Here is a 115,343-nt window from a genome sequence, read left to right as displayed (position 1 = left end):
GATCGACCGTAAGAAGACAGGCAGGATTACCTTGGGTGATGTTTCTTACAAGGTGCGACGCAAACTAGAGAAAGGCATGCACCCTAACTTCCACGGTTAATCCTTTCATTTTATGGCGGAGGATCAGAACGTTGCTCCGCCATCCACTCTCAAATCATGCATGGTGATATGGCCTGATTTGTCACTCAGCAAAAATTCAATCGCGTTAGTGATGTCTTTGGTTTCGGCAATCTTGTTTAACGGAATCCCGATGCGATGGGATGCTAAGTTGCCTTGAATCGTTTCTCGCTCGCCATAAGATTCATTCCACATCTGCTCTTGCATTGGTGTTCTGGTCGAGCCGGGGCTAACGGTGTTGCAGCGAATACCATGCTCTGCCAGCTCTAATCCCAAACATTGCATCCACATGTGCAAGCCTGCTTTGGATGTGCAGTAGGCGGACATCTTAACGCGTGGTGTATCGGCCGCATTGGAACCGACTGCCACGATTGCACCTTGCTTACGGTGTTTTACCAGTATTTTTGCCAGTTGTTGGGTAAGCAGCATGGTGCCTTTTAAATTGACGTCCAAGGTTTTGTTTAGTGCCTCTAAAGGTAGATCTAAAACGGATTCAAGGTGCAAAGTGCCAGCACAAGTGACGATGTAATCGGGGATCAGTTGGTCTTGTTCTAGCTTTCGGCAGGCATTTTGAATAGCACTGGAATCGGTCAAATCGAAAGGGAGCAATGTGGTTCGCTGTTGTTGAGCGCTTGGCAAAGATTGTTGCAACGCAGCGAGTGCCTTTTGGGTCACATCACAAGCGATAACACGTGCGTTTTGAGCTAATAAGCTTTTGGCACATGCTAGGCCAATCCCTTGTCCAGCACCCGTGACGAGACACAATTTGCTGTCGAATTCTGAGCGATTTTCACTCATCTCCATCTCCTTTCGCGATACAAATATCAAATCAAAGTTGGATAGATGATAATGATTTTTGTTATCGTTGTCATGATATTAACAAGGAGGTCATGAAATTGATGAATAAATTAAGCTGGAAAATCAAGCCATTGCTTCTGGCAGTGGGGTTCGTTGGAATGGCAGGGTGTGAATATTTACCACACTTTGCTGAGGTGGATTTGCCGGAGCAAAAAATCGAACAAGTGGTTGCGCATGCTAAGCCTGCTGATACGGCCATTCTTGACGCATTTAAGCAACACAATTTTGTTGGGATAGGTGATTATCACTGGAATGATGCTTTTCTGCGTTACGCCACGGAATTGGTTTCTAGCGAGGCGTTCTCTGACCAAGTGACACACATCGTAGTGGAATTTGGCAACGCAAAATATCAGTCTGTCTTAGATGAATATCTCGCGGGAGGCGATGTCAGTGAGGCGCAGTTGAATCAAGTGTTGCGCGGTTCGATCTATTTTATGGCTTGGATGCCAGATGCGTACACTAATTTCTTCAAAACGATCAGAGTGCGTAACGAAGCATTACCAGAAGGGAAAAAGATTCAGGTGCATTTAGCGGAAGCAGCATTTGATTGGCAAGGTGTCCAAGACGAGAAAGTGTGGAAGCAGGCAGCAAAAAATAAGACGGATCATTTCTATCAAATTGCGGCAGAGCGGATAGCGAAAAAAGAAAAAGCGTTGTTGATTTTTGGCGCTTTTCATCTAGTTAATGCACCGGAGGACTATGTTGCTAAAACACAGGACAGTGCTTGGCCACTGGCGACGCGTTTGGAGCAAGCGTATCCAGATAGCACGTATTTAATTTGGCCAATGACTGAACCGGAAGTCGTGGAAACTTTTCACAGTGTGCAGGCTCCAGCTTTGCTTGAAGTCGCGCAGAGCCCGATCGCTGAGTTAAGGTTTATCGATCTTCTACCAAAAGCACGATACAAGCTTGCGGCGATGGACAAGATGGACGCTCTGGTGGGGGAGTTATTTGATGCGTTTCTTTACCTTGGAGATAACCAACGCACAACGGTATTTCCTCGTGACGTGATGGCAGACCGAGATTGGGTGAATGAGATGCAAAGACGCGTCGATTTGATTGGTGGCAAGATGCAAGATCGTTTTAACGAAATCCGATCTCAGAGTGACGAAAAGTACGGCTTCAGCGACAACAGCAAAACTCTTCTTTGTTGTGCTGTTAGATTGATGAAAAGAATGGATGATGGCTGACCCTACAAGGGGTTGGCCATTTTTTGTCCACCAGTTTTTACGGTGAAATCAACGCTAACTATAAGTAATTATTTGCTTTTTACCGTATTAATACTAAGGAGTTAATTTATAAAATTATAAATAATACGAATGATAATTATTATCAAAAGTATTTGATAAATTAAATCTGTATGTGTAGTCTCACTTCTCAAATGAGAAGAAATCTCATTTGGAACGCTATGTTTAATACAGTTTGAGAGATGATTATGCTTCGTAACTCAATGGGAAGCGGCGCTATGCTCACAGAGTTTCTTAACGCTCATACGGATGATGCTTCGTTCTTCTTTAGCTCACCCACTGTGACGTTGCTTACTCAAGGCATTGCTGCAGAATTTACCCAACAAGTCAGATTCTCAGAGTTAGATACTCACATCAGCCAATTACTTGAATCTGCGAAGGAAGAGGGGAATGAGAACCCGATTGCCGTTGGTGTGATCCCATTTTCTGAACACAATCCGGTGCACTTTATTGTCCCAGAACGTCTTATCACGACGTCACCGATCAGACCGGATAAAATCTCTGATGTCGATGGCTTTGCCGATTGTCCTCCATCATCCATTCAACCTATTCCAGAACCAAGCGACTACAAACGTAGTGTCGAACTGGCAGCAAAGCAATGCCAACGAGAAGACGCTGAACTCGACAAAGTGGTGTTATCACGCACCATGCAAGTGGATACGGAAGAAGAGATTGATCGCGCGCGCTTTTTGAAAACCTTACTGAAGCAGAATCCCGGTGGTTACACATTTTCAACCCGCATTGGTGGCTGTCAGTCTGATGCTTACTTGATGGGATCGAGCCCTGAGCTTCTTGTTTCTCGTAAGGGGCCACATGTTTGCTCTAATCCTTTGGCGGGGTCTCGTCGACGTAGCGAAAACGCTTCAATGAATCAACAACAAGGCGAGCTGATGATGGAGAGTGCAAAAGATCTTCATGAGCACGCTGTGGTAGTGGATGCTGTTGAAAAAGCGCTACAACCTTGGTGTCATAATTTGTACGTGCCAATGGTGCCGTCAGTGATTGAAACCAAAGCCATGTTGCACTTATCAACCCGAATCGAAGGCACAGTGTCTGATGCCAACACGAGTGTGCTTAAGTTGGCAAGTGCACTCCACCCAACCCCCGCCGTGTGCGGCTATCCTACTGCTCAAGCTTACGATTTCATCAGCAATGTTGAGCCCTTTGACCGAGGTTACTTCACCGGACTTGTCGGTTGGGTTGATGCTCGTGGCAATGGCGAATGGGTGGTGGTTATTCGTTGCGCCGAGGTAGAGAAAAAACGTCTCCGAGTTTATGCCGGAGCAGGCATTGTTGCCGGATCTGAGCCGCAAAGTGAGCTCGAAGAAACGGGTAACAAGATGCGCACTGTGCTTAATGCGTTAGGTATTGAGATCCGCGAAAATATGGAGGTGGTGCAATGAGCTGCCAAGCCATGAAAGTGTCAGGATTTACGCCTTGGCCAGAAGCGCGAGCAGAGCAATATCGTCAAGCCGGCTTTTGGACAGATCAAACTATCCCGCAAATGTTGCAAGCGAGTGCAAACCAATTTCCAAATCAGACTGCGTTAGTCGAAGGCGAACGTCAGTGGACGTATCAATCCCTAGTGGAACAAGTTGATCAGCTTGCTGCAGGGTTCCAAGCCAACCTAAATCTCAAGCCGGGTGATAAAGCGGTATTGCATTTACCTAATATCGGCGAATTCTATCTGAGTTTTTTCGCGTTACTCAAAATTGGTGTTCAGCCGATTCTGGCACTACCCGCGCACCGTTACTCGGAGATTCGATACTTTTGTCACTTTACTGAGGCAAAAGCGCTGATTACCGCTCCTCAAATGGGGGTAAATACCGCAGAGATTGCCCAGCAAGTTGCGGTTGAGCTACCGAGCTTAAAGCATATCGTTTGGGCGGGTGAAAGGAGCTTAATGCCTATCGGTGGTAAACAGCTAAAAAGCTTGTTTTTAATGGATGCTGAGTTGAGCGAGAAGCAGGGTGAAGACTTCGCGTTTTTCCAACTATCAGGTGGAACGACGGGAACGCCAAAACTGATCCCTCGCACTCACACCGATTACCTCTACAGCGTTCGCGCCAGTAACGAGGTTTGTCAGTTCTCTGATCAAACTCGGTATCTTTGTGTCTTGCCCGCTGCGCATAACTTCCCGCTTAGTTCGCCAGGCGCGTTAGGTTGCTTAATGGCTGGTGGCACAGTGGTTCTCGCGCCGGATGCTACGCCTCAAACCGCTTTTGACTTGATTGAGAAACATCAAATCACTGTGGCGGCTTTAGTCCCACCGTTAGCTTTATTGTGGCTTGATGAAGCGGGTCGCACTCAGCATGACATTCGTTCACTGGAAGTTCTGCAAGTGGGCGGGGCGCGCTTTAGTGAAGAGGCCGCAAAACGCGTCAAACCGGAACTTGGTTGTACGTTGCAGCAAGTATTTGGCATGGCAGAAGGGCTAGTGAACTACACCCGTTTAGATGATCCAGAGTCTGAAATCATTTCTACTCAAGGCCGTCCGATGTCTTCTGCGGACGAGTTGTTAATCCTTGATGAAATGGGCAATCCAGTTCCACAAGGAACAGAAGGCATCTTGTTTGTTCGAGGGCCTTACACCATTCAAGGTTACTACCAAGCACCAGAACACAATCAACGTTCATTCAACGAGCAAGGTTACTACCGTACTGGTGATATTGTTGTGCTGACAGAACTGGGCAACTTACAGGTGGTCGGGCGTGACAAAGACCAGATCAATCGTGGTGGAGAAAAGATTGCTGCTGAAGAGGTAGAGAACCACTTACTTGCACACGATTCGGTGCACGATGCTGCGGTGATTGCGATTCCTGATGATTACCTTGGTGAGCGCAGCTGTGCAGCCTTGGTTTGCCCAGAACAAAATCCCAAGCCGATTGAAATCAAACGCTTTCTAAGAGGCCGCGGACTTGCTGATTTTAAGATTCCCGATCGGGTGATTTTTGTTGATGTGTTGCCTAAAACGCCGGTTGGCAAAATCAATAAAAACAAACTTCTAGAACTCGTTTAACTGACTCTGCGTCGCCAACAACGTTTTGGCGTGCCGAGCTATTTTTGAATATTTTGGAGAAAAGCCCAATGGCCATTCCATCTATCTCTGGTTATCCGTTATCCAAAGTGATTCCAGAAAACCGCGTTAACTGGTCTGTAGACCCACAACGCGCTGTGTTGTTGATTCATGACATGCAGCAATACTTCCTTAACTTCTACGATGTGGAAAGCGAGCTGATCCAAACGCTGACTCGCAACATTCAAACCATCAAACAGACGTGTATTGATGCCGGTATCCCCGTGGTTTACACCGCGCAGCCCGGTGACCAAAAACAAGAAGATCGCGCGTTGTTGACCGACTTCTGGGGACCTGGTTTAAAAGCGGATGACAGCATTACACGCATCTTTCCTGCACTTGCACCAACCGAGCAAGACATTGTTTACACCAAGTGGCGCTACAGTGCATTCCAGCGCACCCCACTCAAAGCCATGATGGATGAAACAGGTCGCGATCAGCTGATCATCGTTGGTATTTACGCGCACATTGGCTGCTTGCAAACCGCTGCAGAAGCTTTCATGACCGATATCCAAGCCTTCATGGTGTCTGATGCGGTGGCGGACTTCTCTGAAAGCGATCACGAAATGGCACTCAACTACGTTGCAGGTCGATGTGGTTATGTTCTGGATAAGCAGCAATTGCTTTCTCAAGTCGAGAGCGCCAACGAATTCGCTGCTGGTGATTACAGCATTCCTCAATCTCAACAGCACCTTACCCAGCAATTAGCCGCGCTACTAGAAGTTCCGGTTGATGAAATGACGCCTGATGACAGCTTGCTCGATTTTGGTTTGGATTCGGTGCGCATGATGTCGCTGGTGGGCGATTGGCAACAAGCGGGACTGGATGTGAGTTTTATGGAACTTGCCGCCAAACCCAGTTTGCAAGATTGGTGGCAACTGATCGAGAAGAAGCTGACTTAACAGCCCAAGAGGAAGAGTGACAAAGGAATGAACATGTACGATTTACCTTATACAGCGGAGCAACTGCTGCCGTTGACGGATGCCCAAGCAGGGATTTGGTTTGCCCAACTGCGTGACCCAGAAAACCCAATTTACAAGACAGGCGAATACCTAGTTATTGATGGCAAGGTAGACGAACCCTGCTTTGTTGAAGCCGTAAAAACCGCCATTGATGAAGTTGACTCATTACACGCTAAGTTTGTCACCACCACCGAAGGTCCTCGCATGGTGATTGATAGACAAAACTGGCAAGTAGAACGCGTCGATTTCTCGAATCACGATGCACCGCTAGATGCCGCTGTAGAATGGATGAAAGCAGAGCTAAAACAACCAGTTGATTTAGAGCAAGGCCCGTTGTTCATCATGGCTTTACTCAAACTTTCAGAAGACCAGTTTGTCTGGTTCTTATCGCTCCATCACATCGCTATTGATGGTTACAGCATGTCGTTAGTTGCAGGACGTGTGGCACATATCTACGGCCAATTGGCTAAGGGCGAGCACTTCGACAAGATCGAATTTGTTGACCAACAAGCCTTACTGAAAGAAGACGACGACTACAAAGCTTCAGAAAAATACCAAAAAGACCGTGCGTTCTATCTGCAACGTTACGCCGATCACTCAGACACGGTGAATCTCGCAGGCAAACCGACCGTCACGTCTGATCATTTCTTGCGCTTAAAAGGTGCGATGGAAGTGAGTGATTTCCAGCGTATGGAATCACTGGCAAAACAGTGTCGTACCCACTGGTATAGCGTGCTTATCGCATCCATTGCGGCTTACGTTCACCGCATGACTCGTTCTAACGAAGTCGTTCTAGGTGTACCTTTGATGGGGCGCTTGGGTTCTGTGGCGATTCAAACCCCAGCGATGCGCGTCAACATCTTGCCTGTACGCGTGAGCTTTGAACAAGGGTTGGATATCAAGACGCTGGTGAAACAGGTTAACCAAGAGTTTTCCTCAGTACGTCGTCATCAGAGCTACCGTTATGAAGAGTTGCACCGAGAGCTCAACTTGGTAAAAGACAACCGTAACCTTTTCGGTCCACTGGTCAACATTATGCCATTTGAGTATGAGCATAAATTTGGTGAGCTAACGTCAAAGGCGCACAACTTGTCAGCAGGTCCGGTAGATGACATTTCGTTCTACTGCTATGAACTCGGCGGCCAGCTTCATATCGATATGGATGCCAATCCGGAGCTGTATTCCGAGAAAGACATTCACGAGCATCAACAGCGCTTGTTCCATTTTATGAGTGACTTCTTTGCAAGCGCGCAAGCTCAAGACCCTTCGTTATGCCAAATCAGTGACGTGAATATTCTTCTCTCGGGGGAAAAAGAAAAGGTTATTGAAACTTGGAATGATACTGCGCACGACGTCCCTGAAACGACGCTAGCGGCACTGATGGCGAGACAGCGAATTCTTACCCCTCATTCACCTGCGTTGATTTTTGAAGGTCAAACGCTGAGCTATGAGCAGTTAGCAAAGAAAGTCTACTCGTTGACGAACTGGCTGACAGCGCAAGGCGTTGAATTGGGTGATCGCATTGCGGTGTGTGTACCAAGAAGCGAAGAGCTGCTCGTTGTGCAACAAGCCATTCTGGCGGCAGGGGCGGTTTATGTGCCTGTCGATCCAGATTATCCAGAAGGCCGAATCCATTACATGTTAGCGTCTTCTGCACCTAAGTTCGTCTTTTCTACCACGGCACTGCAAGACAAGTTGCCAAAAGACGTTGAGGTGAAGATAGTCGATGATGAAACGTTGCCTACCATTTACAAAGTGGTGGAGCCGTTACCACCCCAAGTTCAGCCAGAGCCTCACTCTCCGGCTTACATGATTTACACCTCTGGCTCCACAGGTAAACCAAAAGGGGTTGTGGTTACCCATGACGCTATCGTCAATCGACTGCTGTGGATGCATGACCAATACCCAATTGATGGAAAAGACCGCGTCTTGCAGAAAACGCCAGCAGGCTTTGATGTGTCTGTGTGGGAGTTCTTCTGGCCGATGATCGTTGGTTCTTGTTTAGTGGTTGCCAAACCTGATGGGCATAAAGATCCAATTTATCTTCAAGATCTTATCCAACGCGAGAAGATCACTACGCTGCACTTTGTCCCGTCTATGCTACAAATATTCGTTCAGCAAGCAGATGCTAATTTGTGCCAAAGTTTGCGCCAAGTGTTCTGTAGTGGTGAAGCATTACCTATTGAGTTAGTGAACCACTATTACCAAGAATTTAACGCTCCGCTACATAACCTGTATGGCCCAACAGAAGCCGCCGTGGATGTGACTTACTGGCCGAGTGAAGCCAATACCGAAGGTAACTCGATACCTATCGGTCGTCCGGTATGGAACACACAAATCTATATTCTTGATGATGCGCTTAACCCAGTACCACCGGGTGTGGTAGGGCACCTATACATTGCGGGTCGACAGTTAGCACAAGGCTACCACGGGCAAGAAGCGCTGACGGCAGAGCGCTTTATCGACAATCCATTTGGTCCGCAGGGCAGTCGAATGTATCTATCGGGTGATTTGGCTCGTTGGCGCGAAGATGGGGCGATTGAATACTGCGGTCGAAGTGATTTTCAGGTCAAGATCCGAGGTTTCCGGATTGAGTTGGAAGAGATCGAGAACGCCTTAGCTAATCATCCAAGTGTTGCTCAAGTTGCCGTACTGGCTCAGGAATACAGTGATGGCGACAAGCGTCTGGTCGCTTACGTTACCGCAGAGGATGCAGAGCAGGGCATCGATAGTAACGCTCTACAAAAATACCTTGCGGAACCGCTGCCAGAGTACATGGTGCCGAGTTACTTTGTTGAGCTTGAAACCTTCCCGCTAACGCCGAACGGCAAGTTGGATCGTAATGCGCTGCCTAAGCCTGATTTATCTGGCCAAGTCGGTACGAAAGGGCCAAGCAACTTGGTGGAAGAGCGCTTATGTAAGCTGTTCTGCCAGTTGCTGGAGCTGCCAGCCGTTGGTGTAGAAGATAACTTCTTTGAACTCGGCGGGCATTCATTGTTAGCCGCTCAGTTGATTGCGCATGTGAAAGAGATCATGGGTGTTGAACTGTCACTGGCCGCAGTGTTTGAGTCGCCAACCGTTTCTGGCATTGCTGCCAAGTTAAATGGTAGTGAGAGTGATGATGCGCTGAGCATTCTGTTACCGCTGCGCAAGCGTGAAGGTAAAGCGGCCATCTTCTGTGTTCACCCTGCTGGTGGTCTAAGTTGGTGTTATGCCGCGCTGACGCCAATCATCCCATCCAATGTTCCGCTTTATGGCGTGCAGGCTCGTAATCTTGGCGACCCTTCTGCACCACTGCCGAAGAGCATGAAAGAAATGGCAGAAGACTACGTGGCTGCCATTCGTGAAGAGCAACCTTTCGGTCCTTACCATCTTCTGGGGTGGTCGATTGGCGGCATGATTGTTCACTTGATGGCGGGCATCTTACAAGAGCAAGGCCAAGAAGTAGGTCTAGTAACGCTGCTGGATTCTTACCCTGCTGAGCAGTGGCAAACCATCCATCCACCGGGAGAAGAGCAAGCGCTCGGAGCACTGATCCGTATGGCCGGTGTTGAGTTTGATGAAGCGGCGCATTCAAGCATCACCAAGCCAGAGGTGATCGATATCTTGCAAGATGCAGGTTCGTCCATGGCGCACCTGAGTACCGAAACCATCACGGCCATGATTGAGGTGGTGATCAACAACAACCAGCGTGTACGCGATGCGGTGGATTACCAATATCAAGGTGACGTGCTGTTCTTCAATGCAGAGAAGCCGCCGGAAGAGGCCTTCCTTGACCGCAATGGTTGGTTCAAATACATGGATGGCGATCTCAAAGTAGTGGATGTGGCCTGTATTCACCGCGACATGATGCGCCCGGATATGCTCCGACTGATTGGTACTCACATGGTTGAAGAGTTAAGAGAGAGATTCGATGTTTGATTCATCCACTCAAGCTAAATCGAACGCTCAGTTGGAGGGGATGATTTCCCCTCTGAATTTCCTTACAACCAAACTGGCCTCTGGCTGCGTGGTAGCTATTGGTGAGGCGCATTGGTACGCCGAGCTGTTCGAACAAATGACCAGCACTCTGCTCAATCCAGAGTTGGACGGAGTCTTCTCCCACTTATTCATTGAGTTTGGCAATGCGAAGCATCAGGCATTACTCAACAATTATTTGATGGGGGAAGCGGTGACCGACGCTGAGTTGGCCGCTGTCTGGCTGGATTCTGTTGCGTTCCCAGCTTGGATGCATCCTTGTTACGGTGATTTCTTCAAACGGTTAAGAGCGGCGAACGCACAACGCAAAGTACCGATCAAAGTCGTGCTGACGGAGCCTTCTTTCCACTGGCAAGACATTACCCATGCCGGAGAGTTGGTCAAGCTCAATGCTCAGCGCGATCAAGCGCTAGTCGAAGGGGTCGAAAAGCAGTTTGCTAAGAACGAGCAGGGAGTCGTCGTTTTAGTTGGTGCGAGACACATCCTAAAGCGTTCTCCTACGTTAGGTTTTATGTCTAAACACAAGACATTTGGCGATCTGGCGAAACAGAAGTTCGCTGATCGCTACGTGTCCGTGTGGCCACACATTTTACCGACTGACCTCGATGAGACGCAGCATGGTATCTATGCCACCACTCAACCGCAACTGAATAAAAAATCGTTCCTTGATTTGATCCCGAAGAAGCCACCAGTTAACCCTTACGCGTTTATCTCACTGGATAAACTGGTGGATGCTTATTGGTATTTAGGACCACAAAGCCGTCAGCTCGATGCACAAGGTGTGAGTGTGCCGCAAATGTGGAAATCACGTTTGGAACAACGACTGCCGCTGGTCAACGAGCGGCAGCAGATGGTGATCAAAAAGGTCATCGAACAAAAAACTTAAACAGATTCATCAGGAAAAGTAGCACAGCGAGAAAACGTATTGCTGGTCAAAGCAGTAGTAACCATGAAACCCGAGATTCGGTAATTTTTCGCGTAATGCGACTTGGTTGCGGCCAATCAGCTCAAAACGAAATTGCCCCGAATATTCGGTCGTTGGCTCTAACGTAATTTGTGCATCAAGAAAGTCGAAGTACATCTGAACAAAAGGAAAGCAGCACTTAAAAAGGCTTTCTTTGATGCTGAAGATAAGCGTATCGGGGATGTTGCTCGTGCTTGCAAGCAATTGCTGCTCATCACGGGTGTAGACCGTTGCAAAGAGGTGAGAGGCAAGCGGATTGTTGGTTTCAATATCGATGCCCAAGCTCGCGATGTGGTTTTTTAGCGCGCAAGCCGCAAGGCAAATGTTATCCGTGTGGCTGATGCTACCACTGATGGTCGCGGGAAATAGAGGCTCTCTGGTATTGCCAGACAAAATCGGCACATTCGCATCATTGCTGGTTGATGGTATGAGTTTCTTGATCGCGGAGCGGGCAGCATGGCGACCTGCTCTGAATTCTTGTTGGCGTTTCGTTACCGCCTTTTGGATGAGTTTTTCTTCCTCGGGAAAGCCGTTTTGGCAATACATGTCCGCAGTGGCTTTCACGATGTAAACCTTTGGACTTAGACCTTCTAAGTGAAGACAGACAGGGGGAAGGGAATTACCTAGCTCTTTGTTTTTCAATGGCGTCACTTTGCAATGAGTTGCAGTTCAAAAATATAACTTAGCTCAAAATTGAATGTTAATACGAATAATAATAATTGTTATTTATACATTCGTTCTTTACAGTTTGCGAGCTCAAATTATTTATAAAATAGATATAAGGAAATGCAGTGAAAAGTTTAGTTAACAAGCCCACGTTTATGCCTTCTGTGCTGACAGGTGCACTTTTGACAGCGCTTAGCGGTCAGGTAATTGCAGACGACAAAGAAGAAGTCGTAGCAATGGAGCGCATGGTGGTAACCGCGTCTCTTACTCAACACTCTGAGTTGACTGCACCCGCATCGGTGTCGGTCATTACCGCAGAAGATATTGCGAAGATGCCGGTGAAAGACATCTCAGAAGCGGTACGTAGTGCAACGGGTGTCAGTGTATTGAGCAGCACCGCTTATGGTCGTAACACTATTCGTATTCGTGGTCTGGATTCTAAGCACACCTTGGTTCTCATTAATGGTCGCCGTATCAACTCTCAAGATGCGCTGATCCGAGGTAACGATTTCGATCTATCGAGTATTCCTCTTACCGCGATTCAACGTATTGAAGTCGTGCGTGGCCCGGTATCGTCTCTGTATGGTTCAGAAGCGATGGGTGGCGTGGTGAACGTTATTCTGAAGTCACCGACCGAAGAGCTATCTGGCTCGGTTGGTCTTGAATACGAGAGCATCCTTGAAGGTGATGGCGGTGATGGTTTGAAAGGTCACGCCTACGCAAGTGGCACGCTGACGGAAAATGTCGAAGGCAGCATCATTGTTGAAAGCTCTGCTCGTGACCCATGGCGTACCGACACTAACCCAGATTTCGATGCATTAGAGCAGAAAGACACCACCAATGTTTTTGGTGAGCTTGCTTGGCAATTGACGGAAGAACAACGCCTGATCGCGGATGTGATTTACACCAACGATGAGCGTGAAGCGGATTGGGTTCATCCTCGTTCAGGCCCACAAACGAACACTCAAGACTCAACTCGTTGGAATTACGGCCTGACCCATGAAGGTGCTTGGGATACGGTTGATTCACAAGTGCGTTTATACGGCGAAAACATGCAGCTGGATGACGCAAGTACGGCGTATACCAATGGTGCAGCAGACGCTGAGCTACAAAACAACACACTTGATTTTAAACTCTCTGGTTTGTGGCGTGACTCGCACGAGTGGGTATTCGGTGGTGAATACCGTACTTCCGAGCTGAAAAACAGTCGCGATGTGCCTTCTGGTGACATCGATAACTACCAAGGTGCGGTGTTCGTTCAAGGGGAGTTTGACCTAGATAAGTTGGCGTTGACACTGGGTGGTCGTCAAGACTTCCATGAAGTGTATGGTAGCCACTTCAGTCCACGTGCTTACGCGGTTTACAGCTTCACTGATGAGTTTGTATTGAAAGGCGGCGCTGGTGGCGGTTTCCGTGCTCCGGGCATGATGGAAAGCAGTGACCAAGTTCGCGTGATCAGCTGTGGTAACCGTTGTTGGTTAACCGGTAATGATGATTTGAAACCGGAAGAGTCAGAAAGCTACGAAGCTGGCCTAGCGTACGAATCGACGTCTATGGGCTTGGGTTTGATGTACTACTACACAGACTTGAAAAACAAGATCGAACGTGACTTAACTCAGGTTGTTGGTATGGATGGTCCAATGCCTATCTTCACTTACCAAAACATCGGTAAAGCAGAAATCAAAGGTATCGAGCTAGAAGGTTGGTACGACATTACCGACAGCATCAATCTTAAAGGTAACTACACCTACACGGATGCAAAAGACAAGAGCACGGGTGATACGCTAACACAAACTCCAGAGCATTTGGCGAATCTTGATGTTAACTGGGAAGTGTTTGATTCATTCACCACCTTTGCTCGCGTCAACTACATTGGCGAACAGGTGATCACGAACCAAAGCCGTGAAAACGTAACAGTCGATGGTTACACGCTAGTCGGTCTGGGTGTGGCTTATGACTTCCAACAGCTAAACCTGAAAGCGGGTTTGAACAATATCTTTGATGTTGAGTTGGATGACGAAGACGATTACTACGGATACTCAGAGAAAGGTCGCAGCGCTTACGTAAGTGCAACGTACCTGTTCTAACTGAGCTCTTAAATGTAATGAGTTAAAAATAGCCTCCGTATAGAGGCTATTTTTTCGTTTCTAGCAAATGATCTTTAGTATTCAGCTTCGAGTGCTGTGGCCATTTCGGTTACTTTTACCTGAACGATACGATTGCTCTTCACGTGCAGTATTTCGAATCGCCAATGCTGATACTCAACAGTTTCGCCTTGAGTTGGCACCCGTCCGATTAACCACGTCAAAAAGCCGTTTAAGGTTTGAAAACCTTCGCTCTCTTCACCTTCAATGGTATTGAGCTCAAGCTTGTATTTCAGCTCGTTAAGTGGGATGAGCGCATCCATCAACCAACTGTCATCTTTTTGCTTTTTCGCCCAGACATGCTGAGGTGCCATACCTAATTCACCGGCGATGGATTTGAGTAAATCGTGGTGTGTCACCAAGCCTTGTACATCACCATATTCATCGACAATGAAGACCATCTCTGTACTGGTTTGCTGCATGTAATTGAGCAGCGGTAAGCCTTTCATCGACTCTGGTACAAAGCGTGAACGTTTGAGCAACTTGGCCAAGCGAGAAATTGACAGCTCGTCATATTCATCCAACAAGACCTTGGAAGAAATTGTACCGATGATGTTATCCAGCCCGCCTTTACACACTGGCCAAACGGAATGCTGCGTTTGGCGCAAGTTTCTGAGCGTTTCTTCAAGGGGTAAATCGAGGTCGAGGTAATGCATATCGCAGCGAGGTGTCATTAGCGAGAGTGCAAGGCGATCATTAAGGTGCAGTAAATTGCGAATCATCAGTTGTTCTTGCGGTTCGATAGCGCCGCATTCGGAGCCTTCGCTCATCACGGCAAAAATGTCTTCCTCTGTGACGACTTCCCCAGTGTTGTTCTGACGCAATAGCTTGAGTAAAGCATCGGTCGATAAGGTCAGCAATAGAACAAACGGCGTGGTCAGTTTGGCTAACCAATGAATAGGGTAGGCAACGATAACGGCAATGCGCTCGGCATTGTTCTGAGCAAAGCGTTTTGGGACCAATTCGCCTATCACAATGGCGAAGTAGGTGATGACGACAACGACAATCGCGGTTGCGAGTACAGTGGCAACTTCGCGCTCAATACCTTGAGTCACGAGCCAGTGTTCAAACGGAACTGAGAGCGTAGCTTCACCAAAGATACCGCTAAGGATACCGATCACTGTGATGCCGATTTGAATAGTTGAGAGGAATTGCGTGGGATTGTTTTTCAGTTGTAGAGCGAGGCGGGCAGAAGCGCTGTGTTCGGCAAACTTTTTCAGTCGGCCGCTTTTGGCGGTGACTAACGCAATCTCAGACATGGCAAACACGCCATTGAGAGCGATTAATCCAACCAGTAATAAAATGTCCATGAAGTTTTCCAGTGATGCACACGCTAGCAGCATAACGAGCTTTGCAGGAGAGAAACGTGAAGTGGCGAATAATTCATCACGCTGTAACAATGAAATACGTGATGAAAAGGATAGAATTTGATTGTCGAACCTACAGTTGCCTGCGCGATGATTGATTCTGTTACTTAGGGCGGATTCTGATACACTACGCGCCCATTTCTTCGTTGAGACGTTTCTATGCCATTTTCTAAGCTTGGTTTAAGCGCTCCTATCACAGATGCTGTGAAGGCGCTGGGTTATGAAAAACCGACTTCTATCCAACAAAAAGCCATTCCAATTGTTCTGCGTGGTAGCAACCTGATTGCCGCAGCACAAACCGGTACGGGTAAAACTGCCAGCTTTGTATTGCCAATCTTAGAAAAACTGAGCCAAGGTGAAACGCAACGTAAGAAGCGTGCACGTGCGATCATCCTAACGCCAACACGCGAGCTTGCACTTCAAGTACACCAAAGCATTGAAGCTTACGGTAGGAACTTGCCTTTGCGTTCAATGGCGATGTTTGGTGGTGTGGATTACGCACCGCAAAAACAAGCGCTGATTGAAGGTGTCGATATCGTGGTGAGCACGCCGGGACGTTTGATTGACCTATACGGCCAACGCGCGATCCATTTTGATGAAGTAGAAATGCTGGTTCTGGACGAAGCCGACAAAATGTTGGATATGGGCTTCATCGATTCAATCGATAAGATCGTCGATTGCATGCCAGAAGACATTCAGAGCTTGTTGTTCTCTGCGACGCTATCTAACCCAGTGCGTGATTTGGCAAAGAACGCGATTGTCGATCCTGAAGAAATTTCGATTGCGAAACACAGCGCATCGAAATCAAACATCAAGCAATGGATCACCACGGTTGATAAAGACATGAAGTCTTCACTATTAAGCCACATGCTGAACGAGAACGACTGGTCACAAGTATTAGTATTCATCGAAACTAAGCACGGTGCAGCGAAACTGGTTACTCAGTTAGAGAAGCGCGGCATTGTGGCAGAAGCGTTCCACAGTGGTCGTAACCAACGCGTTCGCCAAGAGCTGATTGAACAGTTTAAAGCGGGTGAAATTCAATACTTGGTTGCAACGGGTGTTGCGGCACGCGGTATCGATATCGACAACTTGCCAGTGGTGATCAACTACGATTTGCCGTTCCCAGCAGATGAATACGTACACCGCATTGGTCGTACTGGCCGTGCTGGCGCTCAGGGTGAAGCGATCTCTTTGGTATCGAAAGATGACTTCAAAAACCTGTGCATGATTGAAAGCCGTCTTGGTCATTTGCTAGAGCGTGTAGAAATTGAAGGTTTTGCACCAAGAAAACCAGTGCCGATTTCTATCTTGAACTACGTGCCGAAGAACAAACGTAAACCGCAAGATCAGCGTCCTCGTCGTGACAACGGTGATAAGCGCAACGCGAAGTAATTACGCTTGAACCCTAGCGTATAAACTTGAATAAAAAAGAAGCCGCATTTGAATGCGGCTTCTTTGTTTTTCGCTTTAGTATTTAGTGCAGTTCAGTTTAGCTCGCCTTAGCTTTGGCTAAACGTTGTTGAACATACTGAGGCTCAGTGCGCATGCCCACCACCAAGCTCACACACATCACTAATAGAATGATGGTGAAAGGTAAGCCAGTTGAAATCGTACCTGCTTGCAGGGCTTGAATCGCTTCTGTCCCGCCAATCCAAAGTAGCACCGCTGCAATTGCACCTTCTACGCTTGCCCAGAAAATACGTTGTGGAACGGGCGCATCTACTTTACCGCCAGCGGTAATGCTATCAACAACCAGTGATGCAGAGTCTGAAGACGTGATAAAGAACACCATGATCAAAACGATAGAGATAACCGATAACACAGTGCTCATTGGCATCGCTTCGTACGCGTAGAACAGAGACAGCGTAATGTCTGTTAGGCCGTTTGTGCCTAGCTCACCGACTTTATTCATGACTTGCTCAATCGCGATGCCGCCAAATGCTGACATCCAAATCAGAGTAATAGTGGTTGGAATCAAGATAACTGCGGTAATGAACTCGCGAACGGTACGACCTTTAGATACGCGCGCAATAAACATACCGACACATGGTGACCATGAAATCCACCACGCCCAGTAGAATACCGTCCAGCCGTGCATCCAAGCTTCGTCTTCACGACCGTAAGGGTTGCTCAGTGGAAGAATGTTTTCTACGTATCCCATCAATGTGGTTGGGATCGTGCTCAACGCTGCGGCAAGGCCAGCCAGAATCACGAACACAAGCAGAGCAAATGCGACGGTTAGATTGATGTTACTCAACACTTTCACGCCGCCATCAATACCGCGTACAACTGAGAAAATTGCCAGAGTGGTTACGAAGGCAATGACCGCCAACTGCATACCCAAGCCACTTTCGATACCAAATACATGGCCTAAACCACTTGCCGCTTGCTGTGCACCCAGACCAAGAGAAGTCGCAAGGCCGAACAAGGTTGCCAGTACGGCCAACACATCGATCACGTGACCAAACCAACCCCAAGTGCGATCGCCTAAAATAGGGTAGAACACAGAGCGAATAGACAGCGGCAAACCTTTGTTAAAGGCGAAGAAGGCCATAGAAAGTGCAACTACTGCGTAAATTGCCCAAGGGTGTAGACCCCAGTGGAACATGGTTGCGCCTAACGCGACTTGTTTGGCTTCTTCGGTAAATGGCGTTACGCCAAGTGGTGTTTCATACCAACCAGTGAAGTAGGCTACTGGCTCTGCGACGCCCCAAAACATCAAACCGATACCCATGCCCGCGGCAAACAACATCGCAATCCACGAGATGTTCGAGTGCTCAGGTTTGGCATCTTCACCGCCAATACGGATCTTACCAAAAGGAGAAAAAACAAGGCCGATACAGAAGATCAGAAAGATATTGCCAGCCCACATGAAGAGATCATCAAAAGAACCGATGATCTGCCATTTGACGCCATCAAGAGCGGCTTTTGCTGTGGCAGGATCGACTAAAAGAAGTGCGATTAAAAAAACGATGATCAGACCCGCGCTAGTACCAAAAACAGGGTTGTGAACATCAAATCCCCATTTTTGTACGTTGTCTTGGCCGACCGTATAGTCAGTATTCTCGATACTGTACTTATCCTTAGTTGTAGACATCATCCCTCTCAAACTACTTAGAGTACAAACTAATTTGTCGGCGCGCACTATAACAAAACTCAGATTAAATGGCTAATTTGCTGATTAATAGATCAGTAATGTCAGTTTTTATGCATATAAAAAGCAAAGAACACGAAATAATTTTTGGTGTGGATAAGCAAGTGATGCAAATCATTTGTCAAAAAAATGCATCGATAAATTTGTCGATAAGTGAAGTGTGAAGTCCGTGGCTATTCTTTTGATTTAATTGCCAATAATCAGGAAAACTTGAGAGATGTGTCTTACGCTTTACACAGATCGTACGCGAAGGTTTGAGTTAGGGTTTTGTCAATTTTTTGTCGTCTTGTTTGCAGATGATGAGGAATAGGCGCAGACTTTCGCGCCTGCTATTCAACGCATAAATGAGGCACGAATGAAAACTGGTGATAAGCAATTTGCTGTAATTGGCTTGGGTCGTTTTGGCTTAGCCGTTTGTAAAGAACTGCAGGATTCCGGTTCACAAGTTTTGGCGGTAGACGTTAATGAAGACCGTGTGAAAGAAGCGGCGGGATTTGTTAGCCAAGCCATCGTGGCGAACTGTACTCAAGAAGATACGGTAGCTGAATTAAAACTCGACGATTATGACATGGTCATGATCGCCATTGGTGCCGATGTGAATGCCAGCATCCTCGCAACGCTGATCGCAAAAGAGGCAGGTGTGAAATCGGTTTGGGTAAAAGCGAACGACCGCTTCCAAGCCCGAGTGCTGCAAAAAATCGGCGCAGACCACATCATCATGCCTGAGCGTGATATGGGTATTCGTGTTGCACGTAAGATGCTCGATAAACGTGTTCTTGAGTTTCACCCACTAGGCAGCGGCTTAGCGATGACAGAGTTTGTTATCGGTTCTCGTTGGATGGGTAAAACCTTGGGCGATTTGGCTTTGTGTAAAGTCGAAGGCGTACAGGTGCTTGGCTTTAAGCGCGGCCCTGAAATCACCAAAGCACCGGACCTAAATTCAACGCTAGAAATCGGCGACCTCATCATTGTCGTTGGTCCTCAAGACAAACTTGCGAGCAAGTTGAAATCACTATGAAGCAATTTCATCAGAGAGGCGTTTTTTACGTCCCAGATGGCAAACGAGATAAAGCGAAAGGTGGTGAGCCGCGCATTATATTGCTGAGCTTTCTCGGTGTGTTATTGCCTTCTGCTGTACTGCTTACTTTGCCTGTATTTTCTGTTACCGGCTTATCACTGACGGATGCGTTGTTTACTGCAACGTCTGCCATCAGTGTGACGGGGCTTGGCGTGGTAGACACGGGCCAACATTTCACATTGGCGGGCAAGATCCTGTTGATGTGTTTGATGCAAGTGGGTGGGTTAGGGCAAATGACCCTTTCAGCCGTTTTGCTATACATGTTTGGTGTACGGTTAAGTTTGCGCCAACAAGCACTTGCGAAGGATGCTTTAGGCCAAGATCGCCAAGTGAACTTGCGCAAGTTAGTGAAGAAAATAGTCATCTTTGCCCTGATTGCAGAGGTCATTGGCTTTATCTTCCTATCGTTCCGTTGGGTTCCTGAAATGGGTTGGCAAACAGGCATGTTCTATGCGCTGTTCCACTCTATCTCGGCCTTCAACAACGCAGGTTTTGCGCTCTTCTCCGATAGCATGATGAGCTTTGTGAATGACCCAGTGGTTATCTTTACGCTAGCGGGCTTGTTCATCTTCGGCGGTTTGGGTTTTACGGTCATCGGTGATTTGTGGCTGCATTGGCGCAGAGGTTTCCACTTCTTGCACCTGCATACCAAAATCATGTTGATTGCTACACCGGCATTGCTCGCTGTGGGCACAATCATGTTCTGGTTATTGGAAAGACACAATCCGAATACGATGGAGTCTCTACCAGTTGCAGGGCAGTGGCTCGCCGCCTTCTTCCAATCAGCGAGTGCGCGTACAGCGGGTTTCAACAGTGTCGATTTGGCGCAGTTTACTCAACCAGCGTTACTCGTGATGATTGTATTGATGCTTATCGGTGCGGGTTCTACCTCAACCGGTGGTGGTATTAAGGTATCGACCTTTGCTGTGGCATTCATGGCAACGTGGGCATTCTTGCGTCAGAAGAAACATGTGGTGATCTTCAAACGCACTGTGAACTGGCAGACGGTGACTAAATCGTTGGCGATCATTGTGGTCAGTGGCGCTATCTTAACGACCGCGATGTTCTTACTGATGATCACTGAGAAAGCGGCCTTTGATAAGGTGATGTTTGAAACCATCTCTGCTTTTGCAACCGTAGGTTTGACTGCGGGTCTGACGGCAGAACTGTCTGAGCCGGGTAAATACATCATGATTGTGGTGATGATCATCGGACGTATCGGACCTTTGACGTTGGCGTATATGCTAGCACGCCCTGAACCAACGTTGATCAAGTACCCAGAAGACAATGTCTTAACTGGCTAATAATAGATCTATTATCAGCAAACGATTACGCGAGTATGACGGTTAAACCGCTGCTCGCGTTTTTTATAAATACATCAGCAAAATGAGAATAATTTCGATTTATTTGCGGTTGCAGTATTTCAATCTTTAACGATTTCTGTACTATCCCATAGTTCTTTCATATACAACTTGTTGTTTTTATTTGCGTATGGAATGCGTAATCACGCATCGAACTCATGGAGCCGTAGTTTGAAGTTCAAGACTCTAGCACTCACCATGCTGGCCACCGTTATCTCTGGTCAAAGCATGGCAACCACACCCCCTTCTCCTGTTTGGCAACCCGTTATTCTCAGCGATGGAACATCCAGTGACATTATTTTACGCGGAACCGCTGCGTTTCACTGGCATGAAGACAAGCAAGGCAATGCCCTGATCAAAAAAGATGGACATTGGTTCTTTGCAGAGATTAAACGTGAATCCGATTCTCCAATTTTGGTTTCAACGGGTGTAGAAAAAACACAATCAACGTCAGCACCAGAAGCTTCACAACTTCGTCCGAGTGTGTTGGTTAAGCCAGCTTTGTCTTCCTTAAGAACGATTGAGCCAAGAGCGCGCGCAAACCTGATGCGTCAACAAGCTCAAGGTTACCAAGCAATGAGCTCGTCAGGTGTGACAGAGCAACCTTTGCTGGTGGTGGAAGTGTCTTTCAATGACCAGAAAATGGTGCATGATTTCCAACAGCTCGTGTTTGGTGAAAACCGTCAAAGTGTCGTGGATTTCTACGATAAAAACTCAAAAGGTCAGTATCGAGTTGTACCAGCAAACGAAAACTATGGTACGACAAATGATGGTGTGATTAGCGTTACTGTGAATCAAAACCACCCGGACTGTAACAGTAATAGCCGTGGTGATGCGTGTGACGTAAAAACCAACGCAGTTTTTGCCGAGGCATATCAAAAGCTCGATCAATACATCAACTTGGCGCAATACGACATAAACAACAGCGGCAGTGTTGATCCGACTGAGCTGTCAGTGATGTTTATTTTTGCAGGCGGTGATTTGGCCGCTAACCAAGTCGATCGTCCGTCTATTTGGCCGCATAAGTTTTCTCATGATGACGTGACGATTGATGGCACTGTCATCAGAGACTACTGCGTATTTGCTGATTTTCAGCTAACGCACCAATCGACACTGGGTGTGATAGTGCACGAGCTTGGGCACCTAATGCTGGGACTACCTGACTTGTACTCATACAGTGGCTCAGGCTCTATTGGCGAATGGGGTGTCATGGGCGGCGGTTCATGGGCAATGAAGCCTGGTGATAGCTATGCGGGTGATACGCCTGTAAACATGAGTGCTTGGAGCAAACATGCGGCTGGCTTTGTTGTCCCTCAGGTTGCTCATGGTAACGAACCTTTTTCATCGATTAAAAATGGCGAAGTGAAGCTGGTTTATCTCGACCCATATTTAAAAGAGCACGGCCCTAGAGTTTATCTTGAGAACCGAACTTATTCTGGTTACGACCGAGCGCTTGCTGGCGAAGGTATGTTGGTTACATCTGTCAACATCATGAACCGCTTCAATGACACAGGCGAGATGCAGGTTCAGATCATGCAGGCAGATGGCTATGGTGAGCTAGAAAGCCGTTGGGGAACCAGTGAGAGTGGTGACTTGTATCCGAACGGAGGCATGTTCATTACAGACAGCACTAATCCGGGTTTTTATGACATTGCTGGTTTCAATACTGATGTAGCCATTTTGAACTTTGTCAGTAATGCCACCGATGCGGCTTTCTCATTAGAGATGCCAAGCGAGCCAAATAAATCGGCATGGAAGAATTCTTTCTATCGTGGTTTTATCTACCCGGGCTCTGATGATGCATTAGCGATTACTGTCGACCTTGGCGTTGACTCAGAACTGGATGGTTTACAACTGTTTGCTTCAACTAATATTTGGAGCAACACGATGAGCTACAAAGTATGGCGTTTCCCTGCGCCTGCATTTGAAAATTACAGCTTGTCGTTACAAGAAAGCGACGCTCAATTGCTGCAAGAGGGGACGTTCGATTCGTCTTCACGCATTATCTTTGAGCAGCCAAGTCAGTTAAGCGCGGGTAAACACCTTCTTCTCGTTGAAATTGAGGGCGGTATCTTCGAGACCAACTTCAACTTTGATAGTGAGCTAGCGACGGAGATTTCACCTTTGCCAACCATGTGGGCTGGCAGCAGTAGTGATATTTACTCTTCAGGCTTATCACGACAAGGGTTCTCTTTTGTTCCTTTCGCGGCTCTGTTTGATGTCGATGCCAGCAGCATTGTTGAAGCAAAATCGGATGCGATTGAAACCGACAAGAACGTGGCTGCCGAGCTTAACTTAATGTCCAACGATTTTATCGCACCAGGCTATCAGTTTAGCGTTGAGTACACGCAACAACCGACACATGGCACCATCAATGATGATCAATATGTGCCTAAAACTAACTTCGTAGGCAGTGATAGCTTCCAGTATCGTTTGGTGTCTTCGGATGGCTCTCTCTCGTCTCAACCTGTTACAGTTCAAGTTACGGTGAATGGACAAAACGACGCACCAACCGCAAGTGTGGAAGCTGATACTAGCAGCATGAGTACCAATGGCCAAGGAAGCCTGTCTGCGGCATCAAGCACTGACCCTGATGGTGATGCGCTTGAATACGCTTGGCAACAAATCGCAGGTACGGATGCGACGCTTTCTAACGCAAACACCGCAGAGGCGAGCTTTACGGTTGCACAGGGCACCAAAGCCGGTGAGGTTCTGACATTCCAAGTCACGGTCAAAGACCCAAGCGGCTTGTCTTCAACCGCCAATGTGGACGTCGAAGTGGTCAACACTGCTCCAATCACCACTCAAGATGTGACAAGTGTGGAGGAAGGTAAGAGCATCACCATTGATGTGTTATCGAATGATTATGACTTCAACAACGACTCTCTGACACTTCAGTCGGTAAACAATCCGTCTGGTGTGGGTACTACCAGTGTGGTTAACGGCAAGGTTCTTTACCAAGCTCCTGAAGAGGGTGTGACAAATGTACAACTGCAGTACACCGTGTCTGACGGCAATGGTGGCACTGCGACAGGTTCAGTGAATGTCTCGGTGGTTGCTTCAGTTAACAGTGTGAGCTTCGAAAGCTCTGATAGCGGCGGTAGTGTCTCTTACTGGTCGCTCGTGTTGCTGGCATTGTTAGGTTGGCGTCGTCGCGCTTAAGCTTTAATTTCCAATACTGTTAAGCCACTCATTTGAGTGGCTTTTTCTTTGGCTTATTCAAACCTCAATAATTCACCCATTAATCTTTTTGTTATGAGATGAATTTCACTTTTATTTTTGTACGCTTTGCGCGTTTGAGGCGTAGTCTATGGCTAAATCATTTATAAAAAGTAAGGATATTTTTATGTCTGATAATTCGTTTTCTGTTGCTGCTATTTGCCAAGAGGCAGTGGGCATGGTCAGGGCAAACTTACTCGCGATTGTAATAGCGTGTATTCCTTTGATCGTGGTTCACACGATATTTATTACTCAATACCAAGGAGCCTTGGTTCAAGGATCGCAAGAACCTGACTTTTCGAACGTTGGTGCCGGCTTCTTTGTGACGACTTTTTTGCTGTATCCACTGGTCGCGGCAATGGCGGTAGTACGTATCCATCGTATCTACCTTGCACATGAGTACATGCATTCTGCTCTAGATGTGATGCGATTATCGATGCGCGAGCTGCGCTTTATTGGTTGGTGGATTTTGTTTGGTTTGTCGATGATGTTTACATTGGCGCTTCCTATATTCATCGTCACCTTTTTGTATGCGGCAGAAGGTGGAGAAGCGAGTGAGTTAACTTTCACTATCATTACCTTACTTGCCAGTATTCCAGGTCATTGGATCCTTTCGCGTTGGTCGTTAGTTTTGCCAGCGACGGCGCTAGATCGTGAACCTAGAAGCCTTGGTGACGCATGGAGACAGAGCAAGCCTTATAACAAGCAGATATTTGTCTTGATGGGGCTCATTCCTCTGCTAGTTGGCGCTGTTAACCAGTTCATTTTTGCCGAGTTCAATCACATATTGGCATTTGTTGTGTCTGGTGTGATCTTCGGTATTTTTGGTGCTTACCAAATCGCACTTTTGTCTTTGAGCTACCGAACGATTCTGAACATTGAGCGCGCTAAATTCAAAGGTGTGCCTGACTCTCAAAGCGATGCTTATGAGTTTCGTGGTTAATTGAATCTGATACTTGCCCCATGATTACTGTTGGTTCGTGGGGCATGCTTCCAACTTCTTTTTCTCTCCTAATAACCCAAACCTCTTCGTGAACCGTAAATACCCATGAATAATTCGTGGCTGAAGGTGACCTTGCACACAGCTTATACTGTTGGTTAGGAAGTCGTTTATTAAGGAACCGCTATGTCCGTTTGGGAAGGTGTGAATTTTACCCATCGATTCAGTGAACTGCCGTCGGCATTTTTTACCTATGTTACGCCGCAGCTTTTAGATAACACTCGCTGGGTGGTGTGGAATGGTGAGTTCGCGCAGCAATTTGGTTTACCAGCAATCGAAAACGAAGAGTTGTTGAATGTGTTTGCCGGACAAAAAGAATTTGCGCCATTTGCTCCTCTGGCAATGAAGTACGCGGGCCATCAATTTGGTGTGTACAACCCGGACTTGGGTGATGGTCGTGGCTTGCTGCTCGCTGAAATGCAGCACCAAGATGGCACTTGGTTCGACATTCACCTCAAAGGGGCCGGTCTTACACCTTATTCTCGAATGGGCGATGGTCGAGCGGTATTGCGTTCTACGATACGAGAATATCTGTGCAGTGAAGCCATGGCAGGGCTTGGCATTCCTACGACCAGAGCGTTGGGTATGATGGACAGTGATACACCCGTTTATCGCGAGAAGATGGAATACGGCGCACTACTGATTCGTGTTACAGAAACCCACATCCGTTTTGGTCACTTCGAGCACTTTTTCTACACCAACCAACTTGCGGAGCAAAAGCTGCTCGCTGACAAAGTGATTGAGTGGCATTTCCCTGAGTGCTCCCAAGCGGAAAAGCCATACGCAGCCATGTTTGAGTCTGTTGTGGAGAAAACCGCAGAGATGATCGCGTACTGGCAAGCTTATGGTTTTGCCCATGGCGTAATGAATACTGACAACATGTCGATTCTGGGGCAAACCTTTGATTACGGGCCGTTTGGCTTCCTCGATGACTACGATCCTAATTACATCTGCAACCACTCGGATTACCAAGGTCGTTACGCCTTTGAACAGCAACCGCGTATTGCACTGTGGAATCTCTCTGCTTTGGCGCACTCCTTGTCGCCTCTTGTACAGAGAGACGATCTTGAGGCCGCTTTAGGGAAATTTGAAGTGCGTCTGAGTCAAAAATTCAGTGAACTAATGCGCGCCAAACTCGGTCTTCATACCAAAGTGGACGAAGACGGCCGCTTGTTCGAAGCCATGTTTGAATTGTTGAGCCAAAATAAAGCTGACTACACTCGCTTCTTCCGTGAGTTGTCTAACCTTGATGTTAAGTCGCCTCAAGCTGTGATTGATTTGTTTATTGATCGAGAAGAAGCAAGTGCATGGGTAGACTTATATCTCGCTCGCTGTGAGTTAGAAGTGGACGAGAATGGTGAGCGCGTATCAGCACAAACTCGCTGTGAGAAGATGCGTCGAACGAATCCGAAATACATCCTACGTAACTACCTAGCTCAACTTGCCATTGATAAGGCAGAGGAAGGGGACTTCAGTGAAGTAAACCGACTGGCTGAGCTATTAAAGCGCCCTTATGATGAACAGCCCGAGTTTGATGATTATGCCAAGTTGCCTCCTGAGTGGGGCAAGAAGATGGAAATCAGCTGCTCTTCTTAATGTGTCATTTTCCACCCATCTCGTTGGCTAGTGTGGGTGGATTTGACCCCTTATCTTCATCCATGATTTCTCATTGTCATTTAAGTGGCTGACTAATAAAGAATAATTAACTTGGTCTGCAACTTGCTCTTTGTTGAACATCCGTACCCATTACCCACTACCGATTTAGGTACTCATGGAAAGGATGGGATGTGATTCAACAAGGAGAATAATAATGTTTAAGCCTCTAACCCTATTGTCTGTTTCTGCTCTGGCTATCACTAGCTTTAACGCTGCCGCAAACTGTGACCCTGGTGAAACCGTGATCAAATTTAGTCACGTGACCAACACAGATAAGCATCCAAAAGGCATTGCTGCTTCGTTACTGGAAAAGCGCGTGAACGAAGAGATGAATGGCAAAGTTTGTATGCAGGTTTTCCCTAACTCGACACTGTACGATGATAACAAGGTGCTTGAAGCGCTACTTAATGGTGATGTTCAACTCGCTGCCCCTTCTCTTTCAAAGTTTGAGAAATTCACCAAGAAGTACCGCATCTTTGACCTTCCTTTCCTATTCGAGGATGTGGCGGCTGTTGACCGTTTCCAAAACTCGGAATCAGGTGAAAAGCTGAAAAACGCAATGAAACGACGTGGTCTACAAGGCTTAGCTTTCTGGCATAACGGTATGAAGCAAATGTCTGCCAACAAGCCACTGATGGTACCAAGCGATGCAGAAGGTTTGAAGTTCCGTGTACAAGCTTCAGACGTACTGGTGGCTCAGTTTGAACAGCTTGGTGCAAACCCACAAAAGATGTCTTTCAAAGAAGTGTACGGTGGCCTTCAAACTAAGGTTATCGATGGCCAAGAAAATACGTGGTCGAACATTTACGGTAAGAAGTTCTTTGAAGTACAAGATGGCATTACCGAAACCAACCACGGCATTCTTGACTACCTAGTGGTGACATCGAACGACTTCTGGAAAAACCTGCCAGACGATCAGCGTGAACAGCTAAACACCATCATTCAAGAAGTGACGGCTCAACGTAACGCTGAATCAACCAAAGTGAACCTAGCAAACAAGAACAACATCATCGAAGCGGGTGGTGTGGTACGTACCCTAACGCCAGAACAGCGCCAAGAGTGGGTAACTGCACTGCAACCTGTGTGGAAGAAGTTCGAGAAAGACATTGGTTCAGACCTTATCGATGCAGCACTCGCATCCAATCAATAATCCGCTCGCCCAAGCTCTTTGAGTGAACAAGTAAAAATACAAAGCACTACGATTGGCCCTCTTGTACTCATTCATGGGGAAGAGGGCCCTTTTCTCCCAATAATGACGTGATGTAATTATGGAACAGACTTTTTTTGCCAAGGCAGGGCGAATCACCGACGCCATTGAAGAGACGTTAATTGCGTTCTTTCTTGGCGCGATGACGTTGCTGACGTTTGCCAATGTGATTTTTCGCTATGTCTTCAACGACAATATTCTTTGGGCGCTGGAACTGACGGTGTTCATGTTCGCATGGATGGTGTTGGTCGGCGCATCTTACGGTGTGAAGAAGCATTTTCACATCGGTGTCGATGTCATCATCAATATGGTGTCGGAGCCGAAACGAAAAATCCTCGCACTGCTCGCAGCCGCTGGTTGCCTAGCGTTTTCTATTCTGCTTTTGGTCGGCTCCTGGAATTACTGGTATCCGTTTGTCACCGAGCGAGCGTGGTATGAGACCGATGATATTCCGATGCCAGAGATGTTTCAGTTTCTCGCCGACTGGCTCAATGAAGGTGAGCGCTATGAGAAGCTGCCTCGGTTCATTCCTTACTTTGCTTTGCCCCTTGGTATGGCGCTACTCACTTTCCGTTTTGTGCAAATCACTTGGCAGATCGCAACAGGCAAACTGGATCGCTTGATCGCAGGTCATGAAGCAGAGGAAGAGTTAGAAGCGTTAAAAGAAGAACTCAGTGATGCCGCAGATGCGATTCCGAATGGTTCTTCATCATCAGATCGCAAGGAGCAATAAATCATGGATATTTTGTTTTTATTCTTGATGGTGATTGGCTTCATGCTGATCGGTGTGCCAATTGCTGTCTCGTTGGGTCTTTCCAGTATTCTTTTCTTACTAATGCACTCGGATGCGTCTTTGGCTTCCGTTGCCCAAACACTGTTTAACGCGTTTGCTGGCCACTACACTTTGTTAGCGATTCCTTTCTTTATTTTGGCCTCAAGCTTTATGTCTACCGGCGGTGTTGCCAAGCGCATTATCCGCTTTGCAATTGCTATTGTCGGCTGGTTCCGCGGCGGTTTAGCGATGGCATCTGTCGTGGCATGTATGATGTTTGCTGCGCTATCGGGGTCATCCCCTGCAACCGTAGTGGCGATTGGTAGCATCGTTATCGCTGGTATGATCAAGAATGGTTACTCGAAAGAGTTTGCGGCGGGTGTTATCTGTAATGCGGGTACGCTGGGCATTTTGATCCCACCTTCGATCGTGATGGTAGTGTATGCCGCCGCAACGGATGTGTCGGTTGGACGTATGTTCCTTGGTGGCGTCATTCCGGGCTTGCTGGCGGGTGTGATGTTGATGATCGCGATTTACATTGCCGCGAGAATCAAGAACCTGCCAAAACAACCTTTTGTTGGTTGGAAAGAAACCTTCGATGCCGCCAAAGACGCAAGCTGGGGGTTATTGCTGGTGGTGATCATCCTTGGTGGTATCTACGGTGGTATCTTTACGCCGACAGAAGCTGCTGCGGTGGCGGCGGTGTACTCGTTCTTCATCGCCAACTTTGTCTACAAAGACATGGGGCCATTTGCCGACAAGCAGAATACCAAACCTGCATTGGTTAAAATCTTCCAAACGTTTGTTCATAAAGATACCAAGCATACGCTTTATGAAGCGGGCAAGTTGACCATCATGTTGCTGTTCATCATTGCTAATGCTCTGATTCTTAAGCACGTGCTTACCGAAGAACGCATCCCGCAAATGATCACCGAATCTATGCTATCAGCGGGTCTAGGGCCGATTACCTTCTTAATTGTGGTTAACGTGTTGCTGCTGATTGGCGGTCAGTTCATGGAGCCGTCCGGCTTGCTCATCATCGTCGCACCGTTGGTGTTCCCAATCGCGATTGCACTGGGTATTGATCCGATCCACCTTGGCATCATGATGGTGGTGAACATGGAGATAGGCATGATAACCCCGCCTGTGGGGCTCAACTTATTTGTGACCGCTGGTGTGGCGAAGATGTCGATGATGAATGTGGTGAAAGCGGCATTACCATGGGTGGCGGTGATGTTCCTCTTCCTGATTATCGTCACTTACGTGCCTTGGGTATCGACTTGGTTGCCAACGACATTGATGGGGCCAGAAATCATCACTAAGTAACGACATAGAAAGTAAACCTAATTCGCTGTTGATGAAAACAAAAAGAGGTGTGACTATTCACACCTCTTCGTCTATTGATTTGTAGGTTGGTCTGCGCGGGTCAGGCTTTACTCTACGCTCGTAACCATGCCACTTCTTTTTGTTTTTACGCCGGTCTTCTCCCGAACGCCTCTCTTCTTGATAATGCCCATCGATCATCACGGTATCGGTGATAACGGGGATTCTAATTTTCTCTGTCATATCCATATGAACCATCAATCCGTTGTTATAAAAAGTATGATTCAAGTTGGATATAACGACAAACCGTAAAAGGCGTTTTATTTATATAGATCCTTATCTATCTGATAGCGTTGCATTTTGTCATACAGGGTTTTTCGAGGCACATTCAATTGTTCCATGGTTTGTTTGATGCTGCCGCTGTTCTCTAGTAATGCACTTTCTATCGCGGCTTTTTCAAATTCTGCCACTTGTTCAGCAAGGCTAGATGAAGGTGGTGAGGTCGAGGCGGTATCTCCCAATTGGATTAGTTTACCGAGTAGGACAAATCGTTCAGCCGCATTTCGTAGTTCGCGCACATTACCCGGCCAATCATGCGCCATTAATTGAGCCAAATCTTGTGAGGAGAGGCTAGGAGAGGTTTTGCCGTAACGAGATGCGGCAACCAATAAAAAGTGATGGAACAGCGCAGGAATGTCTTCTTTGCGCTGGCGCATTGGTGGTAGATCGAGAGTGACCACATTAAGGCGATAATAGAGATCCTGACGAAATGCACCTTCCTCTGCGGCTTGTTTTAAGTCGACCTTGGTTGCGGCAATGACGCGAATATCCAACGGCAGCAATTCGTTAGAGCCAACACGCTCAATCACTCTTTCTTGAAGCACTCGTAGCAAACGGATTTGTGCTTGAATCGGCATCGATTCGATTTCATCCAAAAACAGTGTGCCGCCCTGAGCAAATTCAAACTTACCAATTCGACGGCTTTCTGCTCCGGTAAACGCACCTTTCTCGTGCCCGTACAACTCGCTCTCAATCAGGTTTTCCGGTACGGCGCCGCAGTTTACGGCGACAAAGTTATGGTTGCGACGAGCACTTTGCTCATGCAATGAACGGGCAATGAGCTCTTTACCTGTGCCAGTTTCTCCAAACAGCAAGATATCCGCATCGGTATCGGCAATGTGAGTGATAGTTTCACGCAGCATTTGGATACTCGCGGTTTCGCCAATGATTCGCGGACCAAGGGTTTTACTGGCTTTGAGTGATTGGCGCAGTTTTTCATTTTCATTGGTGAGTTTGCGTTTCTCGATTGCCCGTTTGACGGTTTCTACCAAATGTTCTGGCGCAAAAGGTTTCTCAATAAAGTCGTAAGCGCCTTGATGGAGGGCTTGCACTGCCATAGAAATATCACCATGTCCGGTGATCATGATGACGGGTAGGTTGGAGTCGCGCTGAGTGAGTGTAGTCAGCAAATCCATACCAGAAATGCCCGGCAAACAGATATCGGTGACCACGACGCCAACTTCTTCGCCTTGCTGCATGGCAATTAAAGCCGATTCTGCATCCGGGAAAAACTTGGCATCGATGTCCGCCAGTTCAAAGGTTTGCTCGATGGCGAGTCTGAGATCGGCTTCGTCGTCAATAAAAAACACCTGACACATGGTCTCATCCTTCTGGTTGTGCGGCGATTGGTGAAACAATAGGTAAGCAGAGTGAGAATCGAGCACCGCCTTGTTCTCGATTCTGAGCGCTTAATTTGCCGTTCATTCCGGCTAAGATTTGTTGTGATATAGAAAGCCCCAATCCCAAGCCGTTTTGTTTGTTGGTGAGGAAAGGTTCACACAGTTCTGAAAGGGTAAAATCGCCAAGCCCTGTGCCGTTGTCATCCACATGAATCCAGACGAGTTTGGCCTCGCTGTCTTGCTCTACAGAGAGCACAACTTGTTTGTCGTCATGCTCCTTAAGTGCCTCTATAGCATTGGTGAGCAAGTTTACTAACACTTGTTCTAACTGGATGGTATTGAGCTGTACTTCTACATCCTGCTCCAACAAATTCGTATCCAAGGTTACGCGAGCTGATTTCAGTGCTGGCTTCATCAACTCTTTTACTGAAGCGATAATCGGCAATAGGTGAGTATGTACCAATTCATTGCCACTGGTTTTCTTCGCGAATGAGCGCAACTGCTGACTGATGTTCGCCATCCGGTCTGTAAGGGCAGAAATGCGAGTGAGGTTGTCTTCGACACGCTCGAACTTTTCTTTTTCTAGGAACAATTTGCCGTTCTCAGCAAAACTGCGAATAGCTGCTAACGGGTTGTTGAGCTCATGGCTGATGCTGGCTGACATTTGCCCCAACACCGCCAGCTTCGCTGCTTGCACCAATTCATCTTGGGTTAGACGAAGGGTTTGTTCGGTTTCAATGCGTTGAGCAATCTCTGCTTGTAACTCGGCCGTTCGTGCCATCACTTGATATTCCAGCTTTTGATTGGCTTCTTGTTGAATCCGTTCCAGTTGAAGGTGACGCTGTTGACGGTGATAGATAAGCTGACCAACCAAAAACAACACAGTGAAGACAAGCGTCAAGACGAGCAAATAGCCCATCGTTATCCAAACCACGGACTGCTTTGGAGACAATACTCGAATCGTGAGTTTGAGCTCTTTCAAAGGAAGAGAAGAGATCACCAAGGTTCCTTTGTTGTAAGGGTAGCCTTGCTTCGCCTCTGTGTGGGTTAACCCCATGTCGCCAACAAAACCTAGAGATTCAATCGTGGTATCTAAATACTGGCGACTGGCCCAAACTTCAGCAGCTTTTGGTTCGTCGAGTGGTTGTAAGCTTTTGAATAGCCAATCACTACGACTGCTCATAAAAATAATGCCGTTTGGGTCACTCGCAACAAAGATGCTTTTCGGCTGCTGCCAATTGTCTTCTATCTTGCTTAAATCCATTTTGACTACAACGACGCCTAAAACGCCTCCTGCATACACAAGAGGATAGGAATAGTAATAGCCTCGCTTTCCTGAGGTAGAACCCAGTGCATAGTATTCCGCTCGCTGACCAATAATCGCTTGTTTGAAGTAAGGGCGGAAAGCGAAGTTGCGGCCAATAAACGAACGCTCTTTACGCCAGTTACTGGCTGCGATCGTTGTGCCCCATTTGTCGATCAAATAAGTGTCCGCTGCAGCAATAACATCATTGACGGACTCTAAGTACCGATTAGTGATTTCTAGCTGTGCACTGTTGTTCGGATTGAGCAGCGCTTCAACCAAAGGTTCGTCTTTTGAAAGTAGGTGAGGGATGTGGGCGTATTTGTCTAACTTGTTTTGAATGTGGCTAGAAAAACGCTCCAATTGGGACTGGTGTTTATCGAGCAAGGACTGGTAACTGGCATTCCAAACCCAATGTCCGCCGGCGAACGCGCAAAAGAAATAGAAGGCGAAAAAAATCAGTAGAATACGGTTTCTTTGCGACATCCTTACGCTCCTTGCTACCTTCCCTTTTACCACATAAGGAAATGTTAATGGTTTGTAGGAATGAATAGGGATTTAGTTTCCAACTCTGTGGAGTAAAACAAGAGCAAGATCTCTTTTTAGGCTTTTCAATAAAAAAAGCTGTCGATTCTCTTGAAAAAGTCGCTATTGTCCCCATTCTAGATATGCTGGCAGCGTTGAAGCGGTATTCAAATCGCATTTTTCGCTATTTTTTGAGTCGGTATTCGAGAATTTAGCGCAGACAATGTCCACATAGTGGCTATTGGCTCGACAGGGTTGCGACAGATCGCTAGAATGTCGCGTCTAAAAATTCTGTCCTGAGGCTAATAGGAGATACCTTTGGTGATGACGCCGAAGATATCACTGATTAGTCCGGTGTTGAGATTCAGCATCGATACTCGATTTTAAATTAGGTGTTCGGACAGGACACTACACAAGGATGAAGCGTGAACTCACAGAGTCTCGCTCATACGCTCGGGAAGACCGGGCCACTTTAGAGGTTTATATATAATGCAAGTTACTGTTGAAACGCTAGAAGGCCTAGAGCGCCGTCTAAACATTACTGTTCCAGCTGCAAACATCGAAGACGCTGTAACAGCTGAACTACGCAACATCGCTAAAAACCGTCGTTTCGATGGTTTCCGTAAGGGTAAAGTGCCTCTAAAAATGGTTGCTAAGATGTACGGCAAAGCAGTACGTCAAGACGTTCTTGGTGAAGTTATGCAACGTCACTTCATCGAAGCGATCGTAAAAGAGAAAATCAACCCAGCTGGCGCACCAACTTTCGCTCCAGTTGAAAACAACGAAGGCGCAGATCTAGTATTCACTGCAACTTTCGAAGTTTACCCAGAAGTTGAACTAAAAGGCCTAGAAAGCATCACTGTTGAAAAACCAACAACAGAAGTTAACGATGCAGACGTAGAAGAGATGATCGAAACTCTACGTAAGCAACAAGCTACTTGGGCAGAAGTTGAAGAAGCTGCAGAAGCTGGTAAGCGCGTAAGCATCGACTTCGTTGGTTCTATCGACGGTGAAGAGTTCGAAGGCGGTAAAGCTGAGAACTTCCCACTAGAAATGGGCGCTGGTCGCATGATCCCAGGTTTCGAAGACGGTATCGAAGGTAAAACTAAAGGTATGGAATTCGAAATCGACGTAAACTTCCCAGAAGATTACCACGCTGAAAACCTAAAAGGTAAAGCAGCTAAGTTCGCAATCAAAGTGAACAAAGTTGAAGCTCGTGAACTACCAGAACTAAACGACGAGTTCGTTTCTAAGTTCGGTGTTGCTGAAGGTGGCGTTGAAGCACTTAAAGCTGAAGTTCGTAAGAACATGGAGCGCGAACTTAAGCAAGCTGTTAAGAACCGCATCAAAGAGCAAGCTATCGACGGTCTAGTTGAGCAAAACGAAATCGACGTACCAGCTGCACTTATCGACCAAGAAATCCAAGTTCTTCGTCAACAAGCTTCTCAACGCTTCGGTGGCAACCCAGAAGCAGCTGCACAGCTTCCACGTGAACTGTTCGAAGAGCAAGCTAAACGTCGCGTTGTAGTTGGTCTTCTTCTAGGTGAAGTAATCAAGTCTGAAGAGCTAAAAGCTGACGACGAGAAAGTTAAAGCGCTAATCGAAGAGATGGCAACAGCTTACGAAGATCCATCAGAAGTTATTGCTTACTACGAGCAAAACGAGCAAATGATGAACAACATGCGTAACGTTGCTCTAGAAGAGCAAGCAATCGACGCGATCATCGCTAAAGCACAGGTTACTGAGAAAGAAGTAAGCTTCAACGAGCTACTTAACCAACAACCTGCTGCTTAATAAGCAATATCTTGCGTAGAAGGTTGACTTAACGTCGACTATTCTGCTAACAATGGTCCGTATGATACACATCATCCGGGCCATTTATTTTAGGGACATAAGAATATGAGCTACCAAGAAAAAAATGCAATGTCGCCAATTATTGACGCGCTAGTGCCAATGGTGGTTGAACAAACTTCCCGCGGCGAACGCTCTTACGACATTTACTCACGCTTGCTTAAAGAGCGCGTGATCTTTTTAACCGGTCAAGTGGAAGACCACATGGCAAACCTTGTCGTGGCTCAGCTACTTTTCCTAGAATCTGAAAATCCAGATAAAGATATTTTCCTATACATCAACTCACCAGGCGGCAGCGTAACAGCAGGTATGTCTATTTACGACACCATGCAGTTCATCAAGCCAAATGTGAGCACAGTATGTATGGGTCAAGCTTGCTCAATGGGTGCGTTCCTGCTTGCAGGTGGTGCGCCGGGTAAGCGTTACGTTCTGCCTAACTCACGTGTGATGATCCACCAACCACTTGGTGGCTTCCAAGGTCAGGCTTCTGATATCCAAATCCATGCTCAGGAAATCCTGACCATCAAGCAGAAGCTAAACAACCTATTGGCAGAGCATACAGGCCAGCCTCTTGAAGTGATTGAACGCGATACTGATCGTGATAACTTCATGTCGGCAGATCAGGCTGTAGAATACGGTATTGTGGATGCAGTGTTGAGCCACCGCGGCGAGTAATTTAGCCAGCGCATTTTGGCTAAATTTGATATACACTCATTCATAAAGAGTAAAGGCTAAGAGGTTAGCGAATGACAGATAAAAGCAAAGAAAGCGGCAGCGGCAAATTGCTGTACTGCTCTTTCTGTGGCAAAAGTCAGCACGAAGTTCGCAAGCTAATCGCAGGTCCGTCAGTTTACATTTGCGACGAGTGTGTCGACTTATGTAACGATATCATTCGCGAAGAAATCAAGGATGTTCTCCCTAAGAAAGAATCTGAAGCGTTACCAACGCCAAAACAGATCCGTGAACACCTTGATGACTATGTGATCGGACAAGATTACGCGAAAAAAGTGCTCGCAGTTGCGGTATATAACCACTACAAGCGTTTACGCAATGGTGATACAACGAGCGAAGGTGTGGAGCTTGGTAAGAGTAACATCCTTCTAATTGGTCCAACGGGTAGTGGTAAAACTCTGCTTGCTGAGACGCTAGCTCGATTCTTGGATGTGCCATTTACAATGGCCGACGCTACTACACTAACCGAAGCTGGTTACGTAGGTGAAGACGTTGAAAACATCATCCAGAAGCTTCTGCAAAAATGTGATTACGATGTAGCGAAGGCTGAACGCGGCATTGTATACATTGACGAAATTGACAAGATTTCTCGCAAAGCTGAAAACCCATCTATTACGCGTGACGTATCTGGTGAAGGTGTTCAGCAGGCGCTACTAAAACTTATCGAAGGTACGGTTGCATCGGTTCCACCACAAGGTGGTCGTAAGCATCCACAGCAAGAATTCCTACAAGTGGACACGTCTAAGATCCTGTTCATCTGTGGTGGTGCATTTGCTGGCCTAGATAAAGTGATTGAACAGCGTGTAGCGACAGGCACAGGTATTGGTTTTGGCGCAGAAGTGCGCTCTAAGAACGAAACCAAAACAGTCGGTGAACTATTTACTCAGGTAGAGCCTGAAGATCTAGTGAAATACGGCCTTATCCCTGAGTTTATCGGTCGTCTACCAGTAACAACAACACTGACAGAGCTTGATGAAGAAGCGCTAATTCAGATCCTATGTGAACCGAAGAACGCACTGACCAAGCAATATGCAGCATTGTTCGAACTAGAAGACGCTGAACTTGAGTTCCGTGAAGACGCGCTACGTGCTATCGCTAAGAAAGCAATGGAGCGTAAAACGGGTGCTCGTGGTCTACGCTCAATCCTAGAAAGCGTTCTGCTAGAAACCATGTATGAACTGCCATCAGCGACGGACGTGAGTAAAGTCGTGATTGATGAATCAGTGATTAACGGTGAATCAGAACCATTGCTCATTTACAGCAACGCCGACAATCAGGCCGCTGGAGCAGAATAAATTCAGCCATGAATAGAAAGGAGGTAAGTAATTACCTCCTTTTTTTATTTCTCTTATTGAATCCAAATAATTAGACCCCATATACTGCCTTAAGTAATACGTTAAACGTGAAAGCGGAAGAGAGAATTATATGAACTTGGAACGTTCCGAGCGTATCGAGATCCCGGTATTACCTCTACGTGACGTAGTGGTCTACCCACACATGGTTATTCCATTGTTTGTTGGTCGTGAAAAATCGATTAGCTGTTTAGAAACAGCGATGGAAACAAACAAACAAGTTCTGCTTGTGGCACAAAAGCAAGCGGACACTGATGAGCCGACGGTTGACGACCTATTTGAAGTAGGTACGGTTGCAACCATCCTCCAACTTCTTAAGCTACCTGACGGCACGGTTAAAGTGCTGGTTGAAGGCCAGCAACGCGCGAAGATCAACCACTTTAAAGAAAGCGAATTCTTCCTTGCTGAGGCAGAGTTTGTGGTAACGCCTGAACTTGAAGAGCGTGAGCAAGAAGTGATTGTTCGCAGCGCTATCAACCAATTTGAAGGCTTCATCAAGCTAAACAAAAAGATCCCGCCAGAAGTGCTCACTTCGCTAAGCGGTATTGACGAAGCGGCGCGCCTAGCAGATACCATTGCAGCGCACATGCCTCTTAAGCTTGTAGACAAACAACAAGTACTTGAAATCATCGATGTAACTGAGCGTCTAGAGTTCCTAATGGGGCAGATGGAATCAGAGATCGATCTTCTTCAAGTTGAGAAACGCATCCGCGGTCGTGTTAAGAAGCAGATGGAAAAATCTCAGCGCGAGTACTACCTGAATGAGCAAATGAAAGCGATTCAGAAAGAACTTGGCGAGATGGAAGATGCGCCTGACGAATTCGAGACACTGAAGCAAAAGATTGAAGAATCTAAAATGCCTCAGGATGCGCGTGAAAAGACAGAACAAGAGCTGCAAAAGCTTAAGATGATGTCTCCAATGTCTGCAGAAGCGACAGTGGTACGCAGCTATATCGATTGGATGGTAAGCGTGCCTTGGAACAAGCGCTCTAAAGTGAAGAAGAACCTTGCGAAAGCAGAAGAAATTCTGAACGAAGACCACTACGGCCTAGAGCGCGTAAAAGAACGTATTCTTGAGTACTTAGCGGTACAAAACCGTATCAACAAACTGAAAGGTCCAATCCTTTGTCTTGTTGGTCCTCCTGGTGTTGGTAAAACATCGCTAGGTCGCTCTATTGCAGCGGCAACGGGTCGTAAGTACACGCGTATGGCACTGGGTGGTGTACGTGATGAAGCTGAAATCCGCGGTCACCGTCGTACATACATTGGTTCGCTACCAGGCAAACTTATTCAGAAGATGTCGAAAGTAGGCGTGAAAAACCCACTGTTCCTTCTGGATGAAATCGACAAGATGTCTTCAGACATGCGTGGCGATCCATCTTCAGCACTGTTGGAAGTTCTAGACCCAGAACAAAACAACGCGTTTAACGACCATTACCTAGAGGTAGATTACGATCTATCTGACGTTATGTTCGTTGCGACGTCTAACTCGATGGATATTCCTGGTCCTCTACTAGACCGTATGGAAGTGATTCGTCTGTCTGGTTACACAGAAGACGAGAAACTAAACATCGCAAAACGTCACCTTGTTGATAAACAAGTTAAGCGTAATGGTCTGAAACCAAACGAAATTACCATCGAAGATTCTGCAATCATCGGCATTATTCGTTACTACACGCGTGAAGCGGGTGTACGTAGCCTAGAGCGTGAGATTTCTAAAATCTGTCGTAAAGCAGTGAAAAACATCCTGCTGGATACGAGCTTGAAGTCAGTGACAGTTACGATGGAAAACCTAAAAGAATACTTAGGTGTTCAACGTCATGATTTCGGTAAAGCGGATGACAGCAACCGTATCGGTCAAGTAACTGGCCTAGCTTGGACACAAGTGGGCGGTGACCTTCTTACGATCGAAACGGAAGCGATGCCGGGTAAAGGTAAGCTAACGCAAACCGGTTCTCTTGGCGACGTTATGAAAGAGTCTATCCAAGCAGCAATGACGGTTGTTCGTTCACGTGCCGAGAAACTGGGTATCAACTCAGACTTCTACGAGAAACGTGATATCCACGTACACGTACCGGAAGGTGCTACACCAAAAGACGGCCCAAGTGCGGGTATCGCAATGTGTACAGCACTGGTTTCTAGCTTGACGGGTAACCCTGTAAAAGCAGAAGTGGGTATGACAGGTGAGATCACGCTACGTGGTGAAGTTCTACCTATCGGCGGTCTAAAAGAGAAGTTACTTGCGGCACACCGTGGTGGCATCAAAACCGTACTGATTCCGAAGGACAACGAGCGTGATTTGGAAGAGATTCCAGAAAATGTTATCGCGGATCTGCAGGTTATCCCAGTACAGTGGATCGACGAAGTTCTTAAAGTTGCACTAGAGCGAGACCCGACAGGCGTTGAGTTTGAGTCTCAAAAATAGTGATGTGCAGCAAAAATAAGTAAAACTTTACGCTGATAGGCCTAAAAAGGCTTGTCAGCGTTTTTTTTGGACGCTAAGTTAAGTTCGATAGCTTCCAGCCCTTGAAGAATAAGGGGTGGAGCATATTTTCTTAATTATGGAACGAACGTCATCACAAAAATAATCACAGATGACACAAAGGGGAAATCACAGTGAATAAAACTCAACTAGTAGAACAAATCGCAGAAAACGCAGACATCTCTAAAGCATCAGCTGGTCGCGCTCTAGACGCATTCATCGAAGCAGTAAGTGGTACGCTTCAGTCTGGTGACCAAGTTGCTCTTGTTGGCTTCGGTACGTTCAGCGTACGTACTCGTGCAGCACGCACAGGTCGTAACCCAAAAACTGGTGAAGAAATCCAAATCGCAGAAGCTAAAGTACCTTCTTTCAAAGCTGGTAAAGCTCTAAAAGACGCTTGTAACTAATTCTTTGTGTCACTGACACAAAGCTAGTTCTGCTGACGGCCATTGCATAACTTTTGCTCAAATAGTCAAATTTGAACAAAAATTTACAAACTAAGAGCCGAACTTTTTTAAATTATGCGCATCCTACTGATGCGCATTTCTTTTTCTGATATTATCGCGACATTACATTTTCTATTAGAAGCAGTCGGCTTCAATTGTGGAGAGCAGTTAAATTATGATGGATCGACTACGCGAAGGCGTGAACAGCATCGCGGTCAAAATTATCCTTGGACTTATCATCCTATCTTTCGTATTTGCAGGTGTAGGTAGCTACATCGTTGGTGGCAACAACAACTCAGCAGCGAAAGTAGGTAACACCGAGATTGCTCGTGGTGAGTTCGAGATGGCATACCAAAATGAGCGCAACCGCATGCAAGCTCAATTGGGTGATTACTTCTCTCAAATGCTGGCTGACCCTGCATACGTTGAATCTTTCCGCAAATCTGTTCTAGATCGCATGATCAACGACGTGCTGCTTGACCAACAAGCAGAAGCGCTTGGTCTACGCATTAGCGATGCACAAGTACGTAGCATGATTCTAGACATGCCTCAGTTCCAATCTAACGGTCAATTTGATCAAGACATTTACCAAGCGTCTCTGCGTCGTGCTGGTTTCTCTCCAGACTCATTTGCAGAGTACATGCGCCGTGAATTGGTTCGTGAGCAACTACTGAACGCACTTCAAACAAGTGAATTCACACTACCTGGCGAAGTTCAGGCAGAAGGTAAACTGTTCACTCAAACTCGTGACGTTCGCACAATCACTATCGATTTGAATGAGTTTGCTAAGAAAGTAGATTTGACTGATGAAGAAATTCAAGACTACTACAAAGCAAACCCAGACATGTTCACTCGTCCTGAGCAAGTTAAAGTTGCTTACATTGAGCTTTCAGCTGAAGAGCTTAAGAAGCAAGTTCAAGTTTCTGACGAAGACGTTAAGAAATACTACGACGAGCACCTAGACAAGTACTCTACAGAAGAGCAACGTCGCGTAGCGCACATCCTAGTTGAGGGTGATGACGAAGCGAAAGCACAAGCGATTCTTGACGAGCTAAACGCAGGCGCTGACTTCGCAACAGTAGCGAAAGAAAAATCAGACGACTTTGGTAGCGCAGAAAACGGCGGCGACCTGGGTTGGATTGAGCGCGATGTAATGGACCCAGCATTTGAAGAAGCGGCATTTGCTCTTAAGAATCCAGGCGATATGACTGGTCTGGTGAAGTCTGACTTCGGTTACCACATCATCAAGCTTGAAGAGCTAAAAGGTGCGGTTGCTAAGCCTTACTCAGAAGTTGCGGCTGAAATCAAACAAGAGATGATTGACCAGAAAGCGGTTGATCAATTTTACGAACTACAAAACGAACTTGAAAAAGTGGCGTTTGAGTTCCCTGACTCTCTAGATGACGCATCTAAAGCTGTTGGCCAAAAAGTGAAGACAACAGACTTCATCTCTCAAGCTGATGCTCCAGAAGTGCTTAAGAACCAAGCGGTAATGCAAGCGATTCTAAGCCCTGAAGTGAAAGAAGATGGCCTAAACTCTGAAGCAATCGAAGTTGCACCAGAGCACATCATCGTTGTTCGCGTTGAAGATGCTCGTGATGAGACTGTACTTCCTCTAGACGAAGTGAAAGACCAAGTGGTTGCTGAGCTATCTCGCGTTAAAGGTGAGCAAGGCGCAATCGAACTAGGTACTAAAGTTGTTGCGGCTCTGAAAGAAGGTAACAAAGACATTCTTGCTGAAAATAACCTAGCGTTTGGTGAGCAAGAGTCTGTAGACCGTCGTTCTCCGCTAGCATCAACAGTATTTGCGATGGCGAAACCAGTCGATGGCAAGCCTGTATACGGTCAATCTAAAGACCTAGAAGGCAACATTGTGGTTGTTGAGCTAGACGCGGTTCACGCAGAGCTAGACAGCGCTCTAGAAGAGCAAGTTGCGACACAAATGCAACGTGCGTCTTCTCAGCTAGACCTGTCTTCAGTAATCGCTGTACTGCGCGCAAACACTGACATCGAGTACTTTGTTGTGAGCAACTAAGCATTACTGATGTAATTTGCATGTTAACTAAAACGGGTCGCATTAGCGGCCCGTTTTATTTTTGTCTGAACCAACTTCTATGACAGCAACACTTTTCCTAGAGTGATCCTCGTTTTTGATAATTCGATTTAGTGGAGAACACTCAAATGAAATGGATGTTAACACTGTGCTTGCTGCTATTGGCGCCAATGAGTTGGGCGGAAGAAGGCAAGTCGGTAACGACAAAAGCGGCCAAGTATGAAGGCATTGAAATCACCGTTAATGTGAATACGGCTTCCGCGGAAGAAATTGCGACACTACTGAATGGTATTGGGACGAAAAAAGCGCAAGACATTGTTGAGTACCGAAATGAACATGGCCCATTTAAAACCGCAGCGGACTTAAGCAAAGTGAAAGGCATTGGTGAAGCGACGGTGAAAAAGAACCAAGATCGTATCTTACTTTGATTCACGCTTTGATTTGAAAAGCGAAGTTCTGTTTCCTATTACTGCTTTCCCGAACCAAAGCGTTTTTCTGGTTCGGGATTTTTTGTTTTATCGAGGTTTGTGCTCACTCAGATTCAAGCGTATTAACCGAATATACGACGATGCGTTAGTTTTTCTAGCCAAGCCATGCCCATCCCCCCGATAGCACCAAATAGGTGAGCATCAACAGCGACGCGAGCACCAATCATTGCCGCCGTGCTTGTTGAAGGGCCGTAGAACTGCTCCCAAGCGACTTTTGCAATTAAACCGCCTACCAGTACTAAACTGCTTCTTCTACCGTCGAAAACCTCTGCCAGAGCCCAGAAACCAAACAATCCGTGTAGTACTCCAGACAGTCCAACGTAAACCGACATATTGGTGAATAAGTTCATTGCACCAACGAAGGTACATAGAACAAGAAAGACGATAGAGAAGTTACGCACCGAAGGGCGAAAGATGAATCCTATTACCCATAAGCCCGCTAAATTCATCCCTAGGTGAGCAAAGTTGGTATGCGTCAGATTTCCTGTTACGATTCGCCACCATTCGCCATGGCGTATATTGTAAGCGTGCCATTCGGTTAGGCTTGCCATTGGTTCGAATTGCAGTATTAAACAGATAACGCTGATTATGCTCAGCAATGTATAAAGGTTCACTCTATGTCTCGTTATTGTTCTCAGTGTGGAAAGTCGCGCAAAGCTTGTATTTGCCAATGGATTGTACCGCTAGCAAACGAGGTTGAACTTATCATCCTTCAGCATACGAGTGAAGAACATCGTCCTCTTGGTACGGCACGGATTCTCAATTTGAGCCTAAATCATTGTACTTGCCTGATTGGAGAAGACTTTTCTGACAATGCAGCGTTGAACGCGTTGCTTGAGGACAGCGCTTACCAATATTTCATTCTTTACCCTTCAGAACAATCGTTGTGTCTTTCAGAGTTGGCGACGGTTGGTGAGACGGCAGATAAGAAAATACGTTTGATTTTACTCGATGGTACTTGGAAGAAAGCCTACAAGATGTGGCAGCTTTCGACCAACTTGCATTCTATCCCAACGGTTAAACTGCCAGAGGATCTGCAAGGTCATTACACCATTCGTAAGGCTCCATCGAACAACAGCTTATCAACAGTGGAAGCAGGCTTTCATGCTCTGAGCTTGATGGAGTCTGGGAAAGATTTCACGCCTTTGCTAACGGCGTTTGAGAAGATGATTGAATTTCAAATCGCCCAGATGCCTCCGGGCGTATTTGAAAAGAACTATCTGAAAGACGAGTAGCGAACCGATAGAGTACTTCTCTAAAGGACTATTGAAGAGAACAACTGCCGATGCAGCTTTTGTGCATGGCCATCGGTCATTGCTGAGATATAATCTGCAATCACGCGCATCTTTGCGCTTTCGCAGCTTGCTTCTTGCCATAGTGAGCGAGTGTGCGGTGGCAGCAGACGCTCAGGGTCAGCACTTAGGGCTTCAAACAAATCCATGATGATCTGTTGGCCTTTGTACTCTACGATCTGCACTTGATGCACTTGAATCACATATTGGCTCACGAAGTGTTTGAGTACCTCTAGTGCTTTGGCCATGTGTGGCTCTAAACAGGCATTCCAAGCTAAGAGCGGGTTATTAAACGGCTCATCCACCACTTTGATTGAAATACTGGTCAACAGCGCATTCACCATGCCACCAATCGCATCTTTGCGTTGGTGATGTTTGCCGCTAAACAGCATTTGTCCGATAGAACCAATATGTTCTTCAAACCATGGGTCGCCACAATCCGCTAATTGACTGGCTGCGCCTTCTTGCCATTGCTGGCGAGTGACCATGCCAAGCACTATCGCATCTTCCAAATCATGCACGCCGTAAGCGATATCGTCCGCAAGTTCCATGATCGAGCAGTCGAGCGATTTAAAGCGGGTTTTACAGTGTTCTAGGTCTGACTCCGGACGACAGCGCATTTGACTCAACAGGGCTTTGTCATTGTCCGTCAGTGGTGCAATTACCCAATCAAACAAGTCTTTATCACAGTCATACAAGCCTTTTGCCGGGCTCCAGTCTTTGGCTTTCAGTTTGCGTTGATGCTCCACAGGATCGGGCATACACAGCGCTCTTGTTTGACTCAGCAGAGCAGGATATTTAATCAAACCGAGTAAGGCACGGCGTGACAAGTTCATGCCAAAGTGTTCGGTATAAGGCTCTAGTTTGGTGACAATGCGAAACGTCTGGGCATTGCCTTCAAAGCCGCCATGTTCACGCATCATGTAATTCAGCGCGACTTCGCCACCGTGCCCATAAGGCGGATGACCGATATCGTGTGCCAAACAGAGCGAATCAATCAAACTGTCTGAAGGCAGTAAGTCTCGAAACTCCGGCTGCTTCTTTTTCAGTTGAGCGACAATGCCCGTGCCCAATTGCGCCGCTTCAAGAGAGTGGGTCAAACGGGTACGGTGGAAATCTTCTAAGCTGTTGCCGTGGACTTGAGTTTTCGCTTGTAGGCGACGAAATGCCGCAGAGTGCAGTATACGAGCGCGATCTCGCTGGTAAGGACTACGATGATCGTCACGGCGGATTTTATGTTCATCATCATGGCGTTCTTGCCACAAGGCATCTAATTCAAACGACACTTTTCTCTCCATCAACTAACTGATTTCATCCAGCGATAATTCAAAACTTGGGGCAAAGGTATGAAGGAAGTATTCCATTTCTGGTGTTTTGCGTTCTTGCAGTGTGATGTCTAGGCGCTTTTTAGCCAAGGCAAACTCGTGGTTACCTGCGCTCAGTTCTTCGAGACATTTTAAGTACGCGCAGATGGAGTCGGCTTGCTTAACGATCAAGGCATCTTCTTCATGTGCAGAGTGCGAAAGCAGATACGGTGCAAAATCGTCTTGGAATTCTTCTGGCAGCATGGATAGTAGCTTTTGCTCGGCTGCGGCTTCTATCTTTTTATATTCTTTAGAAATTTCTGGGTTGTAATACTTCACTGGGGTTGGAAGGTCCCCCGTTAATACTTCACTGGAGTCGTGGTACATCGCAAGAATAGCAATGCGTTCGGGATTCAGTGTACCGCCAAACTTTTTGTTTTTGATTAGGGCTAGGGCATGAGCGACAAACGCGACTTGCAGGCTGTGTTCAGAAACGTTTTCTGGTGATACTGAGCGCATTAAGGGCCAGCGTTGGATTAGCTTCATTCGTGCCAAGTGGGCGAAAAAATGGCTTTCTTTCATTGCTGTCTCCAATTTTGATGCTGATACAAAAAAAGGAGCTCACTAGGAGCTCCTCTAAGCATATGAGAGATCAGCAGTAATTACTACTGGCTATACGTTGATAGGAAACGCTCAAAGCGGCCAATCGCGGTTTCAAGATCTTCTACGTGCGGCAGGGTTACGATACGGAAGTGATCCGGTTTCGGCCAGTTAAAGCCTGAACCCTGCACGAGCAGCACTTTTTCTTGCTTCAAGAAATCGAGCACCATCTGCTGGTCATTCTTAATGTTGTACATCTTGGTGTCGATTTTCGGGAACAAGTACATAGCGCCTTTCGGCTTCACACAAGAAACCCCAGGGATCTGATTAATCAGCTCGTAAGCACGGTTACGTTGTTCAAGCAAACGACCACCCGGTAAGATCAGCTCATTAATACTTTGGTAGCCACCCAATGCGGTTTGAATCGCGTGTTGCATCGGTACGTTGGCACATAAACGCATTGACGAAAGCAGTTCAAGACCGTTGATGTAACCTTGCGCCAGATGTTTAGGGCCGGTTAGGAACATCCAGCCGCCACGGAAGCCACAAACACGGTATGCTTTTGACAAACCGTTGAAGGTCATCACTAGCACATCTTCTGTTAGCGTCGCGACTGAGGTGTGTGTCGCTCCGTCGTAAAGCACTTTGTCGTAGATCTCGTCAGCGAAGATGATCAGGTTGTGTTGGCGGGCAATCTCGATAACTTCTAGTAGAAAATCACGACTGTATACAGCACCCGTTGGGTTGTTCGGGTTGATCAGAACAATGCCACGTGTTTTTGGGGTGATTTTCTTTTTAATGTCTTCTAGATCAGGATACCAGTCTGCGCCTTCATCACAGATGTAATGCACAGGTTTACCACCAGACAGAGCAACAGATGCCGTCCACAATGGGTAGTCTGGTGCCGGAATCAGCATTTCATCGCCGTTGTTCAGTAGCGCTTGCATTGCCATCACGATTAGCTCTGAAACGCCGTTACCTACGTATACATCTTCAACATCGAGTGAGCGGATGCCTTTACGTTGGTAATGTTGTACAACGGCTTTACGCGCAGAGTAGATGCCTTTGGAATCACAGTAGCCTTGAGAAGTTGGTAGATTGCGGATTACATCTACTAAGATCTCATCAGGGGCGTCAAAACCAAATGGGGCGGGGTTACCAATGTTTAGCTTTAGGATTTTATGCCCTTCTTCCTCCATGCGCTTAGCATGTTTGAGTACAGGACCCCTAATGTCGTAGCAGACATTGTCGAGTTTTGACGACATCCCGATATTTTGCATTGTATAATTCCTAAAAAATCGTTAATTTCTTTATTAAAGTACAATAATTTGTTTTTTATTAGAATAAAAATCTGTAAATTATCCGTTTAGTGGCTAACTTTTGTCCTGTTGGTATCACAGGATTTTGCAAAAGATCGCATACGACCTTGATTTGCTTTGGGTCTAAACTTAGAGTAGCCGTCAGTTATCCCTTATCCTCATAGACTTCGAGGTTGATTTGTCACAGTTCCATCAAGCCGTAAAGAGAATTATCGAGCGAGTTCAGCAAACGGAAGGCAATCAAACACGTTTAGTCGAGCCACTCAGCGAGAAACCCAATTTCGCGTTTATTGACTGGCTTGAAGCACAACCACTTTTTCCCAAGTTTTACTGGCAGTCCCGTGATACTCGTGAAGAAGTTGTTGCCCTAGGTCAGCTCCATTCATTTGTTGAGCCAGGACCTGCCTATACGATCCTTGGCGAAGGCCAACGCGTATGGGGTGGGCGTTCATTCGATGGTCAGCACGAGAAAAACCGCCGCTGCATGCCGTCTTTCTTCTTTCTACCGCAAATCGAGTTGATTCGCTTCGATCAGCAATGGTCGCTTGCAGTGAATATCTCAGAAGATAAAACCCGTACATTAGCAGGCTTGAAAAAGCTGGTTTGTGATGTGCCTATGCTTGCGCCAATTTCTTCTCATATTCGTTCTATTGATCATGCGCCAACAGAGCCTCAATGGAATGATTTGGTAGAGAAAGTACTGACAGGTATTGAGAACGACGATTTTAAAAAAGTCGTTTTAGCTCGCAAATCAACAGTTCGCTTAGATTCGACACTTTCTGCTGCGCAACTCCTGAAAGCGAGTTACCTAAATAACCACCACAGTTTCCATTTCCTACTGAGCTTAGACAGCAAGCACAGCTTCATGGGCTCTACCCCTGAGCGTCTGTATTCGCGTGTTGGGCATGAACTCCACACTGAAGCATTAGCAGGCACGATTGGTCGTGGTGACAATGCTACGCAAGATATGGAGCTAGCGAACTGGTTATCTCAAGATTCAAAGAACCTGAACGAAAACCAGTATGTGGTGGATGACATTGTTGATCGCTTGTCGCCACATTCAGAGAGCGTTGAAGTAGAAAAAGAGCCTCGATTAGTTCGCCTGAGAAAAGTCCAACACCTTAAGCGTAATATTCATGCGGGTCTGAAAGCAGGCATCAACGGTGTTCAATTGCTTTCAGCTTTACAGCCAACTGCCGCCGTTGCGGGTTTGCCGCGTAAAGAGTCGATGCAATTTATTTTGGATAATGAGCCGTTTGCACGCGGCTGGTATGCAGGCTCTATGGGTTACATTAGCCATGAGCGTGCAGAGTTTTGTGTCGCAATCAGAAGTGCTTTGATCTTGGGCGATCAAGTCCAACTGTTTGCTGGCGCGGGTATTGTTCCAGGCTCCATTGCAGAACATGAATGGGCCGAGTTAGATAAAAAAATGTCGACGTTACTATCTCTTATTTCAGACCACCCACCGCTTGGGGTTGCATCATGAAGGCAGATCAAGCTGTATTGAATCGCATCTGGTCTGAAACCATCCTGACAGAATTGAACCGCTTTGGTGTGAACCACGTTTGTATCGCACCCGGTTCCCGCTCTACACCTTTAACGGTAGAGGCGGCAGATAACCCAAATTTTACTATTCACACGCACTTTGATGAGCGTGGCTTAGGCTTTATGGCTCTTGGGCTTGCAAAGGCAAGTAAACAGCCGGTTGCGTTGATCGTGACTTCTGGTACCGCTGTCGCTAACCTTTTACCTGCTATTGCTGAAGCAAAACTGACGGGTGAAAAGCTGGTGGTGCTAACTGCAGACCGTCCGGTTGAACTGGTAGGTTGCGGTGCAAACCAAGCTATTAATCAATTGGGTATTTTTTCAGGACATGTTTCTGACAGCCTTAACCTGCCGAGCCCTACGCTATCAACTCCGTTGAATTGGTTGCTTACTTCTGTTGATGAAGTGATGTTTACTCAGCGCCTAAGAGGCAGTGCGGTTCACATTAACTGTGCGTTCCCAGAGCCTTTGTACTCCAATACAGAAAAGAGCACCTTTCAGGACTACCTTGATGCCGTTGCTGGCTGGCGAGATAGCAAGGTGACGTATTGCCAGCGTTTTAACCCGAAAACCAGCAGTGCAATTCCAAGCTGTGGGGATAACAAAGGTGTGGTGATCATTGGTAGTTTGCCACTGGTTCAGGCGCAAGCCGCACAAGCGTTTGCAGAGCAAATGGGCTGGCCGGTGCTTGCTGATCCGCAAAGTGGTGTCAGTTCGGATTGGGCGCATTTTGATTTATGGTTGCAGAATCCGAAATTGGCAAGCCAACTGGATTGCTGTGACTTAATCGTGCAGTTCGGTAGTCGAATCATTTCCAAACGTTTTAATCACTGGTTAGAAAAACATGTAGCGCGCAATCAGCAAGGTGGTGATATTCAATATTGGTACGTATCGCCTCGATTAGAGCGAGATAACCAAAGTCACTTACCGCAATGGCACTGGGCAGAGCAGCCAAGCTCATGGGTTGAACGTACGACGGAGTTTTCATCAGAACACGCTGGTTGGGCAAATGAACTTGCCGCGGACATCAAACAGGTCACGCAACACGCGAAAGGCTTGTTTGCATCTGACCCTAAAAGTGAGTTGAGCGAGATTGCGTTAGCGATTGATGTGGCTGAGCGTGCTCAAGGTGTGGATCTGTTTGTTGGCAACAGTCTGTTTGTTCGATTGATCGACATGTTCGGCAAGCTTGATAACACAGAGGTTTTCACTAACCGTGGTGCGTCTGGCATTGATGGCCTGTTTGCAACGGCAAGCGGGGTACAACGCGCGCGCCAAAACCCGATGTTAATGTTTATTGGCGATACTTCTGCCTTATATGGGCTGAACTCATTGGCACTGTTTACGCACAACAAGTTGCCTTCGGTGTTGGTGATCACTAACAACGATGGTGGTGCGATTTTTGACTTACTGCCTGTACCGCAAGAGCATCGCGAGTCGTTCTATCAAATGCCTCATGGCTATGAATTTGAACATGCAGCGAAACAGTTTGGTTTACAGTATCGCAAACCGAACACGCTTGCTGAGTATCAATCTATAGTCTCTGAGCATTTTGCTAGCGGCGAAGGGGCGTTAGTGGTTGAAGTTCAAACGCCATCGAACCAAGCGGTAGAGCAGCTAAAATCCTTCAACAAGAATTTGCATGCTCTATTCTAAACGCTTCCCAGCAACGGAAAAGCACCAAAGTAGTACTTTGCCTACTCTGGTGTTTTTGCATGGCTTGCTTGGTAGCGGTGAAGAGTGGCAAGCGTGTATCAACGCGTTACCCGAGTATGAACGTGTTACGGTTGACCTCCCTGGTCATGGGCATAGCCAATCTATTTCTTGTAGCGATCTGAATGATTGCTGCAAATTACTCAATTCCGCACTATCTTTATTATTTCCTTCGCAACAACCGCTTATCCTGATTGGTTACTCAATGGGTGGACGCATTGCTATGCATGGCCTTGCTCACCAATGTTTTCCAGATCTCAATATTTGTGGAAGCATTGTGGAAGGAGGAAACTTCGGGCTTCAAAGTGAGTCAGACAGACAGGCTCGATTCGAAAACGATTCGCGCTGGGCAAAGCGTTTCAAAACTGAGCCTCTTGCCTGTGTTTTGAACGATTGGTACCAACAGTTGGTCTTTTCTTCACTAAACCATGAGCAAAGACAAACATTGATTGCGAAACGAAGTGCTAATCTTGGTTCCGCGGTAGCGGATATGCTGATTGCAACGTCATTAGCGAAGCAATCTTATTTGCTCCCAGCTCTGCAACAGCAAGCGGTTCCACTGCATTATATCTGCGGCGAAAAAGACAAAAAATTTAGCCAACTGGCTGAGACAAGCGGGTTGGCGTATCGACAAATCGAAGGTGCTGGACATAACGTCCACCAAGAGCAACCACAGCGATTTGCGAGGCAAGTTAATCAAATAATTCATTCTCACTTTGAGTGAGAGCAACGAGAACAATGGGAATCACCATGGCTAAAACAGTAGGCATTTCTGAAGAAGAACTTTACGCTCCGGTTCAATGGAAAGATTGCGGCGAGAAATACGAGGACATTCATTACCACAAGTCTGAAGATGGTATCGCGAAAATCACTATTGCACGTCCTCAAGTGCGTAACGCGTTTCGTCCTCAAACGGTAAAAGAGATGATTGATGCGTTGGCAGATGCACGCTACGACTCTGGTGTTGGCGTGATCATTCTGACAGGTCTAGGTGAAGACGCATTCTGTTCTGGCGGTGACCAGAAGATCCGTGGCGACTACGGCGGCTACAAAGACGACCAAGGTACGCACCACCTAAACGTATTGGACTTCCAACGTGATATTCGTACTTGTCCAAAACCAGTGATCGCATCGGTAGCAGGTTGGGCTGTGGGCGGTGGTCACGTACTGCACATGATGTGTGACCTAACGATTGCGGCTGACAACGCTCAATTTGGTCAAACAGGCCCTAAAGTGGGTTCATTTGACGGCGGTTGGGGCGCATCTTACATGGCTCGCATCGTAGGCCAAAAGAAAGCTCGCGAAATCTGGTTCCTATGTCGTTTCTACAACGCTCAAGAAGCGGTAGACATGGGCCTAGTAAACACAGTAGTGCCACTAGCGGATCTAGAGAAAGAAACCGTTCGTTGGTGTCGTGAAGTTCTGCAACACAGCCCAATGGCACTGCGTTGCTTGAAAGCCGCATTGAACGCGGACTGTGATGGCCAAGCGGGTCTGCAAGAACTGGCGGGTAACGCGACTATGATGTTCTACATGACAGATGAAGGCCAAGAAGGTCGTAACGCATTCAACGAGAAACGTCGCCCAGACTTCGACAAGTTCCCTCGTAACCCATAATCCGTATAGAAGAGGAGCCTTTGTGCTCCTCTGTTTCGTTTTTCGTCCTGAGCGTCTCGCCCTCTGGGAGACTAGCGAGTTCTCTCGTTAAAAAGCTCAGAATATACGGCATTACATAGGATTCGAATTATGCGTAAAGCGAAGATTTACCGTTACTGTCTACCAATGGACAGTGGCGTAATACTACGTGATAACAAGCTGACGGAACGTAAAGGTTATATCCTTGAATTAACGGACGGTGACAAGGTTGGTCGCGGTGAAGTTGCTCCTTTGGTTGGCTTCAGTCTAGAAGGCACTGAAGAAGCGGGCATTCAGCTGCAAGCACAAGCAGAACGCTGGGTGGCAAACTTGCCTTTAGATTACAACCACATGTATCCATCGGTTGCATTTGGCCTGTCTATGGCTCAGCTGGAACTTGAAGGCGGTTTACCTGCACAAGGTAAGTACCAAGTCGCCCCTCTGTGTAACGGTGACCCAGACGATCTGATCCCGAAACTGAACGAAATGGAAGGCGAAAAAGTCGCGAAAGTAAAAGTGGGTTTGTACGAACCTATTCGTGACGGCATGCTAGTGAACTTGTTCCTTGAATCGATTCCACAGCTGACGCTTCGTCTTGATGCAAACCGTGCTTGGACGCCAGAAAAAGCCCAGCAGTTTGCTAAGTACATTGCACCATCACTACGCCAGCGTATTACCTTCTTGGAAGAGCCATGCCGCTCTCCGGGTGATAGCCTGTCTTTTGCAATTAATACGGGTATTGCAATCGCGTGGGATGAAACACTGCAAGATGCGGTTCGCCGTGAAGATTTCAGCTTAGAAGATCTTACTGGCGTGAAAACCATCATCATCAAGCCAACGCTGATCGGCTCAGTTGATTTTTGTATTAAGCTGATTGAAAAGGCGAAGACGTTAGGTATTAAAGCCGTAATCAGTTCAAGCATTGAATCAAGCCTTGGCCTGAACCAACTTGCTCGCTTAGCACAATGGCAACTACCTAATGAGATCCCAGGTTTGGATACGATTGGTTTGTTCAAAGCGCAGCTAGAGCAAGGTTGGCCGAAGTGTGAACTTCCAGTTCTTCCGCTATCTGAGCAGGAGTTAGTGTGGCATTCAGCGTAGATACTATTGCGATTGCACCATGGAAATACTGGGCTCAAGTGAGCCCTTTTTCTATTGCGCTTGAGACAACAAAAGAACAAGTTAACTGGCAGCAATTGACTGCTCGTGTCGACTTGTACGCTCGCTACCTTCAACAACAGGGTGTCGCGAGTGGAGACGTGGTGACGCTAGTCGGTAAGAACCAAGTTGAAACCCTGTGGTTTTATCTTGCTGCTCAGCAGATAGGCGCAATTGCTGCGTTGACCATGCCGCAGCCTTTTGAGGCACTTGCGGGTAAGTTAACGACGCTATATAAGCCAACTCAACAACGTTTTGTGTGGTTTGCTGATGGTGTTGCCGCTAGCTATTCTGAACAGCAGTTATCGCAACTAGGTATCATCCAACTTTCGACTCTGGATAGCGAATCGCAATGTGATGCTGGCACTTCAAACGAAGGCTACGCACATGATGCTTTAGCGTCTATTGTGTTTACCTCTGGCTCGACGGGCACCTCTAAAGCCGTGGTGCATACTCATCGTCAGCACCTTGCTTCTGCTCAAGGTCTGTTAAGCGAATTCCAATTCAACCATCAAGATACTTGGCTGCTTTCTTTGCCGCTTTACCACGTGTCAGGCTTGGCGATTGTCTACCGTTGGTTGTTTGCAGGGGCAACGCTTAAGGTAGGAAACGGAAATCTTGCTGATGATATTCTTGGTGTCTCTCACGCTTCTTTAGTTGCGACCCAGCTTAAGCGTTTACTGGATGAACAAGTCGAATTGTCTCTCTCGCATGTCTTACTCGGCGGCAGTCATGTTGCTCATGAGTTGGCACTGCGAGCAGCACAGCAAGGCATTGAAACTTGGCTGGGTTATGGTATGACAGAAGCCGCCTCTACCGTAACTGCGAAGCAAATTGATAGCATCAGTAATGCGGGTCATCTATTGCAAAATCGCGATATTAAGCTGGTGGAAGAGCGTATTTATATCGGCGGACAAACGTTAGCAGCAGGCTATTTCAAGCAAGGCTCTGTTATCTCACTTCTGAATGAAAATGGTTGGTTCGACAGTAAAGATCTCGGAGAGTGGCAAGGCGATGAACTTAAGATCATTGGTCGAGCAGATAACCAATTTATCTCTGGCGGTGAGAATGTTCACTGTGAAGAAATTGAAGCGGTACTGAACCAAATCGAGAGTATTTCGCAAAGTATCGTTGTTCCAATAGAAGATGTTGAATTTGGACACCGACCAGTAGCTGTAATTCAAACAGGGTCGTTACTGGACAAAGCTCAATACGAGCAACATCTGAAAACTAAGCTAGAAAAATTCAAATGGCCAGTAGCGTATTACGCAATGCCTCAAACCCTGTTGGGTGGGGGAATCAAAATTTCGCGCAAAGCGGTGAAAGACTGGTTAAAAAATGAAGTGCAAAACGGTGACTAAGCGTTATTGCACTTCAGGGGGATGTGGTGATGGTGAGTCACCACAATTCTTTAATTAGCGAGCGCGAGTTTCATCTGCTCAGCTACTTTATCTACTTTTCCTAGACCGATAATCACTTGTAAGCCGCCTTTACCAATCATGACTACACCAGCAGCACCCAATTGTTTGAGCTTAGCTTCGTCTGCTAGGGATGAATCTTTTACAGTCAAACGAAGTCGAGTAATACAGTTGTCCACTTCTAGGATGTTGTCTGCACCGCCAATTGCGGCGATGTAGTCTTTTGCTAGCTCGCCAATATTCTCGGTGACTTCTTTTTCCATGTCCTCACCACGACCCGGTGTACGCAAGTTGAACTTGATGATCGCGAAGCGGAATACGCTGTAGTAAATCGCAAAGAAGACTAAGCCTTGTGGGATCAGCATGTACCATTTGGTTGCAAGTGGGTTTTGGCTTGATAGCACGAAGTCAACGAAACCAGCTGAGAAACCAAAGCCCGCCATCCACTGCATGCTTGCTGCAATGTACATTGAGATACCAGTCAGTACCGCGTGAATCAGGTACAGCACTGGCGCTAGGAACATAAAGCTAAACTCTAGAGGCTCTGTAATACCAGTGAAGAAGGAAGCCATCGCTGCAGCTAGCATGATAGAAAATACTTTGGTTTTGTTTTGCTTATCAGCACAGTGATAAATCGCAAGAGCAGCGCCCGGCAGACCAAACATCATGATTGGGAAGAAACCAGCTTGGTACATACCCGTTTGGCCGACTACAGCTGTGCCGTTAGCAATAGACTGTGCGCCGCCTAAGAAGTTTGGAATGTCGTTGATGCCAACTACATCAAACCAGAAAACAGGATAAAGCGCGTGGTGCATGCCGATAGTTAGCATTAGACGGTTAAAGAAGCCGAATAAACCCGCACCAACCGCACCCATGGATTCAAGTTTGGTTCCGAAAACAATTAATGCATCGTAAATCACAGGCCATACGTAAAGCAGAACAAACGCCAGCGCCATACCTGCGATAGAGGTGAGAATAGGTACTAGGCGTTTGCCGCTAAAGAACGCCAGTGCTTTTGGTAGTTCGACACCTGAGTAACGGTTATAGATTTCAGCGGAGATAATACCTACCAAAATACCGATGAACTGGTTGTTGATCTTATTGAATGCATCCGGCACTTCATCCGCAGCGACGTCCATTAATTGTGTGACGGCACCTGGCGCCAATAGCGTCGTCAGTACCATAAAACAGATAAACCCAGACAGTGCTGCTGAGCCGTTTTTGTCTTTGCTTAATCCGAAAGCGACACCAACGGCGAACAGTACCGCCATGTTGTCGATGATTGCGCCGCCTGATTTAATGAGGAATGCTGCTAAGACACTTTCAGAACCCCAGCCGACCGGATCGATCCAGTAGCCAATCCCCATCAAGATTGCCGCAGCAGGTAGGGTTGCTACGGGTACCATTAATGCCTTACCGACTTTTTGCATGTAGCCGAGTATATTCATATTTGCCCCTATAATTTTAATACCACCTAAAACATGATCTATGTTTGAAAGTGGCGTTTTTATTAAGTTTCTAAGGGCTATTTGAAACTTAATTATCGACGCAAACAAACGAATTCACTACTATCATGAATTAATATTTTTAATGCATGGTCGATCATGGCGAATCAACAGTTACTGCTTCGAAACCTTCATACTTTTAGCATCGCAGCTAAGCATCTCAGCTTTACGCAGGCGGCAAAAGAGCTGCACTTGACTCAAGGCGCCGTGAGCCATCGCATTAAAGTGCTAGAACAGGAATTGGGTTTCTCTCTGTTTGTTCGAGGCACTCGAAAGCTTGAACTGACATCAGAAGGGCATCGATTTCAAAAAACGTTATCTACGTCACTCAGTACCATTTTTAATGAGATTGAAGAGATCAAGTCGACGGACTTGGTGGGTGAGCTCAACATTGCTGCGTCCCCTGGGTTTTTGAATGGGTGGTTGATGCCTCGTATTGCGGATTTCCAGCGCCATTTCCCGGGTTTTAACCTCAACCTTTTCGCCCAAGAAAACCAACTCGACTTGGTGACCAATCAGATTGATGTGGCGATCTTCTACGATACGGATCATATGGTTGATGTGTATCGTCAGCGGTTGTTTGGCGAAAAATACATTCCGGTCTGTACACCTCAGTACATGAAGGAACTGAATATCTTAGAAGACGGCACTGAGTCTCTCAATCGCATCAACTTTATTCACGCACTTGGTTCTGATGTTTGGCAGCGCTGGGTTGCTTATATGGGACTGGACGTGGATGTTTTTCAGCATTTTTACTGTGTGAGCCATCGTGATATGGCAGTGCTAGCAGCAAGAAATAACGTTGGCGTTGCGATGGGGCGATATCGATTCGTCAAAGATCTCTTAGACAAAGGCGAGTTGGTTAGTCCCTATCCGGTGATGGATACGCAGTTGGGGTACGATTTGATTTGTCCGTCAGGCTACGAACACCGACCTAAAGTGAAGACTTTTATCTCGTGGGTAGAAAGCCAACTTAGTTGATTTCGCAATGTATTAGTCGAAAAGGGAATTTCGCATCCTTATAACTCTGAATCATAATCATGCTCAAAGATTAAGGAATAAAGCATAAGGTTCAGGATGATCAAGTTAGTGTTAGCGGCAGCGGTGTTGCTACAAATTGGCGTAGCCATGAGTACGGAGGGTTTGACGCGCTCATTGGCTGAGTTAACTGCTTTCCTGGTCGCGATCGCCTTAGTATTGGTACACAAAAGCCAAAGCACACGAAAAGTCGAGCCAACCCAGCCTCAGAAAATCAATCAAGGTTTAGTTGAGAAGTAACCAGCCTAAAGACGTAGTTGAAATCAGTACCCACAATGTGACGCCAAACAACAATGGCTTAGCGCCTGCCGACTTCAGCTTCGATACTGAAATGCTGCAACCAATCAAGAACAGACACACCACAAGCGCTTGCTTAGCAATAGCAAAGATGCCTTGATACACCACTTCAAATTGCGGGAAGAAGTCGCTGAATGCAATTGCAGCGCAGTACCAGAAAATGAAGTAAGGAATCACCAACTTACTCTTGCCTTCCTCTCCGTTACCGCGAGAAAAAATAACAGCACTCACTAGCGCGACAGGAATGATCCACAATGCGCGAGCAAGCTTCAATGTTGTTGCGGTAGTCAATGCTTCTTCACCGTAAGCAGATGCAGCACCCACAACGGAAGAGGTATCGTGAATTGCAATCGCAGCCCACGTTCCGAACGTGTGTTGATCCAAGCCAATAGCGTGACCAATAACAGGGAAGATGAACAGCGCCAGTGAGTTCAGAACGAAAACCGTTGCAAGTGCAAGACCGATTTGTTCGTCTTTGGCTTTGATCGCTGGAGCGACCGCAGCAATTGCGCTACCACCACAAATGGCAGTACCAGAAGCAATTAAATACGCCGTTGTGCGTTCGAGTTTTATTGCTTTGGCGATCATCATGCCGATCACAAGCGTACCAAGGATGGTCGCGATGATCAGACCTATACCGTCAGAAGTGACTGCGAGTGCTTGGTCAAATTGAATCCCGAAGCCCAAACCAATAATGGAATAAGAAAGCAGCTTCTTGGTAAATGAAGCAATAGGAAGCTCTGTCGGTACTAGGCTAAAACTTGCCAAAAGAAAACCGATCACAAGCGCGATAGGAGAGGACACAAAAGGGGTTAAACAAAACAGCAGTGCCAATCCAAAGGGGATATTCTTTGTATTCAAGGGTGTCGTTCGTTGTTATGAGTTAAAGCGTGGAGTATACAGTAACGCTTTTGGTCAGAAAGTCTTAATGAATTGAACATGCGTTCAGTAAAACTAAACGTATGTTCAACATTCTCAAATTATCTGGTTTGAGTTTAGCGCCAGTCACCACGCAGTGCTTTCACTTTTTCAAACATCACTTGTGACGTTGCTTGCTTTGGATCGACAGGCGTTCCTGCTTCGATTTCTAGTTTAGACCAGAAGCGAGTTGGTAACCCTTTACAGGCACGACCTTTTGCTCGACTGAAATAGCTGCCCCACAAGCCTTTTAGGGCGATTGGAATCACTGGAACAGGGCTGCGACGAAGTATGATGTCGATACCGCGCATAAACTCGTTCATTTCACCATCTGATGTTAAACGCCCTTCTGGGAAGATGCATACGATATGGCCTTCACTCAGTGCTTTTTCAACATCATTAAACGCACGACGAATAGACGTTCGATTACTTGCCGAAATAGGGATTACTCCAGCTCGACGAAGGAAACGTCGCAAAGGAGGAAGGTTTGCGTAGTCTTCTTCCATCACAAATCGAATCAGGCGAGGACAGACCGCACTTAACAGTAGTGAGTCCATATAGCTGACATGGTTGCAGACGATCAACGCACCACCGTGTTCTGGAAGGTGGTGCAGGTTCTTATGTTTGACACGGTAAATGGTGTGAGTGACCACCCACATCGCAAAGCGCACCACAAAGATAGGGATCTGCAGGAAGATGTATGCGGCAACTAAGAAATTCAGGATAGCCAAAAGAGCGAACAGTTGAGGTATGCTCATCTCAAGCACACTCAAACAAACAATGCCTAATACAGCACTGCCTACCATGAACAGAGAGTTAAAGATGTTCAAGCCAGCAATTACTTGTGCACGTTCTGTTTCTTTCGCCCTGTGTTGCATTAAGGCGTAAAGAGGAACGATAAACAAACCACCCGAAATACCAATCATCAATAGATAGAAGAACAGTGGCCAGAAAGCGTCATAGCTGACGAATTCTGCGAATGTATGGAATCGAGGTAAGTCCGTTGGAATCGATGTCGCCATCAAGAAGCCGAAAATGGTTATCCCTAAAGCGCCAATCGGTACGATACCCACTTCAATGCGATGATTGGACAGCCAGTTACATGCCATAGAGCCGACCGCAATCCCCACAGAGAAGAGCGCTAACAGGAAGGAAACTGCGCTTTCGGTGCCATTCAAATACACCTTGGTGAAGTTAGGGAACTGAGTCAGGTATGCTGCACCCAAGAACCAGAACCAACTGATTGCCATGATGCATTGGAAAACGATGCGGTCAGACTTGGCAATAGAAAGTGTGCGTTTGGTTTGCTTGTAAGGCTGCCATTTGAATTGAATGTCCGGTGCGCTTGCTGATGCAAATGGAATAAAACGACTCGACAAGTAACCAAGAACAGCAAAGATAACGACGCAGAAGGCAGCAAGATATTTCGCATTGTCGGCCGAAGCAATAAGCCCCGCGCCAAGCGTACCGACCAGAATTGCAATAAAAGTACCGGCTTCGACCAATGCGTTGCCAGGAACCAACTCTTTTTCATTGAGTTGTTGAGGAAGTAGAGCGTATTTGACGGGACCAAAGAATGCGGATTGCGTTCCCATCAAGAAAAGCAGCAAGAGCAACACGCCGTAGCTTTCGGTGATAAAGCCAATCGCCCCTAAAAGCATGATGCCGATTTCGAAAAGCTTTACCTTACGAATAAACCAAGACTTCTCGTATTTATCAGCTAATACGCCTGCAGACGCCGAGAATAAGAAGAATGGCAGAATAAATAAGCCAGCAGCCAAGTTAATAAACAGGTTGCTAGAGATCGGTAATGCACTGGACCCAGCAAAGGCCACAAACAGCAGCAGTACGTTTTTGAATATGTTGTCGTTGAAAGCTCCGAAAAACTGGGTGACAAAATAGGGGAGGAACTTTCGCTGCCTAAGCAAAGACGACTGGCTGTCTGATGACATGAATAATCCTTTATTACCAGCTGATCAGATAGTTTGAAATCAGGTTATCAATAAGCTCTTTACCATCAATAGGTTCACTAGAGAAAAACTTATCATCAACGCTAAGAAGCGTGATTCCATGTACACCTGACCACAATACGCGACTCGCTTGCAGTACTTCAGATTCAGTACGATGCGGTGCGATTTGAGCAAGTAAGGATTCTAGCATGCCAGTCATACCGTCGATGCGTTTTGCGTGCCACTCTGGTAGCTCGGCACCATTCATGTTGTGCTCGAACACAAGTTGCCAGCGGTATGGGTGCTTTTGCGCGAAGTCGTGGTAGCAGTATGCCAGTTCAAAAAGTGATTGATGAGCATCCTTACTGTTTTTCGTCGCGGCTACGGCTTCTTGTTGCAACTCATCCAATGTCTGTGCAACGGCATGTAAAAGCAGTAGGTTGTAGTTACCAAAGATATTAACTAGCGTACTTGGCACGTAACCTATCATGTTAGCGATCTTGCGAAGGCTAAGGTCGTGGTAAGAGTTTTCGTCTAAAAAGTCTTTGACTGTGGAAAGAGTCAAGTTGACCAACTCTTCTCTGGTGTGATCGTTTCTGCGCGCCATAATTTAAAACTACTTATTGAACAACGTTCAATATGATAGTCAGCTACCGATTGACCGTCAATAACGCAAACAAGTCATAAACCTATTGCTTGGCAATATTCTGATACATGTCTTCTATTGTGGAATGTTTCATTGTTGAATCTGACGGAGTATGATGGTCACATCTCATATTTAGCGTGCTACTGATATTGGATGCTTGTTCATCTTGTTATCTGGCAGCATGATTAAGTACTTATCGTCAATTTTAAGGATAACGATGAAACGTTTATTTTCGATTGTCGCCCTACTGATGTTTACCGTTGCTGTAACGCCTATCGCGGAAGCGAAGAAGTTTGGTGGTGGTAAGTCATTCGGTAAGAGCTATAAAACGGCTCCTGCTCCTAAACAGCAGCAACAAAACACAAACACCATTGGTAAAGAACAAGGTGCTAAATCTTCAAGCAAGAAAGGCTTGATGGGCGGCTTACTTGGTGGTCTTCTTGCTGGTGGTCTATTGGCAGCATTCTTTGGTGGTGCATTCGAAGGTATCCAGTTTATGGATATCCTGATCATTGGTTTGATTGCGTTTGTTATCTTCAAGCTGATGCGCGGCATGCTTGGTGCTAAGCAGGGTAGTATGAATCAGCATCGTCAGCAGCCAGCATTTGGTGGTAACGCTTCTAAGTTCGAGCAACCAAACATGCAGAACTTTGAACAGCAGCCTAACAACACAAATGCAGGTGGTTTTGGTGGTTTCGGTGCACAAACTGATATCCCGCATAACTACCCACCGGGTTTTGACCAAGCGGCATTCATCAACGGCTCTCGTGAGCACTACCGAATCCTACAAGGCGCGTGGAACCACAACCAACTTCATACTATTGAAGAGTACGTTTCACCAAGCCTGTTCGAAGATCTGAAAGCAGAACGTGCGAAGCTAGATGGCGAGCAACATACTGATGTGATGTATGTAGATGCGGAAATTGTTCGTGCTGACTACGATGCGAACAAAGCACAGCTTAGCCTGCAATTTAGCGGTCGTTACCGTGATGCAGAAGAAGGTATCGAAGAAGACATCGAAGATATCTGGCACTTAGAACGTGACCTAACGGTACCAAATGCACCTTGGTTGATTGTTGGTATTCAAGGTTAATCACCAACAGCGTTCAATTTAGTCTTATTAAAATCCCGCTCTCGAGCGGGGTTTTTTACGCCCTTAGATCAGAGAATCTAAACGTATCACGCCAATGGTGAGTGATTGAAGTCGAACTAAATAGGGTTGGTATAGGGGAAACGATGAGCGGGGCAGTAGGGAATAGTGAAGATAGAACTGACGGAGGTGATCAATGGCTTGATTCCATTGACCTAAATAAACCAACTGACACTTGGATTCCCTCTCAAGCAGATCTAGTTGAAAGCACCTAGGTGTCGTACTACTTAACGAAAGACCACTAAGAATCGCGCTGTGAGTGAGGCTAGATTTATCCAGATAGTTAGGTAAGTCATTGAAAAAAGGTAGTTATAGAACGAAAAAAGCCAGCTCAATGAGCTGGCTTTTCAATATGGTGGAGGGGGACGGATTCGAACCATCGAAGGCAGTGCCGGCAGATTTACAGTCTGCTCCCTTTGGCCACTCGGGAACCCCTCCAGGGTATTTTTATACTTAAAAAGTGTTTTCCCAACACGCTTTCCAAGTTGTTCTCATGTTTAAAGGAAAAACATAAGAAAGAATATGGTGGAGGGGGACGGATTCGAACCATCGAAGGCAGTGCCGGCAGATTTACAGTCTGCTCCCTTTGGCCACTCGGGAACCCCTCCAGGGTATTTTTATACTTAAAAGTTAGTTTCCCAACCTAGCTTCCAAGTTGTTCTCATGTTCAAAGGAAAAACATAAGAAAGAATATGGTGGAGGGGGACGGATTCGAACCATCGAAGGCAGTGCCGGCAGATTTACAGTCTGCTCCCTTTGGCCACTCGGGAACCCCTCCAGGGTGTTTTATACTTGAAAATTAGTTTCCCAACCTAGCTTCCAAGTTGTTCTCATGTTCAAAGGAAAAACATAAGAAAGAATATGGTGGAGGGGGACGGATTCGAACCATCGAAGGCAGTGCCGGCAGATTTACAGTCTGCTCCCTTTGGCCACTCGGGAACCCCTCCAGGGTGTTTTTATACTTAAAAGTTAGTTTCCCAACCTAGCTTCCAAGTTGTTCTCATGTTCAAAGGAAAAACATAAGAAAGAATATGGTGGAGGGGGACGGATTCGAACCATCGAAGGCAGTGCCGGCAGATTTACAGTCTGCTCCCTTTGGCCACTCGGGAACCCCTCCAGGGTGTTTTTATACTTAAAAGTTAGTTTCCCAACCTAGCTTCCAAGTTGTTCTCATGTTCAAAGGAAAAACATAAGAAAGAATATGGTGGAGGGGGACGGATTCGAACCATCGAAGGCAGTGCCGGCAGATTTACAGTCTGCTCCCTTTGGCCACTCGGGAACCCCTCCAGGGTATTTTTATACTTAAGATTGTTTTCCCAACACATCTCTCAAGTGCGGAGCGCATCATAGCAAACTCGCTCAGGCTGTAAAGCGTTTTTCTTACGTTTTTACGTTGAATGCTGCCTTTTTGGGCAAAGATGGTAGAAAGTCAGCGTTTTGTATGTCGTTTATACAAAAGAGAAACTGACTTTTTACTTGAATTTACACTACTTGACGTTAGGCGTCGTATCAACTGATAAACTGTATTCAGTTTAATGACATAAGTTTATCTGATTAGTAGTCAAAATTATGAGTATGAGAGCCACTTTATCTGTTTTAACGCTTTCTATTTTAATGGCATCACCAGCCGCTTTTGCAGCCAAACGTGGTCCATCAACAGTTACGGTGGTAACTGAGCAAGTAGAGACGCATCAAATCAACCAGTCTTTGTCACTGATCGGCAAGCTTGAAGCTGCCCAATCGGTTGTTGTTGCTTCTGAGGTCGCTGGCAAGGTGAAAGAGATCGCCGTAAAAGCCAACCAAAACGTTCAACAAGACCAACTTCTTATTCTATTAAATGACGATAAAGCGCAAGCTGCATTAGTAGAAGCAAAAGCTTACCTAAAAGATGAGCAACGTAAGTTAAAAGAGTTTCAGCGTTTGGTTAAACGTAACGCCATCACTCAAACAGAAATCGATGCACAAAAAGCGAGCGTAGAGATTGCCGAAGCACGTCTTGATGCATCAAAAGCCAACTTAGCGGACCTAAATATCAGTGCACCTTTTGCCGGCACCGTTGGTTTCATCGATTTCAGCCGAGGAAAAATGGTGAGCGCAGGTTCTGAACTGCTGACTCTGGATGACCTTTCTGTCATGGAGTTGGATCTGCAAGTACCAGAGCGTTACCTGTCGATGTTGTCTGTCGGTATGGAAGTTCACGCGACGACCAGTGCTTGGAACGGTGTTGACTTCGTCGGAAAAGTAACCGGTATCGATACTCGCATCAGTGCAGAGACTTTGAACCTACGTATTCGTATTGAATTCGACAATCCAGAAAACCATCTCAAGCCGGGCATGCTGATGAATGCTTCTTTGGCGTTCCCTGCAATTGAAGCGCCTATTATCCCAGTTCAAGCGCTGGAATACTCAGGTACTAAGCGTTTCGTGTACGTTATTGATGAAGACAACAAAGCGAAGCGTCAAGAAGTGTTCTTGGGTGCTCGTGTTGATAATGAAGTAGTGATTGAATCTGGTGTAGAGATCGGAGACAAGATCGTCGTGCAAGGCATTGTGAACATGCGTGATGGTGTTGAAGTTAAAGAGATCGTCGCACCAGGACAAGCGAAAACCGCTAAGGCAAGTGGTGAGCAGGGCACGCAAGACGAAGCGGCTAAGGAAGCGAACTAATGTTACTTTCTGACGTTTCCGTAAAGCGTCCCGTTGCGGCGTTGGTATTAAGCATGCTGCTGTGTGTATTCGGCTTTGTGTCGTTTACTAAGCTAGCTGTTCGCGAAATGCCAGACATCGAAAGCCCAGTTGTATCGATCAGCACTCGTTACGAAGGCGCTTCTGCAACCATTATTGAAAGCCAAATTACTTCAGTACTGGAAGACCAACTTTCGGGTATCAGTGGCATTGATGAAATCAGTTCCACTACTCGAAACAGTATGTCGCGCATCACCATCACCTTTGAATTGGGTTATGACCTTAATACGGGCGTAAGTGATGTTCGTGATGCGGTGGCTCGTGCTCAACGTTCATTACCGGACGAAGCCGACGATCCTGTGGTCTTTAAGAACAACGGTTCGGGTGAAGCTTCCCTCTATATTAACCTTAGCTCGTCTGAAATGGACCGAACCCAGCTAACAGACTACGCCGAACGTGTTCTGATGGACCGTTTCAGTCTGATCTCTGGTGTAAGTTCTATCGACTTGTCTGGTGGCCTTTACAAAGTAATGTATGTGAAGCTCAAACCAGACCTGATGGCGGGTCGTTCGGTTACGGCATCAGACATTACAGCCGCTCTGCGAAGTGAAAACTTAGAAAGCCCGGGTGGTGAAGTACGTAACGACTCAACCGTGATGTCGGTGCGAACCGCGCGTACTTACAATACACCAGAAGACTTCCAATACCTTGTCGTGAAACGTGCAAGTGATAACACGCCTATTTATTTAAAAGATGTGGCGGATGTGTTCATTGGCGCAGAAAACGAAAACTCGACCTTTAAGAGTGATGGTGTGGTTAACATCAGCTTAGGTGTGGTGCCTCAGTCGGATGCAAACCCGCTAGAAGTGGCACAAGCTGTTCGCTCCGAAGTGGATAAGATTCAGAAGTTCCTGCCTGATGGGACTCGTCTAGCGATCGATTATGACGCTACTGTTTTTATCGAGCGTTCAATTGACGAGGTTTACAGTACCCTCTTTATTACGGGTGGTCTGGTAATTCTGGTTCTGTACATCTTTATCGGTCAGGCGCGTGCGACCTTGATTCCGGCGGTGACCGTACCCGTTTCACTGATTTCCTCGTTCATTGCCGCTTACTACTTTGGTTTCTCTATCAACCTGATTACTTTGATGGCGCTGATCTTGTCTATCGGTCTGGTTGTGGACGATGCGATCGTAGTAGTAGAGAACATCTTCCACCATATTGAGCGTGGTGAATCACCATTATTGGCGGCTTATAAAGGTACGCGAGAAGTAGGCTTTGCGGTTATCGCAACAACGCTTGTTCTTGTGATGGTATTCCTCCCGATTTCCTTCATGGATGGCATGGTAGGCTTGCTGTTTACCGAGTTCTCCGTATTGCTTGCAATGTCAGTGATCTTCTCTTCACTGATTGCTCTAACACTGACTCCTGTTCTAGGCAGTCAGATTCTAAAAGCGAATGTGAAACCAAACCGATTTAATCGAGCGGTTGATAAATTGTTCGCCAAGTTAGAATCGGGTTACCGCAAAGCACTGCGCGGCGCGTTGAAAGTTCGCTGGGCGGCACCTTTGGTTATTGTTGCGTGTATGGGCGGCAGCTATGGCTTGATGAATCAAGTACCTGCACAGTTAACTCCGCAAGAAGACCGTGGTGTTATCTTTGCCTTTGTTCGTGGTGCAGATGCTACGTCATACAACCGTATGTCAGCAAACATGGACATCGTAGAAGACCGCTTAATGCCATTGTTGGGCCAAGGCTTTTTGAAGTCGTTCAGTATCCAAACACCAGCATTCGGTGGTCAAGCGGGTGACCAAACGGGTTTCGTTATCATGATTTTGGACGATTGGAACGAACGTGACGTCACCGCACAAGAAGCGTTGAATGAAGTGCGTAAGTCACTGGCAGGTATTCCTGACGTTCGTGTCTTCCCATTCATGCCAGGCTTCCGTGGTGGATCGAGTGAGCCAGTTCAGTTCGTGCTTGGTGGCTCCGACTATGATGAGCTTTTAGTCTGGGCAGAAATGCTTAAGAACAAGGCCGAAGAATCACCAATGATGGAAGGTGCGGAGATCGATTACTCCGAGAAAACACCTGAGTTGTTAGTGTCTGTAGATAAGCGCCGTGCCGCTGAACTTGGCGTGAGTGTACAAGACATCTCTGAAACACTGGAAATCATGCTTGGCGGTAAGAGTGAAACAACTTACATCGACCGTGGTGAAGAATATGATGTTTACCTACGCGGTGATGAGAACAGCTTCAATAATGCGGCAGATCTAAGCCAAATTTACTTGCGAACCACAAGTGGTGAGTTGGTGACCTTGGACACGGTGACCAAGATTGAAGAAGTCGCGGCATCGATTCGTTTGTCTCACTATAACAAGCAAAAGTCGATCACCATTACGGCGAACTTATCTGAAGGTTATACCTTAGGGGATGCACTCGATTTCCTAGATCAAGAAGCGATTGATACCCTACCGGGTGATATTTCAGTGAGCTACTCTGGTGAGTCGAAAGACTTTAAAGAAAACCAAGCTAGCGTAGCGGTCGTGTTCGCATTGGCTCTGTTGGTGGCATACTTAGTATTGGCAGCGCAGTTCGAAAGCTTTGTTAACCCGCTGGTGGTCATGTTCACCGTACCGATGGGCGTATTTGGTGGCTTCCTCGGTTTGGTTGTGATGAGCCAAGGGATGAACATCTACAGTCAGATCGGCATGATCATGTTGATCGGTATGGTAACCAAGAACGGTATCTTGATCGTTGAGTTTGCTAACCAATTGCGTGACCGTGGAATCGAGTTTGAAAAAGCGATCACTGATGCGGCGGCACGTCGTCTACGCCCAATCATGATGACGGCATTCACGACGTTGGCTGGTGCGATTCCTCTAATCATGTCAACAGGCGCAGGCTATGAAAGCCGTGTGGCAGTAGGTACGGTCATCTTCTTCGGTATGGGCTTCGCGACATTAGTTACACTATTCGTTATCCCTGCGATGTACCGTTTGATCTCTGCGAAGACGCGCTCACCTGGCCATGTTGAGGCTGAGCTGAACAAAGCGCTAAGCCACGATACAAAAGGACGTATTGCTCACCCTTAATCGAACTCTAAAACATAAAAGCCGAGGCAATGACCTCGGCTTTTCTTTGTCTTCAATTCTAGGTTTAAAGCCAGAATTGAAGCGTGCGATTAGAAGCGTTTACCCAAGCTCACTTGCACGCCTTCATAACTGTCGTAGAAGTCATCAAAACCCATGTCGGCGACGTTGTAAATGTATTCAGCACGTAGCCAGATATCTTTACTCATATCCCAATGGATACCTGCACCGATGTTGAATAGCGCGCCAGAATCATCTGTGACTTTTTGTTCGTTTGGAACATACATTTCAGCTTGAGTGCCAAGCGCAGTTACGCGGCCAAACAGTGACAGTGGCGTATCGCCTAAGTTATCACTGGTTACAACAGCAGACATACCTGCTTGGTAATAGTGAAGGTCTAAGTCAGTTTTTAGAGCATCATTCTTAAGTTCATTTTGTGAATAACGCAGTACCCCTTCAAATGCGAGGTATTGGTTTACATGGTAACCCCAGCCAACCGTAATGTGAGGTGTCGACCAGCCACTGTCGCGATCAGAACCAAAATTCGGAGTGTCAAAGCCCACATTACCTGTACCTAGGTATAAATAAGATTGGTGGGTTTGCTCTTGAGCGGCGAAAGTTGGCAGACTCATGGTCAATGCAGATAATAATAGGATGGCGTTTTTCATAACTTGGCGATAACCTTTGTGAAAGACCGTTTTTAGAATTAGTATTAATTTAATCAATAAGATAGCTGGCAGTTATCATATCAGTCTTTTGGGTGAGTGCGTGGTTTTAGAGGGAAATTTGTTGTAATGGCGCAAATTTTAGACTCATCACGCTCACTCATTTCTATGTTATGAGCTGCGAGATAAATAAAAGGAAAGTAAAGTGGCTGAATTCAAATACAAAAATCTATCCCAAGAAGAGCAAGACAAACTGGACGCAGCGACGTTTCGTCGTTTGTTAGCGCATTTGGATGCAAACAAAGACGTGCAAAACATCGATCTTATGATCCTTGCTGGCTTCTGCCGCAACTGTTTCAGCAAATGGTACAAGGCAGAAGCGGAAGACCTCGGTGTGGATATCGACATCGATGATGCTCGTGAGCGTGTTTACGGCATGACTTACGATGAGTGGAAACAAAACCACCAACCAAAAGCGACACCAGAACAATTGGCAGCATTTGAAGCGCGTCAGAAAAAGTAACTCTCCTGTATTAAGCAGATAAAAAAACAGCCCGCTGATTGAGCAGGCTGTTTTTTAATAAAGTATCTGTCTTACTCGGTGATTGGGCCGCAACATGCTGGCTCAACACAACCTTTTGCTTGGATGATTTCCAGCTGTGCTAAGTAAGGTTGAATGTCACCGATGTTTTCTTTTACCCACTCAGTGTTGTAGTAAGTGTCTAGGTAACGTTCACCTGAATCACAAAGCAGTGTCACGATAGAACCTGTCTCACCACGTTGTTTCATTTCACACGCTAGCTGAAGTACGCCGTATAGGTTAGTACCTGTCGATGCGCCAACTTTACGACCAATCAAACCAGACAACCAATGTGCCGTTGCAACACTCGCAGCATCAGGGATCTTGCGCATTTCGTCTACGACACCAGCGATGAAGCTTGGCTCAACACGTGGGCGGCCGATGCCTTCGATCTTGCTGCCGTTTTCGCCCTTGATATCTGCATTGCCAGATTGGAAGTAGTCGTAAAATACTGAGTTGTCAGGATCAACCACACACAGTTTTGTGTCGTATTTTTGGTAACGGATAAAGCGACCAATCGTTGCAGATGTACCGCCAGTGCCTGGGCTCATCACAACCCAACTTGGGATTGGGTGATCTTCTAGCTCCATTTGGCTAAAGATAGAGTTCGCAATGTTGTTGTTACCACGCCAGTCGGTTGCGCGCTCAGCGTAAGTAAATTGGTCCATGTAGTGACCGTTTAGCTCTTTCGCTAGGCGACGAGACTCATCGTAAATTTGGTCTGAACGATCAACAAGGTGCGCTTTACCACCGTAGAATTCGATTTGTTCAATTTTCTTGCGTGCTGTGGTTTTTGGCATTACTGCGATAAACGGTAAGCCAAGTAGACGCGCGAAGTACGCTTCAGAAACTGCTGTACTGCCTGATGATGCTTCGATCACCGTGGTTTCTGGACCAACCCAACCATTACAAATTGCGTAAAGGAAAAGCGAACGTGCTAAACGGTGCTTCAATGAACCCGTTGGATGCGTGCTTTCATCTTTTAGGTAGATGTCGATGCCTTCCAAAGAAGGTAGGTCTAATTTGAATAGGTGAGTATCTGCTGAACGTTGAAAGTCTGCTTCGATTTTGCGTACAGCATTGTTGATCCAGTTGTGGTCAGTACACATAACGTGACTCCTCGAAAATCTGTAGGGTAGTTGTTTTTGTCTATAGGGATAATCTACCTATAACCTTAGAGAAAAACTTTGCTATTATTGTTCTGTTATTCATCAATGGTAGAAAAATTTTCTCTAAATTAGGAAAATCCTAGGAATGAGCTTAGATAAAATCGACAGGCAGTTACTTTCTTTCCTCCAAAACGACGGAACCTTGTCTCTAAATGACTTGGCCGAGCGAGTGAACCTGACTACTACGCCCTGCTGGAAGCGTTTAAAAAAGCTGGAAGATGAAGGCTATATCGAAAAGCGCGTGGTGTTGTTGAGCGCAGAAAAGCTCGATTTGTCGTTTATTGCGTTTGTGCAGCTTAAGACCAGTGACCATTCGGAAGGTTGGTATCACCATTTTGTGACCACGGTAAGTGATTTTCCTGAAGTAATGGAATTCTATCGCATGGCGGGGGAGTACGACTACATGATGAAGGTTGTGGTAAAAGACATGAAGTGCTTTGACGAGTTCTACAAGCGATTGGTGAATAGTGTAAGAGGGCTATCCAACGTTACTTCAACCTTTGCGATGGAGCCAATCAAGTATACAACTGAGTTGCCTATTTACGGTGCCTAAATTCCTACCTAAATAAGATATGAAGTCACTCTGTTGACTTCATATTTCCTCAATATCCACACCACACGCCAGCTAAAATGTGATCGACTGTTTATATTTTAATCTATTGAAAACCTTAATTTAATCATCGCTAATTTAATGATAAGTCGGATCGTAAACGGTTGTTCGTCGCATTAGCGAGCTTGTTTTAGAAAATTAACGGCATTTTATTGATTTAGCGAATGGTAATGTAGTTTATCGATAATCTTATTAATCAAAAAAGGGGCTGGCGGTGAATAAAACATCGTATTATTATCGCCGCCACTTATAAGATGTAAGAAATTATTACAAAAAATGAAAAGATATTATTTTCTCCTTTTGCTTGCTGCAGTAATCGCTGGCTGTGGTGGTGGGGGCGGCGATTCCAAGCCGCGTAATTCGGGATCTTCAACTCAAACAACAAAACAAAGTCGACCTCAACTTAAAGTTGAAGACGCAATACTCACATTTGATGGCATTGGAAGTGTCGCAAATACGATAATGAGTAACGTACAAGGCACGATCACATACCAAGTTTTATCTTCAACCCCTTCTGATGTGGTTCAAATCGACGATGGTCAGTTACAAATCCTTCGTCCAGGTACGGCGTCAATTAAAGTAACGGACAGCAGCCCGACTTACGAAACGTCAGAGGCCACGTTTACGATTACCGTAGACAAAGGCACCAATGCCGATCTGGCTGCAAACGATGTCAGCCTTAACGCGTCAGAAACTGAAGGGCAATCTTTGGTTGTACGAGGGCAAAAAGGCTCTCTGAGCTATGCCGTAGAAAGTGGATCTGAACATTTGGTTCAGGTTAATACCGATGGTCGAGTGTTTGCCATTGGGAAATCTGGAACGGCAAAAGTACGTGTTCATGACTCGGGCGACGATTATTACCAAGCTCGCGATTTACTCGTCAATATTCACCTTTATCAAGTTGGTGCTGAGCAACTGCAATTTGCTCCTCTAACGGGTGAGTTCCGCGAAGGTCTGACGTTGGCACCAGTGAGACTGGATAGTACAGAGACCAAAAGCATTCGCTACGAGATCATCAATAGCACCCCTGATGACAAAGTCGCTGATGTATTGAATCCAGATACTGGTTTACTTTTGATTCATAACACTGGGCAAGTAACGGTTGAAGCAACGGCAACGTATAGTGAAGGGTTTATTGAGCAGCAGCAAACGGCTCGATTTAACGTTGCTATTAGCAAGGGAACGCGACAAAACATCAGTGCTTCAAACATCTCGGCAAGTTATCAAGCGCTTGCTCCGTTGTACCCACAAGTTAAGGGTGCACTGGGAGATTACCATTTTGATGTGGTATCAGGCCAAGACGTGGTGCGTGTTTCTGACAACGGCAACGCTCTGTTGATTCAAGGTGTTGGTCGTGCTGAGGTTGATGTGATTGAGGGCGATTTGCGTAATTTCCCTTCTACGAAAGCGCGTTTTAATATCGATGTTTCTCCAGCAGCACACCCAGTTATCAAAGACATTGATATGTCCTTTACCTATCAGAAAGGTCTATCGATTCCGCTCGCGTTTGCGGGGCAAAAGGGCGATGTCAAACTGGTTGGGGATTTACCAGAGGGGCTGAGCATGTCCTCAGATACGCTATATCTCGAAACGGCGGGTAACTACACGTTAACGTTCGAAGATGATGGCGGTGAGTTCTATCAGCCAATTAAGTTCAAAGTGAACCTTGATATCGCTAAAGCGCAAGGGCAGCCGCTTGCGACTCGTGATTATGAAGAGGTTTACAGTAAGGATCACCAATTCAATCTGCTAAAAGATTTTGACGAGCTTAGCTCCGGTGATGTGATTGAGATGACCGACAATACACACCCAGACGTAGCAAACATGATTGCTAATGGGATTGTACATGTCTACAAAGCGGGTGAAACCACACTGACTTTGCGTCGTAAGGAAAGCGACAATTACAGTGCAGGGCCTGAGCATAAAGTGACTTTCAATATTTTAAGTGCCCCGAGCCGCATTCAAATTTCATCAGATGTTGAAGATAATTGGAATGCACTCAAACCTTTGGCAAGCAAACCGACTATCAGCGGAACGGTTGGGCAGGTGACTTACCAATTTGCAGATGGCTCACCGACCGATGTAGTGTCTCTAGATAGCGACACAGGAGAAATGCGCGTTCTTAATGCTGGCAGCACACGTATTGTGGTTTCTGACTCTGGTGATGATAAGTTCACGCCGGGTCAAGCAAGCTTCAATGTAACCATCAAGCCAATTGAAAGTCGCGTGACGGTCCAATACCCAAGTGCAACCTTTGGTTCAGATAAAACGCTAACGCCAGTAGTCACAGGCAGCGATACCACCACCTCTTACCGTTTGATTAACCAAGCATCACCAACGGTAAAAATGGCATCGTCTGATACGGGGGTATTAGATGTGCTTCATGCTGGCGATTACTCCTTGGAAGTCACGTTAACAAGCCGCAATTATCTGACGAAGACGATCACCGTTAATGGCTCGATTGCAAAAGCGGAACATCCCGGATTAAGCGCGACTCGTCAAACGGTGGCATTTGAACCGTTTAAGCGTGTGGAGTTAGAGATTGGTACGGCGATTGGTACGCGTAGCTATGAGTTTGCTACCTCAGTTAGTGAAGAAATAGCGACTCTGGATCGTGCGAATGGAAGTATCACCCTCACAGGTTATGAGTTTGGACACTCGGTTCAACTGAACGTTTCTGAGGCGGAAACGCGAGACTATAAAGCGCTGGACAGTACATTGGTGACGGTTTTTCTTGATCTTGCCGAATCTGGTGACGCCGATAAATACACTCAACTGGATAGCGAACAAACGGTAGTGATTAGCACGTTAAGTGGCCCTGAGTTTGCCAATCTTCAAGAGAGTGAGTTTGGTGTTATGGGCGCTAGAAGTGTACGAGAGCCGACAGACACAGAGCTCGCGCTGTATGGCAAAGGCAAAGTGGTGTTTTTAAACATGAAGCCAGTTGGCAATGATGATCCGGCTAAAACTCGTGGTCTGTGGATGCACGTTGCCCGTTTCGATGGTTGTCGTTCGCAACTCAGTGAAAATGACACGAAACCTTTCCTTGCTGTTGATTATTCAGATGCGGGATATTGCGAAAACGGTAGCAGCATTCGAATGACGCGTTTTCTGGTGATTGATGACCGACCGTTAGATGCAAATACGGCCTACGAATCGATGAGCCCTTTGATCCATTACCGCAAAGGTGCGCGAGAGTTCTTGGCGAGTGATGCGGGCGGCTTCTATGCTGAACCGGATACTATTTACGGTGAAGGGAAGTACGGTTACCCGAAATCACTTTATGAGTGGGCTGTCGTCAGCCTAAACTACCAAAAGAACTAAATACAAAAAGGAGTGCATCGGCACTCCTTTTTTGATTGAACATCGCGATGGTTTATTTGGTAAAGCGCATCACGCCTTCTTGAACTGCGGTAGCAACAAGGTGGCCTTGCTGGTTGTAGATCTCACCACGAACCAAACCACGCGTATTGCTTGCTGTTGGGCTTTCGATGGCATACAGCAACCATTCATCCATCTTAAATGGACGGTGGAACCAGATAGAGTGGTCGATGGTTGCCACTTGGAAGTTTGGCGTCATCAACGATACTTCGTGTGGGTGTAATGCGGTGATCAGAAACCCCCAGTCCGACGCATAAGCGAGTAGGTATTGGTGAATCAACTGATTGTCTGGCATTTCACCGTTGGCACGAATCCACAAATATTGTTTCGCTTCGGTTTTCTTTGGCTTCAGTGGGTTAACGATGTTCACCGGACGCGTTTCAATTGGCTTCTCGCCACAGAACGTTTTGCGTAGTCTCTCTGGCAAAAATTCAGCAATGTGGCTTGCTAGTTCCGTCTCAGAAGGGAAGTTCTCTGGCCCAGGAATGTCTGGCATGGTGTTTTGGTGATCAAACCCCGGAGCGTCACCATGATAAGAAGCGGTAAGGTAGAAAATCGGACGACCGTTCTGAATTGCCTTCACGCGGCGAGTACTAAAGCTGCGACCATCACGCAGATTCTCTACATCGTAAATGATCGGCTTTTCAGGATCGCCAGGGTATAGGAAGTAACTGTGGAATGAATGTACGGTACGTGCGTCTTCTACCGTGTATCGCGCGGCAGATAGCGCTTGTCCAATAACCTGACCACCATAAACTTGAGGTAAACCTAGGTTCTCGCTTTGTCCGCGGAACAAGCCTTCTTCTAGTTTTTCGAGTTGTAGTAGGCTGAGCAATTCTCTTAATGGTTTACTCATGATGTCTCCTCACCTTATTTTTATTGCTGCTTCAATTATGAAACAAAATCAACTGTTTGGTAATTTCTAACTTAGTCAAACTATTGTCAAATCGCTAAACGTACAGCAGACAGTTTAATAATCTCCCTCTATACTTAGCGCGAAATGATACACCCGTTGAGGAAACTATGAAAAAAACACTACTACTTGTTACTTCTTTGCTATTCGGTGCTGCACTAGTGGGTTGCCAAACTTCTCAAAACACAGAAATGGAATCGGCTGAGGCGTCTATGAAGACTATTACAGGTACAGTGGCTTACCGTGAGCGTATCGCGCTGCCTCCACACGCAGTAGTAACGGTTGCACTTGAAGACGTTTCTCTGGCGGATGCTCCAGCTAAAGTTCTTGCTAAACAAACATTCGAAACTGAAGGCAAGCAAGTACCTTTGGCATTTGAACTAAGCTACAACAGCAACGACATTCAACCTAACCATCGTTACAGCCTGCGTGCTCGTATCGAAGTAGATGGTAAGTTGCGTTTTATCAATGATACTAGCATCCCAGTGATTACGGACGCAGATCAAACACACGAAGCAAACATTCGCCTAGTTGGCACGCGTTAATTGCTACCGGCAATGTAAACCTATTAAAAATGGCAGCTTAAGGCTGCCATTTGTATTTTCTGAGTGAGACTTTTCCGATCTCAGACACTTCAATCCCCTCTGCTTCCAGCTTTTGCTTTTGTCTTTCTAAGTCTCGGCCTTTTAATGAAATCTTGCCTTGACTGTTAATGACTCGAAACCAAGGCAGTTTACTGCCCTCCGGCAGATTACCTAGCGCTTTACCTACGTGCCTTGCGTAGCCAGGGTAGCCCGCCATTTTTGCAATTTCACCATAAGTAGAAACTCGCCCTGTGGGAATTTGGTGAATTACAGCAAAGATTTGCATCAAAAATTGGTCCATACTGAAAGTGTCCACTGTTGTTTACCAAGGAATGGTAATACACAAGACTTGTACTTCGCTATCAGTTCTTGCTCCTTAACATCATTTGCCGCTCGTCAGTACCTATCCACTTTTTCTATGTCCCTTTTTTGAGCTGCGATTGATTACTAGAGTAAGTTGGAAATACAAAAACAGGCTTATGCTTAGTTTATAAATAGACCCGCTCAACGACTTTTAATGCCCAGTTTGACATGCCGTTGAGTTACCAAGTTGGTTGGGGAAGCCAGGAGGCGCTATGATTTTTTCGACACTTCAATTTCTTGTTACGACTCTTCTTGCCGTGGTGTGCGCTCGTGCCATCAGTTTGAGCGAAGGAGAGATTCCGGTTCTCGCCTTAATGATTCCCGCATTGTGGATACTGCCACAAGGTGGCCTTGCAGGCCTGATTCTGCTCGGTGCCATGACCGTTTATGGCGTCACCTTATCGATGCAGCCGATTGCGTTGTCTGTCGGTATCTTAATCCTTTTCCCGTTACTCATGGTGGTGTTCTCTCGTCGGAGTTCGTTGGGCGTGTTGCTGACTGCGGGCCTGATTGTTCTCACGTTACAAGTAGGCATTATGGTCACGCAGGAGGGGGGTAAGTTAGGAGGCTCTGCTTGGTTAACCGCTGTGCAAACCTTATCTGTGATTGTGATGTGGTGGTCTGCCAATCATTGGAAACCATCGGAAAAGCACGCTTGGTGGTCTTTGTTGTTGTTACTGCCTTTATGGCTAGCGGACTTGCCGTATGCGGTGCTTGTAGCATTAAGCATCACAGGTATTTTGGCGTCGATGGAAGCGCTGACTAAGATTAAAAATTCATTGCGCTGGGGTAAATTGCTTTGTTGGACCTTACCAACCGTTGGCTTTGCCGCTTTGGTCGTTAGCCCCAATATCGAAGTTCCTAACCCTGTTTTTGTTGTGTGGATATGCTTACTGGGCACCGCTTGGATGACGGACTACATCTTACATAGTAGTGATGAGCAAGCCGAGTTATAAAATAGTTGTAGCTGCACTGAGTAAATAGTGACCCGTGCGGCAGACTATTGATTTGTTTATGAAATAATAGGCCGGATGTTATATGTTCGGCCTTTCATATTTATTGTGCATTTAATAATAAAAATTCAATCTTAGCCCCTATATAAAGTGGGCCTTTTTAGAAACGTTAGTCATGGTTAAAGTAGTTCAAAGGCTGTTGGTTTTTGCTTGCTTTCTATTGAGTCTGAGTCTCAAAGCAGAACCAGAACAAGTCTCTCATTATAAGGTGGCGACAGAGGCGGATGATGTCGTTACGCGTGTCCTGTTTGACGCGGTGGCAGAGAACTTTGGTGTCTCAATTCAGTACGTTAATTACTCGAGTTTTGATGCGATTTTAGATTCTGTCGCTCATGGTAAAAGTGATTTTGCCGCCAACATCACCTACACCCCAGAAAGGGCTAAGCTGTTTAGCTACTCGCGTCCCACCAACATTGAATACACCTATCTGTATGGTTTAAGTGATACGATTTTGAGTGATGCGACCGTCGTTGGCGTCCCACAAGACACCATCTACGAAGCGCTACTTGAACAATATTATCCTGAGTTGATTCAGGTGCCTTACCAAGGGCATGAGGAGGCAGTATCGCTGTTACGTTCTAGACAAGTAGACGGCGTTGTCGATGCCATCAATCAACTCAAACCAATGTTACTTGAAGGCTTTGATGCCAAGCTGCTTAATGACCACATCTCAATAAAGCCAGTATCGATTGTTAGCCAAAAGGGAACCCACCTTGAAGAACTGTCTCGATTTGCTGATTTTATCCATAGTGAAGCAGTGCAGAAGTTACTTCGAGAGAAGGTGGCTTTGTACCAATTTGAGTTGAGACAAACCGCATTGCGTGAGTCTATTAAGCAACTTCCTATCGATTTAGAAAAGCCGTTTACCATCAAGTTTGAATCTATCTTTCCTTATGTAGTGTACAAAGAAGATGGTTCCGTTGAAGGAATGACGGCGGATATCGTCTTGCAGAGCTGCGAGATTTTGGCATTGAATTGCCAAGTGATCAGCAAACCTAATGAGAGCTGGGAATCCATGTATAACCAGTTTATCCAAGGTGAGTTCGATATGCTTGCTCCTTTAACGATTAGCCGCGAGCGACGTACGTTTAGCCACTTCCCTCAGCCTCATTACTACCCAACCTCCGTCATGGTTAAGCGCCTTGGCTACAAACCAAACGTGTATTCTCATGTTTCTCAGCTGATTTCTGAGCGTATTGGTGTGGTGAAAGATGACTTCTTCGATCAAATGCTCACACAAATGCTGCCATTAAAGGAACTCAATCGTTTTGATTCGCAGCAGTTGATGTTGGATGCCTTATTGGCGAGAGAGATTGATTACATTGCGATGGATACCGCAATGCTCAATCATTTCTTACGTTTGAGTGAGCTAATTCCCATCGAGCAAGACGATGCCATCGGAGAGTTTTACGAATCAGAACTGTCGGTTGGCTTAGCAACCAGTCAGCGCGGTGAGATTCTCGCGCCTTACTTTAGCCGCGCGATATCCATGTTGGACTTGGAAAAGATTGTTGCCCAATACGATTTGAGACCGGATTGGCGCACTGCATTGGAATACGAAGTTCGGTTAGCAACTCAGACGCAAGCGGTATTTATTTTTGTGTTGGTGTTTGCGCTTGGTGTGACGCTGTATCTGTATCGCCAATCGAATACCGACAACTTAACCGGATTAAGAAATCGTCGCTCGCTGCAAGTGAAGTATCGACAAGGCGTGCCAAAAGACTTGGCTATCTTGTACCTCGATATCAATAAGTTTAAGCAAATCAACGATACTTATGGGCACAGAGCAGGGGATAAAGTACTGCAATTGCTTTCGCTAAAGATACATCGCGTTTGGGCAGGTAGAAGTTATCGTATTGGTGGTGATGAGTTTATCCTGCTGGGTTACCCGACAGAAACGCAGTTAACCAGAGCGATTGAAGAGCTAAGTGCCCTTGATGTAAAAGGTGAACATTTTGGTGATTTGAATCAGGTAACGATCTCTGTCGGTGTGTCGACTAAACGCGAGCGCAGCGTTAGCTTAGAGCAAGCATTGCATTTAGCGGATGAGGACATGTACTCAAGTAAGCAAGCCTCTCGCACAAGCGTTGAGCCAAACCCTTGCATGAGTTGACTTTAAAACGCTGAATTGACCGAGTTTTGTTCAAACAGAAATGAAATGGGCAAAATCGTCGCTTTAGCCCTTGCAATCCGAGAGGCGATGCTGAATAATCCTCACATCATTTGAGACGCGCTCTCAAAACAGAATTATGGGGCTCTGGTCCTCTCGCAACAATAGCTCGTGAACTCGGTCAGGTCCGGAAGGAAGCAGCCGCAGCGGGTGACTTGTGTGCCGGGATGTGGCTGGGGTCCCACCCTTTAAAAGCCTCGCTTATACAGCGAGGCTTTTTCGTTTCTGCGCTATAAAACACTCTCTTAGATCTTATCCCATTCTCTCAACTGGCTATTAGTCTGGCTGGTGGCTTCTCGCTACTCATAACCAAATCTGTATGAAGCATTCGGCCGTGTCTTATGTGATTTCTCTTTGCTGTTAACTTGAATAAATATGCTATTTGCATAACTCGAACGTGATGCATTTCGACTAACAAAATTTAGTCATTCTTTATTAGCAATTTTTCTATCTTCCCTTGCAAATCTTTTCGGATAGTTTGCATTTTTGTCACGCTTGCTAGCCACTCTTAATAAAATCATCTTGTAGAAAAATTACACTTTTCGGGAAAAATGAAGTGTTTTTTCTGTCTAATCGGGGGCTTATTCATGTTCATTTACACTTAATTGATCTTTTGTATGACAAAATAAAATCGAGATTGATTGGGGTCAAAGATTCGTCCGCATTTGCTATTTGCCTATCTGAAAGTTAATTACAAGTATTCATCGGTTCGGGTAGGTTATTTTTACTCGCTGGCATAACACTGAATAGATTCTTGATAAATATTCAAAATGAAAATAAACGGTGCAACAGTGACTAGCGAGGCGATTTAACTCAATTCTATTCAGCGAATGCTTTTTATCAGTTTGAAATTGTACTGATGTCGCTTGAATGCTTTTTGGAGACCCCCATGACTAAAAAGTGGTTTACTGAGTCGGTTGAAGAAACACTGACTCAATTTAATGTATCAACTGAGCAAGGTTTGACTTCGGAAGAAGTAGAGCAGCGTCAGGCTGAACACGGCAAAAACGAGCTACAAGAGCAAGAAGGCAAATCTGCCCTTGAGCTATTCCTACACCAATTTAAGAACCCATTGATCTTCATTCTGGGTATTGGTGCGATTGTTTCCTTCTTTACTGGTCACCTTGTGGATGCGATTGCCATCACTGTGATCATCTTCATCAATGCCATCATCGCATTTTGGCAAGAGTTTAAAGCTCAGAAGGGCATGGAAGCGCTGCGCGAAATGGCTGCCCCAACGGCACAAGTTCGTCGCAATGGTGAATGGGTTGATGTGTTAGCACGTGACATTGTGCCGGGTGATATTCTAAAGATTAATACGGGCGATATCCTTGCTGCGGACGTGCGTATCATTGAAGCGAACCGTCTTGCGGTAGATGAAGCCGCGCTTACTGGTGAGTCTGAGCCGGTTGATAAAATCGTTAAGGTGATTGAAAACGAAACCGTCGGCCTTGGTGATCAGCGTAATATGGGCTTTATGACCACGATTGTGACCACTGGTACAGGCTTAGGTGTGGTTGTCAGCACAGGCATGAAGACCGAAGTTGGCCATATTGCGGACATGATGGCAAACACCGAAGAGACCAAAACACCAATGCAAGAGCGTATGGATACCATCGCAAAAACCTTAATGGTTGCGGCTTTGGGTGTGGTGGCTGTGGTTTGTGGTATCGGTCTTTACCATGGTATGCCTTGGCTGGAAATCCTCAATACAGGTATTTCTCTATCGGTAGCGGCGATTCCAGAAGGTCTGCCAACAGTTATCTCAATTGTGTTGACCATGGGCTCAACGCGCATGGTGAAGAACAACGCATTGGCGAAGCAGCTTTCTGCAATTGAGACGCTGGGTTCAACCACGGTTATCTGTTCAGATAAAACAGGTACGCTGACACAAAACCAAATGCAGGTAATGAAAGCGTACGATGCAAGTGGTCGTTACTGGGAAGTGTCAGGCAAAGGCTTTAGCCCTGAGGGTGAATTTAAGCCGCTAGGCCACACGGTTGATGCAAAGCAAAGCCCAGAGATGATGAAAGGCTTAGTGGTTGCGACCCTGTGTAATGATGCGGAATACATCAAAAATGGCGATAACTCGTCTGTGCGTGGTAACCCAACTGAAGGCGCATTGATTGTTGCAGCGGCAAAAGCGGGTCTGGAGCAATCAGACATGCTATCGACAGGCGGTTACTCTATTGTTGAGAAGTTCCCGTTTGATTCTGCACGTAAGATGGCGTCAGTGATTGTCAAAGGACCAGATGGTAAGCACTTCCTGGCTATTAAAGGTGCGCCAGATGTTGTGTTGCGCAATGCCTCTGGCTTTATGGTCGACGGTGGTGAGCTACCTACAGCACCAACCATGTCGACAGGCAGCTTAGCGTTAGCGGCAAGCCCTGCAGAAGAGGTGATTGCGAACTACGAAGCGGCAATTCAGGACTTTGCAGAGCAAGCGCTTCGCACTTTGGCAGTAGGTTATAAAGAGCTGACAGAAGATGATCTCAAGCGTGATCCTGCTGAGCTAGAGAAAGATGTGACCGTGCTTGGTTTGTACGGAATCATGGACCCACCGCGTCCAGAAGTGCGCGACGCAGTAGAAAGCTGTTATAACGCAGGCGTTCGCACGGTGATGATCACAGGTGACCATGCACTTACTGCAGCAGCAATTGCACGTGAAATCGGCATTATCCGCAGTGAAAAAGACTTGGTCATTACGGGTGCACAACTGGATGAAATGGATGATGAAGCGCTACGCAAAATCTGTCCGGAAGTTGCCGTCTTTGCTCGTGTAACGCCAGAACACAAGCTGCGCATTGTTCAAGCTCAGCAACATAATAATGAAGTGGCAGCGATGACAGGTGACGGCGTGAACGATGCGCCAGCTCTTCGCCGTGCGGACATCGGTGTTGCAATGGGTATCACCGGTACATCGGTAGCCAAAGACTCGGGCGATTTGATTCTACTGGATGACAACTTCAGCACGATCGTGAAAGCCGTGCGCCAAGGTCGTCAGATCTTCGATAACTTGCGTAAGTTCATTCGCCAAGCACTGACGGCAAACGTGGGTGAAGTATCGGTTATCTTGTTCGCCTTCTTGATGATGGGACCAGAAGCGATTCTGCCACTTACGCCACTAATGATTCTATGGATTAACTTAGTTTCTGACGGCTTGCCAGCGCTGGCATTAGGTGTAGAACCTGAAGAGAAAGATCTGATGGAGCGTAAGCCGCGTAAGCGTAACGAAAGCTTCTTCAGCGACCATTTGGGTACACGTATTGTGACACGCGGTTTGGCATTGGGCGGTATGAGCTACTTGGCGTTCAACTGGGCACTGAGCAGTGGTCAAAGCGCTCAATATGCACAGACAATGGCTTTCGCAATGCTGATTTTTGCTCAGCTATGGCACTTGTTTGACTCGCGTACGTTTAACTCGCTATACCGCAAGAATCCATTCACCAACAAATACCTGTTGGGTGCTGTAGCGGTCTCGGCAACGCTGTCCCTTGGTGTTATTTATACTGGTCTCGGTCAGCTGATCTTTAACACAGAGGCACTAAGTGCTGGCCACCTATTTGGTGTGATTCTTGTGTCTTCACTGCCGACATTCATTTTGTCTGGCATTAAAGAGATGACGAAAACCAAAGTCGTTTAAGAATGGTGGTGTCGATTCTTTCAGCATAGGGAAGCGACAGATACCTAAAGCCCGCCGAGAGTGATAGCTTGGCGGGCTTTTCTTTTCTCTCAAGCAAGGCATCTCTTTAGCTGTGCGAAGGTTTACTCTATAATCCCCCCGTTTTCATCTGGTACTTCACCAACTTTCATCTGGGATATTTTCATGATTTCAAAAAACCAACTAAAACTGCTGCGTGCTTTAGGTCAAAAGAAGCAGCGTAAAGCGCACGGCTTATTTCTGGTTCAAGGTGAAAAGAACGTACTGGAATTGGCGAACAGCTCGCTCACGGTAAAGCAGATTTTTGCGACGGCTGAGTTTCTGGAAGAGCATCGTCAAGAGCTCAACAGTTTCGAATGTATTGAAGCGTCACTAGATGACCTAACTAAAGCAAGTACGTTGGTGAGCAACAATGCAGCCATTGCTGTGGTTGAAATTCCAAACGTAACAGTGCCTCAGGCAAAAGGCTTGATGATCGCATTGGATGGTGTTTCTGATCCGGGCAACCTAGGTACGATCATTCGCGTAGCGGATTGGTATGGTATCAAGCACATCATCGCGAGCACAGATTGTGCCGATCCATACAATCCAAAAACCATCAGTGCAACCATGGGCAGCTTTGGTCGCGTGCAAGTGAGCCTAGTGGATCTACCAAGTTACTTGGAAGATGCAAACTTGCCAGTGTATGGCGCTTTCCTTGAAGGCGAGAGTGTGCACAAGACGGAATTCTCAGCAGAAGGTATTTTGTTGATGGGCAGCGAATCTCACGGTGTGCGTGAAGCGGCATCGAAGTTTGTGACCGACAAGATTACCATTCCAGCGTTTGGCGGTGCTGAGTCTCTAAACGTGGCAATGGCGACAGGTATTATTCTGGATAACATGCGTCGTCAACACAGCTAATCGCAGCAACGAATCATAGATACAAAAAAAGCGTAACGAGCCAGACTTTTTCAAGTTGAGGTTCATTACGCTTTTTTCGTTTTAATGCGCTTATTTTTCTAGCATGTCCAACTTGTTTGGCACGCCGTTCCACTTTTCCGCTTCATCCATTGCTGGCTTCACTTCAGTTTGTACCGGCCAGATTTCTGCAAGTTCTGCGTTGAGCTCTTTGTAGATCACTTGATCTTCTGGAAGCTCGTCTTCTTGGAAGATGGCGGCTGCGGCACATTCGTCCACGCACAAACCACAGTCGATGCACTCAATCGGGTTGATTACCATAAAGTTTGGGCCTTCGTGGAAGGCATCAGCAGGGCATACCGCGACACAGTCAGTGTATTTACATTGGATACAGTTATCGGTTACGACAAACGCCATGATAATCAGCTCTTAAGTTAGTCAAAATTGAAGAATGGGGATAATACTCATCCCAAGGCAAAATTCAACATTCGCTACGTTAATTCCGCCGTGCAACTTGGATTTAGTATGACAGACAAATCAATTTCTCGTAAAATGCGCGCCATTGTGAGCTGACTGCTTTTTCACCCCCGATATTCACGAGGAGAAATTAGCAGTTCTGGCTAAGACACCTACCATAACGAGACATCACATGATTCGTATTAATGAAATTAAACTTCCTCTTGATCATGAGGAAGGCGCGCTATTGGACGCGATTACTAAAAAGCTTGGCATTGCTGCTGAGAAAGTTATCTCTTTTAATGTCTTTAGACGCGGCTACGATGCTCGTAAGAAAACCAATATTCATCTTATCTACACGCTAGACATCATCGTTGAAGGTGATGAAGAAGCGTTGCTAGCGAAATTCGAAAAAGATCCGCACGTTCGCCAAACACCAGATATGGAATACAAGTTTGTAGCGAAGGCACCTGAGAACCTAACTGAGCGCCCAGTGGTGATCGGTTTTGGTCCTTGTGGTCTATTTGCGGGCTTGGTTTTGGCTCAAATGGGCTTTAACCCAATCATCGTTGAGCGCGGTAAAGAAGTACGTGAGCGTACTAAAGACACGTTCGGCTTTTGGCGTAAGCGCACACTAAACCCAGAATCGAACGTACAGTTTGGTGAGGGCGGCGCGGGTACTTTCTCTGATGGTAAGCTTTACAGCCAAGTGAAAGATCCAAACTTCTACGGTCGTAAAGTGATCACTGAGTTTGTAGCAGCAGGCGCACCAGAAGAAATTCTATACGTAAGTAAGCCGCACATCGGTACCTTTAAACTGGTTACCATGATCGAGAAGATGCGCGCGAAAATCATCGAGCTAGGTGGTGAGATCCGCTTTAGCACTCGTGTTGACGATCTACATATGGAAGATGGTCAAATCACAGGCGTAACGCTATCAAACGGTGAAGAGATCAAATCTCGTCACGTTGTTCTAGCGGTAGGTCACAGTGCTCGTGATACCTTTGAAATGCTGCACGACCGCGGCGTTTACATGGAAGCGAAGCCGTTTTCTGTTGGTTTCCGTATCGAGCACAAACAGTCGATGATCGATGAAGCACGTTTTGGTCCAAACGCAGGTCACCCAATTCTTGGCGCCGCAGACTACAAACTGGTTCACCACTGTAAGAATGGTCGTACGGTCTACAGTTTCTGTATGTGTCCTGGTGGTACTGTTGTTGCGGCTACTTCTGAAGAAGGTCGCGTAGTGACTAACGGTATGAGCCAATACTCTCGTGCAGAGCGTAACGCGAACAGTGCAATCGTAGTGGGTATCTCTCCAGAAGTTGATTACCCAGGTGATCCTCTAGCGGGTATCCGTTTCCAACGTGAACTAGAATCGGGCGCTTACACACTCGGTGGTGAGAACTACGACGCACCAGCACAGAAAATCGGTGACTTCCTGAAAGGTCGCGATCCAAGTGCACTAGGTGATGTTGAACCATCATTCACTCCGGGCATCAAACTGACTGACCTGTCAAAAGCGCTACCTGCATTTGCTATCGAAGCTATTCGTGAAGCAATCCCAGCATTCGATCGTAAGATCAAAGGCTTTGCGTCAGAAGATGGTCTACTGACGGGTGTTGAGACGCGTACGTCTTCTCCAGTTTGTATCAAGCGTGGTAAAGACTTCCAGAGCATCAACTTGAAAGGTTTCTTCCCTGCGGGTGAAGGTGCAGGCTACGCGGGTGGTATCCTTTCTGCGGGTATCGATGGCATTAAGGTGGCAGAAGCGGTAGCTCGTGACATCGTCGCTTCAATGGAAAACGCATAATTTAATCGCGTGATATAACATCGAAAGCCAGCCTAAATCTAAGGCTGGCTTTTTTGTTTCTGCTGCATAGCTAGTTATTTCTTTTCGCCCTTCTTATATTGACTCACTCCTGACTCGAATCACGTCCAAGCTTTGTATATTCTTTGCTCACAGCCAAGCAGATGGTCGATGTAACTTTAAATAAATATGCAACTTAGTATTCATTGCTTTGTGTTATGTATCAATTCAGATAAAGATCAATAGACTACACCTATAAATAAAATTGCTAATTTCCATTTAGTAAAATCAAGAAATTAGACGACACTTATCTTAAAGGCAGCAAAAACGTGCCGCTAAGGAGATAAGAATGCATTCACTTAAAGTTAAAGATTACATGACGTTACAGGCAGTGACTTTCACCAAGAACATGTCGTTGACGGCGGCTTTGGACAAGGTGATGCAAAGTGTTACTCTAGGTGGGCCTGTTATCGACGAAAACGAGAAAGTCATCGGATTCCTTTCTGAACAAGACCTTTTAGACAAACTCGTTAAGGCCAGTTACCACTGTCAGGACACGCACACAGTAGAAGAGTGCATGCATTTAGATGCGCTATCGGTATCGCCTGAAATGTCGATCATCGAATTGGCTGACATGATGAAAGTCGGTAAACCTAAGATGTATCCGGTGGTGGATGACAAAGATAAGCTCGTTGGTGTGATCACAAGACGCGATGTTTTAAGAGCCATCGGCAAAACACTGAACGAATGTTTCAAACATCCCGTTTAAGAACAAAACAATAAGTATTAAGACGAAAGACGCCTCGGCGTCTTTTTGTCGTTGAGGAAGAATATGTCCACGCAAGACGCGAAGTTTGTCCAAGGTTCTACCATGCGCCACATCTTAGTGATGTCTGGCGCAGGCTCTGTCGGTTTGATGGCACTGTTTGTCGTCGATCTGCTCGATATGTTATTCATCAGTATGCTAGGGCAGGTAGAGCTTGCTGCGGCTGTCGGTTTTGCTGGAACGCTGATTTTCTTCTCAACCTCAGCATCCATCGGTACTTCGATTGCTATGGGGGCTTTGGTCTCTAAAGCGATTGGCGCAAAGGATTTTGAACGAGCAAGGTTGATGAGTGGCAGTATCATGCTGGTGGCCTTTATGATCAGCTTGGTCATTACCATTAGTATGTTCATCCACATTCCTGAATTACTCGCAGCCATAGGTGCTGAGGGGGTCGCTGCCGAGCGTGCAGAAGCTTATCTCAATATTCTATTACCAAGTGCACCGATACTTGCGTTAGGTATGTCTGCCGGTGCAGGACTGCGTGCCGCTGGAGATGCAAAGCGATCTATGTGGGCGACTTTAGCGGGCGGTATTGTTAACGCGATTCTTGATCCGCTGTTTATCTTCGTCTTCAAATGGAACGTAGAAGGAGCAGCGGCGGCGTCTGTTATTGCGCGTTTCACGGTATTGGCTTTCTCCCTTTACCCACTAGTAAAAGTGCACAAGCTGGTTTCATTCCCTAATCTCGATATCGTTAAAATTAACCTTAAACCGATTTTGGCGATTGCCGTGCCCGCCATTATTACCAACACTGCTACGCCGATTGGTAATGCGATTGTGACCACTCACATTGCCCAATTTGGTGAGGATTTTGTGGCAGGTTTTGCCGTGATAGGGCGTTTAACTCCAGTGTGTTTTGCGGTGATTTTTGCTTTGTCTGGTGCGGTCGGTCCAATCATTGGTCAGAACTTTGGTGCGGAGCGGATGGATCGCGTGAAGCGAACTCTGACCGATTCTTTACTGGTGACTACCATTTATACTCTCGCCGTATGTGCTCTTCTTTACGTCCTGCAAGATTACATTGTTGCCATGTTCAGCCTAACGGGTGACGCTGCGATTATTGTTGCTGCTTTCTGTACCTATGTGGCGATTACGTTTGTGTTCAATGGTACTTTGTTTGTCGCCAACACGTCCTTCAATAACCTTGGTAAACCGCTGTACTCAACGGCGTTGAATTTGGGCAAAGCGACCATCGGCACGTTGCCTTTCGTTTACTTCGGTTCTCAGTGGTATGGTGCGCTTGGTGTGCTTTACGGCCAAGCAGTGGGTACGATTGTTTTTGGTCTACTGGCGTTAGTTGTGCTGAATAAACACATCAAAGACCTGATGCTGAACTTTGGTGAAGACTTGGTGGAAGATGATCCTGCCATCACTTGCGTTAATACTCAGCCTTTCTGTTCTCACGATGCGGTATTGATTGATGAGGTCGCCACCGCTCTGGAAGAGGAAAAAGCGTAAATTTTCCTAATTTCACATAAATACGCTTGACCTTGGAGTTAGCTCTAAGGTTTATTCTTAGCGGTAGATAGAGACTTATCACCAATAAGGAAAGTGAATTATGTGTACGAAACATCAAGGTTGCCAATCAGGCAAAATCAACTCTGCGGTGGCGTTAGGTGCAAACGACTCTTGCTGCGCACCGGCAAAACCTGCTCTTAATATTACGCAAGCAAGCGTGATCACTTCAGAGGATTCTTGTTGCAGCGGCGGAAGCTGCAGCTCGGATTCTCTTGAAGATGAAGGCCCTGCCGAACCCCTTGAATCCTCCATTCGCCATAGCTGGTTAGTGTCAGGCATGGATTGTCCTGCCTGTGCTCAAAAACTTGAAAAAGCCATTTCTTCTGTTGAAGGTGTCACGAACGCCAAAGTCCTGTTCGCGACTGAAAAGCTGGTGGTGGATTTTGATAACCGTGCACTTGCGCCTGTCATTGAGCAAGTTTCTCAACAAACCGGTTTCCCACTGACTTCGACAGATGCGCCAAAACCAAAAGCCGAGAAAAAAGGTTGGTTAGGCGTTATGAAAGACAATGTTCAAATCCTTTCTATCGCAGGTGCGATGGCGTTAGCCGGTCTTATCTCTGATTTACACCCAACCTTCAGCACGTGGCTCTTTACGTTGACCTGTTTGCTTGGTCTGTATCCGGTTGCGATGAAAGCGGTCAAGTTGGCTCGTAGTGGTACACCATTCGCGATTGAAACGCTGATGAGTGTCGCAGCGCTGGGTGCTCTATACCTAGGTGAAACCGCAGAAGCGGCGATGGTGCTATTGCTTTTCCTTATTGGTGAAAAGTTAGAAGCATACGCATCATCTCGTGCTCGTAGCGGCGTTCAAGCATTGATGGATCTCGTTCCAGAAAATACCACTCTGATTGTAGATGGCGAACGTCAAGAAGTGCCAGCGTCACAACTACAGCCGGGTAACGTGATTGAAGTAGCGCCGGGTGGTCGTATGCCAGCTGATGGCGTACTGATGACTCAAGCGGCAAGCTTTGACGAAAGTGCATTAACGGGTGAGTCTGTTCCGGTAGAGCACAACGAAGGCGGTAAAATCATGGCTGGTGCCGTGGTTGTCGACAAAGTCGTGCAGGTGAAAGTGACGTCTCGCCAAGGTGAGAACGCGATTGACCGTATCCTACATTTGATTGAAGAAGCGGAATCACGCAAAGCACCACTTGAACGTTTCCTAGATAAGTTCAGCCGTTGGTACACGCCATTGATGATGCTTGTCTCTCTATTAGTCATCATCACACCGCCATTGTTGTTTGCTCAACCTTGGGAAACGTGGGTGTACCGTGGTCTAGCATTGCTGTTGATCGCATGTCCATGTGCGCTCGTCATCTCTACACCAGCGGCGATCACTTCTGGCTTGGCGGCAGCGGCAAAACGCGGCGCACTGATCAAAGGTGGTGCAGCGCTTGAGCTACTGGGTCGTGTTGAATCTGTAGCATTTGATAAAACGGGCACACTGACACAAGGCAAACCGCAAGTAACTGATGTGGTACCTTTTGGTGTGACGGAAGAACAACTGCTGAGCTTGACCGCTTCGATTGAGATTGGCTCAAGCCACCCGCTAGCAATTTCTTTGGTGAACAAAGCGCAAGAGCAGGGCATCAACATTCCTGAAGCGGCAGACAAAACAGCACAGGTTGGTTCTGGTGTGACAGGTCTTGTTGAAGGCAAATTGGTTCAAGTGATTGCGCCATCGAAAGCCGATTTTGCCATCTCGTCTGACATTGAACAGCAAGTCGTGGCGTTGGAAGACCAAGGTAAGACGGTGGTTATCGCTCGTCACGATGAACAAGTGATTGGTTTGATTGCTTGGCAAGACACACTTCGCCAAGACGCTCAACAAGCGGTTGCTGCACTGAAAAAGCTGGGTATTTCATCAGTGATGTTAACTGGCGATAACCCTCGCAGTGCCGAAGCAATTGCGAACCAAATTGGCCTTGATTACAAAGCAAGTTTGCTGCCAGCAGACAAAGTGCACTACGTGGAAGAGATTTCTGCGCAGCACACTGTCGCGATGGTGGGTGATGGCATTAATGATGCGCCAGCAATGAAAGCTTCAAGCATTGGTATTGCGATGGGCGGTGGTACTGACGTTGCTCTTGAAACGGCTGATGCTGCACTGACTCACAACCGTTTGATCGAGCTAGCAGGTATGATCGAGCTATCACGTGCGACGCTGAATAACATCCGTCAGAACGTGGCGCTTGCACTGGGTCTAAAAGGTGTGTTCTTGGTAACGAGCTTACTGGGCATTACCGGCTTGTGGGTTGCGGTACTTGCCGACAGTGGTGCAACGGCACTAGTCACACTGAATGCTCTGCGTCTGCTTCGCTTTGAATCAAAACAAGTGAAATGAATCAGTTAACAGCTGAGCGATGAATAAGAAGCCTGAGGCAATCCTGTCTTGGGTTTTTTTTGTGTCCATAAAACGGTAATCACTATGCTGAATAATTCGTTTGGCAAATCACTCATTGGTATGCAACGAAATGATCTTTTGGCTATTAAAGTGTGATCTAAACCGTTTTTATTTGAAAGTGTAGATTTATTACATTGTTTCATTGTGACTGTGATCACTCAATGTTGGTAAAAGGTTCGCTACAGTGCATCTGTACCCAACAACTTATTAATGAGCTTATTGTTTACAAAATAAGCCACAACAAGGAGCGACTTATGTCTCAAGCTGTATTCCATTTAGGTGTTACTGAAGCGGATCTTAATGGTGCTACTCTAGCAATCATTCCAGGCGATCCAGCGCGCGTACAAAAAATCGCAGAAGAAATGGAAAACCCAGTATTTCTAGCAAGTCACCGTGAATACACGCTATACCGTGCAGAGCTAGACGGTAAACCTGTTGTGGTTTGTTCTACAGGTATCGGCGGTCCATCTACGTCTATCGCAGTAGAAGAACTAGCGCAGCTTGGCGTTCGCACTTTCCTACGTGTTGGTACGACTGGTGCAATCCAGCCACACGTAAACGTAGGTGACATGATCGTTACTACAGGTTCTGTTCGTCTAGACGGCGCGAGCCTACACTTTGCTCCGATGGAGTTCCCAGCAGTAGCAGACTTCGAAATCGCAACAGCAATGAAAGCAGCTGTTGAAGAGTCTGGTGCAACTGTTCATATGGGTGTGACTGCTTCAAGTGACACTTTCTACCCAGGTCAAGAGCGTTACGACACATTCTCTGGTCGTGTTGTTAAGCGTTTCCAAGGTTCTATGCAAGAGTGGCAAGACATGGGTGTTCTGAACTTCGAAATGGAGTCAGCAACACTGCTAACCATGTGTGCAAGCTCTGGCCTGAAAGCAGGTTGTGTGGCGGGTGTAATCATCAACCGTACACAAAAAGAGATTCCAGATCATTCAACGCTGAAAGAAACGGAAGCTCGCTCAATTAAAGTTGTAGTAGAAGCAGCGCGTAAGATGCTTTAAGCACAATATTTAGTTGGCATTTAAACAAACGGGAAAAACCAGAGGTTCGCCTCTGGTTTTTTCTATCTGGCATTTTGTCTGAGTATTCAAACAACAAATCTGACGCAATAAAAAAGCAGCTCGAGGCTGCTTTTTTTGATTTTTGATCGATATCGACGATTAGATTTCGTCAGAACCACCTGCGGCTTCAAACCAAGCACTTAGGTGAGTTTTGAGATCTTTCAGCTCGTCTGGGCCGATAAGTGCTAACCCTAAGTCTTCAGCACGAGTGATGTCGTTATGACGCAGCGGACGGAAGCTGACCAGCATGGCACGAGCTTGTAGACCACCTAACAGATCACGCAAAGATTCAAGCTTGTACAAGGTGTCATCGCCATCATCGCGCATGCCTTTGGTCTTACATTCGATGATGTGAAGTTTGTTGTTCACCACAGTTGCGACATCAAGTTCATTGCGAACTTCGCTTTCACCGAGTTTGCGATAAACCTGCACGTTCAATGAACGGTCTTGGATCGTCGGCATGGTGTCTTGAATCTGTTTCACAGTGCTGTGTACTAGCGTTTCTAACCATTCACCGTTAGAGAAACGACGAGCGTCTTCATCCGCAAACGTCAGCACGCCATTTTCGTATGTCGCGATTTGTGCCTCGACCAAATCGGTCAGCAGCATGTTCAGTTCGCGGTAGCCTTGTTGTTTCTCAGAAAGCTCAACATCCAGTTTCTGCTCTTTACGACAAGTGGTAGCAAGGTAGTTTAGCGTCGCAAGGCCAGGGCCAAGCTCAAGTGCGTTAGATGCCCAGCGTTCACCCAGTTCGTAAAGCTTTTGGTCAAGTTGAGGAGGAAGGTCTACGTGGTGGAATTCACCGCGTGCGCCGAAAATAGTGAGGTAATCAGAGATGGTAATGTGGTCTTCTACTTGTGTATCTTCTTTGCCATCTGGGTAAAGCCAGCACAGTTTGTCACTGTTTGGTTCTACTACGAAGATAGGCCAACGGTAAGTACGGAAGACTTCGTACACGGAAAGCAGGCGGTGACGTAGGCCACAACTTGCATTGAGTTTAACTTCTTCACCTCGGTCGTGGAGGTCTTTTGCCAATTTGTGGACAGATTGTTTGATCAGAGAAGTGTTTACTGCAGAAGGAATTTCAAAGAATTCAGACGTAATTTCTCGCTGCTCTAATACTGCGCTCAGTCGCTCGTACATATCGGATTGGCTCTTGTCGCCGATGAAGACGATATGTGTACTTACAGTGCGATTATCCAAAAGAGGAGTGACTAATCTCACTGGATCTTGGTCGATAATACCAACATGAACAGCCATAGGTTTTCCTTCTTATTTGGCTTGCTCGAAAAGAGAAAAGAAAAGGGATGAGCAAGCCATATAAACCATATGTAGACACAGCTCATAAAAAACAAGGGCGACTTCAATAAAAAGTCACCCTTATACAGTTGGTTGCAATAAATCCGTTAAATTTGGCCGCGGATTTTATAGCTTAAATCGATGAACCAGTTCGTTTTGCTGATGCGCCAATTGCGTCAAAGATTCACTAGTTTGAGCAATGCTCGACATCGCATGGTAGCTTTGATCGGCAATGCTATTGATGTCTTCAATGCTGCGCGCAATATCCGCTGAAGTCTCGCTCTGCTCTGCTGCCGCTTGAGATATGTGGGTACTCATCTGGCTGATTTCGATAATAAGCGCTTGGATTTCTTCCATCGAGCTATTCGCTTTTGAAGCTTGCTCAACGGACATTTCCATATCACTCATACAGCTCTGAATAACTTGGCTAGCAGACTGCGAACTCGATTGAAGGTTACTGATCATTGCTTCAATCTCAGTTGTCGATTGTGTGGTCTTGGAAGCCAGCACGCGAACTTCATCCGCAACAACCGCAAAGCCACGACCTTGTTCACCCGCACGAGCGGCTTCAATGGCAGCGTTGAGTGCCAACAAGTTAGTTTGTTCAGCGATGTTACGAATCACGTCTAGAATCGAACCGATTTGGCCGCTCATTCTCTGTAGCTCAGAAACCGCAGACACAGATTCATTCAAACGCGTTTCTAACTGGTTAATGGTCGAGATATTACTGTTCATAACGTTGCGACCTTGGTCAGAAGCCGTTTCTACACGCTGAACCATTTCTAGTGAGCCTTGTGCACTTTGTGCGACTTCTTGAACCGAGTGAGACATCTCTGTCATCGCTGTCGCCACATTTGCGGTTTGCTCACGCTGTGAGTTCAATTGACCTTGCGCTTGAGAAGAGGTTTGCTCATTCGTTGAAGCGGTCGAGGCAAGGTTTTCTGAAGCGTCATTAAGCTTCACAAGAATGTTGTGCAAACTGTCCGCAAGGGTATTGATATGTCCACTTACGCGGCTAAATTCGTTGTTGTGACGATTTTCAATACGCTGTGTCATGTCGCCTTCTGTCAGGCTTTCTAGCACTTTCAAGATGCGTGTTAGTGGTTCACGGACACTTTGTGCGATGTGGTAACCGATGGCGGTTGCAAACAGAACGACAATCACTGCAATCACAATCGCTTTCGTCACGCCTGCTGAGTAAATGTCTCCTGCATCAGCTAAAGATTCGTTGAGCTTGTCTGTTGCGGTTGTTGTGAATTGCTCAAGAATCGACATGCTTGAGTCAACTTTGGTGGCAAGGTTCGCAATGTTGTTGTAAAGCGCCGCACGAGCCGAAAGGTAGTTGTTGTGTTGGTCTAACACACCGCCACGCATACCGACGTCACGTGTGAATTGCTCTACCGATTCACCAAAAGCTTTTTGAAGTTCAGGAAGTTGAGTTACCAAACCACGGAATGCGTAGTTTAGGTGTGTGACGGCCTTGCGGTTTTTCGCTACCGCTTCAGTTACAAACTCAGGGTTCGAGCTTGCTAAGGCATCGGACGTAATGACTTCAGCATCTTTCAATTTGATGAAGTAGCTCTTTGCCATCACTTTTACAGAGATACTGCTTTGGTCCGCCACGTATTCTTTCAGGCCAACAGAAAGCTCAGTGTTAAGTTGTTGGAAGCGACGAGAAGACTTTTGCACTTCTTCTAGTGCAGCGAACATGGCTTCGTAGTTATCCATGGCTTCTTTTGCTTCAGTAAAATAGCTCTGCTCAAGTTCTTTAAGCTGAGAAAAAGGTTCGGCAAGAGAAGGGTAGATTTGGCTCGCGACTTCAAGTTGGCTCAATGTCGCTTCAAAGGTTTGTTGAGATTTGGCAAATTCCTGACGCATCTCGTCCATGCGTTGTTTATTCTCTGTGGTCAGGAAGTCTTTAAAAGATTTGTCTGCAGAAAGCAGTTCAACACTGGTTTGGTTAGATAATGAAACAAGTGGTAATGAAGACTTGGATACCGTCTCAAACTTACCGTGAATATCATTCATGCCCCCCATCATAATGGCAATCGTGACAGCAAACAGGACGATGATCAGTGCGAAGCCTGCATACATCCGTTTAATAACTGAACCTCGCATAAGTGAGCTTCCTCTCCCAAAAATAGACAATATAAATAAGAATTGTCTTAAAAAAGTAACAAAATTCACTGGATTGTATTGAGTTTGCGACGCACGTTTTATGACGCACACGACAAAAAAAGCTTCAACGTCACGACTTATATTGATAATGTTAAGTGAACACTGTTTTTTATTGAGCTCGCTTTTGGCTTAGCGCATACTAAATAGGTTACACACCTTATAAAATGGAGTACCCATGGCGGAAGAAACCATCTTTAGCAAAATTATTCGCAAAGAAATCCCAGCAGATGTCCTTTACCAAGATGACTTAGTAACGGCATTTCGTGACATCAATCCGCGTGCGCCAAGCCATATCCTTATCATTCCAAATAAGCTGATCCCGACAGTAAATGACGTGGAAGCGGAAGACGAAGCGATGATGGGACGTATGTTCACGGTAGCGAAGAAGCTTGCTAAAGAAGAAGGCATTGCAGAAGACGGTTACCGTTTGATCGTAAACTGTAACTCACATGGCGGTCAGGAAGTCTATCATATTCATATGCACCTAGTGGGCGGTCGTCCTTTAGGTCCTATGGTATTGAGCTAATCTATTAGAAGTGGGTGAAGTGATTCATCCACTTCTTTATTCCTGACGAACAACACATTTGTGGAGATAAATGTGAAACATGGTGTGAAGCTATTCGGATTAATGAGCTGGGTCCTGCTTGCTACAGGATGTGCAAACTTGTCCGCTGGCAACCTCTTCAGTCATTACAGCGACCAAAATAAACAAGTCTATCAGGCAGTGGTTGCGGGTGAATATGCCAAAGCTGAGCAACTGCAATCGAGTGATGTTGGTGGCGATATACTTGGCAACTTTGAGCAAGGTCGAATCTCGTTTCTTGCCCAAGATTACCCAAAAAGCCTGAGTTCACTTGAAGACAGCGATCGTGCAGTGCGTAAACAACAAGATCGCGCAACCATTTCTGTAACGGAAACGGCGACCAGTGTTGGGTCTCTTGCCGTTAACGACAACCTAAACGAATACCAACCTGCCGACTATGAACTCGGCTTTTTGCATTTGTACCTCGGTCTGAACTATCTACAAAAGAATGACCTTGAAGGTGCATTGGTTGAAATGCGTCGTGCAAACCAAGTGCAAGAAGCGGCAAAGAAAGCACGTGAAAAGGAACTAAAGCAGGCAGAGAAGGATCTTAAGAAGCAAGGTATGTCAGCGAACCTAGGTAGCGTGTTAGCCAACTACCCAGACGCAGGCAAGAAGCTTAGCTCAGTGCAAAACGGCTACTTGTTCTACCTTTCTGGTTTGCTTTATGAAGCGTCACGAGATTTGAACAGTGCGTACGTAGACTATCGTCGCGCGCTCGCTGTGATGCCAGATAATAAGCAAGTGATTGAAAGTACAATGTATGCCGCGAAAAAGCTCGGTATGCGTCAAGATCTTCGTATGCTTGAAAAACGTTACGGCAAAGCGCCTTCAGGACTGAGTAAGTCACAAGGTCGCGTGATCGTGATAGACGAACAAGGCGTGGTGGAAGCGCTGCAAGGTTGGCGCATTGACTTGCCGATTTATGATAGCCGAGGCGACGGTGCGATTTATTCGCTTGCGCTGCCTTACTACCCGAAACGTGGAACACAGCGTTTTGGAGATGTTGCGCTAAATGGCAACAAGCTACCTTCAAGCACATTGGCCGATGTGAACGCGATGGCGCAAAACGATTTGCACGAACGTTTGACTACGATTGTGATTCGCCAAGCGATTCGTGTTTGGGCAAAAGACAGAATCCGAAAAGAAGCGGCAAAAGGCGATGATGTCGGCAACATTCTTTTCAATGTGTGGAATACATTAACCGAACAACCTGATACCAGAAGTTGGCAGACGCTACCAGGTACGGTGAAAACGGCTTCGAAAGTCGTGAAACCGGGGCAGCAAAGCTTAAACGTTGGCGATCAGGTGTATCAATTCGAAGTGCCAGCACAGCAAACAACGTTGGTTTGGGTATCTCGTCAGGGATCGCATTCCACAGTTTGGCATAAACAACTAGGGAGGTTGTAATGAGAGCATGGCTTATTGGCTTGGCAGTGATCATTGGTTTAGCGGGTTGTGCTGACAACACCGCTGGTATCCGAATCGATGGCCAAACCCAAAAGGTTTTCTTCCACGATAACGTCATGGGTAGTCGCCTGTTGGTAGACAACATTACCACGACTTATGTGGATGACCGTCCGCGTGGCGTTGTGCAGTTGAGCAGTAACTATAAGGGTGACCAAGAGATCCTTTACCGCTTTTACTGGTACGACAATACTGGTCTTGAGGTGAATACCAAACCGGGTCCATGGCGCAAAATGATCGTGCGTGGATTTGAACAAGTGACTTTGTCTGAAGTGACGGTGAACCCTAACGGGACTCAATTCCGCGTACAAATTCGCGAAGCACAAGATAACTAACTCGTTTCGAGTAACACAATTTCGGCGGCTATGCTGCTTTGCCAAGGTGGAGACGCCTTGGGATGAAACACAAACTAAGGAACTCTCATGAAAAAAAGTATTATTGCTCTTTTAGGTCTTGCCGTCATTCTGGGTGGTTGTTCAAACAAAGTCTCTTACGGTGATGCGCAAGCGACAGAAACCACAACGATCGACTTTGGCTCGACGGATCTACAAAAAATTGCTGGCGAAATGGTAGACAGCATGATGATGTCAGGTTCAGTGGCAGCAATTACTCGTGACCAACGTCCTATCGTGTTTGTTGAGCGCATCAAGAACAAGACAAGCGAACACATCGATACGGAGTCTATCACTGACACTATTTCTACTAAGATGCTGAACTCTGGTAAGTTCCGTTTCGTAGACATGGATCGTGTTGAGTCTGTTCGTGAGCAACTTAACTTCCAAAACACTGATGAGCTAGTAAACCAAAGCACGGCAATCCAATTCGGTAAAATGGTCGGTGCGCAATACATGCTTTACGGTAACCTTTCTAGCATCGTGAAAAACGCAGGTAGTGACAAAGACGTTTACTACAAGATGACTATGCGCCTAATGGACCTAGAAACGGGTCTGATCGAATGGGCGGATGAAACGGAAATCCGTAAAGAACAATCTAAGAGCCTATTTGGTCTTTAATTGATTCAGTTTGGTCTTATGACCTAAGTGGAGAAGACATTCATGGCGTGGTTTTCTTGGCAACAAGCGAAACAATTAGACCCGAGTTTAAATGCGCTTGATGGCTTCTTTGCATCACCGCCGGTGAAGGTTCAAACCGTCACTGGCGGGCTTACCAATCGCTGCTGGCGGTTGGAATCCTCAGAAGGTCTTGCTTACGTCTGGCGACCAACCAGTAACGTGTGCAAGGCCTTTGCTATTTCTCGTCACAACGAATATCAAGTGCTCAACGCGATTGCCCCTCTCAACCTAGGTCCAAAGCCCGTCTTTGTACATGAGCAAGGTTTGTTAGTGGAGTGGGTGCCGGGTGAAACGCTGACGAAGCCAGGTATTGATATTGAAGAGCTATTGCCGATTGCTGCTAGGGTTCATGAATATCCTGCAACGGCGGTTCCTTTAGTTCCGTTCTCGTATCTTTCGCGCATCGATCATTATTGGTTGGAACTGGCTGGTCAGTATGTCGGCACTGAGTACGAAGCGCTTTATCAAAAGTGGCGTTCTGAGCCAAGCGTGGCGCAAGTCCCTGCAGCGCTGTGTCATTTTGATCTTGGGTGTTACAACTTAGTTCGTGGCGAGGAGGGCGTGAAAGTGATCGATTGGGAGTACGCTGGCTTAGCGGACCCAAGGCTCGACTTGACGCTGATTCTGCAACTCGCCGATGTGCCTATTGAACTGGGTGTAGAACAATATTGCCAGATTCGTGGTATTGAAGACGTCGCTTTATGGTTGGAAGGCGTGCGAGCGTGGATGCCAAGAACTCGAATGATGGCGATGCTTTGGTATTTATTGGCCTACAAATTGTGGGATGATGAACAATACTTAGACAGTGCTCGTGAGTTTAAAGACTTATTATGTATGGAAGATCACTGTTTTGATAACTCATGACTTTTTCCTCTTTAACCATAAAGAAATAGTGGTAGTTTAAAGTGAAGTACCAGCAAGTCACAGGGAGAGGTACACATGATTATTTACTTGCACGGCTTTGATAGTACAAGCCCGGGTAACCACGAAAAAGTTCTTCAATTGCAATTCATCGATGATGACATTCGTTTCATCAACTACAGTACACTTCATCCTAAGCATGACATGCAGCACTTATTGAAAGAAGTGTCTAAGGTCATTGACCAAGCGGACGACCCAAACCCACTGATTTGTGGTGTTGGCCTTGGCGCATACTGGTCAGAGCGAATCGGTTTTCTTTGCGGCATTAAGCAAGTGATGTTCAACCCGAACTTGCATCCAGAGAAGACGATGGCAGGGCGTATTGACCGTCCTGAAGAGTACGAAGATATTGCGACCAAATGTGTGGAGCAATTCCGTGCGAAAAACAAAGAGCGCTGTTTGGTGATTTTGTCGAAAGAAGATGAAATCCACGACAACTCAAAAACCGCAGCAGAACTGGATAAACACTACGAAATCATTTGGGATGAAACCCAAACCCATAAGTTCAAGAAGATCTCTCATCATCTGCAAGCGATGAAGGCATTCAAAAGCGCCTAATTGGTTTTAGAGCGAACAAACTTATTTTGTTTAAACAGCACTTTTCGAAGTGCTGTTTTCGTTTCTACTAGTGCTCAAACGAGCGGCACTGATTCCGCAAGATTTTACATTTTGTATCGATTTATTGGCTTGATTTATCGATTTAACCTTTTGTGGCACGAAAACGTTACCGTCAAACAGACGAAAATTAGCCAATCCGTATCTCGAGTAAGGATTTTTGTTGCCATCAAAAGATTGCCCTATATACTGAACTCAGTAAAAATAATTTGATAAATATCAAAAAAAATTGAGAGCGAGTAAGAAACTTGCCCATTTTTTGTCTGAGATCGTGTATTTCAGATCAAGAAACCGATGCACATCAATAAGCTAATAAGAATAAGAAAAAAATAAGATGGTATCGGTGTTTATCCAAAAGTGAGCTCACCTCTAGAGACCAAAGAATTCATCGGTTGGATGTATGACCGCAGATTACTGTGAGTCAGCATCGAGCTGAACCCATATATTCATTTTTGTAGAGGATAACATTGTGACACGCATTATCGTTGTAGGCGGCGGTGCTGGTGGCCTTGAGTTGGCAACCAAACTGGGCCGCACTCTGGGTCGTAAGAACCGTGCGCAAATTACACTGGTAGATCGTAAAGCGAGCCACTTGTGGAAACCGCTATTGCACGAAGTAGCAACAGGTTCATTGGATGAAGGTGTGGATGCACTGAGCTACCGTGCTCATGCGAAAAACCACAGCTTTGACTTCCAAATGGGCAGCCTTCAAGACATCGACCGTGAGCGTAAAGTGATCATTCTTAGTGAGCTTAAAGACGATCACGGCGAACTTCTTATGCCAAGCCGCGAACTAGAATACGACATTCTAGTGATGGCAATTGGTTCTACATCTAACGACTTCAACACTCCTGGTGTTCGTGACAACTGTATCTTCCTAGATAGCCCAGAACAAGCACACCGCTTCCGTAGTGAAATGAACAACGAGTTCCTAAAGCTACACGCGAAAAACGGTAATGGCACAGTCGATATCGCTATTGTTGGTGCGGGTGCAACGGGTGTTGAGCTATCTGCTGAACTTCACAACGCAGTGAAAGAGTTACGTACATACGGTTTTGGCGACCTAGATTCTAGCAAGCTAAATGTAAACCTTGTTGAAGCGGGTGAGCGTATTCTTCCTGCACTTCCACCACGTATCTCTTCTGCGGCGCACCAAGAGTTGGTTAAGCTGGGTGTAAATGTACGCACTGCGACGATGGTGACACAAGCTGATAAAGATGGTCTGACAACGAAAGACGGCGAGAAGATCCCTGCTCAAATCATGGTATGGGCAGCGGGCATCAAAGCTCCAGATTTCATCAAAGACATCGCGGGCCTAGAAACGAACCGTATCAACCAGCTTGTTGTGAAAAATACACTACAAACCACTCGTGATGACGACATCTTTGTTATCGGTGATTTGGCTCAATGTACTCAACCAGATGGTTCATTTGTACCGCCACGTGCTCAAGCTGCACACCAAATGGCGAGCCAAGCGTTCACTAACATCGTTGCTAAGCTTAACGGTCGTGAGCTAAAAGAGTACGAATACAAAGACCACGGTTCTTTGGTTTCTCTAAGCCGCTTCTCTACAGTAGGTAGCTTGATGGGTAACCTAACTAAAGGTTCCATGATGGTTGAAGGTCGTATTGCTCGCGTGGTTTACATCTCGCTATACCGCATGCACCAAATGGCGCTGCACGGTGTGATTAAGACTGGCCTAATGATGTTGGTTGGCCGTATCAACCGCGTACTGCGTCCAAACTTGAAGCTGCACTAATTTGAAGATTGGGCTCTGTGTCGAATGTTCGATGAAAGAACCCAATGATAAATAAAACAAAAGCCACCGCATGTCGGTGGCTTTTTTCATTCTAAGTCGCTAGGAAGCAGCGAATACACTACGCCGTCTTTTGGTTTTCCGTGAAAGATAAAGCGATTTCTCGCAATGGTTTCTTTTTTGGCTCCAACCGACTCAATTAACGCCTGACTTGCTATGTTGTCTAAATCGCAGACGATCTCTACACGCGTTAAATTCAGTTTTGCAAAGCAGAACTCTGCAAGTGCTCTAATTGCCTCTTGAGCATAACCATTGCGCTGATAGCGATCAGCAATCCAATAACCAATGCTCGCCATGTTGAAGGTGTGGTAAAGCTCATTCACGGCGGCCATTCCAACGAGGTTATTGTGTTCTCGTTCATAAATCCCAAAGCCGAAAGCTTCGGTTTTTACCCAGTTTAAGCGGGTTGCCAATAGAAAATCTTGAGCATCTTTTAGAGAGACGTCCTCGTTACACCAATCTAACCATTGGTGTAGGGAAGGGGATTCAACAAGTAAACGTTGCAATGAGTGTGCTTGCTCTGATGGAATCAGTTTGAGCGCTAAGCGTGGTGTTATGATTTCAAAATCTGGTGCCATGAATCGATACAACTTCCATGTGAGATTCTAGATAAAACAAAGCGCAGCCAGTGCTGCGCTTTTGTGTTTAATTCGTGACTTATTGAACGCGACGAACTTGAATGATCATCCCCATTAGTGGGTTGTCTAAGTAGTGCGTTTCACTACTGCGCATACGGCGCTTTTGATCCATTCGGAAGCTCTTCAAGAACTTCTCTTCGGTCACTGTTGGCGACACTTCTGCCAAGTTGCCGACTTGTACATTACCGTCTACTTCACCCAACTCATTGGTCAGCTGATCAGATGGCTGTGATTCGATGTGGATTTCACGAACACTCGGTTCACGTAAATCCATTGTCGTCTCTGCGAACAAGTAGTGCTGGACGTAAATTTGTAGCTTGCCGTCTAGCTCATAGAGTGGACCGCTCACGTTCTCTTCGCTGTAACCATCGCTTGTTAGCGAAGAGCTACTACCGATTGGGCTACCATCAGCATTGTAAGAGCCTGAGAAATCACGACCACCAACGATGCGGAAAATAGGAGCGCTTGCTTTACCTCGGTCACCTTGACGCCATGCCACGTGCTTAAGCACTTTGAAACCAGCATGATTATTTAATGCGGATTCTTGGGCGTTCAAACGGAAAGAAGAACGTGGTAGTAAGGTTACACCTTTTGAACGGCGGTAAGATTCGCTGTCTAAACTGCCGACATTGCTCATTTCGATCTTTGGCAGTTCATTTGGCCATGATTCACTGGTGCTTTCAGCGTCGACTGCTCGCTTGAAAATAATTACTTCAATATCAAATTGACGCGCAGCCCAAGATGGCATTGAGACACAAAGAAGTAATAATGGGATCAGTATTCTCATTCGACTATTAGCTCGTTGGTAATAAATTCTGTTTAAAATCATTCAGTAAGTCTTGAACAAACTGAATGCGTTTACGTCGGTCCGTTAATGGTACGCTAAACTTGAACTTAGTTGGACCTTCCATTGCAAATTTTTGCGGCTGTGATTGCAGGAGTTTAACCAAATACGCTGGGTTTATGTCAGCATCAGGGTAAAACTCAATGAATCCGCCCTTGTCATGCGCCTCAATCTTCTTCGCTTTGAGACTTCCTGCCCCAATTTTCAGCTCTGAGACAGATAGGAGATTCTTCGTTGCATCGGGTAACAGACCAAATCGGTCAATCAGTTCAACCTTGAGCTCGGATAAGCCCTCATTGTCGCTCACACTCGCAATACGTTTGTACATCGATAAACGCGTGTTCACATCCGGAATGTAATCATCCGGGAGTAGAGCAGGAATGCGCATCTCAATTTCGGTTTGCTCGCGAAGTAGATCATCCAATGATGGCTCTTTACCTTCTTTCAATGCTTCAACCGCTTGTTCAAGCATCTCCATATACAGTGTAAAACCAACCGATTGAATTTGACCACTTTGTTCGTCACCTAATAGCTCACCCGCACCACGAATTTCGAGGTCGTGCGTTGCAAGGGTGAAGCCTGCGCCCAGATCTTCCAGAGAGGCAATCGCATCAAGACGCTTAATGGCATCTTTTGTTATCGCTTTAGGATGTGGCGTTAACAAGTAAGCGTATGCTTGGTGATGAGAACGACCAACACGGCCACGTAATTGGTGCAGCTGTGCAAGACCAAGGTTATCTGCTCGGTCCATAATAATGGTGTTGGCGGTCGGAACGTCGATACCGGTTTCTATGATGGTGGTACACACCAAAAGGTTAAAACGCTGATGATAGAAGTCATTCATGATGCGTTCTAGTTCGCGCTCACGCATCTGGCCATGGGCTACGGTAACACGCGCTTCTGGGATGAGCTTTTGCAGATCTTCGGCTGTTTTCTCGATGGTTTCGACTTGGTTGTGCAGGAAGTAAACCTGACCACCACGCATGATTTCACGCAGTGCTGCTTCACGAACCACGGAGTCTTCACGTTGACGCACAAATGTTTTGATTGCCAAACGGCGTGCTGGTGGAGTCGCGATGATCGACAAGTCGCGCATGCCACTCATTGCCATGTTCAACGTTCGCGGAATTGGTGTCGCGGTAAGCGTTAGGATGTCGACATCAGCACGCATCGCTTTCACTTTCTCTTTCTGGCGAACGCCAAAGCGATGCTCTTCATCGACGATTAATAAACCAAGGTCTTTGAATTTGATGTCGCTTGAGAGCAGTTTGTGAGTGCCTACTACGATGTCGACTTTGCCATCGGCAACATCTTGGAGAATCACTTTTTGTTCTTTTGCCGATTTAAAGCGAGAAAGCACTTCTACGCGGATTGGCAAGTTGGCAAAACGGTCACGGAAGTTTTCAAAGTGCTGTTGTGCAAGTAGGGTCGTCGGAACCAAGACCGCCACTTGCTTACTATTGTCTGTGGCAACAAATGCCGCGCGCATCGCAACTTCTGTTTTACCAAAGCCCACATCACCACACACAAGGCGGTCCATGGCTTTTGCTTGGCACATATCGGAAAGAACCGCATTGATGGCCATTGATTGGTCATCGGTTTCTTCAAACGGGAAAGTCGCTTTGAAGGTCGCGTATTGACCACGGTCTAGCTCAAACTTGTAGCCCGGTTTCAATTCTCGTTTCGCGTAAACATCCAGAAGTTCAGCGGCAACATCACGAACTTTTTCTGCAGCTTTACGACGAGCTTTCGCCCATGCTTCACCACCCAGTTTATGCAGCGGCGCGCTTTCTTCAGCTCCGCCAGAGTAGCGGCTAATCAAGTTCAATGAAGATACGGGTACGTAAAGCTTGGCATCATTTTGATACTCAAGTGTTACGTATTCCGTTTTCATACCGCCAGCTTCAAGCGTTTGCAAACCAATGTAGCGGCCGATACCGTGATCAATGTGGACAACAGGCTGACCCGGTTTAAGCTCCGCTAGGTGACGAATAACTGTGTCACTGTTAACGGTCTTCTTGTCTTTACGGCGGCGTTGGATAACGCGATCGCCCAACAAGTCGCTTTCGCAAACCAGTGCAAAGTTGAGCTCATCATGGATAAAGCCGTGTTCTGCGGCACCTAGAATCAAGCTGAAGCGATCATCAGAATCAAGCGCTTGATAGAGTGAACCATGTACGACAGGGCGAACTTTGATGCCTTGGAGAAGCTCGGTTAGCGCTTCACGGCGACCTTCCGACTCGACTGAGAAGACGATTTTGCCTGCGAACTGCTCACTGAATTGACGTAAACGTGCCAGTGGCTCTTTGTTCTGCTGTTGAACGCCGAGTTCTGCAAGAGATTGCACCGCAAGGTTTTGGCGACCTGCGCGCTTGACGATTTTCTCTAAGCTTAACTGTGCTTGTGGCAGTTGTTTAAACTGAGCAAAGAGTTCGTCTTTCTTGAGCCACAACTCGTGTGGCGCCAATAGCGGACGCAGTGGATCGATTTTCTTTTGATCATAGCGGTAGTCGACGTCATTTAAGAAGGTATCAACCGCAGCTTCAATATCACCAACGATGATCAGTTGCGAGTCTTCAGGTAAATAGTCAAATAACGTTTCTGTATGATCGAAGAACAGCGGTTGCCAGTACTCGATACCTGCCGGCCACGTGCCTTTGGTGACTTGCATGTAAATTGATTCAGGTTCGCGTCGCGCTTCGAACTGAGAGCGCCAACGAGTCCGAAAATCTTCAATCGCCGCTTTTGTGGTCGGGAACTCGTGAGCTGGCAATAACTGGATTTGCTGAATGTCTTCGATAGAACGTTGGTTCTCTGGATCGAACGTTCGGATCGTGTCGATCTCATCATCGAAGAAATCAATACGGTATGGATCCGAGCTGCCCATCGGGAACAAATCAAGGATTGAACCACGGCTTGCGTACTCACCGGGGCCAAACACTTGATCGACATGGCGGTAACCTGAGTTTTCAAGTTGAACGCGAAGCTTCTCTAGCGAGAACTGATCGCCCGTTTTCACCATCAAGGTGTGTTGCAACAAGAAGTCACGTGGAGACTGGCGCTGTAATACGGTGCTTACTGGCACAATCGTTACGCCACCGGCTTGGTTTGGTAGCTGATATAAACGCGCAATACGGTCTGAGATGATTTCTTGGTGCGGAGAGAAGTTATCGTAAGGCAGCGTTTCCCAATCAGGGAATAGGCTGACCGATTGATCAGTAAACTGCTCTATTTCTGCTTGGAGCTTAAGCGCCATTTGCGGATCTGGAACCACAAGCAGAGAGTGGCTTGAATGCTGTTTCGCCAGTTCTGCAATCGCCATTGGCAATGCGGCACCAGGTAGGTTGCCAAGCTGTTTTTTGTCGCCACGCTCAGACGGATTCGTGACGGAGAGAATCGTTGCTTTTGTCATGGTAATTATTTGTTATCTCGCTCTAGTGAGCGCTGACGGAGTAATTTTTGCTGTTGGTATAGCGCGGCTTTGATTAATAAATCTTGGTCAGCTTCCCTAAGTAATTTGTACTTAAGTGTGATCACATAGCCTTGCTCGGCAGATTCGCATTCTACTACCTGAGCGTAGCAGTAAATTGCTGCAGCTGGATGATCTAAGAAGAGTTTTACGCGAACCAGTTTTCCTGTTTCTACTTCTGAATCACTGCGATAGCTCAACTGACTAGCGCCGAATTGGGTCGTTTGAAAACGTAATTTGGCATCATCTTGTTGAGAAAGCATAAAACTCAGTAGCAGGTTTAATTTTGAGTTCTGTGTATCCAGCAAATAGATGACGTGTTTGAGCTCTTTGCTTTGCAGCTCTAGTCTTGCGTTATCAGCCAACATATCGAGGTGACTGAATTCACTCGCAACAATGAAAGGCGCTGGGATTTCTGATACAAAAGTCTCTTCATCTGGCAGAGCAAAGCCCGTCTCTAACGTTTCGACGTTGATCGTCAGATTGTGGTGTACGGTGAAGTATTCTTGCTCTGTCATAATTTGGTCCTTTTCTGCCAACGAGCGCTCTCATTTCATTGAAGAATGAGTAGGATAGGGCAATGATTATCGCTAATCAGTTTAAGTTATCAAGTTTACCTGTTTTTCTGGCTGAACTTTTTGCTGTAAATAGGGACTTATTGCATGTCGTTGACAAATTTGGCGATTATCTTGTCTTCTTCATAGTAAGAGTAAGGTAAGATAACGAATATTAATTAGCTAAGTAATAGCTCCATTATTAAAAAACCAGTTGGTTTGCCTTATATGTATCATCCTATCTCTCTGTTTATCGGCTTGAGGTATCTTCGGGGACGCTCCGGAGATAGGTTTAGTCGATTTGTTTCTTATATGTCGACAGCGGGTATCACGATCGGTGTGATGGCGTTAGTGACCGTACTTTCCGTTATGAATGGCTTTGAAGCCCAGCTTAAAGAACGGATTTTAGGTGTGCTTCCTCATGCGGTCGTTTCGCAACATGATGGTAAAACACCGATCAGTGAAAATGCCCCTCAGTTTATTCAAGATATGTCGACAAGCGCGAAACCGGAACCTATCGTTCGTGGTGAAACGGTGATCCAAAGCTCTGCTCAGCTGACGGCTGGCTACCTAATTGGTATCGAACCTAAATTGGGCGATCCTATCTCTAATCACCTTATTGCTGGCCGCTTATCGTCACTAAAAGCGGGTGAGTATAAAGTTTTTCTTGGTCACAGCTTAGCGCGCTCCCTGAAAGTTTCTATGGGTGACAAAGTGCGTTTGATGGTGACCAATGCCACTCAATTCACGCCTCTAGGACGTATTCCAAGCCAACGTAACTTTACTGTTGCGGGCATTTTTAATACCGGCTCTGATGTCGACGGTCAGCTTATGATCGTTAACATGACGGATGCTTCAAAGCTGATGCGTTTGCCGAAAGACACCGTCTCGGGTTGGCGCGTGTATTTCTCTGACCCGTTTATGGTGACTGAATTTGCAGATAAACCATTACCAGACGATTGGAAATGGAGTGATTGGCGTGAGCAACGTGGTGAACTTTTCCAAGCAGTAAAAATGGAAAAGAACATGATGGGCTTGATGCTTGGTCTGATTGTTGGCGTTGCGGCGTTTAACATCATTTCTGCTCTGATTATGGTGGTGATGGAGAAGCAATCAGAAGTCGCGATTCTCAAAACTCAAGGGATGAAGCAATCTCAAGTGATGGCGATTTTCATGGTGCAAGGCGCAAGTAGCGGTGTGATTGGCGCGATTGTTGGCGGTGCTGTCGGCGTGGCTTTATCGCTCAACCTCAATGCGATTTTGGAAGCTGCAGGCGTTGCATTGTTCAGCTTCGGTGGCCATCTGCCAATCGTGATTGATTCATTCCAAATTTTATTAGTGGTAGTGCTGGCGATTGCTCTGAGTCTAGCTGCAACTGTTTACCCGTCTTACCGAGCATCTTCTGTTAAACCTGCTGAGGCACTTCGCTATGAATAAGCTATTAGAATGTCGTGATATTCGTAAAGTCTACCGAGAAGGCTCGCTAGATACTGAAGTGCTGAAAGGCGTGAGTTTTGATATCGACAAAGGGGAATTGGTTTCTATTGTTGGTTCTTCAGGCTCAGGTAAAAGTACGTTACTTCATATTCTTGGCGCATTGGATGATGCGACCGAAGGTGAAGTCGATTTTCTAGGGCAGGACTTGTCGGCGTTAAGCTCGAATAAGCAAGCGGCTTTGCGTAATAAACACCTTGGTTTTGTGTATCAGTTTCACCATTTGCTGGCTGACTTCACTGCGGTAGAGAACGTGGCAATGCCTTTACTGATCGGCGGAACAAAGGTCTCTGAAGCGAAAGAAGCCGCACAAGCATTGTTGGAAAAAGTGGGTTTAGGCCATCGTATGGATCACCGCCCATCCGAACTGTCTGGTGGTGAGCGCCAACGTGTTGCTATTGCAAGAGCATTGGTGAATAAACCTGATCTGGTATTAGCAGATGAACCAACAGGTAACCTTGACCACAACACGGCACTGGCAATTTATGATTTGATGCGTGAGTTAAACCAAGAGTCGAATATTGCCTTTTTAGTCGTGACTCATGATAACGAGTTAGCGGCGAAAATGGACCGTCAAATGCATATGCAAGATGGCTTACTGGTGGATCGCTTTATCACTGAAACAGCGGTTGCGGAGGGCTAATTTTGTTTTCATCTTTAGCATTGATGATCGGTGGCCGTTTCAGTCGCGCTAAAAAGCGTAACAAGATGGTGTCGTTCATTTCACTTTCTTCAACCATCGGTATTGCTGTCGGCGTCGCAGTGATCATCATTGGCCTTTCTGCTATGAATGGTTTCGAGCGTGAGTTGCAATCGCGCGTGCTGTCGGTTATTCCGCACGGTGAATTGGAAGGGGTGAATGGCCCGCTGCACAATTACACCAAAACCATGAATCAAGCGCTAAACCACGAACACGTTGTTGCGGCAGCACCTTATGTTCGGTTTACGGGTTTGGCCGAAAAAGGCACCAAGTTAAAAGCGATAGAGGTTCGCGGTGTCGACCCTGCTTTTGAACAGGCCGTCTCGAGCATGTCTGAATTCATTGACCCTGAAGCTTGGCAAAACTTCTATCCAGGTCAAAAACAAGTGATTTTGGGTCGTGGTGTTGCGAACGAACTGAACGTCGATGTGGGTGACTACATTACGTTGATGATTCCACAAACAGGCAGCACCAATAAAGTTCAAGCACCGAAGCGTGTTCGCGTTAAGGTCGCAGGCTTTCTAACACTAAATGGTCAAATAGATCATTCGCTCGCTCTAGTCCCACTGAAGGATGCTCAAGCGTATGCGCGCTTGGGTGATGGCGTTACCGGGATTTCTCTCAAAACCGATGATGTGCTGAACGCCCCTTCGATTGTGAGAGAAGTAGGTAATCTGATTGATGTGTATGTGTATCTAAAAAGCTGGCAACAACAGTTTGGCTTTTTGTATCGCGATATCCAGCTAGTCCGCACGATTATGTACTTGGTAATGGTGCTAGTGATTGGTGTGGCGAGCTTCAATATTGTTTCGACGCTAATGATGGCGGTAAAAGACCGCGCCGCAGAAATCGCGATTCTTCGAACCATGGGTGCGAAAGATGGGCTGATTAAGCGCATTTTCGTTTGGCAAGGTGTGTTCTCAGGGGTATTCGGCAGTATTGCTGGCAGTATTGTCGGTGTGTTTGTCGCATTAAACTTAACACCAATTATCAAAGCCTTAGAGAGCTTGATAGGGCACCAGTTCTTGTCAGGGGACATTTACTTTGTCGACTTCTTGCCATCACAGCTGCATTGGCCAGATGTTGCTTTGGTATCAAGCACGGCGATTATTTTGAGTTTGCTTGCGACTTGGTACCCAGCTTCTAGAGCGGCGAAGCTTAATCCCGCTGCAGTTTTGAGCTCGAAATAACAAGCCAAATAAACGAAACACAAAAAATAAAGGACCGAATTTCGGTCCTTTATTTTTAAGTCTGTACTGGCTCAGTATTTTTCATACCTAGGCTACATCTTCTTTCATTTCAAACGTTAACTCTTTTCCAATCAACGCGCTGTAACCTGCCATTTTTTCAATAAGTACTTATCGTATTTTGCGTTTTTGCCAGCTTCTCACTACGGAATATCGCCAGAGTCCACGAATACCGAAGTAGCCAATGATTGCCGAAGCAACACCACAAATCGCGCAGCCTAACAAGAACGGAGGCCCAATGGTGTTCATTTGCTGCATGATGAATTCCCACGACAACTCAAAGTGGAAAGGTTGTGGTGGTACATGCATCACGAGTGCGCCAAGTTTGTACGCAAAGTAGAACAACACTGGCATGGTGATTGGGTTACTGATCCAAACAAGGGCAACAGAGAGAGGCAAGTTTACGCCAAGCATGATGGCAAGACCTGCAGCCATGATCATCTGACTCGGAAGCGGAACAAACGCCATAAACAGACCAACAGCAAAAGCACCAGATGCAGAGCGACGATTTAAACACCACAGATTCGGGTTGTATAAAACGTTGCCGAAGACCTTCAGTGCTTTTTGGCGTTTGATCATTTCATGATCTGGCATGAAGCGTTTAATCAGCTTTCTAGGCATAGGACGACATGACTCTCTTAGAAAAAAGTTTGACCTTGGCGTTATTTGTAGCAAGCGTTATCTCGTCTGCGTGGTGGCCGACGATGCCAGATTGGCGATGGTTGCTGCTGGGAATAATTGCCATTGGCTCGATAATCAAATTACGGCGCGGCTTATTGAGCATAGGCGCAATTTGGGGCTTTATGGTTGTCATTATCCACGGCAATGTTATGGAGCATCAAAGACAAGCCCTGTTTCAAGCAGGGGTGAATATTACCATAAATGGTAAAGTTGACAGCCCTTTTACGCAAATAAGTCACGGATATGAAGGAATTGCGCAGATTGATCAGGTTAATTCTCAAAAGCTGTTACCTTTTCTTAAACCAAAAATCCGATTGATAACCGCATTCCCTCTGACTGTTAACAGCGAATTCACCACTCAAGTCTCGATTAAACCCATTTTGGGTCTGAATAATGAAGCTGGGTACGATGCAGAGAAACAAGCCGCTGGAAAAGGTATCGTTGCAAGAGCGGTAGTCATTTCTGATGCCACGTGGGTAATTCGCACACAAACTTCTATTCGTCAGCAAATCATCGCGACCACCAATGAACATATCTCAGAGCTTGAACATTTTCCTTTGATCAGTGCACTCGCCTTTAGTGACCGATCATTGCTTACTCAGTCCGATTGGGGGGCTTTGAGAGATAGCGGCTTACTGCATTTGGTCTCGATATCGGGTTTGCACATAGGCATGGCTTTTGCGTTTGGAATGAGTGTCGGATTTGCTGTTAGGTATGGGCTGCTCAGTTACGCATTCATTCCGCCATTATTTGGACTTATCACTGCTCTTGCTTATGCATGGTTAGCCAACTTCTCTTTACCTACCACTCGTGCGTTTTCTGTCTGCGCCATTTACTTGTTGCTGAAATTTAGCTTGGTTTATTGGAGCCCATGGCGTGTGCTTCTACTTGCGGTTTCAATACAGCTTTGCTTAGAGCCGTTTGCACCTCTGAATATAAGCTTTTGGTTGTCTTACCTTTCTGTTGTCGCGGTATTGTTAGCCGTTAATGTCGTACAACAGGCTCAAGGCCATTGGATTGCTAAGTTAACAGCACTACTGAAAGTACAGTTAGTACTTACTATGTTGATTATTCCCATCAGTGGTGTGTTTTTCTCAGGGACCAGTTTGTCCTCCATCGTTTATAACCTTATTTTTATTCCTTGGTTTGGTTTCATTGTCGTCCCTTTGATGTTTATTGCGCTCATTGCTACTCCTTTGTCTGACGATATCGCTTCTCTGCTGTGGCAATGTTTAGATGGGGTGCTTTGGCCTCTTAGTTGGTCATTGCAGTTCGCTGAAGGCAGCTGGTATTCCATGAGTCTTGAGATGACGTTACTGGTTATTGCGATAACTTGTGCTTTCATCGGGGCAAGATTTCTAACCGAAGGCGTGATGGTTATTTTGCTGCTTGTTATTGTTTCTGTCGCTTTATTTCATGAACGTCAATTTGGACGTTGGCGTATTGATGTGTTGGATGTAGGGCATGGTCTGGCCGTTTTGATAGAGAAGGAGGGGGAGGTTCTTCTTTATGATACTGGGAAAGCGTGGAACACGGGCAGTATCGCTCAACAGGTTGTTTCGCCCGTTTTGCATCGCAGAGGCTTTCGTTCCATCGATGTATTGATTGTGAGTCATGCAGACTCAGACCACGCTGGTGGTCGAGACTACATAGAGCAACATTTTTCGCCAAAAACAAAATTCAGCAGTCAGCAGTACTTTGGTTACCAACCATGTATTGCAGGAGAGAAATGGACTTGGCAGGCGCTTAAATTTGAAGTGTTGTGGCCGCCTAAGCAGGTAAACCGTGCTTACAATCCTCATTCGTGTGTTATTCGAGTCGTCGATACAGAATCTGATTTTAAACTGCTTCTGACGGGAGACATCGAAGCCATCAGCGAGTGGATATTAGTTCGTGAACCCGAAAAGCTAGAGAGTGATGTGATGCTTGTGCCTCATCATGGTAGCAAAAGTTCATCCAACCCTAAGTTTGTGAAAGCAGTTTCTCCCCAACTTGCCATCGCGTCTTTAGCTAAAGCCAATCAGTGGGGAATGCCTGCAGAAAAGGTTATTCATGCTTATGAGAAGGCAAACTCACACTGGTTGGATACAGGAACAAGCGGTCAAGTGTCGGTGTTCATAGAGCAAGACAATTGGCATTTTGAAACCAAACGTAGCGAGACAATTGAGCCTTGGTATAGGCAGATGCTGCGTAAGGGAGTAGAATAAGAGTCTTAATGTAAGAAAATAAAGCACTTCTATGTCGATAAATACTGATGAAACGACCTGGCAGACGTTTAAGCGTCTATGGCAATTTATTCGCCTTTATAAGTCGGGCATTATCGTTGCCGTCATTGCGTTAGTCATTAATGCACTTTCAGATACCTATATGATTTCTTTGCTAAAACCGCTTCTTGATGAAGGTTTTGGTAATGCGGAATCTGATTTTCTACGCACGCTTCCACTGATTGTTTTCGCCATGATGTTTATTCGTGGTGTGAGCGGATTTGTTTCCACATACTGTTTAAGTTGGGTATCCGGCAATGTGGTAATGCAAATTCGTCGAATGGTGTTCAACCACTTTATGCACATGCCTGTGTCTTACTTTGACAAAGAAAAAACAGGTAACTTGCTATCCCGTATTACTTACGATTCAGAACAAGTCTCTGCAGCGACCAGCCAAGCGTTGGTAAGCATTGTGCGTGAAGGTGCGAGCATCATCGGTCTCCTTGTGTTGATGTTCTACAACAGCTGGCAGCTTTCTTTGGTTCTATTTGCTGTTGCTCCGGTTGTTGCTTGGGGTATTGGTATCGTTTCTAAGCGATTCCGTAAGATCTCTAAGAACATGCAAACTATGATGGGCCATGTGACGGCGTCTGCTGAGCAAATGCTGAAAGGTCACAAAGTCGTACTAAGCTACGGCGGTCAAGATATTGAAGGCAAACGCTTCGAAAAAGTCAGCAACCAAATGCGTCAACAAAGCATGAAGTTGGTGACAGCTCAAGCTGCAGCAAACCCAATCATTCAAATGATCGCGTCTATCGCGATTGTTGTGGTGCTTTACCTAGCAAGTATCGACTCAATCAAAGATCAGTTAACTCCAGGTACATTTACCGTTGTGTTCTCTGCAATGTTTGGTTTGATGCGTCCGCTTAAAGCGCTGACCAACGTAACGTCACAATTCCAACGTGGTATGGCAGCAAGCCAAACCTTGTTTGCATTGGTAGATCTAGAGCCAGAGAAGAATGAAGGTAAGTTTACTGTAGATCGCGCAAATGGCGACGTTGCAGTGAAAGAAGTCAGCTTTACCTACGAAGGTGCAGAGAAACCAGCACTTGAGAACGTGAGCTTTGATATTCCACG

General features: G+C 46.3%; 88 protein-coding genes, 6 tRNA genes, 1 other RNA gene and 1 pseudogene (2 of these 96 running past the window's edge). 63 read left to right on the top strand and 33 right to left on the bottom strand.

The genetic code is table 11. The annotated features are described in order from the left end of the window. Window positions 1-100: the final stretch of a transglycosylase SLT domain-containing protein gene (locus tag ACLIIY_RS10505; RefSeq protein WP_434527580.1), read on the top strand. 623 nt of this gene lie to the left of the window's left edge; only the last 100 of its 723 coding nucleotides appear in the window; the start codon falls outside the window, past its left edge; it ends in the stop codon at window positions 98-100. Between the two features lie 23 nt (window positions 101-123). On the opposite strand, the gene ACLIIY_RS10500 is transcribed toward ACLIIY_RS10505, so the two are convergent. Next, entirely contained in the window at window positions 124-915 is a 792-nt protein-coding gene (locus ACLIIY_RS10500; RefSeq protein ID WP_434527579.1) for a 2,3-dihydro-2,3-dihydroxybenzoate dehydrogenase, read from the bottom strand. Window positions 916-1,007: 92 nt separating this feature from the next. Between ACLIIY_RS10500 and ACLIIY_RS10495 the strand changes: the two genes are divergently transcribed. The 6 genes from ACLIIY_RS10495 (at window position 1,008) to ACLIIY_RS10470 (ending at window position 11,124) form a co-directional block, all read left to right on the top strand. Then, a complete protein-coding gene (locus tag ACLIIY_RS10495) occupies window positions 1,008-2,165 on the top strand; it encodes a hypothetical protein (RefSeq protein ID WP_434527578.1) in 1,158 nt (385 codons plus the stop codon). Between the two features lie 239 nt (window positions 2,166-2,404). Continuing rightward, window positions 2,405-3,625 carry an isochorismate synthase gene (locus ACLIIY_RS10490; RefSeq protein WP_434527577.1) on the top strand — a complete coding sequence of 407 codons (1,221 nt, stop codon included), beginning with the start codon at window positions 2,405-2,407 and terminating at the stop codon, window positions 3,623-3,625. Continuing rightward, window positions 3,622-5,241, top strand: coding sequence for a (2,3-dihydroxybenzoyl)adenylate synthase (locus tag ACLIIY_RS10485; protein ID WP_434527576.1), 1,620 nt, complete (start codon window positions 3,622-3,624; stop codon window positions 5,239-5,241). Before ACLIIY_RS10490 ends, ACLIIY_RS10485 begins: the two co-directional genes overlap by 4 nt. Window positions 5,242-5,309: 68 nt before the next feature. Further along, window positions 5,310-6,200, top strand: coding sequence for an isochorismatase family protein (locus tag ACLIIY_RS10480; protein ID WP_122067941.1), 891 nt, complete (start codon window positions 5,310-5,312; stop codon window positions 6,198-6,200). A 33-nt stretch (window positions 6,201-6,233) separates the two neighbouring features. Next, complete coding sequence (locus tag ACLIIY_RS10475; protein WP_434527575.1) at window positions 6,234-10,181, top strand: enterobactin synthase subunit F; 3,948 nt, start codon at window positions 6,234-6,236, stop codon at window positions 10,179-10,181. Next, window positions 10,174-11,124: a hypothetical protein gene (locus ACLIIY_RS10470; RefSeq protein WP_434527574.1), complete on the top strand. Its 951-nt coding sequence runs from the start codon at window positions 10,174-10,176 to the stop codon at window positions 11,122-11,124. Before ACLIIY_RS10475 ends, ACLIIY_RS10470 begins: the two co-directional genes overlap by 8 nt. A gap of 9 nt (window positions 11,125-11,133) precedes the next feature. Here the strand turns inward: ACLIIY_RS10470 and ACLIIY_RS10465 are convergent, their stop codons facing one another. Next, window positions 11,134-11,766, bottom strand: a complete 633-nt coding sequence (locus ACLIIY_RS10465) for a 4'-phosphopantetheinyl transferase family protein (protein WP_102778436.1) — start codon at window positions 11,764-11,766, stop codon at window positions 11,134-11,136. A 227-nt stretch (window positions 11,767-11,993) separates the two neighbouring features. On the opposite strand from ACLIIY_RS10465, the gene ACLIIY_RS10460 reads away from it, so the two are divergent. Continuing rightward, a complete protein-coding gene (locus ACLIIY_RS10460) occupies window positions 11,994-13,955 on the top strand; it encodes a TonB-dependent receptor domain-containing protein (protein WP_434527573.1) in 1,962 nt (653 codons plus the stop codon). Window positions 13,956-14,029: 74 nt separating this feature from the next. On the opposite strand, the gene ACLIIY_RS10455 is transcribed toward ACLIIY_RS10460, so the two are convergent. Then, window positions 14,030-15,355, bottom strand: coding sequence for a hemolysin family protein (locus ACLIIY_RS10455; RefSeq protein ID WP_334435234.1), 1,326 nt, complete (start codon window positions 15,353-15,355; stop codon window positions 14,030-14,032). Window positions 15,356-15,538: 183 nt separating this feature from the next. Here ACLIIY_RS10455 and ACLIIY_RS10450 point away from each other — a divergent pair, with 183 nt between their 5' ends. Continuing rightward, window positions 15,539-16,774: a DEAD/DEAH box helicase gene (locus ACLIIY_RS10450; RefSeq protein ID WP_078607711.1), complete on the top strand. Its 1,236-nt coding sequence runs from the start codon at window positions 15,539-15,541 to the stop codon at window positions 16,772-16,774. A 97-nt stretch (window positions 16,775-16,871) separates the two neighbouring features. Here ACLIIY_RS10450 and ACLIIY_RS10445 read toward each other — a convergent pair whose 3' ends face one another. Next, complete coding sequence (locus tag ACLIIY_RS10445; protein WP_434527572.1) at window positions 16,872-18,479, bottom strand: BCCT family transporter; 1,608 nt, start codon at window positions 18,477-18,479, stop codon at window positions 16,872-16,874. 412 nt (window positions 18,480-18,891) lie between these two features. Between ACLIIY_RS10445 and ACLIIY_RS10440 the strand changes: the two genes are divergently transcribed. From ACLIIY_RS10440 to ACLIIY_RS10405, 8 genes are all read left to right on the top strand, one after another. After that, entirely contained in the window at window positions 18,892-19,554 is a 663-nt protein-coding gene (locus tag ACLIIY_RS10440; RefSeq protein ID WP_005437626.1) for a potassium channel family protein, read from the top strand. Beyond that, the gene (locus tag ACLIIY_RS10435; RefSeq protein WP_434527571.1) at window positions 19,551-20,918 is read left to right on the top strand and encodes a TrkH family potassium uptake protein; all 1,368 of its coding nucleotides are present in this window, start codon (window positions 19,551-19,553) and stop codon (window positions 20,916-20,918) included. Before ACLIIY_RS10440 ends, ACLIIY_RS10435 begins: the two co-directional genes overlap by 4 nt. A 228-nt stretch (window positions 20,919-21,146) precedes the next feature. Beyond that, complete coding sequence (locus ACLIIY_RS10430) at window positions 21,147-24,137, top strand: M6 family metalloprotease domain-containing protein (RefSeq protein WP_434527570.1); 2,991 nt, start codon at window positions 21,147-21,149, stop codon at window positions 24,135-24,137. A gap of 184 nt (window positions 24,138-24,321) precedes the next feature. After that, a complete protein-coding gene (locus ACLIIY_RS10425) occupies window positions 24,322-25,137 on the top strand; it encodes a sugar transporter (protein ID WP_408737712.1) in 816 nt (271 codons plus the stop codon). A gap of 183 nt (window positions 25,138-25,320) precedes the next feature. Continuing rightward, entirely contained in the window at window positions 25,321-26,790 is a 1,470-nt protein-coding gene (locus ACLIIY_RS10420; RefSeq protein ID WP_434527569.1) for a protein adenylyltransferase SelO, read from the top strand. 214 nt (window positions 26,791-27,004) lie between these two features. Then, on the top strand, window positions 27,005-28,000 hold the full coding sequence (locus tag ACLIIY_RS10415; protein WP_020196010.1) for a TRAP transporter substrate-binding protein: 996 nt from the start codon (window positions 27,005-27,007) through the stop codon (window positions 27,998-28,000). A gap of 118 nt (window positions 28,001-28,118) precedes the next feature. Continuing rightward, window positions 28,119-28,790 carry a TRAP transporter small permease gene (locus tag ACLIIY_RS10410; RefSeq protein ID WP_020196009.1) on the top strand — a complete coding sequence of 224 codons (672 nt, stop codon included), beginning with the start codon at window positions 28,119-28,121 and terminating at the stop codon, window positions 28,788-28,790. A gap of 3 nt (window positions 28,791-28,793) precedes the next feature. Beyond that, window positions 28,794-30,155, top strand: coding sequence for a TRAP transporter large permease (locus ACLIIY_RS10405; protein WP_005437607.1), 1,362 nt, complete (start codon window positions 28,794-28,796; stop codon window positions 30,153-30,155). Between the two features lie 57 nt (window positions 30,156-30,212). On the opposite strand, the gene ACLIIY_RS10400 is transcribed toward ACLIIY_RS10405, so the two are convergent. The 3 genes from ACLIIY_RS10400 to ACLIIY_RS10390 all read right to left on the bottom strand — a co-directional run bounded on the left by ACLIIY_RS10400 (window position 30,213) and on the right by ACLIIY_RS10390 (window position 33,620). Further along, window positions 30,213-30,395 carry a hypothetical protein gene (locus tag ACLIIY_RS10400; protein ID WP_020196008.1) on the bottom strand — a complete coding sequence of 61 codons (183 nt, stop codon included), beginning with the start codon at window positions 30,393-30,395 and terminating at the stop codon, window positions 30,213-30,215. A gap of 77 nt (window positions 30,396-30,472) precedes the next feature. Further along, on the bottom strand, window positions 30,473-31,810 hold the full coding sequence (locus ACLIIY_RS10395) for a sigma-54-dependent transcriptional regulator (RefSeq protein WP_434527568.1): 1,338 nt from the start codon (window positions 31,808-31,810) through the stop codon (window positions 30,473-30,475). Window positions 31,811-31,814: 4 nt separating this feature from the next. Beyond that, a complete protein-coding gene (locus ACLIIY_RS10390; RefSeq protein WP_434527567.1) occupies window positions 31,815-33,620 on the bottom strand; it encodes a sensor histidine kinase in 1,806 nt (601 codons plus the stop codon). A gap of 41 nt (window positions 33,621-33,661) precedes the next feature. Between ACLIIY_RS10390 and ACLIIY_RS10385 the strand changes: the two are divergent. The 8 genes and pseudogenes from ACLIIY_RS10385 (at window position 33,662) to ACLIIY_RS10350 (ending at window position 43,003) form a co-directional block, all read left to right on the top strand. Further along, a pseudogene (locus ACLIIY_RS10385) lies at window positions 33,662-33,874 on the top strand (hypothetical protein). A 274-nt stretch (window positions 33,875-34,148) separates the two neighbouring features. Further along, window positions 34,149-35,453: a trigger factor gene (gene tig / locus ACLIIY_RS10380; protein ID WP_005437602.1), complete on the top strand. Its 1,305-nt coding sequence runs from the start codon at window positions 34,149-34,151 to the stop codon at window positions 35,451-35,453. Window positions 35,454-35,558: 105 nt separating this feature from the next. Further along, a complete protein-coding gene (gene clpP, locus ACLIIY_RS10375; protein WP_005430931.1) occupies window positions 35,559-36,185 on the top strand; it encodes an ATP-dependent Clp endopeptidase proteolytic subunit ClpP in 627 nt (208 codons plus the stop codon). A 71-nt stretch (window positions 36,186-36,256) separates the two neighbouring features. Next, window positions 36,257-37,537 (top strand): ATP-dependent protease ATP-binding subunit ClpX, encoded by a 1,281-nt coding sequence (clpX, locus tag ACLIIY_RS10370; RefSeq protein ID WP_005430932.1) that lies wholly within the window; start codon window positions 36,257-36,259, stop codon window positions 37,535-37,537. 130 nt (window positions 37,538-37,667) lie between these two features. Then, window positions 37,668-40,019, top strand: a complete 2,352-nt coding sequence (gene lon, locus ACLIIY_RS10365; RefSeq protein WP_005437599.1) for an endopeptidase La — start codon at window positions 37,668-37,670, stop codon at window positions 40,017-40,019. A 191-nt stretch (window positions 40,020-40,210) separates the two neighbouring features. Then, window positions 40,211-40,483, top strand: coding sequence for an HU family DNA-binding protein (locus ACLIIY_RS10360; protein WP_005430934.1), 273 nt, complete (start codon window positions 40,211-40,213; stop codon window positions 40,481-40,483). A gap of 214 nt (window positions 40,484-40,697) precedes the next feature. Continuing rightward, window positions 40,698-42,557 (top strand): peptidylprolyl isomerase, encoded by a 1,860-nt coding sequence (gene ppiD, locus ACLIIY_RS10355; protein WP_020196005.1) that lies wholly within the window; start codon window positions 40,698-40,700, stop codon window positions 42,555-42,557. Between the two features lie 146 nt (window positions 42,558-42,703). Beyond that, window positions 42,704-43,003 carry a ComEA family DNA-binding protein gene (locus ACLIIY_RS10350; RefSeq protein WP_020196004.1) on the top strand — a complete coding sequence of 100 codons (300 nt, stop codon included), beginning with the start codon at window positions 42,704-42,706 and terminating at the stop codon, window positions 43,001-43,003. A gap of 122 nt (window positions 43,004-43,125) precedes the next feature. Here the strand turns inward: ACLIIY_RS10350 and rrtA are convergent, their stop codons facing one another. After that, on the bottom strand, window positions 43,126-43,677 hold the full coding sequence (gene rrtA / locus ACLIIY_RS10345) for a rhombosortase (RefSeq protein WP_020196003.1): 552 nt from the start codon (window positions 43,675-43,677) through the stop codon (window positions 43,126-43,128). 3 nt (window positions 43,678-43,680) lie between these two features. Between rrtA and ACLIIY_RS10340 the strand changes: the two genes are divergently transcribed. Beyond that, window positions 43,681-44,298 (top strand): tRNA-uridine aminocarboxypropyltransferase, encoded by a 618-nt coding sequence (locus ACLIIY_RS10340; RefSeq protein ID WP_434527566.1) that lies wholly within the window; start codon window positions 43,681-43,683, stop codon window positions 44,296-44,298. 20 nt (window positions 44,299-44,318) lie between these two features. On the opposite strand, the gene ACLIIY_RS10335 is transcribed toward ACLIIY_RS10340, so the two are convergent. From ACLIIY_RS10335 to ACLIIY_RS10325, 3 genes are all read right to left on the bottom strand, one after another. Continuing rightward, window positions 44,319-45,653 carry an anti-phage deoxyguanosine triphosphatase gene (locus ACLIIY_RS10335; RefSeq protein ID WP_172666196.1) on the bottom strand — a complete coding sequence of 445 codons (1,335 nt, stop codon included), beginning with the start codon at window positions 45,651-45,653 and terminating at the stop codon, window positions 44,319-44,321. A 3-nt stretch (window positions 45,654-45,656) separates the two neighbouring features. After that, window positions 45,657-46,241 (bottom strand): 5'-deoxynucleotidase, encoded by a 585-nt coding sequence (gene yfbR / locus ACLIIY_RS10330; RefSeq protein WP_009707166.1) that lies wholly within the window; start codon window positions 46,239-46,241, stop codon window positions 45,657-45,659. 83 nt (window positions 46,242-46,324) lie between these two features. Continuing rightward, window positions 46,325-47,539 carry a pyridoxal phosphate-dependent aminotransferase gene (locus ACLIIY_RS10325; RefSeq protein WP_005437583.1) on the bottom strand — a complete coding sequence of 405 codons (1,215 nt, stop codon included), beginning with the start codon at window positions 47,537-47,539 and terminating at the stop codon, window positions 46,325-46,327. Window positions 47,540-47,756: 217 nt separating this feature from the next. On the opposite strand from ACLIIY_RS10325, the gene ACLIIY_RS10320 reads away from it, so the two are divergent. The 6 genes from ACLIIY_RS10320 (at window position 47,757) to menE (ending at window position 54,990) form a co-directional block, all read left to right on the top strand. Then, window positions 47,757-49,064 carry an isochorismate synthase gene (locus tag ACLIIY_RS10320; protein WP_434527565.1) on the top strand — a complete coding sequence of 436 codons (1,308 nt, stop codon included), beginning with the start codon at window positions 47,757-47,759 and terminating at the stop codon, window positions 49,062-49,064. After that, window positions 49,061-50,779 carry a 2-succinyl-5-enolpyruvyl-6-hydroxy-3-cyclohexene-1-carboxylic-acid synthase gene (menD, locus tag ACLIIY_RS10315; RefSeq protein WP_434527564.1) on the top strand — a complete coding sequence of 573 codons (1,719 nt, stop codon included), beginning with the start codon at window positions 49,061-49,063 and terminating at the stop codon, window positions 50,777-50,779. Before ACLIIY_RS10320 ends, menD begins: the two co-directional genes overlap by 4 nt. Continuing rightward, a complete protein-coding gene (gene menH, locus ACLIIY_RS10310; protein ID WP_434527563.1) occupies window positions 50,766-51,560 on the top strand; it encodes a 2-succinyl-6-hydroxy-2,4-cyclohexadiene-1-carboxylate synthase in 795 nt (264 codons plus the stop codon). The genes menD and menH overlap by 14 nt, the downstream gene beginning before the upstream one ends. Window positions 51,561-51,586: 26 nt before the next feature. Then, entirely contained in the window at window positions 51,587-52,453 is an 867-nt protein-coding gene (menB, locus tag ACLIIY_RS10305) for a 1,4-dihydroxy-2-naphthoyl-CoA synthase (protein ID WP_005382318.1), read from the top strand. Window positions 52,454-52,582: 129 nt separating this feature from the next. Beyond that, entirely contained in the window at window positions 52,583-53,572 is a 990-nt protein-coding gene (gene menC, locus ACLIIY_RS10300) for an o-succinylbenzoate synthase (RefSeq protein WP_039985758.1), read from the top strand. Then, window positions 53,557-54,990 carry an o-succinylbenzoate--CoA ligase gene (menE, locus tag ACLIIY_RS10295; protein ID WP_434527562.1) on the top strand — a complete coding sequence of 478 codons (1,434 nt, stop codon included), beginning with the start codon at window positions 53,557-53,559 and terminating at the stop codon, window positions 54,988-54,990. The genes menC and menE overlap by 16 nt, the downstream gene beginning before the upstream one ends. A 50-nt stretch (window positions 54,991-55,040) precedes the next feature. Here menE and nagE read toward each other — a convergent pair whose 3' ends face one another. Next, entirely contained in the window at window positions 55,041-56,495 is a 1,455-nt protein-coding gene (nagE, locus tag ACLIIY_RS10290) for an N-acetylglucosamine-specific PTS transporter subunit IIBC (protein WP_020195995.1), read from the bottom strand. Between the two features lie 156 nt (window positions 56,496-56,651). Between nagE and ACLIIY_RS10285 the strand changes: the two genes are divergently transcribed. After that, window positions 56,652-57,533 carry a LysR substrate-binding domain-containing protein gene (locus ACLIIY_RS10285; RefSeq protein ID WP_078607693.1) on the top strand — a complete coding sequence of 294 codons (882 nt, stop codon included), beginning with the start codon at window positions 56,652-56,654 and terminating at the stop codon, window positions 57,531-57,533. 96 nt (window positions 57,534-57,629) lie between these two features. Further along, entirely contained in the window at window positions 57,630-57,830 is a 201-nt protein-coding gene (locus ACLIIY_RS10280) for a hypothetical protein (protein ID WP_199455711.1), read from the top strand. Here the strand turns inward: ACLIIY_RS10280 and ACLIIY_RS10275 are convergent. The 3 genes from ACLIIY_RS10275 to ACLIIY_RS10265 form a co-directional block, all read right to left on the bottom strand. After that, window positions 57,816-58,721 (bottom strand): YeiH family protein, encoded by a 906-nt coding sequence (locus tag ACLIIY_RS10275; protein ID WP_434528547.1) that lies wholly within the window; start codon window positions 58,719-58,721, stop codon window positions 57,816-57,818. The two genes, ACLIIY_RS10280 and ACLIIY_RS10275, sit on opposite strands and share 15 nt — an antisense overlap. 161 nt (window positions 58,722-58,882) lie before the next feature. After that, complete coding sequence (locus tag ACLIIY_RS10270) at window positions 58,883-60,757, bottom strand: MFS transporter (RefSeq protein ID WP_434527561.1); 1,875 nt, start codon at window positions 60,755-60,757, stop codon at window positions 58,883-58,885. 13 nt (window positions 60,758-60,770) lie between these two features. Further along, on the bottom strand, window positions 60,771-61,361 hold the full coding sequence (locus ACLIIY_RS10265) for a TetR/AcrR family transcriptional regulator (RefSeq protein WP_005437561.1): 591 nt from the start codon (window positions 61,359-61,361) through the stop codon (window positions 60,771-60,773). 256 nt (window positions 61,362-61,617) lie between these two features. Here ACLIIY_RS10265 and ACLIIY_RS10260 point away from each other — a divergent pair, with 256 nt between their 5' ends. Next, window positions 61,618-62,493: a Tim44 domain-containing protein gene (locus ACLIIY_RS10260; RefSeq protein ID WP_009707155.1), complete on the top strand. Its 876-nt coding sequence runs from the start codon at window positions 61,618-61,620 to the stop codon at window positions 62,491-62,493. A 410-nt stretch (window positions 62,494-62,903) separates the two neighbouring features. On the opposite strand, the gene ACLIIY_RS10255 is transcribed toward ACLIIY_RS10260, so the two are convergent. The 6 genes from ACLIIY_RS10255 to ACLIIY_RS10230 all read right to left on the bottom strand — a co-directional run bounded on the left by ACLIIY_RS10255 (window position 62,904) and on the right by ACLIIY_RS10230 (window position 63,837). Next, window positions 62,904-62,988: transfer RNA gene (locus ACLIIY_RS10255), tRNA-Tyr, on the bottom strand. Window positions 62,989-63,073: 85 nt separating this feature from the next. Next, a tRNA-Tyr gene (locus ACLIIY_RS10250) sits at window positions 63,074-63,158 on the bottom strand. Window positions 63,159-63,243: 85 nt separating this feature from the next. Further along, window positions 63,244-63,328 (bottom strand) — tRNA-Tyr (locus tag ACLIIY_RS10245). A gap of 84 nt (window positions 63,329-63,412) precedes the next feature. Next, window positions 63,413-63,497: transfer RNA gene (locus tag ACLIIY_RS10240), tRNA-Tyr, on the bottom strand. A gap of 85 nt (window positions 63,498-63,582) precedes the next feature. After that, a tRNA-Tyr gene (locus ACLIIY_RS10235) sits at window positions 63,583-63,667 on the bottom strand. Between the two features lie 85 nt (window positions 63,668-63,752). Beyond that, window positions 63,753-63,837 (bottom strand) — tRNA-Tyr (locus ACLIIY_RS10230). Window positions 63,838-64,119: 282 nt separating this feature from the next. Between ACLIIY_RS10230 and ACLIIY_RS10225 the strand changes: the two genes are divergently transcribed. Continuing rightward, a complete protein-coding gene (locus tag ACLIIY_RS10225; RefSeq protein WP_005437559.1) occupies window positions 64,120-65,217 on the top strand; it encodes an efflux RND transporter periplasmic adaptor subunit in 1,098 nt (365 codons plus the stop codon). After that, complete coding sequence (gene vmeF / locus ACLIIY_RS10220; protein ID WP_434527560.1) at window positions 65,217-68,330, top strand: multidrug efflux RND transporter permease subunit VmeF; 3,114 nt, start codon at window positions 65,217-65,219, stop codon at window positions 68,328-68,330. The genes ACLIIY_RS10225 and vmeF overlap by 1 nt, the downstream gene beginning before the upstream one ends. Before the next feature lie 89 nt (window positions 68,331-68,419). Here the strand turns inward: vmeF and ACLIIY_RS10215 are convergent, their stop codons facing one another. Next, window positions 68,420-68,995, bottom strand: coding sequence for a porin family protein (locus ACLIIY_RS10215; protein WP_045412773.1), 576 nt, complete (start codon window positions 68,993-68,995; stop codon window positions 68,420-68,422). 202 nt (window positions 68,996-69,197) lie between these two features. Here ACLIIY_RS10215 and ACLIIY_RS10210 point away from each other — a divergent pair, with 202 nt between their 5' ends. Then, a complete protein-coding gene (locus ACLIIY_RS10210; protein WP_039841519.1) occupies window positions 69,198-69,515 on the top strand; it encodes a DUF1244 domain-containing protein in 318 nt (105 codons plus the stop codon). Between the two features lie 71 nt (window positions 69,516-69,586). On the opposite strand, the gene ACLIIY_RS10205 is transcribed toward ACLIIY_RS10210, so the two are convergent. After that, window positions 69,587-70,681 (bottom strand): PLP-dependent cysteine synthase family protein, encoded by a 1,095-nt coding sequence (locus ACLIIY_RS10205; RefSeq protein WP_005437553.1) that lies wholly within the window; start codon window positions 70,679-70,681, stop codon window positions 69,587-69,589. A gap of 145 nt (window positions 70,682-70,826) precedes the next feature. On the opposite strand from ACLIIY_RS10205, the gene ACLIIY_RS10200 reads away from it, so the two are divergent. Both ACLIIY_RS10200 and ACLIIY_RS10195 read left to right on the top strand, forming a co-directional pair. Further along, window positions 70,827-71,294, top strand: coding sequence for an Lrp/AsnC family transcriptional regulator (locus ACLIIY_RS10200; RefSeq protein ID WP_434527559.1), 468 nt, complete (start codon window positions 70,827-70,829; stop codon window positions 71,292-71,294). Window positions 71,295-71,627: 333 nt separating this feature from the next. Beyond that, window positions 71,628-74,675, top strand: coding sequence for a cadherin repeat domain-containing protein (locus ACLIIY_RS10195; RefSeq protein ID WP_434527558.1), 3,048 nt, complete (start codon window positions 71,628-71,630; stop codon window positions 74,673-74,675). Between the two features lie 52 nt (window positions 74,676-74,727). On the opposite strand, the gene tesB is transcribed toward ACLIIY_RS10195, so the two are convergent. Then, complete coding sequence (gene tesB / locus ACLIIY_RS10190) at window positions 74,728-75,588, bottom strand: acyl-CoA thioesterase II (protein ID WP_005437547.1); 861 nt, start codon at window positions 75,586-75,588, stop codon at window positions 74,728-74,730. 167 nt (window positions 75,589-75,755) lie between these two features. Here tesB and ACLIIY_RS10185 point away from each other — a divergent pair, with 167 nt between their 5' ends. Next, window positions 75,756-76,190, top strand: a complete 435-nt coding sequence (locus ACLIIY_RS10185) for a YbaY family lipoprotein (protein ID WP_434527557.1) — start codon at window positions 75,756-75,758, stop codon at window positions 76,188-76,190. A 37-nt stretch (window positions 76,191-76,227) separates the two neighbouring features. On the opposite strand, the gene ACLIIY_RS10180 is transcribed toward ACLIIY_RS10185, so the two are convergent. Then, window positions 76,228-76,530, bottom strand: coding sequence for a DNA base-flipping protein (locus tag ACLIIY_RS10180; protein WP_005446629.1), 303 nt, complete (start codon window positions 76,528-76,530; stop codon window positions 76,228-76,230). Window positions 76,531-76,804: 274 nt separating this feature from the next. On the opposite strand from ACLIIY_RS10180, the gene ACLIIY_RS10175 reads away from it, so the two are divergent. The 5 genes from ACLIIY_RS10175 (at window position 76,805) to ACLIIY_RS10155 (ending at window position 84,336) form a co-directional block, all read left to right on the top strand. Next, window positions 76,805-77,548, top strand: coding sequence for a hypothetical protein (locus ACLIIY_RS10175; protein WP_434527556.1), 744 nt, complete (start codon window positions 76,805-76,807; stop codon window positions 77,546-77,548). 172 nt (window positions 77,549-77,720) lie between these two features. Next, the gene (locus ACLIIY_RS10170) at window positions 77,721-79,718 is read left to right on the top strand and encodes a GGDEF domain-containing protein (protein ID WP_434527555.1); all 1,998 of its coding nucleotides are present in this window, start codon (window positions 77,721-77,723) and stop codon (window positions 79,716-79,718) included. 142 nt (window positions 79,719-79,860) lie between these two features. Further along, window positions 79,861-79,957: signal recognition particle sRNA small type (gene ffs / locus ACLIIY_RS10165), an RNA gene on the top strand. Between the two features lie 707 nt (window positions 79,958-80,664). Beyond that, the gene (locus ACLIIY_RS10160; RefSeq protein ID WP_434527554.1) at window positions 80,665-83,418 is read left to right on the top strand and encodes a cation-translocating P-type ATPase; all 2,754 of its coding nucleotides are present in this window, start codon (window positions 80,665-80,667) and stop codon (window positions 83,416-83,418) included. A 183-nt stretch (window positions 83,419-83,601) separates the two neighbouring features. Then, complete coding sequence (locus ACLIIY_RS10155; RefSeq protein ID WP_171373643.1) at window positions 83,602-84,336, top strand: RNA methyltransferase; 735 nt, start codon at window positions 83,602-83,604, stop codon at window positions 84,334-84,336. Between the two features lie 90 nt (window positions 84,337-84,426). Here the strand turns inward: ACLIIY_RS10155 and fdxA are convergent, their stop codons facing one another. Then, window positions 84,427-84,750, bottom strand: coding sequence for a ferredoxin FdxA (gene fdxA / locus ACLIIY_RS10150; RefSeq protein WP_005431654.1), 324 nt, complete (start codon window positions 84,748-84,750; stop codon window positions 84,427-84,429). Window positions 84,751-84,982: 232 nt separating this feature from the next. Here fdxA and ACLIIY_RS10145 point away from each other — a divergent pair, with 232 nt between their 5' ends. The 5 genes from ACLIIY_RS10145 to udp all read left to right on the top strand — a co-directional run bounded on the left by ACLIIY_RS10145 (window position 84,983) and on the right by udp (window position 92,363). Beyond that, window positions 84,983-86,602, top strand: a complete 1,620-nt coding sequence (locus ACLIIY_RS10145; protein WP_009707141.1) for an NAD(P)/FAD-dependent oxidoreductase — start codon at window positions 84,983-84,985, stop codon at window positions 86,600-86,602. Window positions 86,603-86,948: 346 nt separating this feature from the next. After that, the gene (locus ACLIIY_RS10140; protein ID WP_005437523.1) at window positions 86,949-87,368 is read left to right on the top strand and encodes a CBS domain-containing protein; all 420 of its coding nucleotides are present in this window, start codon (window positions 86,949-86,951) and stop codon (window positions 87,366-87,368) included. A gap of 63 nt (window positions 87,369-87,431) precedes the next feature. Continuing rightward, window positions 87,432-88,883, top strand: coding sequence for an MATE family efflux transporter (locus tag ACLIIY_RS10135; protein ID WP_258492077.1), 1,452 nt, complete (start codon window positions 87,432-87,434; stop codon window positions 88,881-88,883). 100 nt (window positions 88,884-88,983) lie between these two features. Continuing rightward, window positions 88,984-91,290: a zinc/cadmium/mercury/lead-transporting ATPase gene (locus tag ACLIIY_RS10130; RefSeq protein ID WP_434527553.1), complete on the top strand. Its 2,307-nt coding sequence runs from the start codon at window positions 88,984-88,986 to the stop codon at window positions 91,288-91,290. 314 nt (window positions 91,291-91,604) lie between these two features. Continuing rightward, window positions 91,605-92,363 (top strand): uridine phosphorylase, encoded by a 759-nt coding sequence (gene udp / locus ACLIIY_RS10125; protein WP_005437517.1) that lies wholly within the window; start codon window positions 91,605-91,607, stop codon window positions 92,361-92,363. A 159-nt stretch (window positions 92,364-92,522) separates the two neighbouring features. Here the strand turns inward: udp and ACLIIY_RS10120 are convergent, their stop codons facing one another. Together ACLIIY_RS10120 and ACLIIY_RS10115 are read right to left on the bottom strand one after the other, a co-directional pair. Beyond that, on the bottom strand, window positions 92,523-93,683 hold the full coding sequence (locus ACLIIY_RS10120) for a DUF1887 family protein (RefSeq protein WP_005437515.1): 1,161 nt from the start codon (window positions 93,681-93,683) through the stop codon (window positions 92,523-92,525). 165 nt (window positions 93,684-93,848) lie between these two features. After that, window positions 93,849-95,840, bottom strand: coding sequence for a methyl-accepting chemotaxis protein (locus tag ACLIIY_RS10115; RefSeq protein WP_434527552.1), 1,992 nt, complete (start codon window positions 95,838-95,840; stop codon window positions 93,849-93,851). A gap of 235 nt (window positions 95,841-96,075) precedes the next feature. On the opposite strand from ACLIIY_RS10115, the gene hinT reads away from it, so the two are divergent. The 7 genes from hinT (at window position 96,076) to ACLIIY_RS10080 (ending at window position 102,318) form a co-directional block, all read left to right on the top strand. Further along, on the top strand, window positions 96,076-96,426 hold the full coding sequence (hinT, locus tag ACLIIY_RS10110) for a purine nucleoside phosphoramidase (RefSeq protein ID WP_005437511.1): 351 nt from the start codon (window positions 96,076-96,078) through the stop codon (window positions 96,424-96,426). A 72-nt stretch (window positions 96,427-96,498) separates the two neighbouring features. After that, on the top strand, window positions 96,499-97,893 hold the full coding sequence (locus ACLIIY_RS10105) for a COG3014 family protein (protein WP_020195037.1): 1,395 nt from the start codon (window positions 96,499-96,501) through the stop codon (window positions 97,891-97,893). Beyond that, window positions 97,893-98,285: a YcfL family protein gene (locus ACLIIY_RS10100; protein ID WP_005437509.1), complete on the top strand. Its 393-nt coding sequence runs from the start codon at window positions 97,893-97,895 to the stop codon at window positions 98,283-98,285. Before ACLIIY_RS10105 ends, ACLIIY_RS10100 begins: the two co-directional genes overlap by 1 nt. Window positions 98,286-98,372: 87 nt before the next feature. Next, complete coding sequence (gene lpoB, locus ACLIIY_RS10095) at window positions 98,373-98,963, top strand: penicillin-binding protein activator LpoB (protein WP_005431666.1); 591 nt, start codon at window positions 98,373-98,375, stop codon at window positions 98,961-98,963. Between the two features lie 42 nt (window positions 98,964-99,005). Next, window positions 99,006-99,887: a thiamine kinase gene (gene thiK / locus ACLIIY_RS10090; RefSeq protein WP_122067897.1), complete on the top strand. Its 882-nt coding sequence runs from the start codon at window positions 99,006-99,008 to the stop codon at window positions 99,885-99,887. A gap of 75 nt (window positions 99,888-99,962) precedes the next feature. Further along, a complete protein-coding gene (ycfP, locus tag ACLIIY_RS10085) occupies window positions 99,963-100,502 on the top strand; it encodes an alpha/beta hydrolase YcfP (RefSeq protein WP_434527551.1) in 540 nt (179 codons plus the stop codon). 526 nt (window positions 100,503-101,028) lie between these two features. Beyond that, entirely contained in the window at window positions 101,029-102,318 is a 1,290-nt protein-coding gene (locus ACLIIY_RS10080) for an NAD(P)/FAD-dependent oxidoreductase (RefSeq protein WP_009707133.1), read from the top strand. Window positions 102,319-102,404: 86 nt separating this feature from the next. Here the strand turns inward: ACLIIY_RS10080 and ACLIIY_RS10075 are convergent, their stop codons facing one another. The 4 genes from ACLIIY_RS10075 to ACLIIY_RS10060 all read right to left on the bottom strand — a co-directional run bounded on the left by ACLIIY_RS10075 (window position 102,405) and on the right by ACLIIY_RS10060 (window position 107,844). After that, a complete protein-coding gene (locus ACLIIY_RS10075) occupies window positions 102,405-102,953 on the bottom strand; it encodes a GNAT family N-acetyltransferase (RefSeq protein ID WP_434527550.1) in 549 nt (182 codons plus the stop codon). Window positions 102,954-103,032: 79 nt separating this feature from the next. Then, on the bottom strand, window positions 103,033-103,800 hold the full coding sequence (locus ACLIIY_RS10070) for a peptidoglycan binding protein CsiV (protein ID WP_005437502.1): 768 nt from the start codon (window positions 103,798-103,800) through the stop codon (window positions 103,033-103,035). Between the two features lie 7 nt (window positions 103,801-103,807). Then, window positions 103,808-107,269 carry a transcription-repair coupling factor gene (mfd, locus tag ACLIIY_RS10065; RefSeq protein ID WP_434527549.1) on the bottom strand — a complete coding sequence of 1,154 codons (3,462 nt, stop codon included), beginning with the start codon at window positions 107,267-107,269 and terminating at the stop codon, window positions 103,808-103,810. 5 nt (window positions 107,270-107,274) lie between these two features. Beyond that, a complete protein-coding gene (locus tag ACLIIY_RS10060) occupies window positions 107,275-107,844 on the bottom strand; it encodes a PilZ domain-containing protein (RefSeq protein WP_132697719.1) in 570 nt (189 codons plus the stop codon). Between the two features lie 264 nt (window positions 107,845-108,108). Between ACLIIY_RS10060 and lolC the strand changes: the two genes are divergently transcribed. Genes lolC through lolE form a run of 3 tightly spaced genes read left to right on the top strand, consistent with a single transcriptional unit; the run spans window position 108,109 to window position 111,264 of the window. Beyond that, a complete protein-coding gene (lolC, locus tag ACLIIY_RS10055; protein WP_434527548.1) occupies window positions 108,109-109,317 on the top strand; it encodes a lipoprotein-releasing ABC transporter permease subunit LolC in 1,209 nt (402 codons plus the stop codon). Continuing rightward, a complete protein-coding gene (gene lolD, locus ACLIIY_RS10050) occupies window positions 109,310-110,017 on the top strand; it encodes a lipoprotein-releasing ABC transporter ATP-binding protein LolD (protein WP_005437497.1) in 708 nt (235 codons plus the stop codon). The genes lolC and lolD overlap by 8 nt, the downstream gene beginning before the upstream one ends. Window positions 110,018-110,019: 2 nt before the next feature. Then, window positions 110,020-111,264: a lipoprotein-releasing ABC transporter permease subunit LolE gene (gene lolE, locus ACLIIY_RS10045; RefSeq protein WP_027726601.1), complete on the top strand. Its 1,245-nt coding sequence runs from the start codon at window positions 110,020-110,022 to the stop codon at window positions 111,262-111,264. 168 nt (window positions 111,265-111,432) lie between these two features. On the opposite strand, the gene ACLIIY_RS10040 is transcribed toward lolE, so the two are convergent. Further along, entirely contained in the window at window positions 111,433-111,942 is a 510-nt protein-coding gene (locus ACLIIY_RS10040; RefSeq protein ID WP_009707126.1) for a DUF2062 domain-containing protein, read from the bottom strand. An 8-nt stretch (window positions 111,943-111,950) separates the two neighbouring features. On the opposite strand from ACLIIY_RS10040, the gene ACLIIY_RS10035 reads away from it, so the two are divergent. Together ACLIIY_RS10035 and msbA are read left to right on the top strand one after the other, a co-directional pair. Then, window positions 111,951-114,209, top strand: a complete 2,259-nt coding sequence (locus tag ACLIIY_RS10035) for a DNA internalization-related competence protein ComEC/Rec2 (RefSeq protein WP_434527547.1) — start codon at window positions 111,951-111,953, stop codon at window positions 114,207-114,209. Between the two features lie 31 nt (window positions 114,210-114,240). Further along, window positions 114,241-115,343, top strand: the 5' portion of a protein-coding gene (gene msbA, locus ACLIIY_RS10030) for a lipid A ABC transporter ATP-binding protein/permease MsbA (RefSeq protein WP_270051751.1). It continues 649 nt past the right edge of the window; 1,103 of the gene's 1,752 nt are visible here — the first part of the coding sequence; its start codon is at window positions 114,241-114,243; its stop codon lies off the right edge, out of view.

Source organism: Vibrio sp. K4 (assembly GCF_051122595.1).
GTDB classification, from domain to species: domain Bacteria; phylum Pseudomonadota; class Gammaproteobacteria; order Enterobacterales; family Vibrionaceae; genus Vibrio; species Vibrio owensii.
Note: the sequence above shows the minus strand (reverse complement) of the source record. Positions and strands in the feature narration are given on the sequence as shown.

Coding starts and splice junctions, on each gene's coding strand:
- ACLIIY_RS10500 (WP_434527579.1), bottom strand. CDS start 915: ATGAGTGAAAATCGCTCAGAATTCGACAGCAAATTGTGTCTCGTCACG.
- ACLIIY_RS10495 (WP_434527578.1), top strand. CDS start 1,008: ATGAAATTGATGAATAAATTAAGCTGGAAAATCAAGCCATTGCTTCTG.
- ACLIIY_RS10490 (WP_434527577.1), top strand. CDS start 2,405: ATGATTATGCTTCGTAACTCAATGGGAAGCGGCGCTATGCTCACAGAG.
- ACLIIY_RS10485 (WP_434527576.1), top strand. CDS start 3,622: ATGAGCTGCCAAGCCATGAAAGTGTCAGGATTTACGCCTTGGCCAGAA.
- ACLIIY_RS10480 (WP_122067941.1), top strand. CDS start 5,310: ATGGCCATTCCATCTATCTCTGGTTATCCGTTATCCAAAGTGATTCCA.
- ACLIIY_RS10475 (WP_434527575.1), top strand. CDS start 6,234: ATGTACGATTTACCTTATACAGCGGAGCAACTGCTGCCGTTGACGGAT.
- ACLIIY_RS10470 (WP_434527574.1), top strand. CDS start 10,174: ATGTTTGATTCATCCACTCAAGCTAAATCGAACGCTCAGTTGGAGGGG.
- ACLIIY_RS10455 (WP_334435234.1), bottom strand. CDS start 15,355: ATGCTGCTAGCGTGTGCATCACTGGAAAACTTCATGGACATTTTATTA.
- ACLIIY_RS10450 (WP_078607711.1), top strand. CDS start 15,539: ATGCCATTTTCTAAGCTTGGTTTAAGCGCTCCTATCACAGATGCTGTG.
- ACLIIY_RS10445 (WP_434527572.1), bottom strand. CDS start 18,479: ATGTCTACAACTAAGGATAAGTACAGTATCGAGAATACTGACTATACG.
- ACLIIY_RS10440 (WP_005437626.1), top strand. CDS start 18,892: ATGAAAACTGGTGATAAGCAATTTGCTGTAATTGGCTTGGGTCGTTTT.
- ACLIIY_RS10435 (WP_434527571.1), top strand. CDS start 19,551: ATGAAGCAATTTCATCAGAGAGGCGTTTTTTACGTCCCAGATGGCAAA.
- ACLIIY_RS10425 (WP_408737712.1), top strand. CDS start 24,322: ATGTCTGATAATTCGTTTTCTGTTGCTGCTATTTGCCAAGAGGCAGTG.
- ACLIIY_RS10420 (WP_434527569.1), top strand. CDS start 25,321: ATGTCCGTTTGGGAAGGTGTGAATTTTACCCATCGATTCAGTGAACTG.
- ACLIIY_RS10415 (WP_020196010.1), top strand. CDS start 27,005: ATGTTTAAGCCTCTAACCCTATTGTCTGTTTCTGCTCTGGCTATCACT.
- ACLIIY_RS10410 (WP_020196009.1), top strand. CDS start 28,119: ATGGAACAGACTTTTTTTGCCAAGGCAGGGCGAATCACCGACGCCATT.
- ACLIIY_RS10405 (WP_005437607.1), top strand. CDS start 28,794: ATGGATATTTTGTTTTTATTCTTGATGGTGATTGGCTTCATGCTGATC.
- ACLIIY_RS10400 (WP_020196008.1), bottom strand. CDS start 30,395: ATGACAGAGAAAATTAGAATCCCCGTTATCACCGATACCGTGATGATC.
- ACLIIY_RS10395 (WP_434527568.1), bottom strand. CDS start 31,810: ATGTGTCAGGTGTTTTTTATTGACGACGAAGCCGATCTCAGACTCGCC.
- ACLIIY_RS10390 (WP_434527567.1), bottom strand. CDS start 33,620: ATGTCGCAAAGAAACCGTATTCTACTGATTTTTTTCGCCTTCTATTTC.
- tig (WP_005437602.1), top strand. CDS start 34,149: ATGCAAGTTACTGTTGAAACGCTAGAAGGCCTAGAGCGCCGTCTAAAC.
- clpP (WP_005430931.1), top strand. CDS start 35,559: ATGAGCTACCAAGAAAAAAATGCAATGTCGCCAATTATTGACGCGCTA.
- clpX (WP_005430932.1), top strand. CDS start 36,257: ATGACAGATAAAAGCAAAGAAAGCGGCAGCGGCAAATTGCTGTACTGC.
- lon (WP_005437599.1), top strand. CDS start 37,668: ATGAACTTGGAACGTTCCGAGCGTATCGAGATCCCGGTATTACCTCTA.
- ppiD (WP_020196005.1), top strand. CDS start 40,698: ATGATGGATCGACTACGCGAAGGCGTGAACAGCATCGCGGTCAAAATT.
- ACLIIY_RS10350 (WP_020196004.1), top strand. CDS start 42,704: ATGAAATGGATGTTAACACTGTGCTTGCTGCTATTGGCGCCAATGAGT.
- ACLIIY_RS10340 (WP_434527566.1), top strand. CDS start 43,681: ATGTCTCGTTATTGTTCTCAGTGTGGAAAGTCGCGCAAAGCTTGTATT.
- ACLIIY_RS10335 (WP_172666196.1), bottom strand. CDS start 45,653: ATGGAGAGAAAAGTGTCGTTTGAATTAGATGCCTTGTGGCAAGAACGC.
- yfbR (WP_009707166.1), bottom strand. CDS start 46,241: ATGAAAGAAAGCCATTTTTTCGCCCACTTGGCACGAATGAAGCTAATC.
- ACLIIY_RS10325 (WP_005437583.1), bottom strand. CDS start 47,539: ATGCAAAATATCGGGATGTCGTCAAAACTCGACAATGTCTGCTACGAC.
- menD (WP_434527564.1), top strand. CDS start 49,061: ATGAAGGCAGATCAAGCTGTATTGAATCGCATCTGGTCTGAAACCATC.
- menH (WP_434527563.1), top strand. CDS start 50,766: ATGCTCTATTCTAAACGCTTCCCAGCAACGGAAAAGCACCAAAGTAGT.
- menB (WP_005382318.1), top strand. CDS start 51,587: ATGGCTAAAACAGTAGGCATTTCTGAAGAAGAACTTTACGCTCCGGTT.
- menC (WP_039985758.1), top strand. CDS start 52,583: ATGCGTAAAGCGAAGATTTACCGTTACTGTCTACCAATGGACAGTGGC.
- nagE (WP_020195995.1), bottom strand. CDS start 56,495: ATGAATATACTCGGCTACATGCAAAAAGTCGGTAAGGCATTAATGGTA.
- ACLIIY_RS10285 (WP_078607693.1), top strand. CDS start 56,652: ATGGCGAATCAACAGTTACTGCTTCGAAACCTTCATACTTTTAGCATC.
- ACLIIY_RS10280 (WP_199455711.1), top strand. CDS start 57,630: ATGATCAAGTTAGTGTTAGCGGCAGCGGTGTTGCTACAAATTGGCGTA.
- ACLIIY_RS10270 (WP_434527561.1), bottom strand. CDS start 60,757: ATGTCATCAGACAGCCAGTCGTCTTTGCTTAGGCAGCGAAAGTTCCTC.
- ACLIIY_RS10265 (WP_005437561.1), bottom strand. CDS start 61,361: ATGGCGCGCAGAAACGATCACACCAGAGAAGAGTTGGTCAACTTGACT.
- ACLIIY_RS10260 (WP_009707155.1), top strand. CDS start 61,618: ATGAAACGTTTATTTTCGATTGTCGCCCTACTGATGTTTACCGTTGCT.
- ACLIIY_RS10225 (WP_005437559.1), top strand. CDS start 64,120: ATGAGTATGAGAGCCACTTTATCTGTTTTAACGCTTTCTATTTTAATG.
- vmeF (WP_434527560.1), top strand. CDS start 65,217: ATGTTACTTTCTGACGTTTCCGTAAAGCGTCCCGTTGCGGCGTTGGTA.
- ACLIIY_RS10215 (WP_045412773.1), bottom strand. CDS start 68,995: ATGAAAAACGCCATCCTATTATTATCTGCATTGACCATGAGTCTGCCA.
- ACLIIY_RS10205 (WP_005437553.1), bottom strand. CDS start 70,681: ATGTGTACTGACCACAACTGGATCAACAATGCTGTACGCAAAATCGAA.
- ACLIIY_RS10200 (WP_434527559.1), top strand. CDS start 70,827: ATGAGCTTAGATAAAATCGACAGGCAGTTACTTTCTTTCCTCCAAAAC.
- ACLIIY_RS10195 (WP_434527558.1), top strand. CDS start 71,628: ATGAAAAGATATTATTTTCTCCTTTTGCTTGCTGCAGTAATCGCTGGC.
- tesB (WP_005437547.1), bottom strand. CDS start 75,588: ATGAGTAAACCATTAAGAGAATTGCTCAGCCTACTACAACTCGAAAAA.
- ACLIIY_RS10185 (WP_434527557.1), top strand. CDS start 75,756: ATGAAAAAAACACTACTACTTGTTACTTCTTTGCTATTCGGTGCTGCA.
- ACLIIY_RS10180 (WP_005446629.1), bottom strand. CDS start 76,530: ATGGACCAATTTTTGATGCAAATCTTTGCTGTAATTCACCAAATTCCC.
- ACLIIY_RS10175 (WP_434527556.1), top strand. CDS start 76,805: ATGATTTTTTCGACACTTCAATTTCTTGTTACGACTCTTCTTGCCGTG.
- ACLIIY_RS10170 (WP_434527555.1), top strand. CDS start 77,721: ATGGTTAAAGTAGTTCAAAGGCTGTTGGTTTTTGCTTGCTTTCTATTG.
- ACLIIY_RS10160 (WP_434527554.1), top strand. CDS start 80,665: ATGACTAAAAAGTGGTTTACTGAGTCGGTTGAAGAAACACTGACTCAA.
- ACLIIY_RS10155 (WP_171373643.1), top strand. CDS start 83,602: ATGATTTCAAAAAACCAACTAAAACTGCTGCGTGCTTTAGGTCAAAAG.
- fdxA (WP_005431654.1), bottom strand. CDS start 84,750: ATGGCGTTTGTCGTAACCGATAACTGTATCCAATGTAAATACACTGAC.
- ACLIIY_RS10145 (WP_009707141.1), top strand. CDS start 84,983: ATGATTCGTATTAATGAAATTAAACTTCCTCTTGATCATGAGGAAGGC.
- ACLIIY_RS10140 (WP_005437523.1), top strand. CDS start 86,949: ATGCATTCACTTAAAGTTAAAGATTACATGACGTTACAGGCAGTGACT.
- ACLIIY_RS10135 (WP_258492077.1), top strand. CDS start 87,432: ATGTCCACGCAAGACGCGAAGTTTGTCCAAGGTTCTACCATGCGCCAC.
- ACLIIY_RS10130 (WP_434527553.1), top strand. CDS start 88,984: ATGTGTACGAAACATCAAGGTTGCCAATCAGGCAAAATCAACTCTGCG.
- udp (WP_005437517.1), top strand. CDS start 91,605: ATGTCTCAAGCTGTATTCCATTTAGGTGTTACTGAAGCGGATCTTAAT.
- ACLIIY_RS10120 (WP_005437515.1), bottom strand. CDS start 93,683: ATGGCTGTTCATGTTGGTATTATCGACCAAGATCCAGTGAGATTAGTC.
- ACLIIY_RS10115 (WP_434527552.1), bottom strand. CDS start 95,840: ATGCGAGGTTCAGTTATTAAACGGATGTATGCAGGCTTCGCACTGATC.
- hinT (WP_005437511.1), top strand. CDS start 96,076: ATGGCGGAAGAAACCATCTTTAGCAAAATTATTCGCAAAGAAATCCCA.
- ACLIIY_RS10100 (WP_005437509.1), top strand. CDS start 97,893: ATGAGAGCATGGCTTATTGGCTTGGCAGTGATCATTGGTTTAGCGGGT.
- lpoB (WP_005431666.1), top strand. CDS start 98,373: ATGAAAAAAAGTATTATTGCTCTTTTAGGTCTTGCCGTCATTCTGGGT.
- thiK (WP_122067897.1), top strand. CDS start 99,006: ATGGCGTGGTTTTCTTGGCAACAAGCGAAACAATTAGACCCGAGTTTA.
- ycfP (WP_434527551.1), top strand. CDS start 99,963: ATGATTATTTACTTGCACGGCTTTGATAGTACAAGCCCGGGTAACCAC.
- ACLIIY_RS10075 (WP_434527550.1), bottom strand. CDS start 102,953: ATGGCACCAGATTTTGAAATCATAACACCACGCTTAGCGCTCAAACTG.
- ACLIIY_RS10070 (WP_005437502.1), bottom strand. CDS start 103,800: ATGAGAATACTGATCCCATTATTACTTCTTTGTGTCTCAATGCCATCT.
- mfd (WP_434527549.1), bottom strand. CDS start 107,269: ATGACAAAAGCAACGATTCTCTCCGTCACGAATCCGTCTGAGCGTGGC.
- ACLIIY_RS10060 (WP_132697719.1), bottom strand. CDS start 107,844: ATGACAGAGCAAGAATACTTCACCGTACACCACAATCTGACGATCAAC.
- lolC (WP_434527548.1), top strand. CDS start 108,109: ATGTATCATCCTATCTCTCTGTTTATCGGCTTGAGGTATCTTCGGGGA.
- lolD (WP_005437497.1), top strand. CDS start 109,310: ATGAATAAGCTATTAGAATGTCGTGATATTCGTAAAGTCTACCGAGAA.
- ACLIIY_RS10040 (WP_009707126.1), bottom strand. CDS start 111,942: ATGCCTAGAAAGCTGATTAAACGCTTCATGCCAGATCATGAAATGATC.
- ACLIIY_RS10035 (WP_434527547.1), top strand. CDS start 111,951: ATGACTCTCTTAGAAAAAAGTTTGACCTTGGCGTTATTTGTAGCAAGC.